Source organism: Halomarina rubra (assembly GCF_023699475.1).
In the GTDB taxonomy this organism is placed as follows: Archaea; Halobacteriota; Halobacteria; order Halobacteriales; family Haloarculaceae; genus Halomarina; species Halomarina rubra.
In genome coordinates this window covers 605,494-715,875 of sequence record NZ_JALXFV010000003.1, presented here as the reverse complement: position 1 = coordinate 715,875, position 110,382 = coordinate 605,494, and the positions used below count along the sequence as shown (strand labels likewise).

Genomic DNA, 110,382 nt, shown 5'->3' with positions numbered 1-110,382 from the left:
AGTGGTATGTAATAAACATTCATTTAAGAACACATGACCGAGTATCTCAACTAGACTATCAGAATACATATTCGCTGAACCGCCGCTCCCGACCGCGATAACCGAATCATCCTGAGTGTCGTTACGCGAGAACTGTCGAAGTATGCATCTTCTGACATAGTATACAGTCGAGCATGAACAGCGAACCGACCACTCGATACGGAAGTGGCCGATGAGTGTCCGACCGGCGAGGGAGTCCAGAGAGACGAGGGACTCGTCAAGGGGCACCCGCTCGGACCGCTGGTTGGCCGCTGGACTCGTCGTGCTGGCCGTCGCGTTGGCAGTGAACACTATCCTCGGGCCGCTCGTGGCCAGCGTCGTCACGTACCCATTCTCGGAGACGCTCGTGAACCAGACCGTCGGCCTCGAAGCCGTGTCGCTGTTCGTGGTCGCACCGTGGTGTCTCCTCGCGGCGTGGTTGATCACCAGCGGGCATCGAGCCGGGCCAGTGGTGGCGATTCCGCCCGCAGCGTACGCCGCGTATATGTTCGTCCAATACGTCGTCGGACCGGGCTACCTGACGTACCGACCTGTCGTGGCGTTGCACCTCAGTATCTTCGTGCTCAGCGGGGCCGTCCTCCTCCGGGCGTGGGCCGATCTCGACGACGGCGACCTGCCCACACTCTCTCAGCGACGGCGGCGGACGGCCAGTGGGGTACTCGTCATCCTCGGCGCGTTCGTCTGCCTGCAGTATCTGGGGGCAGTGGAGGGTCTCCTGACCGCGGGACCGCTCTCCGCCGAGGCTAGTGCCGACCCAACGATGTACTGGTCCATCTTCTTCCTCGACCTTGGCGTCGTGGTTCCGGTCACCCTCGCTACTGCACTTAGCCTCCTCCGGGGCGCGTCGTGGGCGAACCGGGCGCTGTACGGCGTCGCTGGCTGGTACCTGTTCGTCCCCATCTCCGTCGCTACGATGGGTGTCGTCATGCTGCTCAACGACGACCCGAACGCGGCGGTCGGACGCGTCGTCGTCCTCTCGATCGCCGGCCTCCTGTTCGCCGCGTTCACCGTATGGGTCTACCGGCCGCTGTTCGCCGACCGCGAATCCCGTGAGGACCACCGCGGTCGAGTCGGGACGTAGACCAACCGGGGACTCAAACATCTTTGTTGCCTGACACCATATCCCGGGTATGAATCCCGAGGACGAGTCACCCGAACCGAGGCCACTCCAGCGTCGGGCGACCGCCGACTACATGCGTATCGCCGGGCAGCGGAGTGTCGTCTACGGCCTCGTCGAGTTTGACGTGACCGACGCACGGGAGGTGATCCAGAACCGATTCGAAGAGACGGGCGAACGGCTCTCGTTCACGGCGTTTCTCGTCGGCTGTCTGGGTCGGGCCATCGACGACCATCCGGACGTCAACGCGTACCACGACTGGCGAGGTCGCGTCGTCAGGTTCGACGACGTCGACGTGAACGTGCTCGTCGAGAAGCACGTCGACGGGGAGAAACTGGCCATCCCGCACGTCGTCAGGCGGGCGAATCGACGGTCGGTCGTATCGATACACGAGGAGATTCGGCGCGTCCAGACCAGTCCAGCCGAGAGCCGCCACTCGTCACTCGCGTCGCTCGGACTCCGGCTTCCCGGCATCGTTCGGCGACAAATCTGGCGACTCCCACAGGTGTCTCCCGTTCATTGGAAACGACTGGCGGGAACGGTCGCCGTCACGTCCGTGGGGATGTTCGGTGACGGCAGTGGATGGGGTGTCAGTCCGAGCAACTACACATGCCAAGTAATCGTCGGTGGTATCGCGACCAAACCGACCGTCGTCGACGGCGAAATCGTCCCCCAAGAGAAGCTGAGCGTCACCGTCAGCTTCGACCACGACGTGGTCGACGGCGCACCCGCAGCACGGTTCACCGACCGACTTCGAGGACTCGTCGAGACGAGCTATGGCCTCGACGAGCACTCCTGATCGGCCAGTCGTAACCACGAGTTCGACAGCGGACGGCTAGTACGATCACCGCGCCGTGTGCGATGGAAGATAGGGTGACCGGCACACCAGTCGAAACTATTTCGGTGCCCGCGAGGAGGTTGCTCGGAACGTGAGCATTTGCGAACCCGACGACGGTGGCCACCGAGCCGAACGCCTCGTGCGGTCGTCCCTGAGCGACTCCATGGAACGGCAGTTCCTCGGTGGGTTCAATCGCGCGGAGCGGACGCTCACCCGCGATCCTCGGAGAGGTTGAGGGCAGCGACGAGGCGGTCGGTGATGACCTGCACGACCATCGAGACCAGTCGTTCTTCGTCTTCGTAGCCGGCGAACACACCGAGCGGGACCTCACCGCCAGCCATCTCCCGATGACCACCAGCACTGCCGACGTTGGAGAACGCTTCACGAAGCAGTGAGCCGACGTGGATACGAGGGTCCGTCGAGCGCGCGCTCATGTGGATAGAGTCGTCGATGATGCCGAAGACGACTGCCGTTTGGATGCCTTCGAGCGTCGCGAGATAGTCCGCCGCTTGCGGGAGTGCGTCACGTTCGCTCGTCCGCCCGACGTGCGAGATGAGGACGGAGCCCCGAACGTCGCGGGTGCGGATGGCCTCCGCGATGGCGTCGACGGTCGCACCGCTCACCGAGGGCGTCGCGAGCGTTCGGAGGAGGTCTCGGTCGGCCAGTGAGTGGAGGTGGCCCGCTGCGGCGTACTCGTCCTCGGTCGCCCCTCGGAGGAAGCCCAGCGTCTCTCGACGAATCGCGAACAACAGTGCCGTCGCGAGCGACGTCTGCATCTGGATATCCAACTCACGGACGTACTCGGTGAGAATCGTCGCGGTCGCACCGATCGACTCACGATGGTCGACGAATCGGGCCTCGATATCGTCGGCTGGATGATGATCGATGACGATGTCGATAGGCGTCCCCTCGGGGACTTCGTTGTTCGCCCCCGGAGAGGAGTGGTCGACGAATGCGACCAGTGAGTCCTCGGGCCGGTTCATCACCGCGTCGGTATCGAACGCCGTGAGGTTCATCTCGAGGAGGTTGATGAACGCACGGTTCTGCTGGTGGGAGATATCGCCGCTGTAGAGGATGCGTCGCTCGTCGATGCCGGCATTCGCTGCGATTCGCCCGAGGGCGAACGCACTCGCGAGACAGTCGGGGTCGGGGTTGTTGTGGCAGACGATGGTGAGTTCCTCACCGTCGGCGAGCATGGCTTGTAGTGACTCTGACCCAGACATCAGTTGAGATAGATGATAGTAGACCTATCATAAGGGTCTATCCACGAGATGAATCCAGCCTGAGTGCTCTCATCAGTGCTTGTTCACCAATCCATCAGCATTTCTCGGAGCGTTGAGGGTGACCGCGATCGAGCGAAGGTCAGCGACCACGGCTGGGAATCGCCGGAAGTCAATCGTCGCTCTGTCGGATGAAGTTCTCCAACAAGCTGTCGCCGAACACGACGACGAGCGCAGCACCGACGACGTTGAACACGAGGTCGAGGAGTGTGTCGGCTCTTCCGTAGGAGACGAGGATCGGCTCGAGACCGACCTGTCGTGAGGCGACGTGAATGACGTACTCTCCGAGTTCCCAGAGCAGTCCCATGGTAGCGACACCGACGACGACGCGTGGTCGAGGGTCTACGTCCGACCGGCGTGCAGTCACGTGTATCAGCCCACCGAGAAGCGTCGCCGAGTGCAGGTGAGTGAGGTGGTCCCACCACCAGATATCGTCGTAGGGGCCGAGCATTCCGACAGCGTGCGTCAACATCGCCGTCGCCACGTAGATGCGCTGCCACGGCCGGAACTCGACGGAAGATCTGGCCTCGAAGACGGCGGGTACGTACGTCGCTCCGAGAGCGACAACCGCATTTACGACTGCACCTGGATTACGCCGACGAGCACCCTCGACGAGAACCGCAACGATGCCCGTGCGGAGACCACGCTCAGCCGTCCCCGAAAAGTCCGAAGAGACCACGTCGATCATTCTACGACAGGGTTCCATGAGACGTCTTCGATATTCAGGTTCTCGTCCACAGCGAACACGGCAGACCCTACTCCGACCGAGAGGGTGGAAAACCAGCAGGAGGGTGTCATCGAAGAGCGTGAGAGGTCGACGTGGGCGGTAGGACGATTGGAGGGCCTTAGAAGCGAGACATCCAGAAGCGAGTTCGAGAGACCACCTTGGGAGGCAGACTGGTCGCAGTCCAACTCGTAGTACGAACACATTCGAGAGCAACGCTCTTTGAGCACGTACTGGTCTGATAGCTGTGGACCTCGAGAGCGACATCGAATCTGCGCTCGGCTCGTCGCCGGCCACGTTCCGGGAGCTCACGGGCGGGCAGATCGGGACGGTCCGCCAGGTGACGTTGGCCGACGGCCGACGAGTCGTCGCGAAGACGGGCGAGACACCGCTCGATGTCGAGGGGCGGATGCTCCGCTATCTCGCCGAGCATAGCACTCTGCCTGTTCCAACAGTGTATCACGCGGATTCGGAGCTGCTCCTCATCGAGTACGTCGACGGTGTGACCAACCACGACGCTTGCGTCGCGCGCGATGCAGCCGACCACCTCGCCGCACTCCACGAGAACAGCGGCGCAGCGTTTGGGCTCGACTTCGATACGGTCACCGGGCCGGTTCGCCAGCCCAACACGTGGACAGAGAGTTGGGTCGAGTTTTACCGCGAGCACCGACTCGGACAGCTCCTCTCTCTGGCAGATCTTCCAGGGGAGACACGGGCCAGGCTCGAGGCGGTATGCGACGATTTGGGCGAACTACTGACCGAGCCAGAGCGACCAGCGTTGATTCATGGCGACGTTTGGACGACGAACGTCCTCGCCAGTGATGGGGAAGTGAGCGCGTTTCTCGACCCGGCGATATACTACGCCCACCCCGAAATCGAACTGGCGTACATCGATTGGACCGGAACGTTCGACGAGGGGTTCTTCGAGCGATACCGAGAACGGCGGGGAATCAACGCTGGATTCTTCGAGCGTCGTCGGTTCGTCTACCGGCTATACCCACTGCTCGTCCACGTCCATCTCTTCGGCGGCCAGTATCACGGCGAACTCGACAAAACGCTGCAGCGAGTCGGTTACTGAGTATTGACGGTCCGACTACAGAGACAACGACGGTCCGAGCGTCACCAACGCAGCCCCGAGCACCGCGAGCACGGCCCCGACGACGATGCCACGGGTCACCCGTTCGAGGTCCTGGAGCAGGAAGTAGACGAAGACGGTGGTGAACAGCGGTGCCGTCGACGCCAGTGACTCGACGATGGCGACCTGTCCGCTCGGGAGGGCGAGCGCACTGAACAGCGAGAGCAGTGCGATGCCGGTGAGCGCACCGCTGATAGCGAAGTACCCGTACGAGCGTCGGTCGGCCGAGTGAAAGCCCGCCGTCCCCCGGACGGCGGCGTAGCCGAGAAAGACGAACAGTGCACCGGCTTCGTTGAGCGCGACGGCTTGCAACACCTCCGCACCCCCGGTCTCCAACCCGAACCGGCGGAGGACGTTCCCGAACGCGAACAGCACGGCCGACCCCAGTGGGTAGAGCAGGTCGCGAGGCTGCCAGCCGGTGATGTCCCCACCCTTCGCGAGGCTGAGGATCGCCAGACCGACGACGAGGACGACGATGCCGACGCCGATGTCGGCCGAGATAGGTTCGCCGAGGAGGCCGAAGGCGAACGCGGTCGCGAACAGCGGTCGGGTGCTGACGACCGCGCTGTTGATGCTCGCGCCGACGCGGTCGACGCCGACGAAGATGGACAGTCGGCCGAGGGCCGTCCCCGTGGCTCCGGCGAAGAGGAACAGCGCCGCGATGGAGAGGTCGAGTCCCGCCAGGAAATCCAGTCCGTCGAGTGCGAGCAAGGCGGCGACGAATAGAGTGAGGTCGACGACGACCACGACGAGCGACGCCTGGAGGGCGGTGCCGCCCAGCGACATCCCCCGTTTGTCCAGGACCGGTGTGAACCCCCAGATGACGGCCGGGACGAGCGCGAAGAGGTAGACCAGCATCGCAGAGTCGACGGTCATGGCTGACCTGCGCGCGTCCAGCTAATGAAGCTGATTTCTTCGACGACGAGTGCAGGAGTTGGACTGCGGAGCACTGATACAGGACGCACGTGACAGCCCCCTCAGCTTGTGTCAAACACGTCAGTCTTCCCACATTCTTTGGCGAACGAAGAGTGTCAACCAGTATTGTGCAATCAGTGTTCCATACGCAAGCACGAGGCTTTATCATGGATGACCCACAAGCAGTAATCGACGCTTCGTCTGGAGGGCCGAAGCGTCAGCGGGGACCAATTTAGGACAGTCGGCCTGGCGGGCCTTTTCATCCCGCTCGGGCCGATGTTCTGTTCGGATACAATACCAACGAGTCGTATCTCTCTCAACGGCAGGCGAGAATCCACCGCCACGGTCGGTCGACGCTCGACCTAGACGGTTCTCGATCGGCGACGACTGTTCTCTGAGCTGGACTCCGAATGGCACCAGCAGAGGCTCTGTGTCGAGACGGAACGAGACGACGGAGCGTCGATAGCGTCGGTGTACTTCGAAGAACCCACCAGCGGGAGACACATCGAAAGGGGTCCGCTGGAGGGGCAGACGGTGGGCGTCTGCTGCTGTCAGAGGGGACCGATAGGTCTGTTCCGACTGTTCGGTCCAATCCGAACGAGCAGTCGTAACCGTTTAATGGTTTTGGTTCCTCAAATGATACACAATCGAACAAATGTGGAGTTGCCTTCGAGGGGGTGTGAGCACTGGTGGAGACTGACGAACGAGCGGCGGTCGTCGAAGAGGTCGTCGAGTCGATCGAGCGGTCGGCGGAGATGTACGGGCTGAGCCGGAGCGCCGGCCGCGTCTACGGAGTGCTCCACTTCGCGGGCGAGCCGCTGTCGATACCGGAGCTGGTCGAGCGCACCGGCTACGCGAAGTCGACTATCAGTACCGTCACCCGTCGACTCACGCGACTCGGGTTGATTCGCCGTCGGTCGTCGGGCGGCGGTGGCAAGCGCGTCCAGTTCGCCGCCGAGACGGAGCTGTGGTTCATCCTCCAGGAGGTGTTCCAGCAGTACGTCCACCGCGAGATAAGCGCGAGTCAGCGCACGTTCGACCGTGCCCTCACCCGTCTCCAGTCGCTGGACGATGAGGACACGGAAGTCGAGGAAGCACGCGTCGAGGAACTTCGAGAGACCTACTCCACGCTCGAGACGCTGCTCAACGCGTCGATGGAGTACTCGCCGAGTGAACTCGCCGACGCGATCGAACAGTACGACGGGTAGTCGAGCAGGGTTCGCGACGCCGACGCTCGGCAGCTACCAGGAGACCGTGTACGTGCAGGTGTCGTCGCCCGCTCTGCGGCAGTGCTGGCCGCGTTCTTCGACGAAGACGAACGACTTCACGGGCGCGTGCTGTCGAGCGACGGCACGGACGAGTCCGCGGTCGAACAGACACGGGTACGGGTTGGCGCAGGTGACCCGCCCGGTCCGGTCGCCCTCGTGTTCGTACTCGTAGTAGCCGGCGTCACCGCCGCGGTGGTTGGACTGGTACGCGTCGTCGATGGACTGGAGTCCCGCTTCGACCGTCGAGATACCGTCCGGCCACGGGGCCACCGCCGGAATCTGTCCGCCCAGGCGGTCGAGCAGGTGGGGTTCGAGTTCGTCCGCGATGGTCTCCATCGTATCCAGCCACGCCTGTTGTGGGTACCACCCGTCCGGTGTGGGGTCGTCGACACCGTTCGCCGCCAGCGTGTCCAGCGCCGTGGTGCGGTACTCCTCCGAGAACCGGGCGAGCGCGTCGTCGACGACGACGAGAATCGTTCGACCGTGGACCTCGGTTCGCTGGTCGAACGCCTCGTACTGAGCCATGGCACGATTGAGTACGCGCTTGGATTAAGGGTTTGGAAGGGGTTCCGTGGCGACACAGTCACAGAGCGCGATTCACAGCCGATGGTGGCACCGGCCACCCTCTACTCGGTGAGTCAGTCACCGGGGACCCGCGGTGGTCGACGACCGGATACGAATCGGTCGCCGCCCGTCGTCGTCACTCGGACCTCGTGCCCGCTCTGTCCTGCGAGGCTTCGGCGATACCCGCGTTCGGCGAACAGTTCGGACAGGCGAGAATCAGACCGTCGACGTTCGCGAAGACGATCTCGAACCGACGCGAGACGTGTGCGTCGCAGTGGTCGCAGTGAGCCATTGTCGTCTCTACAGTCGGCGGACCGTTCCATAGGAACTTACAGTTGGTATGTTTGTCAGCACAGCCTCGACGTTAACGTGTGTTAGGGCAGACGGTGGCACCTCTCGATAACTGCCTCGACAGCAGCGTTCTCAGGTTCGAACGCTCCGTCGGTCTCCACTCGGCGTCCCCTGAAATATCGAGAGCCACGTCGACCGACCGAACGCGGTCGAACGCGCTGGTACGAGCTTCACAGGCGTCGGTCGTACCGGACGTTGGAGCCGAGTGCGATGTTCTCTCCCACCGAGACCGTCCTCTGGTGGTGTCTCGCTCGTCGAGCGGTCCCTTAGAGCAGTGTCGAACGGCAGTTGCGACCACTCAGAGAGTCGTTCGTGGGCGGTAGCCGGAACCACAGCCGTATTGCCGAGGGGTCCGTTTCCCGGGTAGAACCAATCGATGGCGCTCACCGACCTCGTCGAGGACTATCTACTCGCGTGGGTCGTTCTGGCCGTCGCTGCGGGCTTGCTGGTTCCCCAGCTAGCGAGCGTGACCCGCGCTTCGACGCTGATCCTCGCGGTGATGATCGGGAGCATCTCGCTGACGATCTCCCTCAAAGCGGTTCGCGACGTCGACCCCCGAACACTGGCCGCGATACTGCTCGGACACGTCTGTATGCCGGTTCTCGCGTTCGTGATCGCTCGAGTGGTGGGGGCCGCTCCGGGTGTGACCGTCGGCTTCGTCGTGCTGGGAGCGGTCACCCCGGAGCTCGTCACCCCAGTGATGACCGAACTGGCCGACGGTGACACCGCGCTGGCGACGACGGCACTCGTCGCCGTCGGTCTCGGGAGCGTCGTGTTCGTCCCGGGCATGGTCGCGCTCCTCGTCGACGGTGTCACCGTTCCGACGACACCCATCGTTCGCCAGTTGCTCGTCGCCGTCGTCGTCCCGATGGGACTCGGCGTTGGTGTTCGGACCTGGTGGCCCGAACGCGTCGGCCGGTACGACCGGTACTACACCACCGTGTCGGCACTGATGGTCGTCCTCGTCATCGGTGGCGTGACGGCCGCCAACGCGGAGGTTCTCCGGTCGAGTCGGTCGGTGATTCTGCGCGTAGCTGTCGGGGCGGTCGTGTTGAACCTCCTCGGATACGGGCTCGGATATCTCGTGTCGAGACGGGCCACCCGACCGATGCGAGTCGCGTCGGTGCTCACCGTCGGGATGCGTGATTTCGCCGTCGCAGCAGCACTCGTCGTCGCAGCGGGCTTGCCGACCATCGCGTCACTCCCAGCCGTCGTCTTCGGGGTCGTCGAGATGACGAGCAGCGCGGGACTCGCGATGTGGGTTCGTCGGGATGACCACGAGTAGCGCACAAGAGGCCAGTCGGCTGCTGACGGACAACCGAGCCGATACAACTGTTCGAGCTGAGGGGATCCCTCGCTGTATTCAACGCCTGTCGAATACGCAGGACATCGAAGCACCGGCCACAACCACTACTTGGGCGATACCTTCGCTGCGAACGTCTGTGCGACGATCTCATCGTCGCGCACGACGAACGTGTCCGACGCGAACTCGTAGTGATTGGCTGGTGTCTCTGCATTCCAGATGATGTAGGCAAACTCTCCCTCTACGACCTGCTTCGTGAGCGTGAACTCGACAGACGGGTCGTCGAACTCCGAAAGCAGACTGACGAACATCTCCCGGATTTCGTCGTCGCCCCTGTACGTCTCGTCAGCGGTGATGAGCACTGCGTCGGTCGCGTAATCGTCCATCAACCCATCCAGATTCCCATTACCAAACATCTCAAGGTGGTGTGTCAACACCGATTCAGTCGAACCCATATGTCAACATAGTGTCTATAGTCAGTATAGCTCTGACGGGACCCGACAGTATGGCAGAAAGACCGGCAAACAGCACAGACAGGTATACGCGGCCATCGAAGTTGTATTCGAGTTGCAAAGACGGCGACGTCAACAGAGTGAGCAGCGGCCGACTTCGACGCGAACCCTGGCCTACCCAGCCTGCAGTCTGACCCGACGCGAAGCGCCGGAGCCGAAACGGCACCACACTCATCGCCCGGCGACCGCTATCTCGTCTATGCCCATCGAAGACGCCGACGGACTCCGTCGGGTGCTCGGATACGACCGTATCGCCGTCGTCGGGGCGTCGACCTCCTACGAGAAGGCGGCGCACATCGTGCCGGCGTACCTCCAGCGCCACGGCTACCACCTATCCCCGGTCAACCCGACCGCCGACGAGATATTCGACGAGCGGGCGGTCGACTCGCTCGCCGACGTCACGGACACCGTCGACGTCGTCCAGGTCTTCCGACCGAGCGAGGAAGTCCCCGAAATCGTCGAACAGGCGCTCGCCCGCGACGACGTGAAGGCTATCTGGATGCAACAGGGGATTCGAAACGACGAAGCGGCGCGGACGGCCGAAGCCGCCGGGCTGGACGTCGTCCAGGACCACTGTATGAAGGTCGAGCACGGGCGGCTAATCCGTCATCCTATGGACTGACCACTCGGGAGACGGGCGACTCCGTGGGATTCTCGACACGGCTCGGCCCCACATCGAACTCGGAGTACCCAGCGGGAGGTGTCTCCGTATGGAGTTCGTCGGGAGCCGAGAGTGGCGGGACCGTCAGCGACGCTGGCGCCGGTCGAGAATTTCCGATATCGACGGGCGGTCGTCCTCCGGGGGTGGCGATGAACCAGCACCGGGGGAAGTCAACGAGAGGACGAGCCCGACGACGAGGGCGATGACAGCAGACGCCGCCACCCCACCGAGGACGTAGAAGGCGGGCGCACGCCACTTGTCCGGGACGACGAACACGCCGCCGAGGGAGACGTAGACGATGGCACTGCAACCGACGATGACGGCGTATCGGAACGCCCAGCGCTGGAGGACACGACCGGGAGGGAGGGACCAACTCATACGTGACCGTTCGGCCGAGCGGATAATAAGTATCAGGGGAGACGAAAGAACTCAGCGGTAGCGCGCCGGTCCGTTCTGGCGGGCGAGGACGAGTGGCCGTCTTGGCGTTCGGTGTCACCCCGACGTCCACGGCTTTCCCCTGACCCGCGCTACCGAGTCCTCCTCTAATCGGCATCTCGTCGACGCCGATTCCCGTGTCTTCAGGCGCGGGGGGAGATCAATCCGCCAGCAGGGTGTTCGAGAAGTCATCCGGACCGAGGTCGAACGGGCCTCTTTCTCCCCGCCTGAGCCGGAGTTCTGTTCGGCGACGATACCAATGGGGGAGCGTCAGGGCCGAGGAGGAGGGTGTCAGTCCGTGTTCGACTGCGGTGTCGAGGTTCGGACGGCCCGCAGCTCTCGGAGGCTCAGCGTCACGACTGCTCCACTGACGAACAGCGCGGCACCGACGATGATGACGAGACTGACCACCTGCAGCATCTCGATGCCGAGGTAGTTGCCCGCCTGCCGGACTCCGACCGCGACAGCCCCGAGTAGTAGCATCACCGCGAAGTACCCCGTTATCGCGTCCTCGTCGACCAGTTTGGTGGCCGCCGCGCCGATTCGCGCACCGAGGGCGCTCCCGGCGAGCAGTGGGACGACGATGCTGAGGTCGACCCCTCCGGACTGAGCGTAGAGGAGACTCCCGACGCCACCGGAGATGGTAATCTGGAGGATGTCGGTCCCGACAGCGACGGCGGCCGGAACGCCGAACCCGTACATCATCGCGGGCATCAACAGGAACCCGCCACCGACGCCAAGGAATCCAGCGAGGACGCCGACGACGAGTCCGACGGCGAAGATGACCCACACCGATATCGACGGGCCACCAGTCAGGTCGATCATCGGTGGGACTCGGATTCGACTGAACAGTCCCACCTGATCGTCTGCCGTGTCGGAGGACTCCTCGTTCGATTTTCGTCGTGAATCCACGAGGATGAACGCACCGACGGCACCCAACAGCCCGATGTACGCGATGGAGACGACCGTATCCGCCAGTCCGAGTGACTCGAGGGCGAAGACGCCCCGTTTTCCGACCTCGATGCCAGCGGTGACGCTCACCGTCATGAGTGCGGCGAGGGTGTAGTCCACCTGTCCGAGCGACCGATGGCGAAGTGCGCCGATGATCGACGTCCCGAACACGAACGCGAGGCCGCTACCGACGGCGACCCGCGTCGGGTAGCCCATGACGATGAGCGCTGGCGTAACGAGGAACGACCCGCCCATGCCGAAGAACCCGAACAGGATGCCGATGAGGAGACCGAACCCAACGAACATCGTGAGGAGTGCGATGCCGACGCCCAGAACCTCCACACTCACTCACCCGTGAACGCTGTGACGAATCGCTCACCGACTGCCTCCTCGAGGGTGCCGTACCCAACGTAGAGCGCGAGCGCCTCGACGAGCACGAGGCCGACGAGCACGACCGACTGCAGCGTCGAGCCGAGCGTTTCGATTCCGAACATCAGTTCTGCCCCGAAGTGCGTGTTGTGCCAATCTCGAAATACTGCATACTCCAAGTTGCCTGTTTGCCCATATAACAGTTTTGCACCGGCTCTGCAATACTATATTCGCGTATCCCACTGATGGATATCGATAAGTTACGGGATGATACCGACGCACCCGAGGCTGTCGCTCAATGTGGGACGTACTGGACCACCGGTTACGAAGAACCGGCGAGAACTGTTCGCCCGTCAGGGCGAGGAGGATGTCAACGAGCGCGAATATCTACAGACAATTGCACGTGAGGCCGCGGCGTCGCTCAGTCGTCGGCGAGCGAGTCCTGACTGGCTGCACAGTTGTTCGGCCCGAGTTCGAGTTCGAACGCTTCGTCGTCGCCGACCGACTGCTGTCCGAGGTTCGTCTCGATAATCTCCTCGTAGTTCGCAGGACGTGGCGGCATGTCCGCGAGCACGAGTTCGACGAACGACTCCTCGTCGAGCGAGAGCGCACTCATCCGGTCGGTCAGTTCACCGACCGTGGCCGTGTACGACCCGTCTTCGGCCGTGGTCGCCGCGTCACTGAAGTGAGCCGGTGCGATGACCGTCTCGGACGGGAGCGTCAGAATCCGTTGCTGGAGCGTCTCGTGAAGCGTGCGTGCCGCAGCGGCCGCTCCATCGTCGCCTTCCTCGAGGTCAGGCCGCGCGACGCTCTCGGTGAACAGTCCATCCCCGGTCGCGAGAAGTGCTCCCCCGACGAGGTACGACGTCATCCCCGAGGTGTGACCAGGTGTGTGAACCGCTTCGATGGTCGTCTCACCGATGTCGATGGTCTCTCCGTCGTCGACGGCTTCGAGGACGTCGGCATCGGCAACGCCCCGATCGAGCGCCGGTGCTGGCAGGACTCCACGGGCCCCTGCGTCGTCGAGGGCCCGAACGCCAGAGATGTGGTCGGCGTGGATGTGCGTGTCGAACGCATAGAGGAGCGTCGCGTCCAGTCGCTCGGCGTCGGCGAGATATCGGTCACTGAACGAACGCAGTGGGTCGATGACGGCAGCGACACCATCGGAGACGACGAGGTACGAGAGACATCCGGACGACGGCCGCTGGTACTGGTAGACGGCGCCTGGGCCATCGTACGTGGTGACCTCGACTCGTTCGAGAATACGTGCCCAGCCGTTCATCCCGTCCTCAAGATGAACGACGTCCCGACCCGCATCGGCCAACGCACCAGCGACGAACTCACTGGCCCCGCCCTTCGCACAGAGCACGACCAGTGGGTCACCGTGCGGTATCTGTTCGAGAACCTCCTCCTCGACACCGTCCATGAACTCGAAGTACGGCACGTTGACGATATCGACGTTCTCGCCGTCGATATGCCACTCCTCGAAGTCCGCAGGCATCCGGGCATCGAGTACCGTCACGGGCTCTCCCGTGTCGATTCGGTCCTTCAACGCCGCTGGTTCGAGCACGTCGACGGGCGTCTCCGGTGCTGGAAAGTCGTCCATGTGTACCCTGGCGTACTCGTCCCCGGTTCAAAAGTATTGTGGATAGTGTGCAATACAGAGTCGGGTATCGTTCTCGCTCTGTCGTCGGAGGAGTCCAACAAGCGAATAATACGACGGTAAGTGCACGAATCGACACAATACTGGCTCGTCACGAGAAGCGGAGAGCCGATGGAAGTCGGGTGGGTGGTCTCAGTCGAGAAACGGACCGGCAGGCCGTGGCAAAGAATCGCTCAGACGAGGAGCTGGATGTCGGCTTCGACCATCTCTTGGAACGCGGAGGCGGCCCCGACGCCGGTGGTGACACCGTCGAAGAAGTCGTCCTCGTCGTACCCCAGCAGGTCGATAGTCATCTGGCACGCCTGCAGGTCCACGCCGGTCTGGATGGACGTCTCGATGAGCTCTTCGACGGTGGCGACCTCGTTGTCGGCGATGCGTTTGCGCATCATCCGCGTCGTCACCTCGTCCATCCCCGGCAGCGCGGCGATGGCGTTGGGCATCGGCATGTTCGGGTTGCCCACCGAGCTCAGCTTCAGCTCCTTGGCGTGGTCCTCGTGGAGGATCTCGAGACCCCAGAACGTGTGGAAGACGGTGACGTCATAGCCGAAGGCAGCGGCGGTCGACGCGAGGATGAGCGGCGGGTACGCCATGTCGAGCGTCCCCTTCGTCGCGATGATGACCATCTTCTTCGGGTCGTCGCCCACCTCGGCTTCGAGGTCCGAAAGCTGTGTTTCCAGTTCGTCGATGCGGGCGCGAAGCTCCGCGACGGAACTGTCTTCGGGTCCGGACGTGGTGTCGGTGCTCATCGTATCACTCCGTCTTCCGGACGTAGTGCGTGTACAGCCCATCGCCCTCGGTCTGCCCGACGAGTTCGACCCCGTCGGTCGCCTCGGCCCATCCCGCCAAGTCGCTCACGCTGCCCGAGTCGGTCGCGAGCACTTCGAGCGTCTCGCCGGCGGCGAGGTCGTCGATAGCTTGCTTGGTCTTGACGACCGGCATCGGACAGTTCTGGCCTTTCACGTCGAGCGTCTCGGTGGCATCGATGTCTGAACTCATCTGTGATGTACTCGACAAACAGTACCGGACTCGGACTCAAAAACCTATCGTTTGTATTGCCCACCTTCTGCAACTCTGATGTGGCGAACAATCTTGGCAGAGGAGCGTAAAGACCTGTATTTGCCGTTGAAAGTGCTAATTTGGCCTCTCTACGACCATCACTGACACAACCGACCACAGTTGAATCCGAATTTTTATTGCGCTTAGACTGCAAGACCAAGACAGATGCCTACCAACGGAGCGCTATCGATACAGGGTGACACAGCCGTTCCTCAGCAGAGAGGGAGACGATGACGGGGGTGGCGCTGCAGATGCTCGGCGAGCTGTTCCCGAACGGGATGGCGCGGTACGCTATCGGTGGGGTGCTCGTCGCGACCGGCATCGCCGTCATCTACATCGGGACGGCGATCATCCCGGGCAACAGCACGTTCCTCGAATCGACGCTGTCGTACGTCTCTGACCTGCCGCGCCTCAACCAGCACAAGTACGTCACGTCGCGTGACTGGCGGGTCGTGTTCGCCGCGAGCATCGTCGTGGGGGCGGCGCTGTGGGGACTCGTCCTCGACCCGGCCCACCCGGGTGCGTTCCACACCGAGGTCCAGTGGTGGCGACTGCTCGGCGGTGGCGTCCTCGTCGGTATCGGCACGCGTCTCGGGAAGGGGTGTACGGCCGGACACGGCGTCTGTGGCATCGGGTCGGTCTCTCGCACCTCGATCGTCAACGTCGCGCTGTTCGTCGGCGTCGCCATCGTCACAGCGATGGGGATGCTGGCACTGGGGGTGAGCCCGTGAGCGACGGGCGTCACCCGCTGTTCTACCCGCTGGTCGTCCTCGGCGGGCTGCTACAGGGGTTCGGCCTCGCGTACAGCGGGATGGCTCGCCCGGAGGTCGTCCTCGACTTCCTCCAGTTCGAGGACCTCGGCCTGCTCCTCGTGATGGGCGGGGCCGCCGTCGTCTCGGGACTGACGTTCTTCGTCGTTCCGCGCGTGCTGGACCGCGCACCGCTGACCGGTGACACGCACGGCCGCCGTGTGAAGTCGATGGACCGGAACGTCATCATCGGCGGCGGCATCTTCGGTGTCGGCTGGGGCGTCTCGGGCATCTGTCCGGGCGCCGCTTACGCCAGCGTCGGCATCGGGAACGTCGAGATTCTGTGGGCTATCGCCGGGATGTTCATCGGCGCGTACGTACAGGCCTACTGGCGTGCCCACCGAACGGGGACGACCGCATCCACCGGAGCGACCAGCGACTGAACACTATCGACAGAGAGGGACGAGAGGGACGACGAGGACCGCCCACCCGCGAACGAGAACCTGTTACTGGTCGTCGATCGAGATTATTGCTCACCACCCACAATCATGACCCAGCCGAACAGCGGAGGAAAGGTGATGACAGCGGACGTCAGAGAGACTGGACCCAGTGACGGCGCGAGGGTAGGACCCGCATGCCGGCGAGGGATTCTTGCACGTCAACGGGGGTCCGAGTTCCGTCCTCGCCCACGGCTACCGCGGCGAGGTCAACCCGATGAAGCTCTCTCACTCGCGAGTTCGATACTCCAGCAGAACGTTTAGAGACCCGGATTGGACCCCGATCGAAGCGTCGGTGTCCAGTGGTGGTGCGAGTCGGCAGACGACGACGCTCACCCGACACGGTAGATATCGCGCGAAGAGGCCATTTCACACCGCCTCCAACGAGTCCACTTCCGCTGTTCGCTATCCTCGACGGTGCGTGGGTGCTTCTCGTGACAGTGTTCGTCGAAGAGACTTGGCCGTTGACTGCACCGGGACGCTTGCGGGGACACTCGTCACAACTATCGTCGTCTCGGCACCCCTCGTCGCCGCGGTGGTCGCGTGTCGACCGCGCCGGTTGGACGCGACCGGTGAACTGCGAGTAAAACGACTCGAAACAGGGCGAGAGACGAGCAAGGAAAAAGGAACTCATTCGAGAGATAGTTGTTCGAAGATTGCGCAAGACCTTTTCGCGCGAGGGTCTAGAGTACACGTACGAATGCCTGACGCCATGAGCGAGATGCTCCGAGAAGACATGGAGTGTGAGGGGTTACTTGAGTGCTTCCACGGTCTCAAAGACCTCGACCGGACCGTGTTCTCGGTCCTCGTCGAGACCGCAGAACCACTGACCGTCGACGAGGTCGCCGAGCAAGTGGACCGAGAGCGGACGACCGCGTATCGCTCGATCCAGCGACTGCTTGACGCGGGGTTCGTCCGGAAAGAGCAGGTGAACTACGAGAACGGGGGGTACTACCACGTGTTCGAGCCAGTGGCCGCTGACGAAGCAGCAGATGACATGCAGCGGCTACTCAACGACTGGTACGCCAAGATGGGGCAACTCATCCAGGAGTTCCGCACCAAGTACGACGACGCGGAGCGCGCTCCAGCCTCTGCTGAGAACTGACATCCTATCCGCCCTGACGGAAGACCTTTCTCGGCGATTCTTCGTAGACACCGGCTTACGACCTTCGTACTGTCGAGGACGAGGGGTTGGCACGTTCCGAATGAATGACCTCGTGGTCAGAGTACGTCGAACGAGACGAGCGTGAACCACGACACGTACAGTCCGATACCGACGAGTGCGAGCCCCCCGAGTCGGTGGACCCGACTGGCATACGTCCCGAGTGAGACGGTGGTCTGCCCGAGATGCATCACGACACTGACGCCGATCATGAGCGTCCCCATCCCCGCCCCGAACGCGAGGAAGACCAACAGCCCTTGTGCGAAGCCTGCGGTCGAGAATGAGGACAGGACGACACCGAGGAAGACAGGGAGATTGCACGCGAGGCTCCCGATTCCGTAGAGCACCCCAAACCCCACGAACGCCGTGGGAGAGACGTCGGCACGTTCGGGGAGCGCGACCGGTGTCGAGGGGGACCATCCAACGGCGTATGCGAGTCCGAGCAGGACGAGCAGCGGCCCCGCCAGCAGTTCGAGACTCATCAGGTACGGCCGAACCCACTCGCCGACCACGAGAACGACACCACCGACTCCGAGGTACACGGCCACGATGCCGAGGGTGACGTACCCACCGATACGCAGCCCCTTCCAGAGTTGCTGACCACCGAGGGTTCCTGCGACGGCGACGGTTCCGAACACGACGAGTCCGACCGACGGGAGATAGCTGCCGGTCCCTTGCCGAGCCAGCGGGACGAGGACACTGTACCCCGGGAGGGTGATTCGAATTCCAGCCATTGCCATGTAAAACAGCGGTACCGCGCCTGCGAGAAACAGCAAAGTTCCCGTCAGGAGCGCCGGTCTGGTCAGCACGTCGACGTTCGTCTCGGTGACCGTCCCACCATCGTCGTGGGCCGAGTAGTACGAGAGGTACGCTGGGAGGAGTCCTACACTGCACGGGGCGAAGAACATCAACACGCCAGCAGCGTACGCCGCTACCAGAACGGGTGGTTGTGAAAGCGGCATCACTGGGTCTCGATGTTACACACGCGTGGATCACCTGCGCGGCCAAGGAAGGCCAACAGCAGCACCAACCCACCTAGACGGAGGAGGTTCCCGTGGAACGGAAGCGTCGCCAGTGCGCCCGCTAGCCCGAGCAAGCCGAGTACCCCAGCCCCACAACTAGCACACCCGGAGGCAAGCAAGCCAGGAACCGCGCCAGACAGACTCCCGGCACCTCGCAGGCCGACCACCCGCACCTGCGTAACGGCGTTGACCATGGCGATCCCCGCGAGCAGCGAGTAGGCGACGATGAGCGCCACCCCAGTCGTTCCCGCAGTCGCCACCGTGTTCGCCGTGAGTGCAACGAGTGCCTCGTCGAGATACCCGATGTCTGCAGACAGCAGTTGCACGCTGTACTCGGGGAACGAACTCAACACGAGGAGGCAGTACGTCACCCCAGCGACGCCGGCGGCGACGACCGTTCGAGGGGTCGTCGTCAGCGGAAACGTGAGGGCGACGACCAGCGACTCCGCCCGCTCGGTGAGTGCTCCTTGCCTCATCGTGATTCCAGTTTGGAGAGGGCGGTCTCGAACTGTTCGTACGGTTGTGCACCGACCATCTTCCCCGCCGTCTCCGACGGTCGATGGTAGAGGACGAAGGACGGGGTTCCTCGGACGCCGAACCCGCCCGCCTGTTCGAGGTCCTCTTCAATGCTCGATTCGATGGGCTCCCGATTGTCGGCCATACACTCCTCGACGGCCCGTCCGTCGACGCCGTCGACGTCGGCAGCGATATCGAGGAGGTTCGACTTCGAGGCCCACCCGGAGTTGGTGTCGCCCTGCGCTTCGAACACCGAGGCGTGCCACGGCCAGTACGTCTCCGGTGAGTCCTCCCGGATCTGCCGCCAGACACAGCGGTCAGCGACGGCGGCCGTCATGGATGCTGACCCCAGATACGGATGCTCGATGAAGACGATACGAACCCGGCCCGCCTCCACGTCGTTGCTGATGAGTTCGGGGAGCGTCTCCTGCTCGAAGCGGTGGCAGAACGGACACTGAAAATCACTCCAGTAGTAGATGTCGATGGGGGCGTCGAGATCACCCATCACCGGGTGACCGGCGAGGTCGATACCGAATCCGGTCGTCGCCTCGCTCTGGTGTATCGGTGAGTCGAGTGTGGCCGTCGATTGGCCGTCGGCGAACTGAGACGCACCGTAGACGACCCACGCACCGATGGCCGTGGTGCCAGCGCCGACGACGAGGGCTCTGCGTGAGAGCGAGAGGTCGGAGGGGGCCACGATACCCCACCCTTGCTACCAATCCTGTGTAGTCCCTTGGTTGGCGCACGCCAACTTGCCCCTTATCAAGACCGAACCGGTAGTTCGAGATAAGATGAGCGAGACAGAATCCGTTCCACCGCAGATCAGCCCGGAAGAGGTCGCCGAGCGACGCGATGACAGCCTGTTCGTCCTCGACGTTCGTAACGAAGACGACGTCGAGGAGTGGAACATCGACGGCAGTCGCAACCTCCCCATCTACGACGAACTCCTCGACGAGGAGGCCGAAGACCTCGAACTCGGGCCGAACAACTGCGCGGCGAACTGACCCCCGAACTACTCGCTCTATGACACGGTTTCAAAACACAGGCCAACCCGACTGGGACTGGTGGGAAGCGCTCTGGCCAGACCCGACAGCCGTCCTCGGCGAACTCGGGGTCGACCAGGAGTGCTCCGTCGTTGACGTCTGTTCTGGCGATGGCTACTTCACGATTCCCGCTGCCGAACTCGTCGGTGACCAGCCGCTGTACGCAGTCGAACTCGACGAGGCGCTGCTCGAACGACTCGAACGGAACGCGGCCGACGAGGACGTCGAATCCATCGTTACGCGACAGGGAGACGCTCGGCGACTCTCCGAACATCTCCCTCGGCCAGTCGACCTCGCACTGCTCATGAACACGTTTCACGGCATCGAGGGTGCAGGAGCGTTCGTCCGTGAACTCGCGAGAGCGCTGAACCCAGAGGGCCGCGTCGCGGTCGTGAACTGGCACGACACACCCCGCTCGGAGACGACCATCGGTGACGTCCCGCGAGGGCCGCCGACGGACCTGCGACTCTCCCCATCGGAGACACGAGCGCGCTTCACGTCGGAAGGCTTCGTCCACGAACGAACGGTCGAGCTTCCACCGTACCACTACGGACAGGTGTTCCGCCGGCCGCCGAACGTGGATTCGACCGACTGACCGAGGTGGGTAGGCTGTCGGTCGCTACGGTGTAGCGTCGCGTTCGCAGGAGTCGGAGCCCGAACGGAGTCGGACTACGAGACCGATCATGCCGACCGTCAGCGCGACGACGGCGATCTGGACGAGGGTGCCACCAGCCGCGGCGGTCGCACCGCCGGCAAGAGTTGCTCCTGCGGCACCCGTAGCAGGTGCAGCGAAGAGACAACAGAGACTGACAGCACCTCCGACCCAGAGAACCGGCCATCTTGACGGGGGTTCCGATTCTCCCTCACCGTCCTCCGTCGAGTCGTCCATCGTTGAAATCGAGTCCTTCCCGAACACCCATCGTTGTTTGGATGCCCCTCGTTCGCTCGTTGCACACCCACAGGGCTGGTCGCCTACCCGGTCGAGCTTCGATACTCTCGGGGAGGACAATCGTGTTCGGACCGTCGGACTCACCGTCGCACCAGCACGCCTGTTCGCTACGGGAGCCGATCCCCGTTTAGAACGCAGCGGCCTGTCGCGGAGGCGGCGCTCGGTCAGAGAGCAGGACGAAGACGACGAGAACACCACTATCGGTCCCAGCAGAGCTGTCCAGCCCGACACACCCATGTGTGAGTGGGAAGAACCGGTCAGTCGTCGTGGTCGATTTGGCGTACGACAAACCGACCTCGTTCACACCGGAGCGTTACCCGACAGTTCAACATGCGAGAATTCACCTTCGAAATCCAGTACGAACACGGCGCCGACCCGTTGATGGACGTCTTTCTCGACTATCCGGAGCTCGTGGCTCACTCCCTCGACGGTTGTGTAGCAGCCGATTGGTTCTGGCGGGTCGAACGCGTTCGCGGCCCGGCCGCCGCGCTGGAGGAAGTAGAGCGGTTACGGTTCGACGATAGCCAGTGTGGGGAGACGGTTACCCAGACCGACTGTGAGGCGACTCGCTATCACGACGTTCTCGAACGCACGCCGAACGAGCGTGTCATCTACACGTATCTAGAGAACATCCGCAACTGTGAGTCTTTTCACACTATCGCCGGCCGGTATCTCGAGCCGGGAACCGTGTTCGAAACCCACCGTGTCGATGATACCCACCAGTGGCGTATCCTGATGCGCTCCGATGCGAAGGCAGGCCTCCTGTACGACACCTTGGGTTCGAGACTGCGCGACGGACTGTCGTTCCGAATGGGTCACCTCCGGGACGCCGTCGGCTGGCAACAGAACACGCTCGCGGGGGTGTCGATTCCCGACGAACAGCAGGAAGCACTCGTGACAGCGGTCGAGTTCGGGTACTACGAGACGCCGCGTGAGGCGACGCTCGACGAGATCGCCGAGTCGCTCGACATCCCACGCTCGACGCTGTCCTACCGACTCCGGCAGGCTGAAGCCCAGCTTGCCCTCCGGTACGTCGATATCGAAAAGTGACCGGCTGAACAGCGAGTGTGTCCGGACCCGCTGTCGCCGGTCTCGTCCCTACTCGCCGTCGGGGCCGTTATGGCTCCACACCCGCGTCGACTAATTCGAACAGCGGTTCGTAGTCGTCGGGAAGCTGTGCCCTGACCTGCTTCATCTCGCCGGGCGCGACCGCTTCGGCGACGAGTTCGAGTATACGTTTGGAGTGGTAGGCTGCCTTCGAGCGGTCGGTGTGCTCGCGCTCGGCCACCCGGGCGACGAACTCGGCGTAGTCGAAGCGTTGGCCCGACTCCGCCTCCGTGAGGAAGCGGTCGATCTCCATCGGGAGCGACGACGCGAGGTCCTTCGCCTCACCGGCCTGGATGCGCTCACCGAGGGTCGTCAGCGTCGCTCGTATCGCCCGAAGCGCAGGCCCCTCGTCGGCGAGTTCGAGGCGGTGCTGTGCCTGCCCGACGAACTGACTGAACTTCATCAGTAGTCGGGGGATTCCTCTTCGATAACGTCCGAGAGGTTGTCGAGTTCGTCGACGAGGAGGCCCTGAACGTCGTCGAGGGTGATGATGCCCGCGAGCCGGTCACCGTCGACGACCGGCATCCGCCGGACGGCGTTGTCCTCCATCACTTCGGTCAGTTCGTACAGTCCCGTCCCGACGTCGACCGTCGTCGGGTGTTCGGTCATCACGTCGCGAGCGGTCGTCGTCGCCGGGTCGTGCCCGTCGGCGACGAGTCGGATCGTGAGGTCGCGGTCGGTCACTAATCCGACTGGCCGGTCGTCTTCCGTGATGACGACACAGCCGACCGTCTCGTCGCGCATCTGCCGTGCGAGTTCCGTCCCGGACGCGTCTGGCGATGCAGTCACGACCTCGTCTCGTGCGAGGGTTGCTAAGCTCATGGTCGAGTCACCACCGGCTACAACGACGGCAGAAGCCATACGTATTATCAATGGTCTGATGCTAATCCGTGGTTCGAAAAATCGCCGAAGACGACACACGAATCGACTGTTCTGGCGCTCCGTCGGTCACGAGAGTGACTCCTTCAGAGGAACGCCCCGGTAAGACAGAGAATTAGGCGACGCCAACGCCCTCCGCGACGAGTTCGTGCGAACGGAGCGCCTGCTCGTGGGTTCCCGTCACGTGTTGAATCATCACCTCGTCGACGCCCACGCGGTCGGTGAGCTGGTCGAGCAACCCGGCGAGCGTCTCGGGGCTGCCCGAGATGGCACGCGGCCACTCGCCGTCGTCGAGCGTCGCGGGCGTCGGGTCGGGGACGCCGCCGAGTTCGTCGAGCGCCTCCTCGATGGAGGGCCGCGTGCCGACGACGCCGCGTTGCATCCGTTTGTACGTCGCTTCGGCGACGGCGCGAAGCCGGGCCGCCTCCTCGTCGGTCGCCGCACAGACGGCGTTTAGCGCGACGATACCCTGCGGTTCGTCGACGCCACCGGCCAGCTCGGACGCTTCGAACCCCTCGCGGTACCGCTCGAACGAGCGCGTGGCGAGTTGGGGGCGGATGAACGCCGCGAAGCAGTACGGCAGGCCCAGTCTCCCCGCGATGGCCGCGCTCGACGGACTCGACCCGAGCGCCCACGGGACGGGCGGGGCCTGGTCCGAGCGCGGGATACCCAACTCGCTGTAGGGGTGGTCGTCGGGAAAGTCGTCGTAGAGGTGGTTGACGACGGCTTCGAGCTTCTCTGCGTGGTCCTCGTCGGGGTTCTGCACGCGCCGACTCGTCTGGAGCGCGCGGTCGGCGGCCGGTGAGTTGTTCGCCCGCCCGAGTCCGGCGTCGATACGCCCTGGTGCGAGGGCGTCGAGGGTGCCGAACTGCTCGGCGACCTTGAACGGGCTGTAGTGGTTGAGCAACACCGCCCCCGAGCCGAGTCGAATCGACTCCGTCTCGGCGGCCAGGTTGCCGAGCAACACCTCGGGCGTCGTGCCGGCGATGGTGTCGGTCATCCCGTGGTGTTCGGCGACCCAGAACCGGGAGAAACCGAGCCGTTCGGCCTGTTCGGCGGCCGCGACGGTGTTCGCGAACGCGTCGGTGGCGGTCCCGCCGGCGGGGACGGGAGAGAGGTCGACAGCGGAGAGGTTCACGGCCGGGGTCGGGGACTGTGAAGGGTAACGGTTCGGGTCGCGTCAGAAGGGACCACGTTCGGGACGGAGTCAGCCCTGTTCAGAGCGCCGCGAGGACGACGGGGGCGACCAGCGCGACGTGGGCTGCGCCGTGGGCGAGCATCGCCGCTTCGAGGCTGTAGCGCCAGTACACCCACCCGAAGACGACGCCACCGACCGAGTTGAGGAGGACGACCTGCGCGACGAGCGCGGGCGTCAGCGCGGTGGTCGCGGCGACCGCCGGGAGGTGCCCGACGCCGAACGCCACGGCCGCGACGACGAGGGCGACCCAGACCGTCCGCGCGGAGGGCGTCGCCGGACGGCCGGCCAGTCGCCAGCCGGCCCAGACGAGCAGCGTCATGAACCCCCATCGGAGCAGGACCTCCTCGGTGATACCCCCGTAGAGGAAGCGCAGCGGGAGGGAGGCGAGGACGGCCCCAAGCGAGACCGCCTCCGTAGGGACGAGCCGACTGTCCACCCCGACGACGGCCGAGAGCGCGAGGTCGGTGACGACGACGAGGACGCCGGCGGCCAGTCCGGCGGGGAGTGCGACGCGAGCCTCGTCGCGGAGGCTCGTCGGGAGGCGAGTGCCGTCGACGCGGGCGACGGCGTGGGAGTCGAAGCCGACCCGCGGGGCGAGGCGTGCGCCGACGGCCGCGGCGAGGAGGACCAACAGCGCCGGCTGGACGACGATGGCGACGAGGAGCACCGACCGCGGGAGTTCGGCGACGACCGGGATGCTCTCGGGGACCAGCAGCGTCGAGACCACCAGGCCAACGATACCGACCAGTCCGAGGCCGAAGACGGCCAGGGTTCGACGGAGGAACTGCCCCCTGGAACTCGGTCGGTCGGCTAGCTGTGACCCTCGCTCGGCGGTGGTGTTCATCGAGTGTCCTCTACGGACGGTCGAGAACATCAACCTATCTCGAACCCTGTCGCTCGGCAATCCGCAGGGTCCGAGTACGGGCGACGGCGGTGGCGGTGGTGGCGGTGGCGGTGGGGTGGATGCGGTGGGGCTCGAATGTGACGTCACGGGCTGACCGGTTGGCGCAGCGCCTCCCTCACGAGACGAGACATCGCTTCGACGGCCACCAGCCGTCAACGTTGTCGTGGCAGTCAGACCTATCGCGCTCCCGGTGTGACCTCACGACAGCTACGGAATGACGGAGCGAACCGAGACGGTGGAGCGAGCCCCGGCCGCACAGTCGACCGACCGAGACGACCGCCGAACCTGGCTCCTCGTCCTCGGAGCGAGTCTCCTCTCGACGGGGTTGGCGGCCTACGAGATCGCCCCCGCGAGCGTGACGCCGCTGGTCCAGGAGTCGCTGGGCGTCGACGCGACGGCGGCGGGCCTGCTCGTCGGCGCGATGTTCGGGACGGCCGTCGTCGCGAGCGTTCCCGTCGGGGTCGTGCTCGACCGGACCAACTCGCGGAGTGCGATGGCCGTCGCGGTGCTCACGCTGTTCGTCGCGGGGGTGTGGGGGTGGGTCGCCGGCGAGAACGGTGACTTCCGAGGAGTCGTCGCCTCGCGAGTGCTCGGCGGGGTCGCGTACGTCGCCGTCTGGAACGCCGGCATCGACATGGTGAGTCGCGCGGTCGACCCCGAGCGTCGGGCGACCGCGGTCGGCATCTTCACCGCGAGCGGCCCCATCGGGTTCGCGCTCGGGCAGGCGACCGGCCCGCTCGTCGCTCTGGAGTTCGGCTGGCCGGCCATCTTCCTCGCGTTCAACGGCATCGCCCTGCTCGGTCTCGTGCTGTTCTGGCCGGTGAGTCGGGGCCTAGGCCACAGCGCCGGTGCGGCACCGTCGGTCGCGGAGTTCGGGGCCGTCCTCCGCGACCGGAACGTCTGGCTCGTCGGCGGTCTGGGCTTCCTCGGCTACGCGCTCTACCTGTTCGTCAACAGTTGGGGCGGACCGTACCTCACCGAGGAGGTCGGCCTCTCGGTCGCCGCGAGCGGCCTCTTGGTCGCGGTGTTCCCCGCGGTGGGCGTCCTCTCGCGGACGAGCAGCGGCCTCCTCTCCGACCGAGTGTTCGACGGCCGACGGCGGCCCATCGTGTTGGGGTCGTTCGTCGTCGCGACGCCGCTCGTGTTCGGGTTCACCAGCCTCCAATCGCTCCCGGTGCTGGTGGCGGTGTTGCTCGTCACCGGCTTCGCCATCCAGACGACGCTGGGGCTGTCGTTCACCTACGTCCGGGAACTCGTCCACCCGCGCGTCGCCGCGACGGCGGTGGCGTTCCAGACGAGCGTCGGCCTCGCGGGGGCGTTCGTCGCACCCATCGTCGGCGGAGCGGTCGTCGACAGCGCCGGGTTCGACGCCGCGTTCCTCGTCGCCGGCGGTCTCGCTTGCTGTGGCATCGCGCTCGCGTGGCTGGCCCCCGAACCGGCACGGTGAACGACGCCGAAGGGTGCCCTCCTTCAGCGACGTTCGATAGTGACACGGAGCGCCGACGTCGCGCGATTCGAACGGCCATCGCTATTATATAACTCGGTACCGAGTAACAATTACCATTCACGATGGACGAAGATTCTGACCTCTCGGAGACAAACGGAAACGCACCCGAAGACACACGACGTGTCGCCGACCGGTCTCGGGAGACCGACTCGGCGTCGACACCGACGACCCGCCGGCGGTTCGTCGCCGGCCTCGCCTCGCTCGCCGCGGCGGCGAGTTTCTCGCTCGGCGTCCCCGCCGCGACCGCCGCGCAGGTGACCGACGGCGACGACGCGCCCACCCAGACGGTCACCTCGCCGGACGGCCGCGTCGAGTTGACCGTCGACGTCGCCGACGGCACGCCCACCTACAGCGTCGCCTTCGACGGGACGACGGTCGTCGCGGACGCCGGTCTGGGCTTCGAGTTCCGGGACCAGCCAGCGGTCGGCGAGGGCCTGACCGTTGCCGGGAGCGAACGGGCGACGACCGACGAGACCTGGACGCCCGTCTGGGACCAGTACGACGAGATTCGCGAGCACTCCGCGGACCTCCGACTGGGCCTCGAAGAGACCGACTCGCCCGGTCGCGCCCTCACGCTGGAGTGTCGCGTGTTCGACGACGGCGTCGGCTTCCGGTACGTCTTCCCCGAAGACGGCGGGTTCGGCGACTTCGTCGTCACCGCCGAGCGCACCGAGTTCGCCTTCGCGGGCGACTACGACGCCTGGTGGATCCAGGACGACGTCAACAGCTACGAGTACCCGTACAACGAGACGCCGCTGAGCGCAATCGGTGCGGAGAGTCCCTCCGGGGGGGCCCACACGCCGCTGACGATGAAAGCGAGCGAGGACTGCTACCTGAGCGTCCACGAGGCGGACCTCGTCGACTACGCAGCGATGGCCGTCCAGCCCACCAGCGAGGGCGGCACGACCTTCGAGTCGACGCTGGCCCCGCTCCCCGACGGGACGAAGGTGACGGCGTCGGCCCCCCACCGCACGCCGTGGCGGACCGTCCAACTCGGCGAGCGACCCGGCGACCTCGTCGAGTCGAGTCTCGTCGTCAACCTCAACGAGGACTACGACCCCGCGGAGTTCCCGCAGGGCACCGACTGGATCGAACCCCAGAAGTTCGTCGGTGTCTGGTGGCTGATGATCACCGGGCGCGCCGACTGGGAGTATCAGGGCATGGAGGCCGGCAACCACGGCGCACAGACCGGTCGTGCGAAGCAGTACATGGAGTTCGCCAGCGAACACGACATCCCCGGCGTCCTCGTCGAGGGGTGGAACGAGGGGTGGTCGAGCTACCCCGACGGCGGCGGCGACGCCTTCGACTTCACCGAACCGTACCCCGACTACGACCTCCAGGAGGTGACGGAGTTCGGCGCGAGCCTCGACCCGCCGACCCAGATGACGATGCACAACGAGACGGCGGGCGGGTTCCAGAACTACGAGAGCCAACTCGACGAGGCGTACGGCCTGTACGACGACCTCGGCATCCGGACCATCAAGACGGGCTACGTCAACGACGACGGCGACCTCTCGGGTGAGGGCCACAACCACCACAACCAGGTGCTCGTCAACCACCACCACCTCGTCGCCCGGACCGCCGCCGCCAACCGCCAGATGCTGGAGGTCCACGAACCCATCCACCCGACCGGGCGACGCCGGACCTACCCCAACCTGATGACCCGCGAGGGGGTGTACGGCCAGGAGTACGACTCCTTCGGCACCATCACGCCGACCCAGCACGTCACCTATCCGTTCACGCGGATGCTCGGCGGCCCCTTCGAGTTCACACCCGGTATCTTCGACATGGACTCGGGGTCGGGCGGCATCGAGACGACGCGGGCGAAACAGCTCGCGATGTACCCAACCTACTTCAGCGGCCTCCAGATGGTCGCCGACCTCCCCAGTTCCTACCTCGCCGACCAGCCGTCGACCGTCGCTCCCGGCGAGGTCGCACAGGCGGAGTTCGCCGAGGTCGACGGGTTCGCCACCGCGGCTAGCTGGGCGAACGCGCAGGGTGAACGCTACGTCGAGTTCGACCCGAACAGCGCCGCCACCGGCTCGGCCGTCACCTGGACCGTCGAGGACGCCAGCGCAGGCGAGTACGACCTCCACCTCCGCTACGCCAGCGACGCGGAGAACAACGCCGTCCCGGCCGGCGAGCCACGGACCGCGACCGTCACCGTCGACGGGTCGCCCGCCGCCCAGGTCACGCTCCCGCCGACCGACTACTGGGACGTCTGGTCGTCGGTCGCGGCGACCATCACGCTCGCGGCGGACGCCGAGACGGTCGGCGTCGCGCTCACCGAGGACGACACGGGCGGGTTCAACCTCGACTCGGTCGCGCTCACCGCCGCCGGCGAGTCGATGCCCGACCCCGAAGTCGCACCCATCCGCGGCCCGACCGTCGACGCCTTCCAGTTCATCGAGGACGTCCCGGCCGGCGGCTGGGAGGACACCCGCGTCCTCGACGCCGCCATCGGCGAGTACACCGTCACCGCCCGGAAGAAAGACGAGGAGTGGTTCGTCGGCGCGATGACCGACGAGAGCGGCCGCGCACTCGACGTCGACCTCGACTTCCTCGCGCCGGGGTCCAAGCGAGGGACCGAACAGCGCAAGGGCAAGGCTCCGAACGGCCCGAAGTACGTCGCCGAAATCTACTCCGACGGCATCGACGCGAGTTTCGACGACAGCCTCGAACCGGTCCGCGTCGACGAGGCCATCGTGACGCCGCGGACGACGCTGCTCGCCTCGATGGTCGGCAGCGGCGGGACTGCCGTCCGACTCCGACGTCCGGAGGGTGGCGAGGTCGGTGACCTGCCGACGTACGAACGACCCGAGCAGGACCTCACGGTGACTATCGCCGACGAGACGTTCGTCCGTGAGTCGTTCATCACGGCGACGGGGAGCAACGACGGCGACTACGTCGGCGGGACGACCGTCGAGTTGGTCGTCGACGGCGAGGTCGTCCAGCGCTCGAACGTCCGGTTCGCTCCGAACACGACCGACGCGAACGACGACCTCGCGTACTCGTTCGACTCGCCGGGCAGCTACGAGGTGGCCGTGCGGACGGCCGACGGCGAGACACTGGCGACGAACACGGTGACGGTCACGCCCCCGGAGACGGTCGCGACCGTCGAGGACCCGACCGGCGACGACGCCGGCCCCGGTGCGTACACCTACCCGACCGCCGACGCCTACCGCGACGGCGCGTTCGACCTGACGTCGGTCAGCGTCGCCCAGACGCCCAGCCTCGCCCGGTTCACGGTCGGCGTCGAGACGCTGTACGACGTGTGGGGCGGACGCTTCTCGCCGCACATGTTCGTCCTGTGGCTGCGCGACCCGAGCGCGGAGGGCGGGGCGACCGAGAGCCTCGACGACCTCGGGGCGAACGTCACCTTCGAGCGGCCGTGGCACTACCGACTGCACGTCACCGGGTGGGCGATGGCCGCCGTCGACGCCGGCGGCGCGCCCCTGACCGACGAGGACGGGAGCGGCGTCGCGATTCGACCGAGCGTCGACTTCGACGCCGGGACGGTCACGCTGGACCTCGACCGGGCGGCCTTCGACGGGGTCGACCTGACGGACCTCGAACTCGTCGCCGCCGTCGGGTCCGAGGAGTACGGTGCCCTGCGCCCGGTCACGGTCGACGGTAGCGGCCACCGCTTCGGCGGTGCCGAGGAGGGAGCGGTCGACAACGCGCCGCTGCTCCTCGACGTGACCACCCCCGAGGGCGTCTCGCAGGCCGACGCACTCGGCTACACCGCCGAGGAGCGCGCGACGCTCCCGTTCGTCTCGCTCCAGTAGGGACCGAACGCTCGCGTCCGCTGGCGTTCCGAATCAGTCGGGGCGCTCTCGGTGGTGACGACCGCGAAGCGCCACGGTTCGAGCGGCCGCCGAGGACCGCTACTGAACTGAGTTTCAGGAAATCGGTTTACTACGACTCGACGAAGCTGGCGTATGGTCTCCCTCACGTGGCGCTACTACCTCTACCGGGCGACGCTCTCCTCGGGGTTCTACCTCCCCGTCTCGGTCGTCTACATGGAGGCGAAGGGGCTCTCACTCGCGGACATCGGTCTCGTACAGGGTGCGTTCCTGTTCGCGATGGTCGCCGCCGAACTGCCGACTGGCTACCTCGGTGACCGCCTCGGCCGACGGGCGGCGCTCGCGGTCGGCAACACCGTCGTCGTCGCGGTGATGGTCGGGTTCACGCTCGCGGACTCGACGGCCGGGTTCCTCGCAGTCTACGTGCTGTGGGCCGTCGGGTGGACGTTCCGGACGGGCACCGCGGACGCGTGGCTCTACGAGATGCTCGTCGAGCGCGGACGGGGCGAGTCGTACTCGCGTATCAGCGGCCGGGCCGAGTCGACGCTACTGGTCGTCTCGGCGGTCGGCGCGCTCTGTGCGGGCTTGCTGTACACCGTCGACCAGACGCTGCCGTTCTACGTGAACGGGGTGCTGGCGGGTTTCGGCGTCCCCCTGCTGTACTCGCTGCCGGCCACGCGCGACTGCGACGGGCCGGACTGTTCGCCGCTGGGCGTCCGTGAGGCCGCGAGCGTCCTGCGGACACAGCTCACCCGCCCCGCCATCCGCTGGGTGGTCGTCTACGCCGCGCTGTTCAACGTCGCCTTCTCGGTGACGCGCGTGTTCGAACAGCCGGCGATGCGGGCTATCGGCGTCCCCGTCGTCGGCCTCGGCGTCGTCTACGCGGCGTTCAAGCTCGTCTCGGCGGCCGCGGCGAGCGCGACGGGAGCCGTCCACGACCGCCTGGGAACGCGCGGCGTTCTCCTGTTGCTCGCTCCCGCGACCGGCGTGTTGTACGCCAGTTTCGCCGTCGTCCCGTTGCTGTTGCTCCCGGTGTTGTTCTTCAGACGGGCCGTCCAGACCGTCACGCGGCCCGTCCGGAACGCCTACGTCAACGACCGGGTCGACGACGCCGGCCGGGCGACGGTCCTGTCGGGCGTCTCGATGGTGCTCTCGGTCGCCTCGGGCACCGCGAACGTCCTCGGCGGCCACGTCGCCGAGTCCGTCGGGCCGGTCGCGTTCCTCTCGGCGACGGGCGTGAGCGTGGCCGTCGTCGCCGGGGGAGTGTGGCTGTGGACCGAACCGGTTCGAGAGCCGAGCGCTGCCCCTACCGGTGCGTAGACGCGCCGAGCGCAGGTCTCAGCGACTCGGACCGACTCGGCCGACGACCGGTCTGCGACCGAGACTGACGCGCTCGGCGGCGACGTGGTTATCTCCCGACATCGCCACTCCAGACCTGAGGGGGACACGAGACCGTGAGCATCATCGTCACCGTACAGATTCAACAGCCGACGCTGTTACAGACGCTTCGAGCGGTCCCGACTGCGCGAATCACCTTCGAGCAGTTGGACACCGTCGACGGCGGGAACCGGGTGGGTTCGTTCTGGGTCGAGGCGGACGACTACGACGCGTTCGAGGCGGCGATGGCCGAGGACCCGACGGTGGGCGACTACCGGTGTCTGACGACGTTCAGCGACCGGCGGCTCTACCGCGCCGAGCAGGTCGAGGAGGGGCGCGAGCGGAGCGTCTACCCGACCATCGTCGCGGGCGACGGCATCATCCAGCGGATGGTCGGCACCCACGAAGGCTGGGAGTTCCAGATCGCCTTCCCGCACCACGACGGACTCGCGCGCTTCTACGAGGTCTGTCGGGAACACGACCTCGGGTTCCAACTGCTCCAGAAGTACGAACAGTCCGAGGACGGCGAGTCGTTCACCGAGTTCGGCCTCTCGGAGAAGCAACGCGAGATACTGGTCCGGGCCGTCGCCGAGGGTTACTACGAAGTCCCGCGGCACATCGACCTCGAGACGCTCGCCGAGGAGCTCGGCATCAGCCACCAGGCCGCCTCCGAACGACTCCGCCGCGCCATCGACATCCTCGTTCGCCACACCATCTGCGCCGACGAGACCGCCGAACCACGCTGACCACGGGACGGAAGCGTCGAAGCGTCCACTCCGAACCCGTAACCCACGGGGCGGGAGACGAGCACCGATAGCTCTCAGGCCGGACAGCCCGTTCCGTCGCCCGTCCCGTCGTCCCCCGAGTCGTAGTCGAGCGCCGCGGCGACGTCGAGGAGACCGGCCCCCTGCGCCGTGTCGGACGCGCCGAGGTCCTCGGCGGTGGCGAGCAGTCGGTCGCGGACCTCGTCGGGCGAGACGCCGGCGGCGAGCAACTGCGCCGCGGCACCGGTGACGTGGGGTGCGGCCATCGACGTCCCGTCAAGCACGTCGTGCCCCCCACCGACCGCCGAGCAGACGCCCTCGCCGGGAGCGGCGACGTCGACCTCCGGGCCCCGCGAGGAGAAGGCGGCCACCTCGTCGTCGATGGTCGTCGCGGCGACGGCGAGGAACTCGTCGTAGGCCGCCGGGTAGCCCACCGAGTCGGGCTGGCCGCGGTTGCCTGCGGCCGCGACGAGAACGACGCCCGCCGCACGGGCGTACTGGCCGGCGGCTTCGAGCGCCGGCGACGCCGCGGGCGACCCGAGACTGAGGTTCACCACGTCCCACCCCTGGTCGGCGGCGTGGCGGATGGCGGCGACGATGTCCGAGGTGCGACAGCCACCGCCCGCGCTACACACCTTCAGCGCGTGGAGCGTCGCCTCGGGAGCGACACCGACGACGCCGCCGTCCTCGGCGGCCGCGACGGTCCCCGCGACGTGCGTCCCGTGGTCGCCGTCGTCGGCCCACGGGTACGGACAGTTCTCGCCCTCGCAGTCGACCCATGCACGGTGGTTGCCCTCGACGCTCGGGTCGGCGAGGGCCGCTCGCAGGTCGGGGTGGTCGGCGGCGATGCCGCCGTCGACGACGGCGACGTCGACGCCCGCACCCGTCGCTCCCTCGTCGTGGGCGACGTCGGCGTCGACGCGGTCGACGCCCCACGGGAGGACCTGGTCGGGCGCATCACGCACCGCGCGACCACCGGCCGGCGAGAACAGCGACAGCGTCCGGTCGGGTTGGACGAACGCGACGTCGTTGCGGGTGAGCAACGACCGGCGGCCGGCGTCGGAGTACGCACCGACGACGAGCGTCAGCGGCGTGTGGCCGGTGAGGTCGATGCGCTCCTCGTGAACGTCCGAAATCGTGCTCGCGGCGGCGACGGCGTCGGGGTCGTGCGCCCCGACGATGTACCGCTCCATCCGGTCGAGGACGGCCGCCCCGAGGCCGACCCCGACCGCACCGGTTCCGAGGGTCTTCAGTACGTCCCGGCGGGACCACTCCGGATTCGACATGTACGTTCGATAGCGGTCGGACGTGTTAAGTTTTTGAACGGCTCGGCGGTGACGGAATCGTGGACGGATGAGGAGTCGAGGTCGTTCGTCGTCGTGCTACGGGTCGCCCGTCCCGATGCCGGACTCGTCGATGGGGCGGGTGAGGCCGTCGCGGAGGTCGTTGCCGAAGTACGCCCCGAGCATCCCCGTGGTGAAGCTGAGCGCCGCCGATATCACGAGGAGTTGTGGCTGGAGTGCGATGAGGCCGAGGATGGCTTCGATGATGTTCCCGCCGACGAGTTTCGAGACGAGGAGGACGCCCATCCCGGCGAACAGGCCCGCGAGGCCCGACTCCAGGAGGGGGCGACGCTCGAAGGCGAGGCCGGCGGCGAACCCGCCCGCGAGCGTGCCGACGTAGAGGCCGACCATCGGGACGAACTCGACGCCGACGGCGGCCCCGGTGCCGACCGAGAGGAGGGCGACGGCGAACCGCTTGAGCGAGAACCACGACGCGTCGGTGTCTGCCATAGTCCGACGTGTGCCTGTCGTGTAATGTGTGTTTCCCTGACCTGAGGTCGCGGTTCGGCGTGTCTCTCCCGACCAGCCGAGAGCGCGCCGCCGAACGCCTCCAGCGCCGTCCGGTAGGGCGACGAACACGCCGGACAGGCTCGGCAGAGACTCCGACACGTATTCCCGTGTCGTCACCTCATCGCCGGCAATGCCCTCCCGTCGAACGTTCCTCGCGTCGTGTACCGCCGGCGTCGGTGCGCTCGCCGGCTGTCTCTCCACCGGCCAGCCGTCCGTCACCGGGTCGTGGCCCCACCGAACCGTCGACGACGACCACACCGGTTACTCGCCGACGACGGGACCGACGACGAACCTCCACACCGTCTGGGACCAGCGGCGACCCGACCGAGGCGGAGGCGAGACGTCGCCCGTCGTCGAGGACGGCGTCCTCTACGTCGCGTACACGGAGGGCGTACACTCGAACGAACCCGCCACGACCTGGGTCGAAGCGTTCGACGCGGCGACGGGTGAATCACGGTGGAAGACCGAACTGTACCACACCAACGAAAGCCACTACTTCCACCACTCGGACTCGCTGGTCGTCGACGGCGACCGCCTGTTCGTCCAGACGAAGCCGGGGCTGACGATGCTCACGACCGACGGCGAGGTCGAGTGGATGTTCGACAACCAGGGACCGGGCCAGCAGATACCGGACATCGTCCCACCGGTCGTCACAGACGACGTCGTCGTGGCGGGAAGCTACGACACGGTTCACGACGGCGACGAGGTCGTCTACGGCATCGACACCGCGACCGGCGAGGAACGGTGGCGACGGCCGACGTCTGGCCGCGAGAACATGTGGCGACTCGCGTCACACGGTGGCGTCGTCTACGTCCCGTTCCTCGACGAGGGACTCCTCGCACTCGACGTCGCGACCGGCGAGGAACGCTGGTGGTGGGACGGGCCGATACACGGCACGCCGACGGTCACCGACGACCGACTCCTCGTCTCGCAGCGGCGGTTCGACGAGGACACCGACAGCCTGCTCGCGCTGGACCGCCGCGACCGGTCCCGGCAGTGGCGGCAGTCGCTCGGTCCGCGGTGGCCGGCCTCCACCGTCTCGGTCGCCGACGACCTGCTCGTCCACACGCACGACGACGGCCTCGAAGCGCGTCGACGGGACACCGGTGAGCGCGTCTGGCGGTTTGGCGGCGACGTCATACCCGGTGAGGAGTACCCACCGGACGAACCGGTGTTCGACCTCCGGTCGACACCCGTCGTCGCCGGTGACGCCGTCTACGTCGCCGGGTACGTCCAGCGAGAGACCGTCCACGGTCGGCTGTTCGTCGTCGACCTGGCGACCGGTGAGGAACTGAGTCGGGTCGCCCTCGGCCGCAACGAACACACCGACCACTCGACCCCCGCCGTTACGAGCGACCTCGTGTTCCTCTCGACCAACCACGGTGGACTGTACGCCTTCGGCGAGTGCTCGACCGAACTCTTCGGTCACTGCCTTCGCCGCTGAGTACGGCGACGCCGAACCGGCGACCCGCCGGACGGGTAGCGGGCGTGTCAACGCCAGAGGAACCCCTTTCTTTCCAGAGTCGTACTGTCGCTCGTATGAACGACGCCACCCTCCAGGACCGCCTCGAGAGAATCGAGCGACGGCAGAACCTCGTACTCGTCTTGCTCGTCGTCCCGTACCTGCTCGCCGCCGCCGAGTTCGTCAGCTACCTGACCATCGGCATCGCCGGTACCGTCGCCCTCGTCGTCGCTTACGTCGGGGTCGCCGTCTCTCGTCGCCGCCAGCAGAACGCGGCGAGTCGGTAGTTCCGAGGCGGGACGGTCGGAACCCCGCGCTCGGTGGCCGGTGCTGCCGTCGGAACGTCGAAGCGCTCGCGCCCCCGACCGGAGGTATGACCGCAATCGAAGGACTGGGCGAGGTTGCCTTCCGGACCGAACGACTCGACGAGATGGTCGCGTTCTACGGCGACGTGCTCGGTCTCGACCGTGTCGACGACCCGCCGTTCGAGGGGAGCGCGTTCTTCCGGGCGGGCGACGGCGTCGCCGGCCACACGCAGGTTCTCGTGCTGTTCGACCGCTCGGGGAGCGTGGGGTACACACCACCCGAGCGCGAGCGGACCACCGTCGACCACGTCGCATTCGGGGTTCGACCCGAGGCGTTCGACGACGAAGCGGCGCGACTGGAGGGACTGGGCTACGACCTCAAGTTCGCCTACCACGAGTGGGTCGAGTGGCGCTCGCTGTACCTCGACGACCCGGACGGCAACAGCGTCGAGCTGGTCTGTTTCGACCCCGAGACGGCCGCGCCTGCGGAGTGACCGGCGGAGACGGACGGCGGTGAGCCGGTAACGTATTTGTCACGACGTCGCCGACGGGACCTATCGCGCGACACGCACGGAGCAGTCGACTACTCGTGACCGGCAGCTTGCTCGCCGTCGTGGTCGGGACGTACCTGCCGTGGCTGCGTCGCAGCGAGCGCCCCCCCGGCGAGTCGCTCGTGCTGTCGCTGTTCCGGGCCGGCGTCGAGACCGGATTCGGTGGTCTCGACGTGGTCGTCCTCGGACTGGTCGCCGGCGTCCTCGTCGCTCACTGGAGCGACGGCCGGGACCGTCTGTGTGCCAGTGTCACGCTGCTGGTCGGCGTTCTCCTCGTCCTACTCGCCGTCGGGTACTTGTTCGCGGCGGCGAGCGTCGGCCACAACACGAACTACAGCGTCGAACTGGGCTGGTACCTCAGCGTCCTCGGCGGAGCGGTACTGGCCGTGGTCGGCGGGGTCGGCCTGTCCGAGGAGGAAGCCGCCGAACCGGTCGGCGACGACGAGACGGTCGAACGGCGCGAGCACGCCGAACCGGCGACCGAGTGAGGGCGAGGACCTACTCGACGGTCAACTCCATCGACTCGAACTGGAGGAACGCCGTCTCGTAGCCCTCGTGGCGGGAGACCTGCGGAGGCGTCGTCGGCGTGAGCGTCACGCCGTCCCCGGACTCGACGGCGACGCTCGCACCGTAGTGATAGCCCAGGTCGGGGTCGAGCGTCCGCGTCAACGACCCCTCGAACACGGTCTCCCCCCCGCGGGTGACCGTCGCGTCGAGGCCCATCGCGGGGAGAGTGAGTCGGTTGTACCGCGTTCGGGCCGAGACGGCGAGGTAGCCGTCGCCGTCGACGCCCTCGGGCGGTGAGTCGAGCGCGACCGTCGCGAAGTCGGCGTCGTCGCTGCGGGGCGTCCCGAGCAGCCTCCCGGGCAGGGCCTCGGGTTTCGGGGCGACCAACTGGGGCAACATCCCCATCTCCATCGGGGCGAGCGCTCCCGCCGTCCCGGCCCTGTCGATGGGTCGTGAACTGACCTGCTCCTGGCTCTCCGGGGTGAACTCCAGCGGGATGTCGACGCTCGCCGGGTCGCCGAACCGGCCCGCGAACGCTCCCGTCCGGCGCGTGCTCATCCCGCCGACGCTGAGCGTCGCGGTGTACGTCCCGTCCTCGGGGAGCGTGAAGTTCCCCCCGTAGTGAAACCCCATCGGCTGACTGAGCATCGGGTAGATGACCTCCTGGCTCAGCGACTCCCCGTCGCGGGCGAGTTCGACCGAGAGACCAGTCTCCGGGAGCACCGTCTCCGTCTCGGGGTCCCAGATGACGGCCATCAGGTGAACGCTGTCCTCGGTCGTCTTCTGCGTCGTCTCGACCGTCGACCCGGTGACCGTCCAGAAGGTGTGGGGGACGGTGAACATCAGTCCGAACCGGTAGTCGCCCGCGGTCGCCGTCCCCTGCATCGCCATGGACTCCACGAACGACTGGACGTAGACGCCCGCGGGTTTCTCGGGAGTAGCGGTCCCGCTCGTCGTGTTCGTCGGCGTCGTACCGGGCGTGGGGGTCCCGGTCGTCGCGTCGGTCGGGTTCTCGTCGCCCGTCGAGTCGGCACAACCGGCGAGGAGCAGCGAGCCAGTGACTCCGAGTCCGCCCTGGAGGAAGTGACGGCGTTGCATCGTTCGGTCCTAGCGAATCACGAACATAAGTTCCCGTAGTTCGACCGTCGAACGCCTCGCCCCACGAGTCGCCCGTCCACCGCTCTCGTGTGACGAGCGGACCGTTCGGTAGCGAGTGCGACCTGGAGACGCCGATTTCGAACGAGTTCGTACGGTGACGTGGACGACGGGCGACTCGCGTTCCCGAGAGCGGTACACTAGTGAGCGCGATATCAAACTCGTTAGAACGAGGTCGGTACGGCAGCGAACCGACGGCGAGCGACGCGCTACTCGTGCAGGTACGGTTCGCAGAGGAGAGTCGGTGACGAGGCCGTTACCGGAACGCCTCGCGCAGGAAGACGAGCGCGCCCCCGAGCATCGCGAGATTGCCGAAGAACGCCATCCGCTCGCCGTCCCGGTCGTCCTCGTCGGCGTTCCAGAAGTCGTGCATCGTGAACGTGACCGCGGTCAGGAAGGTGACGACGGCCCCCGTCGCGAGGCGAGGGAGTCGCCAGAAGGCGAGACACACCCCGCTGACGAGCATCATCCCCGACGCGAACGGGGCCATCACCTCGGGCATCGGGACGCCCGCTGATTCGGCGTACTCGACGGTGTCGTCCATGTCCCGGAAGTCCTCCGATGCCTGCAACGCGAGGCCGAGGCCGAGCAACACTCTCCCCAGTCGCGACAGCGAGCGGCGCTGGTCGGTCGTATCCGATGGTTCGTCGGCGGCAGCCATACCGACCAGCACTCGCGGCAGTCTCAAAACTCTAGTCGACGAACGGGACGCACCGCGGCGGTCGTCGCGGACTCCGCAGGGACGCTCGAAAGACCGACCGACCGCGTCGAGTGCGGCCGACGCCGGCGCTCAGAAGTAGCGCGCGGCGATCTGGTCGGCGGTTCGGAGTGCGAGCGCCTGGCCGGTGTTCGTCGGGTTCGGCCCGCCGATGCCGTTGGCCATCGCGGAGTGGTCGGCGACGAACAGTCGCGAGACGTTCTTCGCCTCGGCGCTCGCGTTGAGCACCTTCCCCATGCGCATCGACGACTGCATGTGCAAGAGGAGCGGCGGCCACTCCGCGCGGTGGACGTGGGACGCGCCGGCCTCGCGGTGGATGCGGGCGGCGATGCGCGCGAGTTCGTCGCGCTTGGCGTCGTCGTCGGGGTGCGGTTCCCACTTCACCTTCGGCACCGCACCGTGTTCGTCGCTGAACGTGTTGTCCAGCGAGACGCCGTTGTCCTGTCGGGGCAGGTCGTCGGTGAGGATGAGCAGCGCCTTCGTCTGGCGGTAGTTCGACATCTTCCGTTTGAGTTCCTCGCCGACGAGGTAGCCGCGGGTGTCCCACGGCTCGTCGGGGTCGGTCGGCGTGTCGAAACTGTAGCCCGCCTCGGTGAACAGGTAGTCGGCGTAGGAGACGAGGCCGGGTGACATCCCGATGTCCTCCATCCCGCCGACGCCGGGTTTGTCGAACCTGACCGCGGAGTTCTGCCCGATGTACGGGTCCATGTGCTCTTCCTCGGGGTTGATGTTCGCGACGGTGTCGTCGTCGTAGACGCCGACGACCCAGTCGAACCAGTGGGTCGTCAGGCCCTTGCCGACCCAGCCGTCGTCCGGGAGGCCCGAACTGAGCCAGAGTCGCGGCGTCTCGATACAGCCACCGGCGAGCACGACGGTGTCGGCCGAGACGCGCTGGGACTGCCCGGACCACGAGTCACGGAACGTCACACCGGTCGCTTCGAGCGTCCCCGCGCCCTCTTCGGTGTGGACGTCGGTGACGAACGCATTCGGCCGGATGGCGACGCTCCCGGCGTCGGGTTCGTCGTTCGTGTCGAGCGCTCGCGGCACCCAACTGACGTTCGCGGACTTGCGCGCCTTCTCGCGGACCGGCGCGTCGACGGGCGTCGACGAGCCCTGGAAGTGGTCGCCGACGAGCGTGTCGCCACGGAAGCCGTCGTCGTAGCTGAACGATCCGTCGTAGTCGGCGTCGAGCGGTTGGCCGTTCGACGTCTCCTTGCCGGGGACGGAGACGGCGTTGGCCTGCGGTCGCCACCCCGTCGAGACGACGTTCTTCGTGTCGATACGGTCGTAGCCCGCACCTTTGGCCCCCTCGATGAACACCTCCTCCTTGGCGGTCATCGGTGCCTGCTGGGTGTGGGTCACCTCCTCGTTGAGCTGGTAGTACGGGACGAGGTCCTCGTAGGAGATGGGCCAGTGGGGCTGTTCGTCGATGGCGTGGGGGTACGCTCGCGGGTGGTTCGCGAAGTAGTGCAGCGAGGTGCCGCCGACCGCGCCGACCTGCCAGATGAACGCGTTCTGATGCAGGTTGCGGAACCACGGCGCGCGCGAGTGGTCGGCCGGTCCCACACGCAGGTAGCCCCAGGTCGGGTCGTTGGCGTCAGCCTCGCGGTGGGTGAACTGCTCGTCGAGCAGTTTCCCGTCGAGGTCGTCGGGGTCGGTGCTGACCGTCCCACCGGCGTCGGCGTGGGGTTTCGGCCACTTGCTGTTGCCGTGCCACGGGCCGCCTTCGAGGATGAGCACGTCGAGACCGTGTTCGCGAGCGAGACGGGAGGCCGCTGCGGGGCCGTCCGCACCGGCACCGACGACGATGACGTCCGGGTCGTTCATCGCCCACCCCCGAGACCGTCGATGACGTCGTCGCCGGTCAGGTCGTCGGGCAGGTTCAACTCGTCGGCGGGCGGGTCGGCGAACCCGCCGGGGACGGCGTGTCGCCAGTTGGCGGCGTAGCCGTCGGCCGGGCCGGGGTAGCCGCTCTGTTGGCGGCTCTGGACCTCGCCGGCGGGCGTCTGCATCTCGCGTTCGTTCGGCGTCGCGGTCTTGGTCGTCCCGTACCCTCCCCACTCGGTGTAGTAGCCGAAGCCGTGGAGGCCGTTGACCGCCATGACGACGTACTTCAGGATGCCGAGGTCGGGGACGAACGGCGAGAGCAACTCGTCGAGGTCGTCGATAATGCTCCCGTCGACGATGGTCCAGAGACAGCGCAGGCGGTCCTCACGGGACAGTTTCGTGAACGTCCCGCCACCGGGGAACTGCTCGTTCGCCGAGACGGGGTCCTCGTTGTTCCCGCGGACGATGAACTCAGCGGCGACGATGTCGAAGACGAGCGTGAACACCGGTGCGTAGGGGTAGTTCTGGAGCACACGGTGGGTCGTCTCGTTGGCCGTCTCGACGACGAGGTCGAAGTCGACGGTACCGCTCCCGTCGGCGTCGACGGCCGATAGCTCGAAGCGTTCGACCGACCCGAACGTCAACACGTCCTCGAGGGCGTCGGTGTCGAGACCGAGGTCCAGCAGGTCGAGCAGGCTGAGGTCGATGAGGTCGACGACGCCGTCGAGAGCGGACCCGAGGAACGGCAGTTCGTAGTCCACCTCGAACATCGCTCGGGGCATGAGCGGTTGCGCCGGGTCGAGTTTCTCCGAGACCATCTCGGCGCGAATCTCCTGGAAGTGGTTGAAGTCCCAGATGAGGAACTTCTCGAGTTCGATATCGAGGCCGCCGGGGACGTGTTCGCCGCCGAGTTCGTCCTCCAGTTCGGGCGTTCGGGGGACGATGGCGTCGACGATGGCCCGGTAGGTGTCCGCCGTGTGAGGGTCGCTCTCGAGCGGGGCGTTCATCGCGGTCCGTGCCTCGGCGAACGTCGCGTTCGACATCGAGAGCGCCGCGAGGCCCCCGACGCCCTTCATGACGTCTCGCCGTGTGACTGAGGTGAGTTTCTCTTTCATAGCTGTCGCTGTCGTCAGAGTCGAATATGGCTGGAACAACTGCGTGCCAACCGTAACCACAACACAGTGCCATCGTTGATTAACTATTGTCCCTAATTATTACGACTAGTGTTAAGAAAGATAACACAATATCTGCCAGCGGAAGCGAGTGTCGGTGCGTCGTGCACGTGGTCGATGCGGGACGGTCGTGCGTTTCGGGGCTCGAACCGGCCGATCTCGCGCGGTTAGGTGACGACGACCTCGACGATGCGCGCGCCGTCGACCACGGTTGCTCGCAGGTCGTAGCCGTCGACGGTGACGGTGTCGTCGGCTTCGGGCGCGCGGCCGAGGCGGTCGAGGACGAGGCCGCCGATGGTCTCGAACCCCTCGCTCTCGAAGTCGGTCCCGAGCGTCTCATTGACCTCGGTGAGTGAGACGCCGCCGTCGATGGTGTAGCCGCCCGCTTCGCGGCGCTCGATGGACGGTTCGTCCGTCCGGATGTCGAACTGGTCGCGGATGTCGCCGACGATCTCCTCGACGACGTCCTCGACGGTGACCAGCCCCTCGAACGCCCCCCACTCGTCGATGACGGCGGCCATCTGACGCCGTTCGGCCTGGAACTCCTCGAGCAACTCGTCGACGAACAGCGTCTCGGGGACGATGACGATGTCTCGCGCGAGGTCGCGGGCGGTGACGGTGTCGTCGTCGCGGTCGAACGACTCGCTGATGCGCAGGATGTCCTTCACGTCGATGAAGCCGACGACCTCGTCGCCGTCGCCCTCGACGACCGGGAAGCGGGTGAAGTCGGCGGCGACGACCATCGAGCGGAGGTCGGGCAGCGGGGTGTCGGCGGGGATGCTCGTCACGTCCGGTCGGGGGCGCATTATCTCGCGGACCGGTGTGTCGTCGAGGTCGAACACGCCGCGGATCATCAACACCTCCTCGGAGTCTACCTCCCCCGCCGCGCCGGACTCGGCGAGGATGGCGAGGATCTCCTCTTCGGTGTGGGTCTCCTCGCTCTCCGATGCGGGGGAGACGCCGACGAGTCGCGTCGAGAGGTTGGCGATACCGTTGAACACGACGATACCGGGCATGAAGAGGTAGTAGAAGAACTTCATCGGCGGGGCGACGAGCAGCGAGATGCGCTCGGCCTCCTGGATGGCGAGCGTCTTCGGTGCCAGTTCGCCGTAGACGACGTGGAGGAAGGTGATGATGCCGAAGCCGATAGCCACGCTCGCCGTGTGGACCGAGGACTCGGGGAGGTACTCGCCGAGCACCGGGTCGATGAGCGCCGCGATGGCGGGTTCACCGGCCCACCCCAGTCCCAGCGAGGCGAGGGTGATACCCAACTGGCAGACCGCGAGGTAGTCGTCGAGGTTGTCGGTCGCCTCCTTGACGATGCCCGCCGACGGTCGGCCCTCGCTCACCATCGTGTCGACGGTCGTCGAGCGCAGGCGGACGAGCGAGAACTCCGCGGCGACGAAGAAGCCGTTGAGGACGACGAGGAACAACGCGAGCGCGATGCGCCCACCCGCGGCGACGACGTCTACCTGCATCGTGACCCCGTCCGGCGGGGCGGTCGTGAGCGAGACGGGACGGACTCGAAGCGGGACATACCGGGCAGTATCCACCTTCGCGACAAAACCGTACCGCACGCGGTCGCCGGCGCGAGGCGAGTCCCAACGTTCTTGTCGACCCGGCGACCAGACCGACTCACGTTGCACAAGGGCTCGTGGTCCCGTCCGTAGGCTCGACACGCCCGCGGGACCGGCTCGCCGACTGTGGACACCCCGCGAGACGACCGGAGCCGTGAACGGTCGCACTCGCGGTTCCGTCACGCTGCTCGGCACCCGGCGACACGCCCCTCGGTAGTACGCAGTGCATCGGCCGGCCGTCCCGGTCGTCACTGTCCAGGGGCACCGCTCGCCCGCTTCTCACCCATCGACCGACGAGACCCTTGCACGCACACTACGACGACCGCTCGTACCGCCGTCACCAGTATCGACGCCACGACCACGGACCACCCACAGCCCACCCCGGAACGCGGCCGGACGGCGAACGGACGACACACGAGGGTGACCGCCCGTGACCGAGGACGTCGAGTCCGCGGCCCACGGCGCGGTGCTCACGTTCTGCGGGATGCTGTTCGCACAGGGCTGTGCGGCGCTGGTCGCGTACGTCCTCGCCGACGAACTCGGCGTCGTCCTGTACGGCCTGTTCGAGTTCGGCCGCCGACTCGTCGGGATGGCGCTCGCGTTCGGCACGTTCGGGTCGGGGAACGCGCTCGTCCGGTACCTCCCAAGCAGCGACCAGGAGCGACGACGACGGCTCCTCGGACTGGCGACCGCGACGACGGCCGTCGCCAGCGTCGCCATCGGCGCGGCGCTGTTCGTCGGCGCGGACCTCCTGAACCGACACACTGTCCAGCACCCGCAGTTCCCGGCGCTGCTCCGGGCGTTCGCCCTCCTCCTGCCTGCGCGGTCGGTGCTCGCGCTGGTCGCGGGCGCGTTCCGCGCGCTGGAGGATGCCGGGACGCAGGCCCTGCTCACGCGGGTCGTCCGGCCGGCGGTCGAACTCCTGGCGTTCGCGGGGGCGGTGTGGCTGTGGCACGACCCGCTCGCCGTCGTCCTCGCCGGAGCGGTCGCGACCGCTGCCGTCGCACTCGGTGGGGCCGGACTGTTCGTCCGCCGCACCGCGATCGCCCCCACGCTCGCCGGGGCGGGAGTCGACGCCCGCGCGTTCCTCGCTCACGCCGTCCCCGAGGCGCTCTCGCGTGTCGGTCACCTGTTCCAGAGCCGCATCGACGTCGTACTCGTCGGCCTCGTCCTCGGGTCGACGGCCGTGAGTGCTTACAGCGTCGCGCTGACGCTGGTGTTCGTCGTCGGCATCCCGCTGTTCGCGTTCAACCAACTCCTGCCCGCCATCGCCGCCCGGCACCACGCAGACGGCGCGACCGACCGACTGAACGCCGTCTACCGGCGCTGTACCCGGCTGACGCTCACGTTGACGATACCGCTCGCGCTCCCGATGGCGCTCTACCGGACGGAGCTGCTCGCGCTGTTCGGCCCCGAGTTCACCCGCGGGTCGACGGTGCTGCTCGCGTTCGTCTGTGGCCGACTCGTCGGCAACGCTGTCGGCGCGACCGGCTGGCTGCTGTCGATGACCGACCACCAGTACCTCCAGCTCGCGAACGACTGGGCGGTCGCCGTCGTCAACCTCGTCGGCAGCTACCTGCTCGTCACGCACGTCGGTCTCGTCGGCGCGGCGCTCGCCACCGCGGGGTCGGTCGCCGTCTCGAACCTCGTCCGCCTCGCACAGCTGTACTGGCTCGAAGACGTCTGGCCGTACGACCGGACGTTCACCGCCCCGCTCCTCGCGGGCACGGCGATGGCGCTCGCACTCCTCGGTACCAGCCGTCTGCTTTCGGGGACCGCGCTGCTCGTCGGCGGGACGACGCTCGGCCTCCTCGTGTACGCACGTTCCCTCTCGCTCGCGGGCGTGCCACGACAGGACCGTCGGTTGGCGAGACGACTCGCCGGGCGGTACCGGACGCGGGTCGCGGCGATTCTCGCGAGAGCGCGTCGCTCGTAGCTCGCGACGACCTCAGGCGTCCAGCAGGTGGAGGTAGTCGTCGAGTTCCAGCGCGAACTCGGCGGCCGCCGGCAGGTCGAGCCAGGAGTACTCGAACGCCATGCCGCGCTCCGCACCCTCGCCGGTGACGACGTGGGTCCACCGCTCGCGCGGTTCGTGGACCGTCGTGTGGAAGAAGTGCCGGACGTAGCGTTTCGGCGGCGAGTCGCGACGGTTCCACACGTCCGTCGCGAGGTGGGTCGTGTCGCCGACGGCCGCCAGACCGCTCTCCTCCTCTATCTCGCGCAGCACGGCGTTCGACGGCGACTCGCCCGCTTCGATGGTTCCCTTCGGGACCTGGAGACGGTCGTCCTCCGCACTCCGGAAGACGAGCAGTGCGCCGTCCTCGCGGGTGATGTACGCGCAGGCTTTCTCGACGTACGTGACGGTCTGGGAGGACATGTTACTCCATCGAGGACCTCGTGTGTCATAAGTGCACACATTAATGAGTTCGGGTGTGTTTAAACACCCGAGTCGAGCCGGACTCGGAGAGCGGGACCCTCCGACCCTCCGACCCTCCGTCCCTCCCCCACGGTTCCATCGTTCGAGGACCCGCCTCGCCGGTCGACCAGTGGAAGCGGAACGCGCGGCCGGTCTCGCTACGCTTACACGGGCAACGGTCCGAACGATGGTCGTGGCAACCGACGCCGGCGCGACGAGGAACTGGACATCGGTGGCGACGGTCGCCGGGTGGCAGACCGCCGCGAGTCTCTGTTACTACACCGTGTTCGCCGCGACGGGCATCATCCGCGAAGAGTTCGGTCTCAGCGAGTCGCTGGTCGGCGTCTTCCTGACGGCGGCGCTACTCGGCTACACGCTCGGCCTGTTCCCCAGCGGGGCCGCCGTCGACGGCTTCGGCGAGAAACGGACGATGGTCGTCGGTCTCGCGGCGCTCGCCGTCGCCGCCGTCGGCGTCTCGCTCGCCCCCTCCTACGGCCTCCTGCTCGGGGCGGGCGGCCTGCTCGGAGCGGCGTACTCGACGGCGATGCCCGCCTCGAACCGCGCCATCGTCGCCAGTTCGCCGCCCGGTCGTCAGGGCCTCGCGATGGGGCTGAAGCAGGTCGGCGTCACCGCCGGGAGCGGCGTCGCCTCGGTGCTCGTCACCGGTATCGCCGCCGTCGCGGCGTGGCAGTTGGGGTTCTGGGTCGTCGCGGCGCTCGCGGGGGGGTACGCGCTCGGCTTCCTCGCGCTGTACGACGGGTCGCGGGGCACCGGGGAACTGTCGCTGCCCGACCTCGACGGCCTCCGGGCGAACCGCCCGTTCCTCCTGTTGGTCGCGGCGGGGCTGTTCGTCGGCGCGTCCATCTTCTCGATGCTCGGCTACACCGTCCTCTACGTCGAGGACGTGGTCGGGGGGAGCGCCGCCGTCGGCGGGGCCGTCCTCGCGCTGACGCAGGTGACAGGCAGCGTCGGGCGCATCGGCGCGGGGAGCCTCGCCGACCGCCTCGGTGGCGCGAGGGGCGCGGCGACGGTCGCGCTCGGCCAGATGGCGCTCGCCGTCGTGCTGTTCGGCGCGCTCGCGACCGGCGACTGGTCGCTCCCGGTCGTCGCCGTCCTGTTCGTCGGTCTGGGCCTCTCCATCCACGGCTCGACGGGCGTGTTCTACTCCTGTCTGTCGGCGCTCGTCGACGACGACGACATCGGCGGGGCGACCGCCGGCGGCCAGACGGCCATCAACGTCGGCGGCCTGCTCACCCCGCCGCTGTTCGGTCTGCTCGTCGAGACCGGCGGCTACGACCTCGCATGGGGCCTGCTCGGAGCGACGACGCTGGCGGCGACGGTCCTGCTCGGGACCGTCCGCCTGCGCACCTGAGCCGCGACGGGGGCGAGCGACGACGATAGTTATTCGCCACGTGGTGCGCTACCGGACGACAGTGCCGAGCGACGGGCGCGGTCGGCCCTCGCGACGCTCGCGATACACGTGACATCCATGACCGAACAACGAACGTGGTGGAAGGAGGCGGTCGTCTACCAGATCTACCCACAGAGCTTCGACGACAGCGACGGCGACGGCATCGGCGACCTGCGGGGCATCACCGAGCGACTCGACTACCTCGAGGAGTTGGGCGTCGACGTGCTGTGGCTCAACCCGGTGTACGACTCGCCGCACCACGACGACGGCTACGACGTGCGCGACTACCGGGCCATCCGCGAGGCGTACGGCGACCTCGACGACTGGCGACGGCTGCTCGACGCGACCCACGACCGCGGGATGAAGCTCATCATGGACCTCGTCGTCAACCACACCTCCGACGAGCACGAGTGGTTCCGCCGCGCCCGCGAGGACCCCGACAGCGAGTACCGCGACTACTACGTCTGGCGCGAGGGCGACCCCGGCGACCCGCCGAACAACTGGGAGTCGTGTTTCGGCGGGCCAGCCTGGACCTACGACGAGGCCAGCGGCGAGTACTACCTCCACCTGTTCGACGAGCACCAACCGGACCTGAACTGGGAGAACCCCGCCGTCCGCGAGGAGATTTACGAGATGATGCGCTGGTGGCTCGACCAGGGCATCGACGGCTTCCGGATGGACGTCGTCAACGTCATCTCCAAACCCGACGGGCTGCCCGACGGCGACCCGACCATCGACTGGACGGGCATCGACCAGGTGTCGGACGGGCCGCGTCTCGACGAGTTCCTCGCGGAGATGGCCGCCGAGACGTTCGACCGCTACGACGTGATGACCGTCGGCGAGATGCCCAACGCGACGCTCGAACAGGTCCGGCGGGTCACCGGTCCGGACGCCCCGCTGGACATGGTGTTCCACTTCGAGCACATCACCCTCGACATGCACGAGGAGGAGGGCTGGTGGCAGGTCAGAGAGTGGAACCTGCGCGAACTCAAGGAGATACTCACGCGCTGGCAGACCGGTCTCGGCGACGGCTGGGACGCCGTCTACCTCGGGAACCACGACTGGCCGCGCGTCGTCTCGCGGTTCGGCGACGACGCTCACCGCTACGAGTCCGCGACGCTGTTCGCCACCCTCCTCCTGACACTACGGGGGACGCCGTACCTGTACCAGGGCGACGAACTCGGCCTGACGAACTACCCCTTCGAGAGCCTCGACGAGATACGGGACGCCGAGACGCTCGGCCACATCGAGGCGGGCGTCGCCTCGGGCCGTATCGACGGGTTCGAGGACGTGAAAGGGCTGGTCCGCGAGCGCTCGCGGGACAACGCCCGCACGCCGATGCAGTGGGACGACAGCGAGCACGCCGGGTTCACCACCGGCGACCCGTGGCTGCCGGTCAACCCGAACTACGCCGAGGTGAACGCCGCCCGCCAGCGCGCCGAGGAGGGGTCGGTGCTCGACTACTACCGACGGCTCGTCGACCTGCGCCACGACAGCGAGACGCTCGTCTACGGCGACTACGAACTACGACTGGCCGACCACGAGCAGGTGTTCGCCTACACGCGGACGCTCGACGACGAGACGCTGGTCGTCGTGCTCGACGTCGGTTCGGAACCGGTCGCGCTCGACGACGACCTGGCCGGCCCGGACGCAGACCTGCTAATCGGTAACTACGACACCCCGGCCGACGACGAGCGGCGACTGCGACCATACGAGGCACGCGTCTACCGGCGCTGACGGCGAGCGACGAGCGTCGGATTTAGTGTGGCCGACGGCTCAGCAGTCGTATGGACCCCGACGTGCTCGTCGCCGGTGAGACGCTCATCGACTTCCTGCCGGCGACCGCCGGACCGCTCGCGACCGTCGAGCGGTTCCGCCGCCGACCGGGGGGTGCGCCCGCGAACGTCGCCGTCGGCCTCGCCACGCTCGGCCGAGCGCCGTGGTTCTGGACGCGCGTCGGCGAGGACCCGTTCGGGGACGTCCTCGTCGAGACGCTCGCCGACCACGCCGTCCCCGACCGGTTCGTCGAACGCGACCCCGAGGCGAAGACGACGCTCGCGTTCGTCGAGCACGCCGCCGACGCCGACCGCGCGTTCACCTTCTACCGCGAGGGGACCGCCGACACCCGCCTCGAACCGGGGACCGTCCCCGACGACGTGCTCGCGTCGGTCGGGTGGGTGTACGTCGGCGGCGTCGCCCTCGCCTCGGAACCGGCCCGGAGCGCGACGTTCGACCTCGCCGAGCGCGCCCGCGAGCGGGGCGCGACGGTCGTGTTCGACCCGAACGCCCGCCCCGAACTGTGGACCGACGACTTCGAGACGGTCGCCGCCCGCGCGTTCGAACGCGCGGACGTGGTGAAGGCGACATCCGAGGACCTCGCGGCCGCCGGGTTCGACGACGGTGGCGAGGAGCACGACGGCGCGGGGCTAGCCGCCGCCGTCCACGACGCCGGCCCTCACACCGTCCTCCTGACCCGCGGGGCGGCCGGGGCAGTAGCGTCCGCGACCGCCGACGCGCCGTGGGGGGCGGCGACGGTCGCCCACCCCGGCTACCGCGTCGAGACGGTCGACACGACGGGTGCGGGCGACGCGTTCACCGCCGGGGCGCTCGCGGCGCTCGCCGACGGGGAGTCGCTCGAACCGGTGCTCGCGTTCGCCAACGCCGTCGCCGCGGTGACGACGACCGCCGAGGGCGCGATGACGGCGCTCCCGGACCGCGAGCGCGTCCGCTCGTTCCGCGCGGAGCGATAGCGGGAGAACGGCGCGAACCGACGTTCAGTCGGTCGTCTGCTGGATGGGGGTGGCCTGCTCGATAGTCCCGTCGAGTCGAATCGCCCGGCCCTCCTCCGAGGAGCGGTAGATGGCGTCGATGACGCGCTGGACGGCCAGGCCCTCGCCGATCGACACCGGGGCGGGGCCACCGTTCCGGACGGCCTCGACGAATCGGCGCTGTTCGGCCCGGTGGGCGGGGTCGTCCCGGGTCCGGACCTGCGTGTCCGCGAAGTGGGCGGCCCCGGTGTCGTCGGTCTCGTACATCGTCAACTCGCCGGCCTCGTGGTCGAACGTCGCCCCGGCGTCGCTGCCGCGGACGACGATCTCGTTGTTCTCGGGGCGGTTCGAGGCCCACGCGACCTCCAGCGAGACGGTCCGGCCGTCCGCACAGCGCAGCATCGCGCTCGCGGAGTCCTCGACGTCGACGACCCCCTCGCCGTCGGTGCCCCACTGTTCGAGGTAGGTGTAGTCCTCGTGGCGACCGAACTCGTTGCGCGTCACGCCGGACACCTCGACGACCTGCGGGTAGTCGAGGACGTGGAGCGCGAAGTCGATGGCGTGGGTGCCGATGTCGACGAGCGCGCCGCCGCCGGCGACCGCCCGGTCGGTGAACCACGACCCGCGGCCGGGGATGCCCCGTCGGCGGACGTAGTTCGCCTCGACGTGGTAGAGGTCGCCGAAGCGCCCCTCGTCGATGGCGTTCTGGAGGACGCGGGCGGGTGCGGCGAACCGGTTGTGGAACCCGACCATGCAGAAGCCCTCGGCGTCGCGGGCGGCCGCCGCGATACGCTCGGCGCTCGCGAGGTCGTGGGCCAGCGGCTTCTCGACCAGCACGTCGACACCGGCGTCGAGGGCGGCGACGACGTACTCCTCGTGGAAGCAGTTGGGCGTCGTGACGACGACGGCGTCGACGGTCTCGAACAGCCGTTCGTGGTCGTCGTGGGTCGGCACGCCGAACTCCGTCTCGAACGCCTCCCGGGCCGCCGGGTCGATGTCCATCCCGCCGGCCAGCGAGACGCCGGGGTCGTCCATCGCGATGGCCTGCAGCTGGGTCGCGTGGTGACGACCGATGTTGCCGAGGCCGACGAGGCCGATTCGGACCGCAGCCGCTCCGTCTGTAGGTTCTGTCGTGTGCCCCATTCGTAGTGCTCGCTCCCCCCTACAACGAGTCCACCGAAAAGCGTACCTCAACACTCATGAAAAACATACTATCGAGACAGTTACACGACTGCGATAGTCAGTAGAGCTGTTGCTCGCGCTCCTCGCGCTCCTCGCGGCGGTCTGCCTCCGCCCGCTGCTCCTCGCGGCCGCGCCGGTACCGTCTGAGCGCCGGCAGGTACCGCCCTCGAACGTCGCGGACGAACGCGGCGATGCCGTACACCCAGAAGAAGAACAGCAGGGTGCCACCGCCGTAGTACAGCAGGGCCGCTTCGTTCATCAGTCGTCGTCCCCCGCTTCGGTCTCCGTCTCGGTCGTCGTCCCCGTCTGAGCGTTCGGCGAGAGACCGTGGCAGATGGCCTGGCCGGTCTCGTCGTCGAACAGGTGGACCTTCGAGCGGTCGAGGACGACCTCGATGTCCTGGTCGACGTCGATGGTGCTGTCGGGCGAGACGCTCATCAGCAGTTGGCCGGCCTCGGCGGCCTCGAAGTCCATCTCCATCTCGTCGGTCGTCACGACGTAGACGAATATCTCGTCGCCCATTGGTTCGATGACGTCCGTCCGGGCCTCGATGGTCATCGACGGGTCGCTCACCGAGGCGCGCTGTTCGGCCGGGTAGACGTCCTCCGGGCGGACGCCGAGCGTGACGCTGTCGCCCGGCGACAGCCCCAGCGACGCCGGGTCGAACTCGATGTCGTAGCTCTCGGAGGTGAACCCACCGTCCGTGACGCGACCCGGAGTGAAGTTCATCGACGGCGAGCCGATGAACCCCGCGACGAACAGGTTCGCCGGTTCGTTGTAACAGACCAGCGGCGGGTCGATCTGCTGGAGTTCCCCCGAGTCGATGACGGCGATACGGTCGCTCATCGTCATCGCCTCGGCCTGGTCGTGGGTGACGTAGATGATGGTCGTCTCCAACTCCTTGTGCAGGCGCTGGAGTTCGGTGCGCATGTGCACCCTGAGTTTCGCGTCCAGGTTCGCCAGCGGTTCGTCCATCAGGAACACGTCCGGGTTCCGGACGATGGCGCGGGCGATGGCGACGCGCTGGCGCTGCCCGCCGGACATCTCGTCGGGCATGCGTTCGAGCATCCCCTCCAGTTGGACGATGTCCGAAGCGCGCTGGACGCGCCGGTCTATCTCCTCGCTGTCGTACTTGCGCAGTCGCAGGCCGAAGGAGATGTTGTCCTTGACGTTCATGTGGGGGAACAGCGCGATGTTCTGGAACACCATCGCGATTCCCCGGTCTTTCGGCGGCAGGCGGGTGACCTCGCGGTCCCCGATGTACACCTCGCCCTCGGTAGGGAGGGTGAGTCCCGCGATGGTCTCCATCGTCGTGGACTTCCCGCACCCCGAGGGGCCGACGAGGCAGACGAACTCCCCGTCTCTGATGTCGAGGTTCATGTCGTCGACCGCCGTGACGTCTTCGTAGCGTTTCGTGACGTGTTCGAGTTTGACTCGTGCCATTATTCTTTCAGTGCTCCTGCGGTCAGTCCGCTGACGATGCGTTCTTGGGCGACGACGACGAGGATTGCCACCGGCAGGACGCCGATGATGCTCGCCGCGGCGAACAGGTTGAACGACGTGGTGTACTGGGTCTGGTAGCTCAGAATCCCACCGACCAGTGGCGACCACTGTTGGGGCTGGTTGCCCAGCGCCATGATCTGCGAGAAGAAGTACTCGTTGTACACGCTGATAAACGTTAGCACCCCTGCGGTCGCCACGCCGGGGGCCGACAGCGGGATGATGACCCGGAACAGCGCGCCGATTCGGGTCGTCCCCTCGACGCGGGCGGCGTCCTCCAGACCGTCCGGAATCTGGCCGTAGAACGTCGTGAGGACGAATATCGAGAGGGGTAAGAACAGCGCGCTGAACGGCAGTATCATCGCCCCCGGCGTGTTCACCAGTCGCGGCGGCGTGAACAGGTTGACCGGACTGCCGAACACCAGTTCGGAGAACGGCACCACCACCGGCGACCCGCCGGTGAAGATGTCGAACAGCGGGACGACGAACGCCGCCGGCGGGAAGTAGCTGATGGCGAGGATGGCGAGCATCAACACGCCCCGACCGGGGAACTCCAGTCGCCCGAAGACGTAGCCCGCGAGGCTCGCGATGAGCAGGACGATGATGGTCGTCGACGTCGCGAGCACGAAGCTGTTGAACATGTAGAGGTGGAACGGCACCTGTTCGAACACTTGGGCGAACGCGGCGACGTTGAACCCCTCGGGCACCGGCGCGGCGAACCCGTTGAGGATCTCCTGATTGGGCGTCAGCGCGAGGACGACCAGCCAGTAGAACGGGAACAGCGTCGTCACGATGAAGAAGAACGCGGCGACGTAGAACATCGCGCGGTACACCTGGCCGGGGTTCTTCATCGACCGGTCGGCCCACCGCGAGAGCGGTCCGTCGCTCTGTGTCGACATCTCAGAACCCCTCCCGGTACTGCTGGTAGATGATGACGCTCACGACCGCCGCGATGATGATGGCCGTCACGAACGCGATGACCGCCGCGACCCCGGTGTTCAACCCGAGGTTCGCGACGACCATACACGACAGCGACGGCACGATCTCGCACTTCGAGGTGGTGTCGATGATACCGTAGACGCGCATCGCCGCCACCGTCCGGAACAGGATGGCGACGCCGATGGTCGGCAACACCAGCGGGAAGGTGATGAGCTTGAACTGCTGCCACTTCGAGGCCCCCGACACCTTCGCGACGTCGTACAGCGAGCGGTCGATGCTCTGGAGACCCGCGAGGATGAGCAGCGCCATGAACGCCGACGTCTTCCAGATGTCGGCGAGCATCACGATGAACAGCGAACTCCACGGGTCGTTGAGCGTGTTCTGCCCGGTGATGATGCCGAGGTCCGCCAGGAACGGCGTCGCGAACCCGATCTGCGGGTGGAACATCAACAGGAAGATCATCCCCTGGATGACGATGGGCACGGCCCACGGGATGATGATGGCGACGCGGACCCACCGGCGGCCCCGGAACTCCTGGTCGAGCACGAGCGCCTGCCCGAGCCCGATGAGCGTCTCGAACAGCACGGTGACGACCGTGAACACGAGCGTCACCATCAGCGAACTCCGGAGGACGTCGGCGAACGAGAGCGAATCGGGGAGGAACGTCGTCGTCCCCGGGAGGAACCCGTTGAGGTTCCCCTCGAACAGTGCGACGTAGTTGTCGAGGCCGATGAACTGCGGGTCGACGTACGGGTCGGAGTACATCGACAGTTCGAGCGTCCGCAACAGCGGGTAGAACGCGATGGCTCCCAGCAGGACGAACACCGGCGTCAACAACAGGTAGGCGAACGCCGTCTCGCCGAGGTTCTCGACCCAGCGGACGACGCCGGAGAACGCGCTGGTGCGCCCTCCCTCTCGCCTGCCTTCGGAGACGGTGTCGGCACTCATGGCGTCAGGCGCCCTGGTTCTCGATCTGTTCGATGGCACCCTGCAGGTCGCTCATCGCCTGACTCGCGCTCTTCGACCCCGACACCACGTTGTTCGCCTCTTGGGCGATGGTCGAGGCCTGCTGGGGCCAGACCGGCGTCACGGGGCGGGGCATCGTGTTCTCCCCGGCCACCTTCATCGTGTTCATGTACTCGCCGAGCACCGGCACGTCCTGGGCTTCCTGGGAGTCGAACAGCGCCGGTTTCGGCGGGAGCCAGCCCTGAACCTCCAGCAGCGTCAACTGGAAGTCGTCCTGGGTCATCGCCGTCAGCACCTGGTAGACCGCCTCCAGATTGTTCGAGTTGGGGTTGACCGTCGCGTGCCACCCGCCGAGCGCGGCGGTGGTGCCGCCGGTGCCCTGCTGGGACGCCTCGCTCTCGGTGACGGCGTACGGAATCGGCATCGCGCCGTAGGCGTCGGTTCCCAACTCGTCCTCGGCGGCGTTGAGCGCGATGGCGTACGGCCAGTTGCGCTGCATCACGGCCTGACCTTCGAGGATGGCGGTTCGGGCGTCCTCCTCCTTCCAGCCGGTGACGGCGTTGGGCATGATGCCGCCGGCGTAGCCGTCGAGCGCCTCGTTGTAGTTCGACCCCTCGACGAACGTCCGCATCATCCGCAGCGAGTCGACGACCGGCTGTTCGTTGATGGTGACCGGCCGCTCGCCGACCGGACCGAACAGGTTGTCCCGACCGCCGAAGTACGCCCCGCCCCACGAGGAGAGCGCCTCGTTGAACGTACAGCAGGCGGTGCCCTCGTAGACGTCCCACTGGGTGACGAAGCCGTACTGCGTGCCCGTGGCGTCCTGAATCTCCTTCGTGAGCTGTGACCACTCCTGCCAGGTCATCGGTTCGGTCGCCCACGTCTCGAAGTCGGAGTCGCCGTAGCCCGCCTCCCGCGCGAAGTCCTTGCGGTACTGCATCGTCGGGAAGTCCGGGAACACCGGGACGCCGTACAGGTCGTTCGACTCGGGAGCGCGCGCCGTCGCGGTGAACCCCTCGAAGTAGTTGTTGTTGACGCTGTCGACTACCTCGCTCGGAGCCTCCTGCGAGAGGTTCTGGAGCAGGTCCCGCTGGATGAAGATGTTCACCCACCCGTTGTCCATCAGGAACATGTCGGGTTGGTTCTCGTTGGCCCGCAGCGCGCGGTTGTAGTTGTCCCGGCGCGTTCCCGTGTCCTGCGCCCCCGGGACGAGTTGCACGTTGATGTCCTGCGAGAGACCGTTGTCGTAGAGCGCCTGGACGATGGCGTCGCCGTTCTCCTGGGCGGCGACGGGGTCGAACCCGAAGCGGACGGTTCCACCACTGCCGCCGCCACTGCCGTTGCCGCTCCCGTTCCCGCCGCTCCCGTTCCCGCCGCCACCGCCGTTGCCGCCGCTGTCGCCGTAGATACAACCGGCGAGGCCGGCCATCGCACCGCCAGCGCCAGCCGCTTTCACGAACGTCCGACGGGAGACACTCGAGCTGTCCTCGCCTCCGGTATGCGAACCCTTGTCGGGCATACCACCTTATGTCATCGGTAAGAGTATATACCTACTGTCGGTACAACGGCTGTTGTAAACGCTGCTTTCGCACGAATTGGAAGTCGAGCCGACAACAGTCACGGTCGATGATGTGATACTGAGAGAGGACGTCTACCGTTCACTCCGCCGGTCGGGGCGGTCGGGGTAGGTGACCGACTCCACGGTGATACGGGTCGCTTCGACGTCCTCGACGACCGCGCCCCAGCCGCCGACGCTGACCTCGCCGCGGTCGGTCTCGACGACTACTGTCACCTGGCCGGCAAGTTGGAGGATGCGGGTGGCGTCCCCGTCGGGCGGCCCCGGCGCGTAGTGGGTGTCCGCGACGCGCCCGGTGAACACGACCTCCTCGCCCGTCTCCAGGTCGTAGCCCTCGACCCGGACGGTGACGGTCGCGTCGTCGGCCAGCAGGGCGTTGAGGTCGCTGACGCAGTAGCGGATGTCGACGTACTCGACGGGCGGTTCGTCGGTGGGGAGCGAGTAGACGGTCTCCCAGTGCTCCCAGAGGCAGGTCATGAAGTACCAGTGGAACACGTAGGTGTGAGTGCGGTCGTCGACGAGGACGCCGTACTGTTCGAACGAACCGGGGTGGTGGGCGAAGCAGGTCTGCTGACGGTCGACGAGGACGACGAACGGGGCGGGGAGCGGGCGGTGGCGCGCCTCGATACAGACGCCCTCGAACCGGTCGACCGACGGGGGTTCTTCGTCGGGTAGGGTGTGGATGGAGACGCGCGTCGAGACGCCCCGTTCGTGGGCGTCTCGGAGCGCGGGGCGGAGCCGTTCGAAGTCGTCGGGGGTCGCCGAGAGCTGAATCTGGTGGGTGGCCCCCTGGACGAACTCCTCGGCGCGGTTGAGCACGGTCGTGAACTGCTTGACGATGCTCGCGCGGTTGTTCTCCAGGTCCGGTTCCTCCCAGCGCTCTTCGACCTCGGTCGCCGCCGCCTCCAGTCGCCCCGCGCGGTCCCTGAGAGCCGCCAATACCTCGTCGGGGCTGTGGGCCTGCGCGCAGAGCGCGTCGTTCTCGTAGGTCTCGACGAAGCCGTGGCCCTCCAGAGCGTCGAGGACGTCGTAGATGCGGGGTTTCGGGACGCCGCTGGCCTCGGCGAGTTCGGTCGCGGACGCCGCGCCGAGGTCGAGCAAGGCGACGTAGGCGTGTGCCTGGTACGGCGAGAGCCCCGCCGCCTCGAACGTCTCGATGAGCTCCTCGGTATCCATACGGGGGGTTGGACGGCGGGCGAACGTTAAACCTCGCCGCTCGTGTGACTGGCGTCGGGCGGTTCGAGGGAGTTTGCGGTCGGAGCGTCGGGGAAGGCGAGCGAGTCGGCCGGTCAGGCGTCCTTCCCGGGGGCCGGCCAGCGCGGCGTGATGGGCGCCTCGATTCGTTCGAGGTCGTCGTCGGTGAGCGAGACGTCGAGCGCCCCCAAATTGTCCTCCAGGTGGGCCTTCGTCCGCGGCCCGACGATGGGTGCGTCGACGACCGGTTTGTGGAGCAGCCACGCCAGACTCACCTGAGCGGGGGTCGCGCCCTTCTCGTCGGCGATGGCGCGAACCTCGTCGAGCACCGCCCAGTTCTCCTCGGTGAACCGCGCCTCGGTGTACTCATCGGTGGCCGCCCGCCCCTCCTCGGGCGCGCTGTCGCGTTCGTACTTCCCGCTGAGGAAACCGCCCGCGAGCGGCGACCACGGGACGACGCCGACGCCCTCCGCCTCGCACGCCGGGAGGACGTTCGCCTCCTCGTGGCGGTCGACGGCGTTGTACTCCGGTTGCATCGTGACGAACCGTTCGAGGTTGTCGGCGTCGGCCTCGTACAGCGCTCTGGTGAACTTCCAGGCGGGCATCGTGCTCGCGCCGACGTACCGCACGAGACCCTCCTCGACGAGCCAGTCGAGCGCCCGGAGCGTCTCGCCGAGGGGTACGTCGTCGTCGAACCGGTGGATCTGGTAGAGGTCGACGTAGTCCAGCCCCAGTCGGTCGAGGGAGGCCCGACACTGGTCGAGGACGTGCTTTCGCGACAGCCCCGACTGATTGGGGCCGTCGCCCATCTCGAAGAACACCTTCGTCGCGACGACGAGTTTCGAGCGGTCGCGGTCGGCGATGGCCTCGCCGACGATGCGCTCGCTCTCCCCTTGGGAATAGACGTTGGCGGTGTCGAGGAAGTTGATGCCCGCGTCGAGCGCCGCGTCGAGCAGGTCCCGACTCGCCGCCTCGTCGTTCATCATCCAGGGCTGGCCGCTCCCGAAGTTCATACAGCCGAGACAGAGCCGGGACACCTCCAGCCCCGTCGAGCCGAGTCGTGTGTACGCCATGTCGGTCCCCATGCCCCCGCGACGCACGACGGGGCGAAAGCCCTACCGGCGGAACGCTCTTTCCCCCCGCGGCGAAACCGCTCGCCATGACACTCCTCGACAGCCTCCGTCGCCCCGAGCACACGGGCGAACGGCGGTGCTGGCCCTGCACGCTCGTCAACGCGCTGGTCGTCGCCGCCGTCTCGCTGGTCCTCGCCCGCCGCCGCCGGCGACTCGCCACCCTCCTCGCCGTCGTCGGGGGGACGCTCGTCTGGCTCCGCGGGTACGTCGTCCCCTACACGCCGGCGTTCGCCCCGCGCCTCGTCGCCGCCTCGCCGCTGCCCGACGCGTGGTTCCACCGCGACCGCTTCGACGCGGACGCCCCCGACCGTCACCGGACGGGGAGTCTGGGGACGCCCGATTCGAACGGAGCGGCGCTCGACGGCGAGGCGGTGCTCGGGGCGCTGGTCGAGGCGGGCGTCGTGAGCGTCGAGGAGGACGGCGTCGACCTCGACCCGGCGTTCGCGGAGACGTGGCGCGCGGAGATGGCCCCGCTCGCCGGTCGCGACACGGCGGCACTCGCGGCGGCGGTCGGCGAGACGGTCCCGGCCCTGACGGCGACGGTCGTCGAGGGACTCGACGGCGACTGGGTGGTCGTCTCTGCCGGGGAGGACGTGACGGGACCGGACGACGGCGAGGTGTGGCTGTCGCGGCCGGTCGCGGTCGCCGAGGTGGCCGCCGTGCGCGCGCTCGACGGGCGGGTGCCCGACGCCGTGGCGCGACGGGCCGCGAGTCCCCTGCGGACGTTCCTCACCGACTGCCCGGACTGCGGGACGCCGCTGCGGGAGTCGACGACCGCCTCGTGCTGTGGCGGGCACACGACGCCGCTGTCGAAGCCCGACCCGGTGCTGGCGTGCCCGAACTGCCGGGTCAGCCTCGTCGTCTACGAGTCCTGACCTCAGTCGGCGAGCATCGCGAGCAGCGCCTCCGCGCTCGCGTGGTTGGTCGCCAACGGGACGTCGTGGACGTCACAGATACGCATCAGCGCGGAGATGTCGGGTTCGTGGGGTTGTGCGGTGAGCGGGTCACGCAGGAAGACGACCGCGTCGCAGGTCTCGTCTGCGACCTCCGCACCGATCTGAAGGTCGCCGCCGTGTGGTCCCGAGCGCTTCCGCTCGACGGGCAGGCCGGTCTCCTCGACGATGCGTCTCCCGGTCGTCCCGGTCGCGATCAGTTCGGCGGCGGCGAGCGTCTCGCGGTGTTCACGGACGAACGCCACGAGCGCCGGCTTCTCCTCGTCGTGTGCGATGAGCGCGATTCGCATGGACCGTCTCGGCGTGGCGTCGATATGAAGCTTCAGCGCGCGGCGACCGACCCCGGACGACGGGAGCGCCCCGGTGGACGCGTCGGTCCCGCCCGGGTCACCGGTCGAGGTCGTACAGTCGACGGAAGACGGTCGGCGGGAACGGGAACTCGATTCGGCTCGGCGGTCGGCCGCGGCCGTCGTTGCCGTCGGTCTGGACGCGTTCGACGATGCCCGCCTCGGCCATCTCGTAGAGGAACCGCCTGACCGTCCCCGGCGAGAGGTCGACCGTTGGGGCGGCGCTGACCGCCTCGGTCGTCCGGCCGACCGAGACGCGGTCCTCGGGACGAAGCTCCGTCAGCGCCCGGAGGACCAACTGCTCGTTCGCGGGCAGCGCCAGCACGCGGCCCAGCGAGATGGCGGGTCGTGGCATCTCGGCGGTGGCCGCGGCGACGTCGCCCTCGGTCAGTCGCGTCCGACCCTCGTCGCTCGCCCGGTCGGCGGCGACGAACAGGACGGCCAGCGCGTCGTGTGCGTTGCCGGCGGCCCACTCGGCTATCTGCCGGGCGAGTGTGTGTTCGAGAGCCTGTGGAGCCAGCCCCATCGACGACCGCTGCATCAGGACGTCGACCAACGGCTGGCGGCGGTAGCGCTCGACGTGAATCGACGTCGCCGTGTACTCGACGAGTCGTGTCGCCGACGGGTCGGCCCGCCCGATGGCGAGCCAACTCACGTTGCTCGGGAGGCCCGCGAACAGGGCGACCAGGTCGTCGGTGTCGATGCTCCCCGGGTCGGTGACGTGGTCGACGGCGACGACGATGCCGGTTCGCGAGGAGCCGAGGCGACGGTGGAGTCGGGCCCGGACCTCCTCGGTGCTGATGCCGTCTTTCGGAATCGACTCCTCAACGAGCGCGTCGAGGACGCTTCGGTAGAAGGCGAACTCGCTCGTCGTCGCGCGCATGTCCAAGTAGACGAACCCCGGCGAGGTCGGTTCGGCGGCCCGCGTGCTCGTGTGGATGACCGGACGCGTCTCCGTCGGGAGGCGAGCCAACCGCGCGAACAGCGCCGTGACGACGGCCGACTTTCCACAGCCGAACGGGCCGTAGAGGTAGGCGTTCGGTGGGAGGTTCCCGTCGAACACCGGCTCGAGGTGGTCGAGCAACCGCTCGAAGACGGGTCCCCGGTCGGAGGGTTCGGCGACGTGCGCGACCGGCGACAGTGACTCGTACTCACGAACCAGGCGTGGCTCGTCGCCACGGCGCTGTCGACGCTGGATTCGCTCGTCTAAGTCCATCGGTGTTCCACGGCTCTGTTCACCGGAACTTCTCCGCAGGTCGTCAAAACAACCACGATTGTCCGAGCGACCGACGAGGCGGAGCGACCGCTGCAGAGCGGTGCGAAACGACGAGGCCGGTCGACCACCGAGAGCGTTGCCATCGCGGGGACCTCAGGCCGCGAGGTCGAGGTAGCCCGCGTTGGGAATCAGGCCCACGAGGAAGAGCACCCCGAGGACGAGCATCGCCAGCGCGATGGCCATCGCCGGGGGGTCGACGTGGGTCCCCGAGTGCGAGTAGAAGATGCGCTGGGTCACCTCGCCGAGGATGCCGCTGAGAATCCCGAAGACGCCGGCGGCCAGCAGCGTGACGACCGGGTTCCCGAACATCGCGGAGACGACGACGGCACCCGCAGCCCCGATCAGCGTGATGTGGTGGGTGACGGGAATCTTCTCGACGCCGAGGTTGAGGAACAGCAGACTCATCGCCGAGATGGCGTAGCCCATGAAGATGCTCCCCGTCTGGATCCAGATGTAGCCGCCGAGAAGCCCACCGACGAGACCGATGACGGTCACGCCCGACCACTTGTACTGGTGGGGGAGCCACGGTTCGGTCGCGGGTCTGACTCGCCCAGCGCCGCCGTCGGCGGCCACTCGTTCCTCGCCGCGTTCGAACGGCGACATGTCGAAGAGGCTCCCACCCGCGGCCTTGCCGACGAGCGGGTAGCCGAAGACGACGCGTGCGAGCATCGCCGTCAGGAACACCGACAGCGCGATGTTGTCCGTCGGGACGCCGATTGCCCCCGCGACCTCCGTGATGAGCATGCCGAGCACGCCGAAGAGCGCTCCGACGGCGAGGATGTCGGGTTTCGTCCCGAACGCGTAGGTTATCTCCTTCCCGAAGTGGTAGCCCTCGCCGTCGCCACCCATCTCGGGATACCGCCTGCCGGCGTAGGCCGTCGCGGCGACACCACCCGCGAAGGCGATGTGTGGGCCGGTGACGGCACCGAACCCGATGGCACCGGTCACGCCGGTCGCGATGTCTCCCGACGCGGCGACACCGGCCTCGCCGAGGTTCCCTTCGAGGATGGCGAGACCCTCACCGAGGAAGACGACGAAGCCGGTGAAGACGAACGCGGGGAGCGCTCCGAGCGCAGCACCGAAGGCACCGCCTGCGAGCGCCGTGATGAACAGGAGCGCGAACTCCTCGACGCTTACGTCGAGGAGGGGGATTTGGAGCAGGATGTCCTGCATGTATCACTCCTCCGTCGCCCAGTTCAGCGAGCGCTCGACGGCGTCGTCCCACCGGCTGTACATCCGGTCGGCGTCGGCGGCCGACAGCCCCGGTTCGAACTCGCGGTCGATCTGCCAGTTGTCCCGGAGTTCGTCGATGGTGTCCCAGTAGCCGACGGCGAGGCCCGCGGCGTACGCCGACCCCAGCGCCGTCGTCTCGTCGACCTCCGGCCGGACGATGTCGGTCTGGATGATGTCCGACTGAAGCTGACAGAGGAAGTCGTTCTTCACCGCGCCGCCGTCGACGCGGAGCGACGTCGTCGTCACCCCCGAGTCGGCCTCCATCGCCTCGGCGATGTCGCGGGTCTGGTAGGCGATTGCCTCCAACGTCGCCCGCACGATGTGGGCCTTCCGGGTGCCGCGGGTCATCCCGACGATGGTGCCGCGTGCGCGCCCGTCCCAGTGGGGCGCACCCAGGCCGGTGAACGCCGGCACCATGTAGACGCCGTCGGTCGAGTCGACCGAGCGGGCCAGTTCGGCCGTCTGTGCGGCGTTGTTGATGAGGTCGACGTCCTCCAGCCACTCGATGGCCGCGCCGGTGACGAAGATTGAGCCCTCCAGGGCGTACTGGACGGGTTCGCCCGACATCTGGAAGCCGATGGTCGTCAACAGCCCGTGGTCGCTGGAGACGGCCTCGGAGCCGGTGTTCATCAGGTAGAAGCTGCCGGTGCCGTAGGTGTTCTTCGCGTCGCCGGTGTCGAAACAGGTCTGACCGAACAGGGCCGCCTGCTGGTCGCCGAGCGCGCCCGCGATGGGCACCTCGGCCCCGAGGAACCCGTCGGGGTCGGTGTGGCCGTAGAAGTCGGCGTCCGAGGAGGGCCGGACCTCCGGCAGCATCGCCTCGGGGACGTCGAACTCCTCGAGGAGCTCGGCGTCCCACGAGAGCTCCCGGATGTCGTAGAGCATCGTCCGCGAAGCGTTGGTGACGTCGGTGATGTGGTTGCCCGTCAGGTTGTAGATGAGCCAGGCGTCGATGGTGCCCATCAGCAGTTCGCCGTCGCGGGCGCGCTCGCGAAGGTCACGCGTCCGACTGGTGGAGAGTTTGAGCGGTTCGGCGTTGTCGAGAATCCACTCGGTCTTCGTCGCCGAGAAGTACGCGTCGGCCTCCAGGCCGGTCTTCTCGCGGATCCACTCGACTTTCCCTGCCGCTTCCAGGTCCTCGACGCGGTCGGTCGTCCGGCGGTCCTGCCAGACCAGCGCGTTGTGGACCGGCTTGCCGGTGTCGGCGTCCCAGACGAGCGTCGTCTCGCGTTGGTTGGTGATGCCGATAGCTTCGAGCTGGGTGGGGTCGATGCCCCCCTGTTCGAGCGCCGCCAGAACGACGCTCTGTGTGTTCTCCCAGATTTCGATGGGGTCGTGTTCGACCCACCCCGGCTCCGGATAGATCTGTTCGTGTTTCTCGTACGCGTTGGTGACGACCTGTCCAGCGTGGTCGAACACCATGAACCGCGTCCCGGTCGTTCCCTGGTCGATCGCACCGATGTATGTGTCTTCCATGGATCTGCTCCGTCGACAGTACGGTCGTCACCGGTACCGCCGTTCTGGTGAACATTGTAATGAAGAATAATAAATTTTACCCACGTCTCGCTATCTCTAATAAAGAAACAGGACGCCTCCGAGACGGGCCAGCGACCGAATTCAGAGGCACTTTGCCGATTCGAGCGCTCGCTCGACACACCGCGACGAACTGAACGTCGTAAACCCCCGTCCGCTGCTCGGCCGGGCGTTCGTCACGGGAGTTCCTTCGGCGGGCAGCCACGACGACGAATGTCCGTCCGTAACCGCCCTATACTGCCGAATTTCACCACTACGTGTCCGTCTGGAGGACGTCGGTGTCGGGGCAGGCGGACGGGGGCGTCACCGATGGTGCCGGGCGTCGGGGGACCCGAGACTCCCCGTCCGGGGATAAGTTACTGTCGCACCCACACCACCGGTGAAACAAAGAGGCTGCACTTCGAAGGGTTTCCACGAATGGCATCGGTACCACACATCACGGTCGTCGGGGGTGGGTCGACCGGAACGGGTATCGCCCGGGACCTCGCGATGCGGGGCCTCGACGTGACGCTCGTCGAGAAGGGCAACCTCACCCACGGGACGACCGGGCGGATGCACGGCCTGCTCCACTCCGGCGGGCGCTACGCCGTCTCCGACCAGAAGTCCGCCCGCGAGTGTGTCGAGGAGAACTTCGTCCTCCGGGATATCGCGAGCCACTGCGTCGAAGAGACCGGTGGGCTGTTCGTCAAACGACCCGAGGACACCGAGGCGTACTTCGAGGAGAAACTGCAGGGCTGTCGGGACTGCGACATCCCCGTCGAGGTGCTCACCGGCGCGGAAGCCCGCGAGGTGGAGCCACACCTCGCCAGCGACGTCGACAAGGCCATCAGCGTCCCCGACGCCGCCATCGACCCGTTCCGACTCTGCGTCTCGAACGCGCTCGACGCCGAGCGCCACGGCGCGCGCGTCGAGACCCACGCCGAGGTCACGGACGTCCTCGTCGAGGGGGGCGAGGTCGTCGGCGTCGAGATTCGCCACGACTCCGGGCCGGGCAAGCGCGTCCACGGGTCGCCGGGGAGTACCGAACGCATCGAGACCGACCACGTCGTCAACGCGACGGGCGCGTGGGCGGGCCGTATCGGCGCGCTGGCGGGCGTCGACGTCGAGGTCCGCCCCTCGAAGGGCGTGATGACGGTGATGAACACGCGACAGGTCGACACCGTCGTCAACCGCTGTCGGCCGAAGGGCGACGCCGACATCATCGTCCCCCACGAGACCGCCTGCATCCTCGGGACGACCGACGAGGAGGTCCGTGACCCCGAGGAGTACCCCGAGGAGCAGTGGGAGGTCGACCTGCTCATCGACGAACTGTCGAAGCTCGTCCCGTTGCTCGGGGAGGCTCGGACGATCCGCTCGTTCTGGGGCGTCCGCCCGCTGTACGAACCGCCGGAGGTCGGCAGCACCGACCCGACCGACATCACGCGCGACTTCTTCCTGCTCGACCACGACGAGCGCGACGACCTGCCGGGGATGACGAGCATCGTCGGCGGGAAGCTCACCACCTACCGGATGATGGCCGAGTCCATCGCCGACCACGTCTGTGACCGCTTCGGCGTCGCCGCGACGTGCCGGACGGCCGACGAACCGCTCCCGGGCAGCGAGGACCACGCTGTCCTCGACGACGCCATGCAGCGGTTCGGTCTCCGCTCGCCGGTCGCTCGACGCTCCTCACAACGGCTCGGTTCGCGCACCGAATCGGTGCTCTCGCGGTGTGACCCGAACCCCGTGCTCTGTCCCTGCGAGGCCGTCTCCCGCGCCGAGGTCCGCGACGCCGTCGACCAAGCCGGGACGGACCTCAACGCGGTCCGCCTGCGGACACGGGCGTCGATGGGCAACTGCCAGGGCGGCTTCTGTGCCCACCGCATCGCGAGCGAACTCCACCCGACGTACGACGAACCGACGGTCGACGACGCGCTCGCCGAGTTGGTCGAGGAGCGCTGGAAGGGCGAACGCCACGCGCTGTGGGGCCAACAGCTCTCGCAGGCCGCGCTGAAGTACACGCTCCAGGCGACGACGATGAACCGCGACGCCGACCCCGCGGCCGCCGAGGGCGACGTGGACTGGGACGCGTTCGACGCCGGGGACCGACCGGTCGCGGACGGTGGACGCGGCGGCGTACACCGCGACGACACCGACGGAGGGAACGGTGGCGATTGAGGACGACGTCCTCGTCGTCGGTGGCGGTCTCGCGGGCGTCACGGCCGCGCTCGCCGCCGCCCGCGAGGGGGCACGGGTCCGCCTTGTCTCGCACAAGGAGAGCACGCTCCGACAGGCGTCGGGGGTGGTCGACGCGCTCGGCGTCGTCGACGGCGACCTCGTCACGAACCCGTTCGAAGCGGTCGAGCGCCTGCCCGAGAGCCACCCGTACCGAACCGTCGGCACCGACGCACTCCGAGCGGGACTCGACCTGTTCGACTCGGTGGCCGACTACGAGGGGAGCCACACCGACGCCAACGCGCTGGTCCCGACCCACGGCGGGACGGTGAAACCGACCGCGCGCTACCCCGTGTCGGTCGCGCCGGGACTCGCGAGCGACGCACGCTCGACGCTGCTCGTCGGCTTCGAGACGCTCCCGGACTTCGACGCGCCGCAGGCGGCCGCCCACCTCGACCGCGCCGGCGTCCCGTTCGAAGTTCGGGGCGTCACCCTCCCGTTCCCCGGCGACCTGCGGGCCGACGCGGCAATCACTCGCTACGCCGACCTGCTCGACGAGGCGACGACCGTCGACGGCGGGCGCGTCGACGCCCGTACCGCGCTGGTCGAGCGTGTCAAACCCCACTGCTCGGGGGCCGAACGCGTCGGGTTCCCGGCACTGCTGGGGTTCGAAGAGCGCGAGGCGGTCCGCGCGGAACTGAGCGACCGTCTCGGCGTCGACGTCTTCGAGGTGCCGATGGGACCGCCCTCGTTGCTGGGGATGCGCCTCGCAGAACGCCTGTACGCCGCGCTCGACGACGCGGGCGTCGGCGTCGAGACGGGTAACCCGGTCGTCGACGTGACGAGCGACGGCGAGCGGGTTCGGGAGGTGACCGTCGAGCGCACTCACACGCGAGTTCCCTACGCTGCCGAGCAGTACGTGCTGGCGACGGGGGGTCTCGTCGGGAAGGGCATCGTCTCGAACCGCGAGGCGGTCCGCGAGCGGGTGTTCGACTGCCACGTCCCCCACCCCGCCGACCGCTACGACTGGTCGGCGGCGGGTGCGTACGGCGACCACGCGTTCGCCCGGTTCGGCGTCCGCATCGACGCGGAGGGCCGACCGCAGGACGCGGACGGCGACCCCGAGTACGAGAACCTGCGAGCGGCGGGGAGTGTGGTCGGCGGCGCGGACGTGGCCGCCGAGAAGTCCGCCAGCGGCGTCTCGCTGGCGACCGGATACGTTGCCGGCCGACGGGCCGGCGAGGAAGTCACATGAGTACACCATCGGAACCACCGGAGGACACGACCGCGGCGGGCGCATCGGACGACGACTGGACGTACGTCTTCGGCGAGCACGGCGACCTCGTCGGTGAGTCGGACCTCAGACCGGGTGCCGACTCCTGTTACAAATGTTCGTCGTGTGATACGTCGTGTCCCGTCGCCGAAGTCGACGACGACTTCCCCGGCCCGAAGTTCCAGGGACCGGAGCAGTGGCGGCTGAAACGGCAGGACGACACGGACATCGATCCGTCGGTGATGGACTGTTCGAACTGCATGCGCTGTGACTCGGCGTGTCCATCGGGCGTGCCGCTGAGCCAGATGCACAACACCGCCCGCGCGGAGTACGTCGCCGAACACCTCAGCAAGACCTCGGTCGAGTACTGGCGCAACCGCGTGCTCGCGAACTACGGGACGCTCGCCAGAATCGGCTCGAAGGTGCCACGCCTCACGAACTTCGTGATGGGGTCGCGGCTCACCCGGTTCCTCAACGACCGCCTGTTCGGCATCACGGGCGAACGCGAGTTCCCCGAGTTCGCCACCGAGACGTTCCGTTCGTGGTGGGACGACCGTGGCGGCGACGAGGAGTCGCGACGACGGGCGCGGCAGGTTCGCGAGCGCCGAGCGGACAGTGACCCGAACGACCCGAAACGGGTCGCGTACTTCCACGGCGACTACTCGAACGTCAACACGCCCGAGGTGGCCAAGGCGATGGTCCGGGTGTTCGAGTCCTACGGCTACGAGGTGGCGGTGCCCGACCAGCGCTGTTCGGGCACGCCGATGTTCGCCAACGGGATGCTCGACGACGCGCGCCGGGCCGCGAAGTTCAACGTCGAGACGTTCCACGCGCTCGTCGAGGACGGCTACGACGTGGTCTGTTCGTGTACGTCGTGTTCGATGGCGCTCCGCCAGGAGTACCCCGAACTGTTCGACTTCGAGGGGACCGACACCGTCGCCGCCCACACCTACGAGGCCCTGGAGTACCTCCGCGTCCACGAGTCCGTCCGCGAGGACGTGGCGGCCGCCGACGCCGATTTCCCCGATTTGGCGTACCACGCGCCGTGTCACGCCCGCAATCAGGGGCTCGACCGGCAGGCCGTCGAGTTGTTCGGCGACCTCGACGGCGTCGCCGTCGACGACGTCGGCGACTCCTGTTCGGGCATCTCGGGCACCTACGGCTGGAAGACCGAACACTACGACGTGTCGATGGCCATCGGCGAGGAGATGTTCGAGCACATGGAGGGCGTCGAGGGCGAGACGGGGATGACCGAGTGTCCGACCTGTGCGATGCAGATGGAACACGGCACCGGCTACGAGATTCGCCACCCGCTCGAACTGCTGGAGGCGGCGCTGGTCGAGTGAGTCGGCGTCACCTCCGCTCCCCGGTCACGGCGAGCGTGGGCCAGGCCCTGCGTCAGTCTCCGCGGACGAACGTCACCGGACACGGGGCGTTCAGGATGACCTCCTGAGCGGTCGAACCGAACACCGCCTTCCCGGTCGGCGAGCGTTTGCGCCCGCCGACGATGACGAGGTCCGCGTCCAAACGCTCGGCCAACTCGACGATGGTCTCGCCCTCCTCGCCGACCGCGCCGTGGCTGGTGAACGCGACGTCGGCGGCGTCCATCGCGTCGCCGAGTTCCCGGATGGTGACGTAGCGTTTCGCGACGACGTCCGGCGTCACCTCCGCGTCGCGCGTGAAGTCGAGCGTGTCTCGAGTCTCCCGGTACGACTCCTTCGAGAACACGTGGGCGAGTTTCACCGTCGCCCCCGCCGGCCCAGCGATGTCGATGGCGGTCGCCGCGAGCGACTCGATGCGGTCTTCGTCGCTCTTTCCGACCGCGACGAGTACGGTTTCGAGAGCCATGCGCCCTACTACCACGGCATCGAGTTAAAGCTGTGCAGGGAGGTCACGCCCGCGAGAGCGTGACCGCGCGACCGCCGAACTTTTGCTCGCGGACCGCCGACACTCCGCCAACCGTGGCCATCACGGACAAGATATACCTGAAGAACCACCGTCAGCTCTCCTCGCAACTGGAGACGAATCTCCCGAAGAGCGCGTTCTCGGGGGCGACGCTCGACCTGCTGTTCCAGAGCGAGAACCTCGCGAACCTCGACGACGCGACCCAGGACCGGGTGCTGGACTTCGCGACGGACTTCCTCGACTGCGACTGCGAGTCCAACCCCCACTGTGGCCACCCCGAGCGCAAGTTCATGCGCTACCTGCTGGAACTGCGCGAGCAGGGGCTCGGCCCCGACGCCATCGTCGACGTGATGGGCGACGACTACATGCTGTACGCCTACTCCGGCGACGTCCTGTCGTTCCTCGACCAGTCGGTCCGCACCCTCGAAGCCGTCGAGGAACTCGCCGAGGTCGAGGGGAACCGCGAGGCGGCCGACGACGCCCACGACCGCAAACGACGCCTCTCCTGACCGGTGCGTACGACCCGCACCGCGACGTCTCGCCACGCCGGACCGCCGCGACCGCGCCGCGACCGCCTGCCAGTGAGAGATACACTGACATACCAGCGCTCGAAACGGTAGGGCAACGAATGCAGTCCGTCACCACGACCGCCCGGACGTTCGAGTCGTACGCCGCGGTGCTCGACGCCGAGACGAGCGCGGCGGTCCGTGACGCCGCCGGTGGCGTCGAGTGCCTGCGCGTCGTCCACGTCAACTCGACGGCCGACGGCGGCGGGGTCGCGGAGATGCTCCACCCGCTCGTCGCGCTGTCGAACGACCTCGGACTCGACGCCGACTGGCAGGTGCTCACCGCTCCCGACGCGTTCTACGAGGTGACGAAGGCCATCCACAACGGGTTGCAGGGCGACGGCGACCCGCTGACCGACGCGATGCGGGCGACCTACCGCGAGACCGTCGCCGAGAACGCGGCCGCGTTCGACGGCGACGCCGACGTCGTGGTCCTCCACGACCCCCAGACGCTCGGGATGATCGGGTCGCTAGCCGAGCGACATCCCGACACCGCGTTCGTCTGGCGGTGTCACATCGACCTCACCGACCCGTCGCCCGCCTATCTGGAGTTCTTCGCCGAGGACCTCGCGGCGGTCGACCACGCCGTCGTGAGTCGCCCGGCGTACGCCGACGCGCTCCCGCTCTCCGACGCGGAGACGACCGTCGTCCACCCCGCCATCGACCCGCTCGCGCCGAAGAACCGCCCGCTCGACGACCTGTCGGGCGACGCGGCGGCGGCCGCCGACCTGGACCGTTACCCCGTCGACCCCGACCGACCGCTGTTGGTGCAGGTGTCGCGGTTCGACCCCTGGAAGGACCCGCTGGGGGTCGTCGACGCCTACCGGCAGGTCCGCGAGTCGGTGCCGGACGTGCAACTCGCGTTCGTCGGCGGGATGCCCGACGACGACCCCGAGGGCGTGGAGGTGTTCGAGGCGGTCGACGCCGAGACCGACGACGACCCGTCGGTCCACCTGCTGACGGACCTCCCCGACGCGGGCGTCAACGCGATGCAACGCGCCGCCGACGTCGTGCTCCAGAAGTCGCTGCGCGAGGGGTTCGCGCTCACGGTGTCGGAGGCGCTGTGGAAGGAGACTCCGGTCGTCGGCGCGAACGTTGGCGGCATCCCACTCCAGGTGGTCGACGGCGAGAACGGCTACCTCGTCGAACCGCGGGACATCGACGCGACCGCCGACCGCTGTCGACGACTGCTCGAAGACGAGACGCTAGCCGACCGACTGGGAACGGCGGGCCGCGAGACCGTCCGCCGGCAGTTCTTGCTCCCGCGACTGCTCGCGGACTACTGTGAACTGTTCGCCGCGCTCGACCGAGCGCGCGGTCAGCGGTAGACGTCGACCGGACAGCCGTTGATCTCGCCGCCGCGCATCCCGTCGGCCAGCCAGTACGTCGAGAGGAGCACCGCGAGCAGGCCGACCAGCGCGAACTCCAGACCCTCCAGCGGGAGGAAGCTCAACCCGCCGACGCCCACCAGCGAGAGCACGCCAGCGAGCACCGCCGTGCCGCAGGCCGCACAGCCGGCCCCGAGCGTCCCGAGGACGACGGCGGCGAGGCCACCGCCGCTCCCCGACACCGTCAGCCCGTGTTCGCGGACGTGGTAGGCGACCATCGCGAGGTTGACGCCCGTCAGTGTGGCGAGCGCGAGCACCGCCGCGCCCGCCAGCGGGTCGAACGACGTGCCGACGAACGGGTACAGCTCCGCGAGAATCTCGAGGCGCGTCGCGACCGGGAGACCGCTCAGACCGCCCCCGACCACGTCGCCGACGACCGTGAGGTTCTGTGCGAGCACGAACACCGAGAGCGCCAGCACCGCCGCGACCAGCGCGACGACGGCGTAGAGGGGGACCGTGAGCACCAGCCGCGCGGTCCGGGCGGCGAGTCGCCAGTCGTCGAGCCGAGTGGGTAACGAGACGCCACCGAGCGCTCGTCGAACGCGGTTCGCCCCGCTCATAGCTCTAAGGCGCTCGTGACGAACTCGTAGCTCACGCTGCCGCTCGCGCTGGTCCGGTACTCGCCGTCGCGGAACAGGAACACCGTCGGCGTGCCGGTGACGTCCGCGGCCTCACCCACGTCGAGGTTCCTCTGGACGGGCGCGGGGAAGCCGTCGGCGGCGGCCGCCTCGCGGACCGCGGCAGCGTCGACGCTCGTCTCGGCGGTCAGCCACGCCTCGGTCAGGTCGAGGACGTTTCCCGACGAGAACGCGTCCTGGTCGGTGAAGTAGTGGTCGAGCAGTCCCCAGAACGCCGCCGCGTCGCGTTCGTAGGTCGCCCACAGCGCCCGCGTCGCAGCCTCGCCCCACTCGAAGACGACCGGGTAGGGTCGGAGGACGTAGCTCACGGTTCCGGGGTCGACGAGTTCCGAACGAAGACGCGGGACGGTGTCGCGGTGGAACGCCGCACAGCGCACGCAGGAGGGGTCCTCGAAGGCGACGACGGTCGCCGTCGCGTCGCCGACCGCCGGCCCCTGCGTGGGCTGGTCGGCGAGTCCCTCAGCGACGGGGTGGTCGGCGAGCGGACTGGTGTCGGAGCCGCCGACGCCGAGACAGCCGGCGAGCGCGGCCACGCCACCGCCGGCGAGTCCGGCGAGCACCTCCCGTCGACCGACCCGTCGATGATTCATCACAACTACTCCGTCGGTTCCGGGAATCGGTGTTGCTCGGTCGTGCGCGGAGCGCTCACACGCGCCCGTCGCCCGGTCCGGCGGTGTCGCACACGCCCGGGTTAAATTTATAGTCTAGTTTACAGATGTCTTGCGTATGTCAGACACATCCACGTTCTTCGACCTGTTGGCCGCCGGCCCCCGACGGCAGGTGCTCCTCGCGCTCCGTGGGAGCGATTCGCTCCGAGTCCCCGACGAGTTGGTCGGCGAACGCCCGGCGGACCGGCCGGTCGACGGGGAGTCCGGGGCGCGGTCGCACTCCGGGAGTGGGGTCGACGACGTCCGGTTGTACCACGTCCACCTCCCGAAACTGGAGGCTGCGGGCGTCGTCGAGTGGAACCGCGAACGTCGGACCGTCACGCGCGGCCCGGCGTTCGCGGCGGTCGAACCCGGTCTCGACCTGCTCGCCGAGAACGCGGAGAAACTCCCGGACGCGGCGTTCTGACCAATCACTCGGGTCTGACACTCCCCGAAACCGACTTGTTCGCTCGACCGCCACTTTTCACATGAACCGCCGTGCCCTCCTCGCGATGGTCGGTGCGCTCGGCGCGTCGACGCTCGCGGGCTGTTCGACGTTCGGGGACGCCGACCTCCCCGCCGGAACGCTCCGGTTCGTCAACGACGACGACCTCCCTCACACCGTCGGGTTCGAGGTGACGGCCGTCGGGGCCGAACCGGGCGACGACGGGCCGGGGTCGGTCACCGGCGACGCCGACGCCGTCGTTCCGGAACGCCAACGCGAACTGACCGCGAGCGTGGCCCTCGACGCCGGCGAGTCCCGGACGTACGAGGACGTGTTCGCCTACCCCGTCTGGTACGGAGTCCGATTCACGGTCGACGGCGAGGACCCCGACAACGACTCCGGGCGGACGGCGTACAATCCGGCACCGCCAGACTGGGACACTGGCCGGGTGCTCGGTGGACGCGTTTACGAGGACGGCGATCTCGGGTACTTCGTCTCCGGCACGTCGAACCCTGGGTCGTTCACGCTCGGCGCGTCGCGGTGAGCGGTCGCTCGGCGGGACGTCGCGTCGAGAGAAGTAGGTCGCGGAGTGTGCGGGTCAGCCCAGGCGGAACGTGTGGTCGTCGTCGTCGGCGGGGTCGAGGTCCTCCAGTTGGATGACCTCCTCCTCGTCGGCCTCCTCGACGCGCTGGCTGAGTTTCGTCACGTAGCGCTTGTACTCGTCGAGTTGGTCGCGGAGGTGTTCGGCCTCCAGTTCGAGGCGCTCGTGTTCGCGGATGAAGCTCTTGGGCACCTCGACCTTCGGAGGGAAGCTCTCCTGGCGGGCGGGTTCGTCGTACTCGTGTTCCGGGACGACGCGGACCTGACCGTCGTGGGCAACGAGGGTGTCGACGTAGTCGCGGAACACGGCGGACAGCGAGATGTCGCGCTCCTCGGCGATGTCCCGCAGGGTCTCGAACACGTCTTCGTTGACGCGAAACGAGATGGTCTTGTTCTTGTTGCCCATGTCTTCTCGAAGGTTACGACTCCTGATACTTAACCGTTCGTCAGACGAGCACACGGTGCTCGCACCGCTGCGACCGGTCGTTGGCGTGGCACGAGAGCACGGCGACAGTCACGCTATCCGTTCGTTTCTAGCCAGATACCGGTCGACGACGACGCCCAATGACGCGGCGACGAGAGACCCGACCCCGACGAGGGTGACGGCCACGACGACGGCGTGAGGGACACCGGGAACGCTCGTGACGAGAAGCACGCCAGCGAACGCAGCGATACAGACCCCGAGTAGCCGTCGGTCGAACCGTCTGTCGGCCCGCGCGAACAGGACGAGCAGGAGGGTCAGTGTGGTGAGCAGCGTGACTGCCTGCATCGGTCTGTCACCCGACATGAACGAGCAAGTAGCTTGTGTGTGGTGTTCGCTGTCACACTCACACATCACCTCGTCACAGGTGCGCCACGAGCACCGCCGCCAGTTTGTTCTCCGCCCGCCGGAGGTGTTCTTCGGCGGTCCGGCGCTCGACACCCAGCACCTCGGCGATGGCCTCGGTCGAGGTCTGCCGGGGAATCTCGTAGTAGCCCTGCTCGTACGCCGTGACGAACGCCGCTCGCTGGCGCGCGGTGAGGTCCGGGAGCAACTCGTCGACGCCCAGCGGCGACCCCGGCGTCACCGTCCCCGCCGAACGCTTCTGGTCGACGGTGACGCGAACACCGTCGTCGACCAGGTCACGGAAACACGCCGAGAGGTCCGCCGAGTCGAGCGCGAGGAGACGACACACCGTCGCCCCGTCGACGTAGCGCAGCGGCGGGACCAGCAGACAGCCGTGCCGCTCCAGATACTCGTCGACGGTCGTCCCCGCCTCGCGCAGACAGCGCTCGGTGACGACTACCACCTGTCCGTCGCGTTCGACCGACTCTCGGACGCCGACGCGCGATTCGAGACGGGCCAGCGTCGACTCGTCACCCCCCGTCACCGACAGCAGGTCGCAGTGGTCGTTGCACCACAGCTCGACGCGGGCGTCGGTGTCGGCGGTCAGCGCCGCCAACCCACCCGCGTCGCCGATGCGGAACGTCGCCTCGTACATGAATCCCCCACCGCACGCGGGGTCGAAAGTATTTGCGACACGCTAGCTAGCTTCGACACATGACCGAACCGTCCGAACCGTCTAAGCGAAGCGAGCAGACGGACCGGGCCTCGAAGGGAGGCCACGACGTCGGCGAACCGAGCGAGCAGTGGCGCGAGTACCAGGGCGCGCCGACCGGCACCGACATCGAGTGCGAGGGGTGGCGACAGGAGGCCGCCCTCCGGATGTTGAACAACAACCTCGACCCCGAAGTCGCCGAGAAACCCGAGGAACTGGTCGTCTACGGCGGGACCGGCCGTGCTGCACGCAGTTGGGACGCCTACGACGCCATCCTCGCCGAGTTGCGCGAACTGGCCGACGACGAGACGCTGCTGGTGCAGTCGGGGAAACCCGTCGGCCGGTTCACGACCCACGAACGCGCGCCGCGGGTGCTCATCGCCAACTCCAACCTCGTCGGGAAGTGGGACGACTGGCAGCACTTCCACGAACTCGAAGCGGAGGGACTCATCATGTACGGCCAGATGACCGCCGGGTCGTGGGCGTACATCGGCACGCAGGGCATCCTCCAGGGCACCTACGAGACGCTCGCGGAGGCGGGTCGGCAGCAGTTCCCCGACCGCGACGGGCTTCGGGGCACGATTACCGTCACCGCCGGTCTCGGTGGGATGGGCGGCGCACAGCCGCTCGCGGTGACGATGAACGGCGGCGTCTGCATCGCCGCGGAGGTCGACGAGTCCCGCATCGACCGACGTATCGAGACGGGCTACTGCATGGCCAAGACCGACGACCTCGACGACGCCATCGAACAGGCGAAGAAGGCCGCCGCAGCGGGCGAAGCGTTCTCCATCGCGCTCCACGCGAACGCCGCCGAGATGCTCGAAGGGATGGTGGAGCGCGAGTTCGTCCCCGACTTTCTCACCGACCAGACGAGCGCCCACGACGAACTGGAGGGGTACTACCCCGCGGGCACGAGCGTCGCCGAGGCCGACCAGTTGCGCGAGGACGACCCCGAAGGCTACCGCGAGGCGAGCCTCGACACGATGGCGCGCCACGTCCAGGCGATGCTCGACCTCCAGGAGGCGGGCGCGACGACGTTCGAGTACGGCAACAACATCCGCGGGCAAGTCCAGGAGTACCGCTCCGAGACGGTCCCCGACCCGTTCGCGTTCCCCGGGTTCGTCCCGGCGTACATCCGGCCGCTGTTCTGCCGGGGGAAGGGGCCGTTCCGGTGGGCGGCGCTGTCGGGCGACCCCGCCGACATCCACCGCACCGACGACGCGGTGCTCGAACTGTTCCCCGAGAAAGAGCACCTCCGGCGCTGGATCGACCTCGCTCGCGAGCAGGTCCAGTTCCAGGGCCTGCCGAGCCGGGTGTGCTGGTTGGGGTACTCCTCCGAGGACGACCCGGAGGGCCTCACCGAGCGTGCGCGGTTCGCCCTCCGAATCAACGAACTCGTCGCGGAGGGCGAGATTTCGGCTCCCGTCGTCGTCACGCGCGACCACCTCGACGCGGGCAGCGTCGCCTCGCCGCACCGCGAGACCGAGGCGATGCGCGACGGGAGCGACGCCGTGGCCGACTGGCCGATTCTCAACGCCCTGCTCAACTGCGCCGCAGGGGCGGACGTCGTGAGCGTCCACGACGGCGGCGGCGTCGGCATCGGCAACTCGATACACACGAACAACCACGTCGTCCTCGACGGCTCCGAACTGGCCGCCGAGAAGGCCCGGCGCGTGTTCACCACCGACCCAGGGATGGGCGTGATACGCCACGCCGACGCGGGCTACGAGGAGGCCATCGACGAGGCCGACCGTTCGAACGTGGCCGTCCCGATGCGGGACCGCGACCCACAGGAGGCGGGCGGCGAGTGAGCGACCACGACCTCACCGACGCGCCGGCGTGGACGGGCACCTCCGCGGACCCGGCCGACGAGCAGTTCGGCGACGTCGTCCGCTCGCGCGACGGCGACCTGACGGCAATGCTCGCCAGCGCCGACGTCGCCCTCCTCGGCGAACCGTTCGACGACGCCGTCGTCGGGCGGAGAGGCGCACGCCACGGCCCCGACGCACTCCGCGAGGAACTGGCGTCGGTCAAGACCCACCACTTCGCGAACGGACCGGTCGGCGAGTGCGTCGACGTCGGCGACGTGGTCCGCGACGACGAGGCCGGCGCGACCGTCGCGAGCCTCCAGGAGCGGGTCGAAGGCGTCGCGCGACTGCTCCACGACAGCGACACCTTCCCCGTCTTCCTCGGCGGCGACAACTCCCTGACCTACCCGAACGTCGCGCCGCTGCTGGAGGCGGGCAGCGTCGGCGTCCTCAACTTCGACGCCCACCTCGACGTGCGTGCGGTCCGCGACGAACCGACCAGTGGGACGCCGTACCGCCAACTGCTCGACGATGGACTGGACGCCTACGCCTGCGTCGGGGCGCGACACTTCGAGACGACCGGCGAGTACGCCGCGTTCGTCGACGAGTGCGGCGGTGCTGTCGTCACGAGCGAGGCGGTCAGCGCGGACCTCGACGACGCGCTCGACCGCGCGCTGGCGGCGATGGGCGGCGTCGACAGCCTGTACGTCAGCGTCGACCTCGACGTGCTCGACGCGGCCCACGCGCCGGGCGTGAGCGCGCCGACACCCGGTGGTCTGACCACGCGAGAGCTGTTCGAACTGCTACGACGAGTCGGCGCGGACGAGCGTCTCGCCGGCTTCGAGGTCGTCGAGTGCGCCCCGCCGCTGGACCGCGACGCGATGACCGCGCGGGCCGGGGCACGGGCCATCGCCCACCTGCTCGCCGGGCGGAAGGAAGGCACCCTCCCCGACGCCTCGGGGGTGGAGCGATGAGCGCCGACGAACCGCCGACCGGCGACGGTACCCTCGTCGTCCACGGCGCGAGCGAGGTGTTCACGGGGGAACCGGGAGCCGACCCTATCGAGAACGGAGCGGTCGTCGTCGCGGACGGCGACGTCGTCGCCGTCGGCCCCACCGAAGCGGTGACCCGGGAGTACCCGGTGGAGAGCGCTCGCCAGGCCATCGACGCGACGGGGAGGACCGTGATGCCCGGATTCGCCGACTCGCACACCCACGCGCTGTTCGCGGGCGACCGCTCCGACGAGTTCGCCGCGAAACTGCGCGGGAAGGCGTATCAGGACATCCTCGCCGAAGGAGGTGGCATCCTCCGGACCGTCCGTGCGGTTCGCGAGGCGAGCGACGACGACCTGCTGGACGCGATGCTGGAGCGTCTCGACGCGATGTGCGCCCACGGGACGACGACCGTCGAGGTGAAGTCGGGGTACGGTCTCGACACCGAGACCGAACTCCGGATGCTCGACGTGCTGGCGAGGGCCGACGCTGCCCACCCCGTCGACGTCGTACCGACGTTCATGGGCGCGCACGCGATTCCGGAGGACAGCGACGCCGAGACGTACACCGATCGGGTCGTCGAAGAGCAACTGCCCGCCGTCGCCGAGCAGGGCGTCGCGGAGTTCTGCGACGTGTTCTGCGAGGAGGGCGTGTTCTCGGTCGAGCAGTCTCTCCGGGTTCTGGAGGCGGGTGTCGACCACGGACTCACGCCGAAGGTCCACGCCGAGGAGTTCGTCCGACTCGGGGGCGCGCAACTGGCCGCCGAAGTGGGGGCGACCAGTGCCGACCACCTGCTGCACGCGACTGGCGAGGACGCCCGCGCCATCGCCGAGGCGGGCGTCGTCCCCGTCTTCCTCCCCGGCACTGCGTTCGGCCTCGGTGCGGAGTACGCCGACCACACCGCCTTCCAGGAGGCGGGTGCGACCGTCGCCATCGCGAGCGACTTCAACCCGAACTGCTACGCGCCGAGCATGGGGTTCGCGACGACGCTCGCCTGCGTCGGGATGCGGATGCCACCCGCCGAGGCCGTTCGGGCCGCGACCCACGGCGGCGCGCTGGCGATGGACCGCGCCGACCGCGGGACGCTGAGCGAGGGCCGGCGTGGCGACCTGCTCGTCGTCGACGCCCCCTCGCACGTCCACGTCCCCTACCGCTTCGGCCAGAACGTCGTCGAGACGGTCGTGAAAGGCGGCACGCTGGTGGCCGAGTCGGGGGTGGTCCGCCGTGAGTGAGTCCGGCGACGCCGCCGACGGCCCCACGCCGGTCACCCTCGACGGCGAGACGCTGACTCCCGAGGCAGTCGAGCGAGTCGCGCGCCACGACGCCCCCGTGGTCGTCACCGACGACGCCCGCGAGCAGGTCCGCGAGGCCCGCGAGCGCGTCGAGGACATCGTCGAGAGCGGCGAGGCCGTCTACGGTATCAACACGGGCTTCGGCGACCTCGTCGACACGCGCATCCCCGCCGAGCAGGTCGACGAGTTGCCGACGAACCTGGTTCGCAGTCACGCCGCGGGGGCGGGTCGCGAACTCGACCGCGAGGAGGTCCGCGCGCTGATGCTCACCCGCGTCAACGCACTCGTCAAGGGCTACTCCGGCGTTCGCGAGGTCGTCGTCGACCACCTCGTCGCCCTGCTCAACGAGCGCGTCCACCCCGTCGTGAAGTCGCGGGGCAGTCTCGGCGCGAGCGGTGACCTCGCGCCGCTCGCACACATGGCGCTCGTCCTGCTCGGCGAGGGCGAAGCCGACGTCGAGCCTGGCGACGAGACCGACGCGCTCACCGAACGGCTCTCGGGCGCGACGGCGCTCGCCCGTATCGACCGTGAGCCGCTTACTCTCCGCGCGAAGGAGGGGCTGGCGCTCATCAACGGCACCCAACTGTCGGTCGGTCTCGCCGCACTGCTCGTCTGCGACGCCGAGCGCCTCTGTGAGGCTGCCGACGCCGCCGGCGCGCTCACCGTCGAGGTGACGATGGGCACCACCGCGGCGTGTGACGCCGCCATCCAGCGCGTCCGCCCCCACGTCGGCCAGACCGTCAGCGCACGGCGCGTCAAGGCCCACTGCGAAGGCTCGGGTATCGTCGAGTCCCACCGCAACTGCGACCGGGTGCAGGATGCCTACTCGCTGCGCTGTCTCCCGCAGGTCCACGGCGCGGTCCGCGATTCGGTGGCCCATCTCCGCGAGGCCGTCGAGGTCGAGTTGAACAGCGCGACCGACAACCCGCTCGTGTTCCCGGTCGGCGAGGTCGACCGTCGCTCGTCGGGGACGGACGCCGCCGACGTGGTGTCGGGCGGGAACTTCCACGGCGAACCGCTCGCGCTCCGTCTGGACTACCTCGTGAGCGCGCTCACCGAACTCGCCGCCATCTCAGAGCGACGGACCGACCGGATGCTCAACCCCCACGTCCAGGAGGCCCACCTGCCGCCGTTCTTGACTCCGGAGAGCGGCCTGCGCTCGGGGTACATGATCGCGCAGTACACCGCTGCGTCGCTCGTCTCGGAGTGTCGCGCGGTCGGACGCACGGCGACGGACAACACGCCCGTCAGCGGCAACCAGGAGGACCACGTCTCGATGTCGGCGACCGCGGCCCACGCCGCTCGTCGAACCCTGCGGAACGCCCGCCAGGTCGTCGCCGTCGAACTGCTCTGTGGCGCACAGGCCGCCGAGTTCGTCGACTCCAACTTGGAACACGGCGTCGGGACGGGCGTGACCTATCGCGCGGTCCGCGAGGTCGTCCCCCCGCTGGACGACGACCGACCGCTCGCGCCGGAGATGGAGGCCGTCGACGCGCTGGTGGCGACGGGCGCGCTTCAGCAGGCGCTAGACGGCGTACTGTCGTCGGACGAAGGGAACCGGTCGGCGGGTCAGTGAGTCGGGACGCGAGTGTCGCGTCACTCCGGGTGGATGTCTATCGACGCCGCCTGTTCGACCGCGATGTCGGCGAGGTCCTCGGGGGTCGTTGCCGACTGCGTGGAGAGGACGCGCATCATCATCCCCAGCTGGACGGCCGCGACCTGTCCGAGCTCCTCCTCGTCGACCGTGTTGCCGAAGTAGTACTCCTTCGCTCCGTTCTCGTGGACCAGACCGACGTACAGCGACTGGACGTCGTCGCCGGCGATGGCCTCGGCCGCTCGGTTCCGTAGCTCGTCGAACTCGCCGGTAGCGTCGTCGCTCATCTCGTCTCTCGGGCTACCGCGCCGGTGACCAAAACGCTGTGGCGTGGGCCGCCCGAACGCGCCCCACCGAGACGAGCGGCCGACGCTGGTCGACCCGGAACGGTCGCTCACCCCGGTTCCACGGCCGCGACTGTCTTCGGGGTGGGACCCGACGAATGGACCGACCGGTGTCACCGTCGCTCACGGGGGTCGAAAAGACGAGAATCGAGGGTCGACGTGGGTTACGCCGGCGGCTGGGCTTCGGTCTCGGACTCCTCCTCGTCCAGTTCTTCGAGCGCGCCGAGGGCGGCGCGACGGTACTGGTCGAGGTTCAGCGTCCCCTCCTCGTCGCCGTACTGTTCGCGTGCCATCGAGACGTACTCGTCGTCCGTGGCCTCCTCGCTCTCGACGGCCTGGATGCGTTCGAGGGTGCGAGTGGCGGTCTCGACGACCCAGCGGTCGCGCGTGTCGGCGTCGACCGCGGTGACGGACTCGGGGCGCAGCGAGACGTTGATCTCGCCGTCGTCGGTCTCGAAGGTGCGCGGTTTGCCCGCGACAGCGACGTACACCGGCGGTTCGGCCTCGCGCAGGAAGCTCGCGGCTTCGGGCTGGTACTGGCCGGCGTACATGAAGAACGTCCCCGAGGGGTCGACGACGCGGCCCTGCCAGTACTCCGAGTCCGAACCGACGTCCTCGGTCTCGGTCAGCGTCCCGACGACGAACACGCGGTTGGCGCGCTCGCCGGTCGGGAGCAGCGCGTAGACGGGCGCGCGCTCCTCGTCGGACTCCTTGAACGTGTACTGTGCGTCGTTGAACTCGGTGGCGAAGACCCGTCGGGCGACTTCGCGGGTGGGTGCTCCGGACATCTACATCGACCTCGCTTTGATGAGCGCGTCGCCGGCGTCGACCGGCCCGAGGCGCTCGAACTCGTCCGCGAGCACGTACCGACCGAACGTCGGCCCGCGCACGCGGTAGTACAGACCGAGAATCTCGGCTTTCATCTCGTCGGCGACGACGCTCGTGTCGAGGGCGTCCATCGCCATCTGTTTCGCCTCCTCCAGTTCGACGCCGGTCAGCTCCTCGGTCGCCTCCTGGTCGAAGATGACCTCGTGGACCTGCTCGCCGTCGTCGAGGACGGCCTTGATGCGGAGGTCGAACTCGCCGTCGACCTCGCCGTGTTCGCTACACCGACCGTTCTGGAGGACGCGCGTGCAGTCCTCCTCGGGACAGCGCTTGATGAGCCCCGACCCGCGCTGGACGTCGATGAGCGCGCCCTCGACCTCCGTCGAGTCGTCGCCCACCTCGATGTCCTCGTCGAGTTCCTGGATGCTCGTGGTGCGGTTGAGTTTGACCGAGTACCGCCCCTCGTACTCGTCGGTGACGACGTTGCCGAGGGAGTAGGATTTGCCCTCCTCCAGCGTCGGGAGTTCGCTCGTCGTGAACGAGACGAACTTGATGGTGCCCGACTCGTCGCCGAGCAGACCGACCTGCGAGATGGCGTCGCTGCGGGGTTCCCAGAGGTCGACCAGCTTGACCCGGAGGTCGACCCACTGTTCGTCCTCGTCGACGTCGGCGGCCTGGACGAGGTCGTTGCCACCGCCGCCGCCGCCGAGTTCGTCGCGGTCCATGCCGGCCTCGTCGAGGTAGCTCGACACGATGGAACGGCGAGCCTCCTCGGCGGGGACCTTGTACTCGTCGACGAGCGTCTCCATCCGCTCCTCGATTTCCTCGACGGACACGTCGAGCGTGTCCTCGAACTGCGCGTGTATGCTTTCCGCGTGCTGTCGTAGATCAGCCATTGGGTTGCTCCGTCTCCGCGTGTGTTCGGTGGGAGACGTACGCCGGTTGGTTCTTGCCGGTAATTAAATCCTCGCTAGTGGGGTGAAAGTGAAGATTCGAGCAGTTCACACACCCGAGACGGTCGGTTACTCGGCGAGGAACCGCTCGATGGGCGTGGTCTGTTCGGGGACGTTGAGCACGGGGGCGTGCCCACACTCGAACGTCTTCGTCTCGATGCCCGGCCGGCGCGCTTCCATCTCGTCGAACGTCGACTCGGCGAGGATGTCGGAGGTCTCACCGCGGTAGACGAGCGTCGGCACGTCGATGGCCTCCCACACGCCCCACGGGTCGGTCTCCAGGTCCTCGGTGAGCAGCGGTTCGACGATAGCGGGGTCGTAGGCGGGGGCGAACTGCCCGTCGTCGGTCCGGCGCGCGGAGGTGACGGTGAACGTCCGCCACTCCTCGTCGTCCATGTCGCTGAACGTGGCGTAGCTCTCGCGGTAGAACCCCTCCAGCCCGGTCAGACGGTCGAACGCCGGCGGGTCGGAGAGGTAGTCGATGATGCGCTCGATACCCTCGGCGGCGTCCTCGTCCTCGGCGGGGGCCGGCCCGACGTCGTTCATCACGAGGTGGGTCATGCGGTCGGCGAGCGGTCCCGCCGCGAGGCCCATCCCGAGTTGGCCCCCCATCGACGTGCCGACCCAGCGCAGTTCCTCGAACCCGAGCGCGTCACAGAACGCGACACAGCGCTCGCCCAGCGCGGTCCCGGTGTACGCGTCGGGGTCGTCGGCCCACTCGCTGAGGCCCCGCCCGGGCATGTCCGGGCAGACGACGTAGTACTCCTCGGCGAGGCGGCGGGCGAGGGCGTCGAAGTCCCGGCCGACCCGCGAGAGGCCGTGGACACAGACCACCGGTGGGTCGTCCGACTCACCCCACGCCGAGTAGTGCAGTTCCATCCCGTCGGCCGTGACGAACTCGTCCGTTCGTGTCATGCGCCACCGTTTCAGCCACGGTGGCAAAACTGTACGCCTCGGTGGCAGGTTCCGTCCAGCGACTTCGTCGTGCGAGCGGGGACGTTGGTCGGGACGCGCGGTGGTGTCGTGGTCGCCCCGCTGGCGCTCCGAACGACCACCCGACGGTACTTTGGGGGCCGCGACCGTCTGTCGGGTATGAGCAACCGGCGTCGGCTGGAACGCATCCTCCGAACGAAGGTCCGAGAGGCGGGCCGGCAGGTCGGGGCGGCGAAGCACGCCTACACGACCGCCCGCGAGGCGACCGCCGCCGACCTCGAGGTCGACGACGACGGGAAGGTCCGCATCGTCTGTCGGCGCTACGCCGAGAAGCGCGCCGTCGACCTCGACAACGGCTTCCGCCCGGACTGTTTCGACCCCGACCACCAGGACTGCGTCGGCTGTGTCGAGGACATCCGCGAAGGACGCATTCAGACCTGGGACGGCGAGAACGACTGAACGGAGCGGTGCCGACAACAGCGATTAGTCACGGGGCGTCGAAGCCCGCGCCATGCACGTCTCGGCAGTCGTCCTCGCCGGCGGGACCGGCACCCGGATGTACCCCGCGAGTTCCGAACAGCGCCCGAAACAGTTCCTCTCGTTCGGCGACGGGCCGTCGCTGCTGACCCGGACCGTCGAGCGCGCCCGCGAGGTGGCCGACTCGGTGTACGTCCTCACGCGCCCGGCGTACGCCGGCGCGGTTCCCGACCACGCTCCCGACGCCGAGGTGCTGACCGAACCCGCCGCCCGCGACACCGGCCCGGCGCTCGTCTACGCGGCACACGAAGTGCGGAGCCGTGAGCAGGAGGCCGGCAACGACGACACCGTCATGCTCTGTCTCCCGAGCGACCACCACGTCGAGGGCGACTTCGCGAGCGTCGCCGAGCGCGCCTGCGAGGTGGCCGCCGACACGGGCGCACTGGTCACCCTCGGCGTCGAACCGGACCGTCCCGCCGTCGGCTACGGCTACATCAAACCCGGCGAGGACCACGGCGACTACCACACGGCCGCCGGCTTCTTCGAGAAACCCGACCCCGGCGTCGCCGAGCGCTACCGCTACAACGGCTTCCTCTGGAACGCCGGGATGTTCGCGTGGACGCCCGACGCCTTCCTCGACGAGGCGCGACGCGGCCAGCTCGAACAGCTCGTGAAGGGCGTCGAAGCCGGAAACGCCGAGAGCGCGTTTCGCCTCGCCGAGTCGGTGAGCGTCGACTACGCCGTCCTGGAGGACGCCCGGAACGTCACCGTCGTCCCCGCCACTTTCGGGTGGGACGACCTCGGGGCGTGGGACGCGCTCGTCCGGGTGTTCGCCGACGCGGCCGACGACGACGGGAACGTCGTGCTGGGCGACGCGCTCACGATGGACACCGAGAACTGCGTCGTCGCCGCAGGCGAGGGCCAGCACGTCAGCGCCGTCGGCGTCTCGGACCTCACCGTCGCGGCCTACGACGGGAACGTGCTCGTGGTCCCGACCCGCGAGGCTCAGCGGGTCCGCGAGGTCGTCTCGCGACTGCGCGAGGAGTGACGAGAACACGGGACCGGGGAGTCGGGGGGCGAGCCGGGACGGCCGCACTCACGTGAGCCGGAGCTGCCGCCGGTAGACGAGGTACGCGAGGGGTACCATCGAGAGGTTCAGGACGTACGTGAGCGCGAGAAACAGCTCGTTCGAGCCGCTCGCGAGCGCGTAGAGCAGACCGACGGTGACCAGCAGGTACGTCACGGCCAGCCCCCACACGAGCCGTTCCATGTCGGGACCGAACGACGTTCCAGCACATAACCGTTGCAGTGACGACCTCGCCATCGACAGAAATCGGGACACGGCGGCGCTACGAGCGCGTCTGACCGCCGTCGATTGGGATGCACGTCCCGTTGACGAAGCTGGCACGGTCGCTGGCGAGGAACGCGACCACGTCGCCCAGTTCCTCGGGCCGGCCGATGCGCTGGAGCGGGATGCCCGCTCCCCACTCCTCGCGAGCGGCCTCGTAGTCGTCGTACTCGCCGCGCTCGATGCCCTGCTCGATGAGTTCCTCGATGCGGCTGGTCTCGTGGGTGCCCGGCAGGACGGCGTTCGTGCGAATCTCGGGGGCGTACTCCGTCGAGAGCGTCTGGACGAGTCCGATCACCCCCCGGCGCACCGAGTTCGAGAGGACGAGCCCGTCGATGGCCTCCTCGACCGACCGCGAGGTGATGGCGGTGATGCTCCCGCCGCCGTCCGCGAGGTGGGGGTGGGCCGCCCGCGTCGTCCAGACCGCGCTCATCACCAGCAGGTCGTAGGCGTCGTACCAGTCGGCGTCGTCGGTGTCGAGGAACGACCCGCTCGGGGGGCCGCCCGCGCTCGTCACGACGTGGTCCAGCCCGTCGAAGGCGTCCACCGTGTCGGCGACGAACCCCTCGACAGCGTCGCGGTCGGTGATGTCCGCTTCGACGGCGAGCACGTCGCCGTCGCCCAGCGCGGCGAGCGATTCGCGCGTGTCGTCGATGTGCTCCGGGGTCTGCCCGCAGACGGCGACGTCCGCGCCCTCCCGGGCGAGTGCTTCCGCGCTGGCGCGACCCAGTCCGCTGGTACCGGCGGTGACGAGTGCGGCGTCACCGGCGAGTCCGAGGTCCATGCCCGTCGCTCACACGGCGGGGTGAAATAGCTCACTGCGCCGGCGAGTGTGGTCGGCCGTCGGAGCGACGGGCCGGCAGGGTCGAAGCGGTCGATGGCGATGCCTACGTCGCTCACAGGGACGGGACGCTCGGAAAGCTCGCCAGTCCGGAGTCGACGTAGAATCACGGTTGCAGTGGCTTCCGGCCGTGTCGAACACCGGCCTTACGACGTCCGAACCCGGACCTGGCCCTCGCTCGTGACGCCGACGAGCAGGTCGCGGCGTACCTCGCGCCCGCGGACCGCGTCGCCGGCAGCGTCGCTGACGAGTTTCATCAGCTCCGGAGCCGCGTAGTTGACCTTCACTCCCGCATCGTCACACGCCGAGTAGACGCGCTGGGGGACGTCGTAGAGGTCTGTCCCCGTCTCGACGGTCAGTCTGACGGGCGCACGGAGCGCCTCGGCGAACGCGAGCGTCTCGCGGGCCTTCGCAACGTTCTCGCGGGCGCTGGCCTCGATGGAAGAGACGTTGGCCCGAGAGGTGCCGAGCCACTCGGCGATGGCCGCCTGCGCCAACCCGTGCTCGCGGAGGGCGAGCACCTCGGCCTGCCGCCGGGTGAGCACGCTCGTCTCTGGGTCGAACCCGGTGCGGCCGAGGATGTCGTCGACGTCGGCGGGGTCGGTCACGAGCGACGGTTGGCGTGGCAGGCGCTTGTAGCCCGTGGTTCAGCAGCGAACCGTCGGTTCGCGACCGAGCGTCCGGTCACTGCGGGGCGGGCGTCGGCCCCGGTCCCCGGTTGCGGTCACGGCCCGGTCCCGGCGCGTACGACGAGAGGCGGTCGAGCAGCGACTCCTTCTCGACGGCGTCGACGAGCGCCACGTCGAGCACCTCGCTGATGTGGCTCACGGGGACGATACGGACCCGGTCGCGGTACTCCGACTCGACGAGCACGTCCTGTTCGTTCGCGGCGGGGATGACGATGGTCTCCAGACCGGCCTTCGCGGCGGCCTCGATCTTGTAGGTGACCCCGCCGACTGGGAGGACGTCCCCGCGCACCGACAGCGACCCGGTCATCGCGACCGACTGGTCGACCGGGATGGCTTCGAGCGCGCTGACGACGGCCGTCGCGACGGTGACGCTCGCGGAGTCGCCGTCGACGCCGCCGGCCCCCGCGCCGACGAACTGGACGTGGACGTCCATCTCGTCCAAGTCGACGCTGGCGTACTTCTTGACGACCGCCGAGACGTTCTGGACCGCCTCGGTGGCGACCTCCTGGAGTCCCCCGGTGGCGATGACCCCACCGGCCCCCTGTGACTGCGTCACCTCGGCGATGACGGGCAGGACGATGCCCGAGTCCTCGCCCATCACCGCGAGACCGTTGACCCGACCGACGACGCTCCCCTCGACCAGCGAGAGGTCGTAGTCCTTGCGGCGCTCGATGTACTCGTCGGCCAACTGCTGCTCGATGGAGCGCGCCCGGCGTTTCGCCGCCAGCACGTGTGCGCGGGTCGTCACCGGTGCACCCTCGTCGCGCGCGATGTCGCCCGCGACGCGGACCAGCCCACCGAGGTTGCGGAACGCCAGGGTGAGGTGACCCTTCCGGCCCGCCCGCCGTCGGGCTTCGAGGACGATTTCGGCGACCGCGTCGGCCTCGAAGTGGGGCAGGCGGCCGTCGTTCTCGACCTCCTGGGCGACGAACCGGGCGTACTTCCGGCGGGTCTCGGGCGTGTCCTCGATGGTGTCGTCCATGTACACCTCGTAGCCGTACCCCTTGATTCGCGAGCGCAGGGCGGGGTGCATGTTCCCCATCGCGTCCATGTTGCCCGCGGCGATCATCACGAAGTCCGTCGGCACGGGGTCGGTCTTCACCATCGCCCCCGAGGACTGTTCGGACTGGCCGGTGATGGAGAACTCCCCTTCCTGGATGGCCGTCATCAGCTTCTGCTGGGAGCGGACGCCGAGTGTGTTGATCTCGTCGACGAACAGCACGCCGTTGCTGGCCTTGTGGATGGCCCCGGCCTCGACCCGGTCGTGACTCGGCGTCGCGAGACCGCCCGACTGGTAGGGGTCGTGGCGGACGTCGCCGAGCAGCGCGCCGGCGTGTGCGCCCGTCGCGTCCTCGAACGGTGCGACGTGGCGGTCGGCGTTGCTGACGAGTATCTTCGGAACGCTCGCGCGCTGGGTGCGGCCGCTGACGCGGAAGATGTAGAAGACGACGACGGCCGCCAGGACGCCCAGCAGCGGTTCGCCGGCGACGAGGAAGGCGTACGCGAGGATGGCGACGAGGACGAGCCACATCACCATCGTCCGGAGCTGACCGCGTTTGCGCGCCTCGACGCGGTGTTGCTCGATGATGGCTTGCCCCTCGCCCGCGGGCACCGTCCGGATAGTCGGCCGGTTGCCGTCGTTCGGGTTGTGGGAGACGAGGACGTCCCGAAGTTCCTCGCGAGGGAGGAGCTGACTCATGGCCTTCGCGAGCATCGACTTCCCCGTCCCCGGGGTGCCGATCATCATGACGTGACGGCGCTGTTGGGCTGCCTTCAGGACGACGTCGCGGGCGCGGTCCTGCCCGATGACCTGGTCGATGAGTCGGTCGGGCACCTCGATGTCGGCGGTCGTCTCGATGTCGAGCCCGCCGAGTAGCTCGACGGTCGACTCCTCGCCGTCGGTCGACGACCCCGGCGACTGTGGCGTCCCCGTGGACGCGCGAGCGCTCGGCCCAGTTTTCACGCAGCGAGTACGCTCGCGGTGGCATTAGCCTCGTCGGCGGCCCTCCGGGCGCGGAGACACTCCGGAGAGAGTGGAGAAGTATCGCGGTCCGCTCGCGGGTCGGCCGGGTTACGAGCCCCAGAAGTTGTCGCGACTGCCCAGTCGCTCGCGGCGCGGGCGTCTCGGCCCGTCGTCCTCGTCGTCGTCGTCGTCCGCGGTCGCCTCCTCGTCGGTCTCGTCGCTCCCGTCGTCCTCCTCGTCCTCCATCGGGAGGCGTTCGACCTCCTCGCCCTGCGCGTGGTTCGAGCGGACCTTCGTCACCTTCACGCGGGCGCGGGCGTCCGGGAGGATGCCGTCGACGAGGATGATGAACCCGTCGTCGGTCCGACCGACGCCCGCACCGCTCCGGTGGATGTCCGTCACCTCGACGACCACCTCCTCGCCGGGTTTCACCGGCTGGGACTTCAGGTCGCGAATGGGCTGACTGTAGTGCTGGCACCACTCCGTGCCGCTACGGCTGGTGTAGTGTTGACAGCCCATCCCCTCGATACGCTCGGAGAAACTGGGGCACTCGTCGGCGAGCGGACAGTCGGGCATACTCGCGCTACAGAGTCTGCAGATTAAACGCTTGTGGGTCGTAGCCACTCCACAGCCGGGGTTCACACGCCGACCCGTACGACGGACGGCACCGCGACCGACCGTATCGTTATCGGCGCTCGCCGACTCCACGAACACATGGACCGCAGGCTCTCCGTCGCGTCGCTGGCCGTCGGCGGCGTGCTCGCACTCCCCGCGGCGCTGTACGTCGGCGTCTTCGACGGCCCCGTCGCCGCCCTCGCCGTCGCGCTCGCGCTGTCCCTCCCGTTCGCCACCTACGCGGTGACCGCCGACCCCCACCCACCGTCGTTGCTCCCACCGCGCGGCGTCCTCGGTGGCGCGTGTCTGCTCGCGCTGGGTGTACTCGGCCTCGCCCTCCAGTTCGCGGCGGTCCCCGCTGGACTGCTCGTCTGTGCGCTCGCCGTCGGCCCGGCGCTCGCCTACCACGCCCGCTACGCAGCCGACGGGGTCGCGCTGTCGACGCTGCTCGCCAGCAGCGTGCTCGGTGTCACCGCGCTCGCGCTGGTCGCACTCGTCTCGGACGCACCGCTCGCGGGGAGCGCCGCGACCACGGCCGTCGCCGGCGGGACCGTCTGGTACCTCCGCGAGCGGCGACTGCTCGTGCGTCGGACTCGGCGGGTCGCCGCTGCCGTCGCGCTGCTCGGCGGCGCGAGCGTCCTCGTGGTCGGCGTCGTCGTCGTCGAGCAGGCGATTCTGGGACTGGCGGCCGGTGCAGGCCTGCTCGTCGTCGGGTCGGTGCTCGCCGTCGAGTGAACGCGGAACGAAACCCGTTTACGTGGGATGCGCTTTGGTTCACTCGCGGGACCGTGGGTTAGCCTGGTATACTTCGGGCCTTGGGTGCCCGTGACCCCGGTTCAAATCCGGGCGGTCCCACTTCTACGCGGACTCCACGACGAGCACCGCGAAGCGTGTGCGAGTACTCACGAGTCCGCGGTGTGTGGACGGCCACGGATTTGAAACAGGGAGCGAGTGGAACGAGCGACCGAGGTTCAAATCCGGGCGGTCCCATTCCACCTTTTTGCTTCGTCGGGTGCGCTTCGCGCACCGCTCCTCGCAAAAATCTGGACCAAAAAGAGGCCGCGACTCGTGACACTCGTCGCGGCACAGCGTGCTTGACGACCGCAGACTGCAGTTCAAATCCGGGTGATTCCATCCTCGAAGTCGGTGTCGAGTGTTCGAGTCGCCACTCCGACAGGTTCGACTGTCTGTCGTGGGAGGTGGTCTCGGTGAGCCGCGTCGTCGAGGTCGACTGTCCAGTCTGTGAACTCTGTGGCTCGAGTCTTCATCTGATGTTGGCCCGACTTTTTGAAGCTGTTTTCGAGTGGTGACGATTGTGACTCCACCCTGTACTAATGACACGTTTAATATTAACAAGTCTGAGGTAAAATATTAGTGCTAAACTATCTTATCATGAATAATTATAAGTTGTATCAGTAATGTCAATTTGTTATGGTCGAAAGTGACCACACGACGCGACGTAACGTTCTCAAACGCGGTGCCGGTGCCGTTGCAGCCTCTGTCACCGGACTCGGACTCGTTGGTTCCGTGAACGCAGCGAGCGGCTCGGTGATTCGGATGGAGGCAGACCCCGGAGGGTCGTACGACTTCTTCGTTCGAGGGTCGTTTTACGACTGGGAATGGACGAACAAGGAGTCGGGCGACGGCGTCATCCAGGACTCGCCAGGCAGCGCGATAGAGGTTAGTGGGAGTGTATCGAGTGGTTTCTTGGCGCCGGGCTGGGACGAACTTCAGGTCGACGAAGAGATTACGATATACGATATCGAGCCGTATGGCTTCCACGACTCCGAGGACGTCGTAGTCAAAGTCGACGGACAGGAGATTTAACGGCCGAACAGGGACGCGTCACTTCGCTGCCCGGAGACGGTCTCGCCGAGGTTCGAACCCGGGCGGTCTCCGTTCCCACGAGAACTCGACGACGAGCACCGCGAACGCCGATCAACACTCTTGCGCGCTCCCCGAGTACCATCGAACCGATGTACGACGAGTCGACTCTCCGCCAGCCACGAGTGAACGAATGACGGGCGTCTACGAGCGTGCGCTCGGTGACGCGGCGTCGGACCTCCACCCGGAGGTCTACGAGCGCTACGACCTCAGTTCCGAGGACGACCGTGTCTGCGTCGGTCGGGGGCGAATGCACATCAGTCGCGGGACACACGTCCTGCCCGCGCTGGTGGCGATGCCGCGGCTGAACCTCCTGTTCCCCGAAGCCGGGCGGGACGTCCCGTTCTCCGTGCGGACCGCGGGCTTCCGCGACGAGGCGGGCCACGAGGTGCTCGCGACGGTTCGAGAGTTCGAGTTCGGCGAGACGCGACGGCGGTTCGACTCGCTGACGCTCTGGGACGCGAACGCCGACCGGTTGCTCGACTTCCTCGGGACCGGCGGCCACCTCGTGACGGAGCTCCACCCGCGCGTCGAGGCGGGCGCGCTCGTCGTCGAGAGCGGCCGGCAGTGGGGCCGCCTCGCCGGCCGATACGTCGAACTGCCGGGGCCGCTCGCGGCGAGCGTCGAGGTCCAGGACCGCTACGACGACGCCGACGAGCGGTTCCACGTCCACGCGGTCGTCGAGAACGCGCTGGCGGGTCACGTCCTCAGCTACCGGGGCGCGTTCACCGAGGAGGTCGACGCACGGGAATCCGTCCCCCACGACCTGCGACCGACGGCCGGCGTCGGACGTGTGCCGCCGCGGTAGTCCCGAAGGGGTCGGGACGTCGTAGTCGCCGCCAGAGTGCGGGACCGCGAGTGCGGGACGAACACTTATCGCCGTCATCGGAGTGGGTTCGACCCGAACGATGCGAACTGCGACTCTCACCGGCGAGCGGACCGTCGAGGTCACCGAGCGGCCGACTCCAGAGCCGGCAGAAGACGAGCTACAGGTCGAAGTCGTGGCCTGTGGGGTGTGTGCGACCGACCTCCACATGTACCGCGGCGGACTCACGGTCGACTACCCGATGGTGCCCGGCCACGAGAGCGCCGGCGAGGTCGTCGCCGTCGGCGGCGGGGTCGAGCGCTACGACCCCGGCGACCGCGTCGCCATCAACCCCTCCATCCCGTGTCACGAGTGTCGGCCCTGCAAAGCCGGTCGCGAGAACCTCTGTCGTGACCTCACGTCCATCGGCGGCGCGGCGACACACGTCGTCGACGGAGCGTTCGCGGAGTACGTCCGCATCCCGGTGGGGAACGTCGAACCCATCGGGGACCTCGACTACCGAACCGCCGCCTTCGCCGAACCGCTCGGCTGTTGCATCAACGGTCTCGACCGAGTTCGACTGACGAGCGGCGAGACGGTCGTCGTCGTCGGGGCCGGGGCCATCGGTCTCCTGCTCGTCCAGTTGCTCCGGGCGAGCGGCGCGGGACCCATCGTCGTCTCGGAACCCGTCGAAGAGCGCCGGAGCGCCGCGCTCTCGGTCGGTGCGGACCACGCCCTCGACCCGACCGCGGTCGACCTCCGCGAGACCGTCGCGGACCTCGTCGGCGACGTCGACGTGGCTATCGAGGCGGTCGGTCTCCCGCAGACCATCGAGCAGGCCCACTCGCTGACCGGGCCGGGCGGGCGGACGCTCGTCTTCGGCGTCCCGCCCGAGGACGCGACGGTCGAACTCTCGCCGTTCGACGTCTTCTACGGCGAACGCGAGGTCGTCGGCACCTACTCGCTCACGCCGGGGACGTTCGCACGGGCGGTGACGATGCTCCGGAACGGGCGACTCGACACGGACGCGCTCGTCACCGACGAGTTCGGTCTGGAGGGCCTCGAACGCGCCTTCGAGCAGATGGAGGCGACCGAGGGGCTGAAGAAGATGGTGTACCCGAATCGGGAGTGAGCAGAGGACTCAGGGTCGGTACGTCGCCGAACGCTCCTCGCCGCTCCCGGCTTCGACGACGCGAACCGTCTCCGGGAGGCCGGTCGTTCTGACGGTCATCGAGTACCCGACGATAGCGGAGGCACCGTTGCAGCCCGGGTGGAAGTACTCCTCGACCGCGTTCTTCCCGTCTTTCGCGCCGAACCGGGCGACCAGTTCGTCGGCGTCCGCGTCGTACCCGACGCCGAGGACGGCCGGGTCGTCGCAGTCCGAGGGGCCGTAGCTGTAACAGCCCTCGATTCGAATCGTGTTCTCCCTGACGAGGTAGACGAAGTGGTCGACCTCGGTCTGTTCGAGCCGTCGGCACATGTCGCCGCCCTCGGTGAACGCACAGTCCCAGTCGTCGACGAACGAGGAGTCCGCACCGTTCGGAGACGCGGCCAGTCCACTACAACCGGCGAGTCCAACCAGCGCGAGCGGGGTGGCAGAACGGAGGAACGCTCGGCGGTTCATACCGGCGCTTCCACGACCCACGGCATATGTCTTCGTGCCGACCAGTCGGCGCGAAACCGGACGTCAGGCGTCGGTTCCGGGCGTGACGACGCGGGTGATGCGCTCGCCGTCGTCGACGGCGATGGCCCAGGCATCGCCGAGGGCGACGTCGCCGACGACGTGTTCGGGGACGAGCGGTGCGGGGATGGGGTCGAACCCCGCCCGGCGCATCGCGCGGTAGCTCCCGTAGACGCCCAGCAGTTGCCCCGCCGCGTCGGTGACGTGGAGGCGTTTGTCCGCCGCGCGACGGTAGGAGTACGGGAAGACGTCCGCGGGCGGGTTGCGGAGGGTCTCCGTCGAGTCGAGACGGGCGACGACTCGCTCGCCGTCGTAACACACCAGTCGGACGTTGCCCTGCCCGACGGGCACCTCCTCCCAGCGGTAGTCGGGGCGGTAGGCGCGCCACGCGGCGAGCCCACCGTCGTCGAGTCGGACGCGGTCGGGCGACAGGTAGAACTCGCGATGGTCGCCGGCCGCGCGTCGGACGAACGGCGGGTCGGTCAGGACGTCGTGAGCGGCGCTGGCGACGCTGGGCGTCGCGACGAACAGACAGCGCCGCCCCTCGCGGGCGGCCCCGGCGACGCGTTCGAGGATGGTCGTCGGGTCGGCGGCACCGCTCGACGACGAGCGACCGGCCGCGTCGGCGTCGAGACGCTCGATAGCGAGCGGGCGGTCGTCTGGCGGCAGCGAGTCGCTGAGGCGGGCACCGGTCCGTGGCGTCGCCACCGCGTCGGGTTCGCCACGGTCGGTCGAGCGGGTGACGTCGAACCCTCTGTTCCGGACGTAGCGCACGCCGTCGGCGAGGGCGTCGGTCGTAGCCATCACGCTCAGTAGGGGCCGAACGAGGAAGAACTGTGCGACGGAGCCACATCCCGGGGCGGCGTCGGTCACGCCGGTTCACGTTCACTTCCGGGTCGCTCTTTGCGAACCTTCTTGTCCGGTTAGGCGATATCGACGGTAATGGCACAGGCGGAGAACACCGACATCATCGACGACTTCGAGGAGTTCTACCGCAACTACTACCGCAACGAGATCGGTGAACTCGCGCGGAAGTACCCCAACGAGCAGCGCTCGCTCTACATCTCCTTCGACGACCTCTACCGGTTCGACCAGGACCTCGCCGACCAGTACCGCAACCAGCCCGGCCAGCTCCAGGAGTACGCCGAGGAGGCGCTGCGACTCTACGACCTCCCGGTCGACGTCTCGCTCGGACAGGCCCACGTCCGTATCCACGACCTCGACCGCGCGACGGACATCCGGAACATCCGGGCGCGCCACCGCGGCCAACTCATCGCCGTGAAGGGCATCGTCCGGAAGGCGACCGACGTCCGTCCGAAGATACAGCAGGCGGCCTTCGAGTGCCAGCGCTGTGGCACCCTCACCCGCATCCCCCAGACCGGCGGCGACTTCCAGGAACCCCACGAGTGTGGCGGCTGTGAACGACAGGGGCCGTTCCGCATCAACTTCGACCAGTCCGAGTTCGTCGACGCGCAGAAGATCCGCGTCCAGGAGTCCCCCGAAGGGCTTCGAGGCGGGGAGACACCCCAGAACATCGACGTCCACATCGAGGACGACATCACCGGGAAGGTGACCGCCGGCGACCACGTCAGCGTCACCGGCATCCTCCACCTCGAACAGCAGGAGTCGAACCAGAAGAAGTCGGCCATGTTCGACGTGTTCATGGAGGGAATCGCCGTCGAGATCGAAGACGAGCAGTTCGAGGAGATGGACATCACCGAGGAGGAGAAGCGCAAGATCGTGGCGCTGTCGGACGACGACAGCATCTACGAGCAGATGATCGGGTCGATGGCCCCCTCCATCTGGGGGTACGAAGAGGAGAAACTCGCCATCATCCTCCAGCTCTTTTCGGGCGTCACCAAACACCTCCCCGACGGCTCCCGGATTCGTGGCGACTTCCACATGCTGCTCATCGGTGACCCCGGTACGGGGAAGTCCCAACTGCTCCAGTACGTGCGCTCTATCGCGCCGCGCTCCGTCTACACCTCCGGGAAGGGGTCGAGTTCCGCCGGTCTCACGGCCGCGGCCGTCCGCGACGACTTCGGCGAGGGTCAGCAGTGGTCGCTCGAAGCCGGCGCGCTCGTGCTCGCCGACCAGGGCATCGCGGCGGTGGACGAACTCGACAAGATGCGCCCCGAGGACCGCAGCGCGATGCACGAGGCGCTCGAACAGCAGTCCATCTCCATCTCGAAGGCGGGTATCAACGCCACTCTCAAGTCGCGCTGTTCGCTGCTCGGCGCGGCCAACCCGAAGTACGGACGGTTCGACGAGTACGAACCCATCGCCGAGCAGATCGAACTCGAACCGGCGCTCATCTCGCGGTTCGACCTCATCTTCACCATCACGGACAAGCCGGACGCCGACCGCGACCGCGACCTCGCCGACCACATCCTCACGACGAACTACGCGGGCGAACTCCACACCCACCGCACCGAGAACGCCACGTCGAACTACTCCGACGACGAGGTCGAGAAGATAACCGAGACGGTCGAACCGGCCATCGACGCCGACTTCCTCCGGAAGTACATCGCGTACTCGAAGCGTACCTGCTTCCCCGTACTGACCGACGAGGCCAAAGACGAGATCGAGCAGTTCTACGTCGACCTGCGCTCGCAGGGGACCGACGGCGACTCGCCGGTGCCCGTCACCGCCCGGAAACTCGAAGGGCTGGTCCGTCTCGCCGAAGCGTCCGCTCGCGTCCGCCTCTCGGACCGCGTGGAGGTCGAGGACGCCGAGCGCGTCATCGACATCGTCCGCTCGTCGCTGGAGGACATCGGGATGGACCCCGAAACCGGCGAGTTCGACGCCGACATCGTCGAGACGGGCCGCTCGAAGACCCAGCGCGACCGCGTGCGCTCCATCAAGGACATCATCCGCGACGTGGAGGCGGAGTACGACGACGGCGCACCCGTCGACGAGGTGCTCGACCAGGCCGAGGCGGCGGGTATCGAACGCTCGAAGGCCGAACACGAGATCGAGAAACTGCGTCGCCAGGGCGACGTCTACGAACCGAGTCAGGACCACCTGCGGACGGTCTGAACGGCGGCCGACTACTCCTCCTCGCCCGCCGAGCCGTCGACCGCGTCGACCGCGTCGACCGCCAGCGACACCGAGAGTGCGTCCTCGTCGAGGTCGGAGAGCGGCCGTGGCTCCGCTGGGGGGTCGTCGGCGTCGGCGGGGGTCTCACCGACCGGTCGTTGCCACCACTGGACGTCGTGCCACGCATCCTGCTTGTAGCCGGCGTGTTCGAACGTCCCGACGGGCGTGAACCCCAGCGCCTCGTGGAGGCCCGCGCTCGCTTCGTTCGGGACGGTCATCCCCGCGTACGCGGTCCGGTAGCCCTGCTGGTCCAGGAGAGCGAACAGCGCGCCGTAGAGTACCCGCCCGACGCCGCAACGGTGAGCGTCGGGGGCGACGTACACCGAGCACTCGACGGCCCAGCGGTAGGCCGGCCGGGAGCGGAACGGGCCGGCGTACGCGTAGCCGACGACCTCGCCGTCGACTTCGGCGACCAGCCAGGGGTGGTCGGGGAGGGTCGCGTCGATGTGGTCGGCCATCTCCGTGACGGATGGTGGATCACGTTCGAACGAGACGGCCGTCTCCGCGACGTACGGTTCGTAGATGCGCTGTATCGCAGTCGCGTCTGTGGGGCTAGCGAGTCGAATCGAACGGGGCGGCATACCGAACGCACCGCCCGAGCGGAGAAACTTGTGCCGGCGGCCGAGGCTACATCTCCTGTTCGGTCGGGCGGATGAGCAGTTCGTTGATGGAGACGTTCGCGGGTTGGGTGACGGCGTAGGTGACGCCGGCGGCGATGTCGTCGGGAGCGAGCGCGTCCATCGACGCCAGCATCTCCTCGGTGCCCTCCTTCTCCTCCTCGTCGGGGATGTGCTGTTGGAGTTCGGTGTCGACCGCGCCCGGTTCGACGAGCGTGGTACGGATGCCGTCGCCGCAGGTGTCCTTCCGGAGGGACTCGGTGAAGCCGTTGACGCCGAACTTCGTGCCGTTGTACGCCGCGTGGCTCTTGTACGCGTGGCGACCCGCGACGGAGGACATCTGGACGACGTGGCCCCGCCCGTCGCCCGTCTCCTGCATCACCGGGACGGCGAACCGGGTGGCCTTCATCAGCCCCAGCAGGTTCACCTCGACCATCGTCTCGTAGTGCTCGACGTCGGAGCGCTGGAACGGCTCGTTGAGCATCACGCCCGCGTTGTTGACGAGGACGTCGAGTCGGTCGTACTCGTCGACCGTCGCGTCGACGAGGCGCTGGGTCTGTTCTTCCTCGGCCACATCCGTGGGGACGACGAGCGCGTCGCCGCCCTCGGACTCGATGTCGTCGGCGAGCGACTGGAGTTCGTCCTCGCGCCGGGCGGCCAGTACGACGCTCGCCCCCTCGTTCGCCAGCGTCCGGGCGGTGGCCTCGCCGATACCCGAGGAGGCACCGGTGACGATTGCGACGCGGTCCGTGAGGTCCGTCGGTGAGACGTCGACCATACCCGACGGAGGGGCGTCGGACGGAAAACGCCGGGCGAGGCGGGGGCGATTGCCGGTGTCGCCCGACGGCCGAAGGGCTAACCGTACCGGCCGTCTACGCCACCCCATGATAACTCGCGTCGTGCTGTCACACCCCGACGAGTTGAGCACGTGGGGCCGGCAGCAGATATCGACGACCCACTTCCTCGCGTGGCTCAGACGCACCCACGAGACGTTCGAGGAGGGCGACCGGTTCGAGGAGTTCGCCGACGTCGGCTGCTGTGGCGACGCCCTGCACATCCCGTTCGTCGTCGAGAACGTCGAGGGCAGCGGCGCGGTGACCCGTGAGACCGACATCGAGTACGTCGAACGCACGGGCTGTGACTTCGAGGGCGGCTGGGCGGTCCAGAGTCGGGCCGGGCCGTCGTAGCGCGGCGCGGCCGCTACTACGACGACGCGACCACCGCGACGGGAAGCGCTTTTGGTGCGCCGGGCGTGAGCGTCGGTCGATGGACCGGATTTCGGCGCTTCGGAACGTCGAGGAGGCGTTGAGCGAGTTCGAGGCCGGAGAGTGCGACCTCGCGTCGATGGAGCGCCGCGTCCGGGGCGTCCTCCGAACGTACGCCACGGAGTTCGCCGAGCAGGACGCCTACCGTGCCAGCGGCGACGGGGCCGCCGACGGCGTGGTCGTCCTCGCCTCCTCGCCGTCGGAGGCCCGCGAACGCGTCGCCGACCTCGCCGACGTGACCCGCGACGCGGTGAGCGTCGACCGCGTCGAGTGAGCCGGCGGCCCGACGTCCCACACCGACGTCCCGCGATTTCAGCTGTCGACAACACATCATTTTAGTGCGGCGAGTCGTGAACGCCGCGCGTGTTGCTCGTCGTCGCGTACTCCCGGGCCGCGCGGACGTCGCTCCGGAACGTCCACCGGAGCCACGAGGAGAGCGTCGTCCGGCGGTTCGGACGCGTCGCGCTGTTCGAGTTCACCGAACTCGGGGCGTTCCTCGCACTCCGGTTGCGGGCGAAACACCCCGGCGACGTCGGCGTCGAACGCGTCGAACCGTTCAACGAGTTCGAGACGGTCCCCGAGGCCGTCAGGGAGGCCGCCAGCGCCTACGAGGATCGCGAGCAGGCGAGCCTCCCGTACACGGCGTTCGCCGACGCGAACGGCTACCCCGACCCCGAGTCGATGGTCGGCGAGGAGCTGTGAGATGAGAGTCGCACTGGTCGAACCACGGGAGACCGACGCCGCAGACCTCGGGGGGCGCGTCGGGCGTGCCGAGGCGCTCGCAGCCGTCCGCGGCGAGTGTGACTGGCTGGACTGCCCCGCCCCCGGCGCGCTGGCCGACCGTGTCGGCGTCGTCGCCCCCGACGGCACCGTTCGCGTCCGGACCGCGCTCGCCGTCGCGGCCCGGTCGCGGGGGCTGGCGGCCCCACAGGACGACGAGGTCCGGCGGCTCCGTGCTCGCCTCGACGACCTGGACGCCGAGCGTGTCGACACCGCGCCGCTCCGCGAACGGGTCGCCGAGACGGGCGCGGACGTCGACCGACTTCGCGAGCGGGTCGCGCGTCTCCAGGGGCGAGTCCGGGCGCTCCGAGAGGGCGACGGCGACCCGAGCGACGCGGAGACGGAGCTGTCGAGAGCGCTCGCCGACCTCACCGAGCGGGAGACCACCGGCGTCGCCGCCCGGCAGGCGCTCGACCACGCTCGCGACCGTCGACGCGACCACCGGGACGCCCGCGAGGAACGCCGTCGCCTCGACGACCGCCTCGCCAACCTCGAACGGGCCGCCCGGCGACACCTCGTCGAGCGCGTCGCTCCCGAGTTCCGCGCGGCCGTGACGTCGCTCGACGGGACGGACGCCCACGACGACGCGTTCGACGCGCCGCCGGTGACGACCGCGCTCGCGCTGTACCGCGTCGGCGACCCGGACGCACCCGTCGTCCTCGACTGCGAGCGGTTCGCCGACGCCCGCGCCGCGGCCGACTGGCTCGGTACCCCCGTCCTCCGACTGTAGCTCGCGACGACGAACGTCGCCGCGTCGGCGCTCGTCGCCACTCCGACGCCCGGAGTTTATCACCGAACAGGCGACCATCCCCGCCATGAACGCGGAGTGGACGACCCGTCGCTGTGGCGAGCGGACGCTCGTCGAAATTCGACTCGCGACCGACCGCCCTCGCCAGGTCCGCGTCGAGCCGACCGGCGAGGCGACGGTGCTCCCACCCCGGACCGACGGCGTCCCCGACGCCGGGTGGGACGAACGGGGGTACAGCGGCGTCGTCGACGGCACGCTCGGTCTCGGGTTCGCGGTCTCCGACACGCCCGACGACCCGCCGGTCCGCGTCGCGTGGCGTGGTCCGCCCGACGACGACCCGACGTTCGAGACCCACCCCGAGGTCCCGAGCGTCGATGCGTCCCTCGACGCCGTCGTCCGCGACCTGTCGGACCCACGCCCGCCGCGCGACGCGATTCCGGCGGCCGAGGAGACGACGCGGTCACGACGACCCGGCGACCACGAGTGTGACGAGGACGACGAATGCGAGGCGACGGAGCCGGACCACGGCACGCCGGACGTCGGCCCTCCCAGCCACGACCCGGCGTCGAGCGACGCGGGCCGAGAGGACGACGGCGAGCGAAGGTCGGCCGGCGACGAATCGGTCGTCGATGACGAATCGGTCGTCGGTGACGAGTTCGCGGCGCTCGACCGACGACTCGCGCTCGCCGAACGACTCGCGAGTGCGACGACCCTCGACGAAGCGGGCGCGGCCGTCGCCGAGGCTGGCGGACTCGCGGGAGTGCGGGCGCTCGACGAGGCACTGACCGCCGACCGCGAGCGACTCCGGGCGCTAGCCGAGCGTGTAGAGCGTCTGCGCGAGCGCGCCGAGCGGGTCGACGTTCCGACCGAGACCCTGGTTCGAACCGGGGGCGAGGAGCCGTGATACTCGCCGTCACCGGCGGGAAAGGTGGGGTCGGGAAGTCGACCGTCGCGTACAACCTCGGGGCGGCACTCGACGCCGTCGTCGTCGACGCCGACCTCGGTATGGCCGACCTGCCGGCCGGTCGCGGCCCGGACCTCCACGACGTGCTGGCGGGCCGCGCGGCGGCCGTCGAGGCGGTCCGCGAGGGCGGCCCGGTCGACATCCTCCCGTGCGGGCGGTCGCTGGCCGGCGCGCGAGCGACCGACCCGCGTCGCCTGGTCGCCGCCGTCGAGGCCGTCGAGCGCCACTACGGAACGGTCGTCCTCGACTGTCCGGCGGGCCTGGGCAGCGACGTGGGCCTGCCGTTGCTCGTCGCCGAGGCGTCGGTACTCGTGACGACGCCCGACGAGGTGGCGCTGGCCGACGCGGTGCGGGCGCGGGCGCTGGCCCGGGAACTCGACGCCGGCCTCGTCGCCGTCGCGCTCAACCGCTCGGGAGAGACACCGCCGACCGACCGCGTCGCCCGGACGTTCGGCGCGCCGGTCGTCGCCGTTCCCGAACGGGCGGCCGTCGCGCGGGGGATGGCGAACGGCCTGCCGGCTGGACGGGTCGAGTGCGATGCGGGAGAAGCGTTCTGCGAACTCGCGGGTCGCGTCCGGTCGGTCTCGCGGTGAGGGCTCGTTCTCGCCCGTGTCAGTGCGGCCTCGAACGTGGCGTCACCCCACGGTCAGAGCGTGGCGTCACTCCTCGGTCAGAGCGTGGCATCACTCCTCGGTCAGTTCGACGTACGTCGTTCGGAGCGTGACGGGCGTCACGCCCCCAGCGTCGGCTGCCTCTGCCTGTGTGAGCGGGTAGCTCCGCTGGTGGGCCGCGGTGTAGAGACAGCCAGCGGCGACGCCGCCGGGGTTCCGACCGGTGACGAACGCCGTGCCGAGCGTGTCGAGGTGCTCGCGGGCGTCGCGTTCGACCTCGCGCGGGAGGTCGAGGTCGCTGGCGAACCGCGCGAGGTACTCCGCGGGGTCGATGGGGCCGGTCGGCAGGCCGAGTTCGCGGTTGAGCGCGTCGTATGCCGCCTGGAGTTCGGCGCGGGTCGCCTTCGCGTCGGCGACGACCTCCTCGACGGTCCGCGAGAGGTCGTCGGCGCGGCAGGTCGCGTAGACGGCGGCCGCGGCGAACCCTTCGAGCGACCGGCCCGGCAGCAGGTCGGCGTCCTGCCCCGACTCGAACAGCACGCACGCGCGGTCCCGAATCGAGTCGGGGAGGCGGAGTCGGTCGGTGAGCCGGCGAATCTCGGTGAACGCGTACACCTTGTTGCGCTCTGCCTTCGAGGAGATCTGCGCGCGGTTGTGCTGGCGACGCATCCGAGCGACCCGCCGGCGTTTGCGCCCCTTCAGCCGCGAGGAGTAGCCGATCTCCGTCGACAGACCGCGGTCGTGGCGCGAACGGGTCAGCGGCGCACCCGTGCGGGCGGGGTCGGTGTCGTCGTCCGCGAACGAGCGCCACTCTGGGCCGCGGTCGATTGCGTCCTCGCCGACGACCAACCCGCACTCGCCACAGACCGTCTCGCACTGTTCGCGCTGTAGTCGACCACTGCACTCCGGACAACTCCGTGCTGTCGTGCTCATATCAGAAACTCGGTCCCGAGCCCATATTAAAGCGTACCGGGAAGTCCCGAATTCCGACCGTACAGCGCCGCTCCCACGTGTCGGTTACCGACACGTCCTCCTCGCGTGCGTCGTTCCGTTTTCGGACACTCTCACGAGCAGAGACAAGAACTAAACCGGAGGAGGCGTCAGACCTCACCATGGGACTGGCCGACATCGCGGCCGGACTGGAGGTGACCAGCGAGCAGCGGACGCGCGGCGTCGCCACCGTCGACGCCACCGACGCGTCGCTCGCCGAGCGACTCGTACCGTTCGCCGACGACCTGCCGTGTGCTCCCGAGGACGCGGCGACCGTCGTCGAGACGTACGCGGGCGGCGAGAGCGTCGGGACGAGCGCCCGCGCGGCGGGACTGCCGCCGATGACGGGCGCGAAGACGCTCCACCTGCTCGGGGAGTCGGTGTCGCCGCTCGGGCCGACCGGCCGCGAGATGGTGCGTGACTGGCTGGACGCGACGCTGCCGCGGGCGGACGCGCTGGCGCTCACGGGCGCGAGCGAGACCGAGTTCGCGCTGGCGGCGTACGTCGAGACCCACGACCCGCTGGCCGAGGCGCGCGAGGCGCTCGAAGGGGCACTGTCGCCCAGCGGCGACGCCGCCGTCGAGAAACGAGAACTGTTGGGCGAGACGATGAGTGACTCGACGGACCTCCGCTGACGGCGGTCAGCAACACGCCGTCGGGTCACGACTGAGTGACTCGACGGACCTCCGCCGACGAGTCCCGTTCTACCACGTCGAGACCGCCGGGAGCCTCAGGTTCCGACGCCGAGGCGGTCGAACACGCCGCCGCCGTCCGTGTCGAGGTCGAGCGATTCGTCGAGCAGCGTCTCGCACGCGGCGGCGACGCTCGCGACGAACGGGCCGTCGCCGTCGGTGGTGACCGGCACGTCGGCCGGGGCGGCCACCTCGCACTCCGGAATCGCTACCGCGCCGTCGTCCGAGTCCGCAGTCTCCCCGAACGTCAGTACCGTCTCGGGTGCAGGTGCGCCCACGTCCGCGAGACGGTCGTGCTGGCGAGCGAGGCCGTCGTGGCCTCGGGCTGTGTCGGGAGCGACGAGCGCGACCCGGTCGGTGGTCGTCACGGCCGCGACGGCCTGGTTGGCGGCGACGGGCGGGACGTCGACGAGCACGTGGTCGAACGACTCGGCGGCCGTCTCGACGAGCGCTCCGAACCGCTGGGCGGCCTCGGGCGTCTTCGCGCGGGCCAGTCGCTCGAACGGGGCACGGGCGGGACAGACGGCGAGTCGGCCGGCGTCCGCCCCGCCGTCGAGGTCGAGGAGGCCGGTCGCGAGCGCCGGCGCGTCGGTCAGGTCCTCGGTCGTACCGTCGGCACAGAGCGCGGTGACGTCGGTGTCGATGCGGCCTGGCACGTAGTCGGCGAGCCCTTGCGTCGCGTACGCCGCGTCGAGGACACACACCTCGCGGCCGGCACGCGCGAGCACGCCGGCGAGTTCGAGCGTCGTGCGGGTCGTGCCGGCACCGCCGACCGCGCCGACGAGACTGAGAGTGGTCATATCTCACGTCGACTCCTTCTCGAACAAAAATGTCGGGATGACGGACGAATCAGAAGTCCGCGCGGCTCAGCCAGTCGACCGCCGCGGCGACGAACCACGCCATCCAGACGGTGAACGCGACGAGCGCGGCGGCGTACTGGAGGCGCTCGTCGGGCACCGCGACGAACGCGACGAACGCCGCCAGCGTGACGATAGCGAGCGCCAGTCCGTTGCGCAGGCGGTCGCCGAGCGCCGCGCGGGTCGCGGCTTTGGCGTTCGGGTCGCCCATGGGTGACCCAGCGGTTCCAGCGCAATAGACTGTGGCGTCGAGCGGTGACCGGCGGGGCCGTTCCCACCTACCGGCCGTCGCGGATGTCGTTCGCGATGGCGTCCAGTTCGGTGTCGTCAAGGTCCGGACGCGTCCAGTCGAGCGCGTGTAGTGGTCCGACGCCGTCGTCGTCGAAGCGGGGGACGACGTGGATGTGCGCGTGGGGTACCTCCTGGCCCGACGCCGCGCCGTTGTTCATCCCGAGGGTGGTCGCGTCGGCGTCGACGGCCCCCTCGATGGCGGGGGTGAGTTCGCCCGCCGCCGTGAACACCGCCTCCCGGACCTCGGCGGGCATGTCCGCGACGGTCTCGTAGTGCTGCTTGGGGATGACGAGCGCGTGGCCACGGGCCAGCGGGTTCACGTCGAGGAACGCGAACGTGTGCTCGTCCTCGTGGACGGTCCGACTCGGGATGTCGCCGGCGACGATCGAACAGAAGATGCAGTCCTCGCTCATGGCGCGTGCCTCGCCCGCGGCGGGCAAAAGCGTAGCGGGGGTGACGGGACCTCGCCGCGCGGGACCGTCGCCGGGCGAGGAGTTTAGGCCCCGCTCGCCCCGAGTCGAGGTATGGCATCTCAGACGCCGGAGCCGACGGAGTCAGGAGCCGACACGGGGACCGTCACCGTCGAGGCGTTCGGCGCGACGTTCGACCTCGACGTAACTCGACTGGACTGCTCGGCGGAGGACCTCCGCGAGCAGGTCGAGGGGTACGAACGCGGGGAGCGTGAGACGTTCGACTGCGCCGTCGCCTACCCCGACGACTTCACGGGACGCGTGATGCGGGCGATGAGCGCCATCCCGTTCGGCGAGACCCGTACCTACGGCGACCTCGCGGCCGACCTCGACACCGCGCCCGTCGCCGTCGGCGGCGCGTGCGGTCGCAACCCGCTGCCGCTGGTCGTCCCGTGTCATCGGGTCGTCGCCGCCGACGGGAGTCTCGGAGGGTACTCCGCGTCGGGTGGACTGGCGACGAAGCGACGACTGCTCGACCACGAGGGGGTCGAGACGCCGTGAACGCCGACGAGGGCGGGGACCACGATGCGACCGAACGGGACGCGGGCGACGCGACGGCGACCGACCGAACGCCGGACGGGCGGTTCGTCCCCGCCATCGACTGCCACGTCCACCTCATGCCCGAACGCCTCATCGCGGCCATCAGGGGGGCGCTGACCGACGACGCGGGGTGGTCGTTCCCCCACCCGAGCACGCAGGGCGAGATGGAGCGCGCGCTCCGGGCGGCGGGCGTCGAACGCTACTGTGCGCTGCCGTACGCCCACAAACCCGGCATCGCCCGCGAGTTGAACGCGTGGGTCGCCGAGCGTGCCGAGACCTCCGAGATGGTCGTCCCGTTCGCCACCGTCCACGGCGAGGACGACGTCGGAGCCGTGGTGAACGAGGCGTTCGAGGCGGGCGCACGCGGCCTGAAGTTCCAGTGTCCCGTCCAGGAACTCGCGCCCGACGACCCGCGACTCGACCCCGCCTACGAACTCGCGGCGGAACACGACCGACCGGTCCTCTTTCACGCCGGCACCGCGCCGCTGTTCGAGGACAGCCCCTACGTCGGCGTCGAGAAGTTCCGAACGGTCGTCGAGTCGTACCCCGACGTGCGGGCGTGCTGTGCACACATGGGGACGTTCGAGTGGGAGGCGTTCGTCGACGTCCTCGCCGACCACGACAACGCCTTCCTCGACACCTGCTTCGCCATGTCGAGCGCCGTCGGCGAGGCGATGGCGTTCGACCCCGCCAGTGTTCCCGACAGCGTGTTCGAGCGCCACAGCGAACGCATCCTCTACGGCTCCGACTACCCGAACATTCCCCACAGCTACGTCAGCGAGCGCGAGCACCTGCTCTCGCGTGACCTCGCGGACGACGTCTACCGCGACCTGTTCCACGACACCGCCGAACGGTTCCTCGGCGAGCGCTAGATGGTCGGGACGCTCGGCGCGACGAGGGAGTCCCCAGACATCGTTATCCGCCTCGAAAGCCTCCCTGCCGGTAGTATGTCTAACGATACCACGAGCCACGGGTACTCCCCGAACGACGGAGCGGCCGAGAGGCGACCGCTACGGCCGCCGTTCGAGGAGGTGCGGAGGTGGACGGAGTGACGACCACGGGTGCCCGCGTCGCCGTCGTCGGTACCGGGAGCGTCGGACGGGCACTCGCACGGGGGCTGGCCGCCGACCACGAGGTTCGGTTCGGGTCACGGACACCCGACGACCCTTCCCTCCGGGGAGTGCTCGACGACGTCGGTGCGACCGCCGCCACGCCGTCCGAGGCGACCGCGTGGGCGGACGTCGTCCTGCTCGCGGTCCCCGGTCCGGTCGCCGCGAGCGTGGCCGGCGACCTCGCGGCCACCGTCGCCGGGAAGCCGCTGATCGACTGCACGAACCGATTCGACGGTGACGAGGAGTCGGTCGCCGAAGCCGTCGCGGCCGCCGCGCCGGCGGCCCACGTCGCGAAGGCGTTCAACACCATCGGCGCGAACCGCTTCACCGACCCGACGTTCCCCGACGGGACGGCGACGATGTTCGTCTGTGGCGACGACGCGGGCGTCGCGGCCGCGAGCGACCTCGCCGCTGGACTGGGGTTCGACGTCGTCGCAGTGGGCGGGCTCGAGACCGCACGGCATCTCGAAGCACTCGCGGCGCTGTGGGTGGCACTCGCCGGGACCTACGGGCGTGACGTCGGCTTCCGACTGCTCGGCGTCGGGGACGGAGGCTGACCGTGGCGACCGCTATCCCGTTCCTCTCGGGCGAAACCGAAGGCGGCCGGCACGCGACGTGGCTCGAACTGTTCTTCGACCGCGTGGTCGTCCTCGCGGTGCTCGCCGAACGCGAGCGCCGACCGACCGACGCCGTCGACACCCCGGAGGCAGGGACTCCACGTTCGGAGTGAGTCGCGAGTCGGCCGTGGTGCGTCGAGGAGGTGCGTGAGAGCGAGGGACGGACCGACCCAGAGGTAACGAGACGCAGGGTAGCCAGGCCCGAGCGCTCCGAACCCGAGTAGTCCGAAGCTCGACACGTCCCGCAAACGTCATTGCGACACTCACCCACAACCGAGCGCATGACACGTCGGACGCGCGACCGGTGGCGGTGGCTGCTGTGGGCCGTCCTCGCGGTGGGGTTCCTGCTCGTCAACTTCCACCGCGTCTCGACGGCGGTGCTCGCCGCCGACCTGACCCGCGCATTCGACACCACTGCCGCCGAACTCGGCCTCCTCCACGCGTCGTTCTTCTACGTCTACGCCGCCCTCCAGTTGCCCGCCGGAGTGCTGGCCGACCGGGCGGGGTCCCGTCGGGTGGCTGCCGCCGGCGTCGCCGTGATGAGCCTCGGCGTCGCGTGGTTCGCGCTCGCGGACTCGCTGGCGGCGGGGTTCGTCGGGCGCACCCTCGTCGGTGTCGGCGGGAGCGTCTGTTACATCGCCACCCTCCGGTTCTGTGCGAACTGGTTCCGGCGCGACCAGTTCGCGACGATGACCGGCTGGACCGTCGCCGCCGCCGGCCTCGGCGGAGTGTTCGCGGCGACGCCGCTCGCGCTCGCCGTCGCGGCCGTCGGCTGGCGCGACGCGCTGCTCGTCACCGCCGTCGCTGGGGCCGTCGTCGCCGTCGTCGTCTACGCGCTCGTCCGGGACTCGCCCGCGAAGGCGGGGTTCGACCCCGTCGACGGCGCGACGCCGCCGGGGCGGACCGTCGACCTCGCGACGCTCTGGCGGAACGTCCGGCACGTCCTCGCCGACCGCGAGACGTGGCTGCTGGGTGGGATGCTGTTCTTCGTCATCGGGACGAACTTCACCGTCCTCGGACTGTGGGGCGTCCCGTACATCGCCGACGTCTACGGCGAGAGCGTCGCCACCGCCTCGCTGTACGTCCTCGTCGCGAACGTCGGGTTCCTGCTCGGCCCGCCCGTCCTCGGCACGCTGTCGGACCGCGTCGGGCGACGCACCGAGGTCATCCTCGCCTCGACGGTGCTGTTCACGCTCGCCTACGGCGCGGTGTTCGTCCTCGTCACGCCGCCACTCCCCGTCTTCGGCGCGCTGTTGTTCCTCGCGCTGTTCACCAACGGGGGAACCGTGCTGGCGTTCACCGTCGCCAAGGAGCGCCACGCCGCCAGCGCCAGCGGCACCGTCACGGGCACCATCAACTCCATCGGCTACTTCGGCGCGGCCGTCTTCCCGGCGCTGATGGGTGCCGTCCTCGACGCCTACTGGACCGGCGAGACCATCGACGGCGCGCGGGTCTACACCGTCGGCGGCTACCGCGTCGCGTTCGGTCTGGCGACGCTGACGGGCCTCGTCGCCGTCGGCTGTGCGGCGTGGCTCCACCACCGGACGTCCACGGGCGTCAACGACCGCGCCGTCCCCGCCGACGACTGAGGCGATGGCTAGTCTCGTAGCCCCGGAATCGCCGACCCGCTAGCGACGTAGACGGCACGCACCTGTCGGGGGCGCGACACGGACTCGACATGCGCTGGACACGAGCGGACTGGCTCTCTCGGTCGCTGTTGCTCCTCGGTATGTGGTCGTTCGCGGTCGGTACCGCCGGCCTCGCGCTGCCACGCGGGTTGGTCGGGATGGGCGTCCCGCTGGACGTCGCCACCGGACTGTCGGCCGTCGCCGTCGGGTTCGGCGGTCTCGCGCTCGTCGCCGGGTTCGTCGTGTTCGGCCGCTACGTCGACACCGGCGAGTTGGCGCTGTCCGCCGAGGCCGTCGCCGAGCGCTGGAATCAGCAGTAAAACCGGAACCGAACCGCCGACCGACCGCGCCGCAGTCAGTCGTTGAGTCGCGCCTTGTCGAACCGACTGGGCGGCAGTCGCAGGTCGTCGAGCCCCGGGAGGTGCTTGACGTTGAACACGACCTGCGCCTCGTCGGAGGTGGGCGCGCTGAGACACGAGAGCCTGATGCCGCGGTTCAGCCACTCCTCGGGGAGGATGTGGCCGGTCGGCATCGGCATCTCGCCGCCGCGGACCGCGACCGCGCAGTTCGAACACGCGCCGCCACGGCAGGCGTAGGGCCACGTCAGTCCGTGGGCCTCGGCGCTCTTGAGCAGCGGTTCGTCGTGCGGGACCCACATCTCGCCGTACTCCGAGCGGTCGAGGTCCGC

118 protein-coding genes, 1 tRNA gene and 1 pseudogene (1 of these 120 only partly in view) are annotated in these 110,382 nt (G+C 68.1%); 57 read left to right on the top strand and 63 right to left on the bottom strand.

What is annotated here, in order from left to right:
• Positions 1–211 precede the first annotated feature (211 nt).
• Together M1L36_RS08910 and M1L36_RS08905 are read left to right on the top strand one after the other, a co-directional pair.
• Complete coding sequence (locus M1L36_RS08910) at positions 212–1,120, top strand: hypothetical protein (protein WP_250873359.1); 909 nt, start codon at positions 212–214, stop codon at positions 1,118–1,120.
• A gap of 49 nt (positions 1,121–1,169) precedes the next feature.
• Entirely contained in the window at positions 1,170–1,955 is a 786-nt protein-coding gene (locus M1L36_RS08905) for a 2-oxo acid dehydrogenase subunit E2 (protein WP_250873358.1), read from the top strand.
• Positions 1,956–2,203: 248 nt separating this feature from the next.
• On the opposite strand, the gene M1L36_RS08900 is transcribed toward M1L36_RS08905, so the two are convergent.
• Positions 2,204–3,217, bottom strand: coding sequence for a DHH family phosphoesterase (locus tag M1L36_RS08900; protein WP_250873357.1), 1,014 nt, complete (start codon positions 3,215–3,217; stop codon positions 2,204–2,206).
• Positions 3,218–3,386: 169 nt separating this feature from the next.
• Entirely contained in the window at positions 3,387–3,962 is a 576-nt protein-coding gene (locus M1L36_RS08895) for a DUF2238 domain-containing protein (protein ID WP_250873356.1), read from the bottom strand.
• 283 nt (positions 3,963–4,245) lie between these two features.
• Here M1L36_RS08895 and M1L36_RS08890 point away from each other — a divergent pair, with 283 nt between their 5' ends.
• Positions 4,246–5,076 (top strand): fructosamine kinase family protein, encoded by an 831-nt coding sequence (locus tag M1L36_RS08890; RefSeq protein ID WP_250873355.1) that lies wholly within the window; start codon positions 4,246–4,248, stop codon positions 5,074–5,076.
• Positions 5,077–5,091: 15 nt separating this feature from the next.
• On the opposite strand, the gene M1L36_RS08885 is transcribed toward M1L36_RS08890, so the two are convergent.
• The gene (locus M1L36_RS08885; protein WP_250873354.1) at positions 5,092–6,009 is read right to left on the bottom strand and encodes a DMT family transporter; all 918 of its coding nucleotides are present in this window, start codon (positions 6,007–6,009) and stop codon (positions 5,092–5,094) included.
• A 728-nt stretch (positions 6,010–6,737) separates the two neighbouring features.
• On the opposite strand from M1L36_RS08885, the gene M1L36_RS08880 reads away from it, so the two are divergent.
• The gene (locus M1L36_RS08880; protein ID WP_250873353.1) at positions 6,738–7,256 is read left to right on the top strand and encodes a GbsR/MarR family transcriptional regulator; all 519 of its coding nucleotides are present in this window, start codon (positions 6,738–6,740) and stop codon (positions 7,254–7,256) included.
• Between the two features lie 33 nt (positions 7,257–7,289).
• Here M1L36_RS08880 and M1L36_RS08875 read toward each other — a convergent pair whose 3' ends face one another.
• Positions 7,290–7,841 carry a hypothetical protein gene (locus M1L36_RS08875; protein ID WP_250873352.1) on the bottom strand — a complete coding sequence of 184 codons (552 nt, stop codon included), beginning with the start codon at positions 7,839–7,841 and terminating at the stop codon, positions 7,290–7,292.
• A 175-nt stretch (positions 7,842–8,016) separates the two neighbouring features.
• Entirely contained in the window at positions 8,017–8,172 is a 156-nt protein-coding gene (locus M1L36_RS08870) for a DUF7563 family protein (RefSeq protein WP_250873351.1), read from the bottom strand.
• 435 nt (positions 8,173–8,607) lie between these two features.
• Between M1L36_RS08870 and M1L36_RS08865 the strand changes: the two genes are divergently transcribed.
• A complete protein-coding gene (locus tag M1L36_RS08865; RefSeq protein ID WP_250873350.1) occupies positions 8,608–9,516 on the top strand; it encodes a bile acid:sodium symporter family protein in 909 nt (302 codons plus the stop codon).
• Between the two features lie 125 nt (positions 9,517–9,641).
• Here M1L36_RS08865 and M1L36_RS08860 read toward each other — a convergent pair whose 3' ends face one another.
• Positions 9,642–9,950 (bottom strand): nuclear transport factor 2 family protein, encoded by a 309-nt coding sequence (locus tag M1L36_RS08860; protein ID WP_379819858.1) that lies wholly within the window; start codon positions 9,948–9,950, stop codon positions 9,642–9,644.
• 295 nt (positions 9,951–10,245) lie between these two features.
• On the opposite strand from M1L36_RS08860, the gene M1L36_RS08855 reads away from it, so the two are divergent.
• A complete protein-coding gene (locus M1L36_RS08855; protein WP_250873348.1) occupies positions 10,246–10,668 on the top strand; it encodes a CoA-binding protein in 423 nt (140 codons plus the stop codon).
• Positions 10,669–10,791: 123 nt separating this feature from the next.
• On the opposite strand, the gene M1L36_RS08850 is transcribed toward M1L36_RS08855, so the two are convergent.
• The 6 genes from M1L36_RS08850 to M1L36_RS08825 form a co-directional block, all read right to left on the bottom strand.
• Complete coding sequence (locus tag M1L36_RS08850; RefSeq protein WP_250873347.1) at positions 10,792–11,085, bottom strand: hypothetical protein; 294 nt, start codon at positions 11,083–11,085, stop codon at positions 10,792–10,794.
• 348 nt (positions 11,086–11,433) lie between these two features.
• A complete protein-coding gene (locus M1L36_RS08845) occupies positions 11,434–12,435 on the bottom strand; it encodes a sulfite exporter TauE/SafE family protein (RefSeq protein ID WP_250873346.1) in 1,002 nt (333 codons plus the stop codon).
• A 2-nt stretch (positions 12,436–12,437) separates the two neighbouring features.
• Positions 12,438–12,587, bottom strand: a complete 150-nt coding sequence (locus tag M1L36_RS08840; RefSeq protein WP_250873345.1) for a DUF7512 family protein — start codon at positions 12,585–12,587, stop codon at positions 12,438–12,440.
• 296 nt (positions 12,588–12,883) lie between these two features.
• Positions 12,884–14,068, bottom strand: coding sequence for an MBL fold metallo-hydrolase (locus tag M1L36_RS08835; protein ID WP_250873344.1), 1,185 nt, complete (start codon positions 14,066–14,068; stop codon positions 12,884–12,886).
• A 230-nt stretch (positions 14,069–14,298) separates the two neighbouring features.
• Positions 14,299–14,871: a DsrE/DsrF/DrsH-like family protein gene (locus tag M1L36_RS08830; protein WP_250873343.1), complete on the bottom strand. Its 573-nt coding sequence runs from the start codon at positions 14,869–14,871 to the stop codon at positions 14,299–14,301.
• A gap of 4 nt (positions 14,872–14,875) precedes the next feature.
• Positions 14,876–15,121 (bottom strand): sulfurtransferase TusA family protein, encoded by a 246-nt coding sequence (locus tag M1L36_RS08825; protein ID WP_250873342.1) that lies wholly within the window; start codon positions 15,119–15,121, stop codon positions 14,876–14,878.
• 290 nt (positions 15,122–15,411) lie between these two features.
• Here M1L36_RS08825 and M1L36_RS08820 point away from each other — a divergent pair, with 290 nt between their 5' ends.
• The 3 genes from M1L36_RS08820 to M1L36_RS08810 all read left to right on the top strand — a co-directional run bounded on the left by M1L36_RS08820 (position 15,412) and on the right by M1L36_RS08810 (position 17,532).
• On the top strand, positions 15,412–15,912 hold the full coding sequence (locus M1L36_RS08820; RefSeq protein WP_250873341.1) for a YeeE/YedE family protein: 501 nt from the start codon (positions 15,412–15,414) through the stop codon (positions 15,910–15,912).
• Positions 15,909–16,373 carry a DUF6691 family protein gene (locus M1L36_RS08815; RefSeq protein WP_250873340.1) on the top strand — a complete coding sequence of 155 codons (465 nt, stop codon included), beginning with the start codon at positions 15,909–15,911 and terminating at the stop codon, positions 16,371–16,373. The genes M1L36_RS08820 and M1L36_RS08815 overlap by 4 nt, the downstream gene beginning before the upstream one ends.
• A 754-nt stretch (positions 16,374–17,127) precedes the next feature.
• Positions 17,128–17,532, top strand: coding sequence for a helix-turn-helix domain-containing protein (locus M1L36_RS08810; RefSeq protein ID WP_250873339.1), 405 nt, complete (start codon positions 17,128–17,130; stop codon positions 17,530–17,532).
• Positions 17,533–17,648: 116 nt separating this feature from the next.
• Here the strand turns inward: M1L36_RS08810 and M1L36_RS08805 are convergent, their stop codons facing one another.
• From M1L36_RS08805 to M1L36_RS08795, 3 genes are read right to left on the bottom strand one after another with little or no spacing between them, the layout of a single operon-like run.
• Positions 17,649–18,551: a cytochrome c biogenesis protein CcdA gene (locus M1L36_RS08805; protein ID WP_250873338.1), complete on the bottom strand. Its 903-nt coding sequence runs from the start codon at positions 18,549–18,551 to the stop codon at positions 17,649–17,651.
• On the bottom strand, positions 18,551–19,087 hold the full coding sequence (locus M1L36_RS08800; protein ID WP_250873337.1) for a hypothetical protein: 537 nt from the start codon (positions 19,085–19,087) through the stop codon (positions 18,551–18,553). Before M1L36_RS08800 ends, M1L36_RS08805 begins: the two co-directional genes overlap by 1 nt.
• Positions 19,084–19,824, bottom strand: a complete 741-nt coding sequence (locus tag M1L36_RS08795) for a DsbA family protein (RefSeq protein WP_250873336.1) — start codon at positions 19,822–19,824, stop codon at positions 19,084–19,086. The genes M1L36_RS08800 and M1L36_RS08795 overlap by 4 nt, the downstream gene beginning before the upstream one ends.
• 94 nt (positions 19,825–19,918) lie before the next feature.
• Here M1L36_RS08795 and M1L36_RS08790 point away from each other — a divergent pair.
• The 3 genes and pseudogenes from M1L36_RS08790 to M1L36_RS08780 all read left to right on the top strand — a co-directional run.
• A pseudogene (locus tag M1L36_RS08790) lies at positions 19,919–20,101 on the top strand (rhodanese-like domain-containing protein); the annotation flags it as partial.
• Positions 20,102–20,150: 49 nt separating this feature from the next.
• The gene (locus M1L36_RS08785; RefSeq protein ID WP_250873334.1) at positions 20,151–20,765 is read left to right on the top strand and encodes a class I SAM-dependent methyltransferase; all 615 of its coding nucleotides are present in this window, start codon (positions 20,151–20,153) and stop codon (positions 20,763–20,765) included.
• Between the two features lie 684 nt (positions 20,766–21,449).
• Positions 21,450–22,169, top strand: coding sequence for a helix-turn-helix domain-containing protein (locus tag M1L36_RS08780; RefSeq protein ID WP_250873333.1), 720 nt, complete (start codon positions 21,450–21,452; stop codon positions 22,167–22,169).
• A gap of 67 nt (positions 22,170–22,236) precedes the next feature.
• Here M1L36_RS08780 and M1L36_RS08775 read toward each other — a convergent pair whose 3' ends face one another.
• The 4 genes from M1L36_RS08775 to M1L36_RS08760 form a co-directional block, all read right to left on the bottom strand.
• Positions 22,237–22,629 (bottom strand): DUF2267 domain-containing protein, encoded by a 393-nt coding sequence (locus tag M1L36_RS08775; RefSeq protein ID WP_250873332.1) that lies wholly within the window; start codon positions 22,627–22,629, stop codon positions 22,237–22,239.
• Positions 22,629–23,048 carry a CBS domain-containing protein gene (locus M1L36_RS08770; RefSeq protein WP_250873331.1) on the bottom strand — a complete coding sequence of 140 codons (420 nt, stop codon included), beginning with the start codon at positions 23,046–23,048 and terminating at the stop codon, positions 22,629–22,631. Before M1L36_RS08770 ends, M1L36_RS08775 begins: the two co-directional genes overlap by 1 nt.
• Before the next feature lie 172 nt (positions 23,049–23,220).
• The gene (locus M1L36_RS08765) at positions 23,221–24,243 is read right to left on the bottom strand and encodes an LLM class flavin-dependent oxidoreductase (protein WP_250873330.1); all 1,023 of its coding nucleotides are present in this window, start codon (positions 24,241–24,243) and stop codon (positions 23,221–23,223) included.
• A 79-nt stretch (positions 24,244–24,322) separates the two neighbouring features.
• Entirely contained in the window at positions 24,323–25,147 is an 825-nt protein-coding gene (locus M1L36_RS08760; RefSeq protein WP_250873329.1) for a CPBP family glutamic-type intramembrane protease, read from the bottom strand.
• A 274-nt stretch (positions 25,148–25,421) separates the two neighbouring features.
• Between M1L36_RS08760 and M1L36_RS08755 the strand changes: the two genes are divergently transcribed.
• The 4 genes from M1L36_RS08755 to M1L36_RS08740 all read left to right on the top strand — a co-directional run bounded on the left by M1L36_RS08755 (position 25,422) and on the right by M1L36_RS08740 (position 32,643).
• The gene (locus M1L36_RS08755; RefSeq protein WP_305794385.1) at positions 25,422–26,654 is read left to right on the top strand and encodes an MFS transporter; all 1,233 of its coding nucleotides are present in this window, start codon (positions 25,422–25,424) and stop codon (positions 26,652–26,654) included.
• Between the two features lie 122 nt (positions 26,655–26,776).
• Entirely contained in the window at positions 26,777–30,502 is a 3,726-nt protein-coding gene (locus M1L36_RS08750) for a glycoside hydrolase family 97 N-terminal domain-containing protein (protein WP_250873327.1), read from the top strand.
• A gap of 153 nt (positions 30,503–30,655) precedes the next feature.
• The gene (locus tag M1L36_RS08745; RefSeq protein ID WP_250873326.1) at positions 30,656–31,840 is read left to right on the top strand and encodes an MFS transporter; all 1,185 of its coding nucleotides are present in this window, start codon (positions 30,656–30,658) and stop codon (positions 31,838–31,840) included.
• Positions 31,841–31,974: 134 nt separating this feature from the next.
• Entirely contained in the window at positions 31,975–32,643 is a 669-nt protein-coding gene (locus M1L36_RS08740; protein WP_250873325.1) for a helix-turn-helix domain-containing protein, read from the top strand.
• Positions 32,644–32,717: 74 nt separating this feature from the next.
• On the opposite strand, the gene M1L36_RS08735 is transcribed toward M1L36_RS08740, so the two are convergent.
• Positions 32,718–33,947: a S8 family serine peptidase gene (locus tag M1L36_RS08735; RefSeq protein ID WP_250873324.1), complete on the bottom strand. Its 1,230-nt coding sequence runs from the start codon at positions 33,945–33,947 to the stop codon at positions 32,718–32,720.
• Between the two features lie 96 nt (positions 33,948–34,043).
• Positions 34,044–34,454, bottom strand: a complete 411-nt coding sequence (locus M1L36_RS08730) for a DUF8526 domain-containing protein (protein ID WP_250873323.1) — start codon at positions 34,452–34,454, stop codon at positions 34,044–34,046.
• A gap of 190 nt (positions 34,455–34,644) precedes the next feature.
• On the opposite strand from M1L36_RS08730, the gene M1L36_RS08725 reads away from it, so the two are divergent.
• The 4 genes from M1L36_RS08725 to M1L36_RS08710 all read left to right on the top strand — a co-directional run bounded on the left by M1L36_RS08725 (position 34,645) and on the right by M1L36_RS08710 (position 37,320).
• Positions 34,645–35,958 carry a PQQ-binding-like beta-propeller repeat protein gene (locus M1L36_RS08725; protein WP_250873322.1) on the top strand — a complete coding sequence of 438 codons (1,314 nt, stop codon included), beginning with the start codon at positions 34,645–34,647 and terminating at the stop codon, positions 35,956–35,958.
• Positions 35,959–36,053: 95 nt separating this feature from the next.
• Positions 36,054–36,263 (top strand): hypothetical protein, encoded by a 210-nt coding sequence (locus tag M1L36_RS08720; protein WP_250873321.1) that lies wholly within the window; start codon positions 36,054–36,056, stop codon positions 36,261–36,263.
• A gap of 86 nt (positions 36,264–36,349) precedes the next feature.
• Complete coding sequence (locus M1L36_RS08715; RefSeq protein ID WP_250873320.1) at positions 36,350–36,775, top strand: VOC family protein; 426 nt, start codon at positions 36,350–36,352, stop codon at positions 36,773–36,775.
• Positions 36,776–36,870: 95 nt separating this feature from the next.
• Complete coding sequence (locus tag M1L36_RS08710) at positions 36,871–37,320, top strand: hypothetical protein (protein WP_250873319.1); 450 nt, start codon at positions 36,871–36,873, stop codon at positions 37,318–37,320.
• A gap of 10 nt (positions 37,321–37,330) precedes the next feature.
• Here M1L36_RS08710 and M1L36_RS08705 read toward each other — a convergent pair whose 3' ends face one another.
• The 5 genes from M1L36_RS08705 to M1L36_RS08685 form a co-directional block, all read right to left on the bottom strand.
• Positions 37,331–38,437, bottom strand: a complete 1,107-nt coding sequence (locus tag M1L36_RS08705; protein ID WP_250873318.1) for a DUF7350 domain-containing protein — start codon at positions 38,435–38,437, stop codon at positions 37,331–37,333.
• A 313-nt stretch (positions 38,438–38,750) separates the two neighbouring features.
• Positions 38,751–39,155, bottom strand: a complete 405-nt coding sequence (locus M1L36_RS08700) for a DoxX family protein (RefSeq protein WP_250873317.1) — start codon at positions 39,153–39,155, stop codon at positions 38,751–38,753.
• Positions 39,156–39,284: 129 nt separating this feature from the next.
• On the bottom strand, positions 39,285–41,039 hold the full coding sequence (locus M1L36_RS08695; RefSeq protein WP_250873316.1) for a GMC family oxidoreductase N-terminal domain-containing protein: 1,755 nt from the start codon (positions 41,037–41,039) through the stop codon (positions 39,285–39,287).
• Positions 41,036–42,154, bottom strand: a complete 1,119-nt coding sequence (locus tag M1L36_RS08690) for a hypothetical protein (RefSeq protein WP_250873315.1) — start codon at positions 42,152–42,154, stop codon at positions 41,036–41,038. Before M1L36_RS08690 ends, M1L36_RS08695 begins: the two co-directional genes overlap by 4 nt.
• Positions 42,155–42,378: 224 nt before the next feature.
• The gene (locus M1L36_RS08685; protein ID WP_250873314.1) at positions 42,379–43,689 is read right to left on the bottom strand and encodes a hemolysin family protein; all 1,311 of its coding nucleotides are present in this window, start codon (positions 43,687–43,689) and stop codon (positions 42,379–42,381) included.
• A gap of 529 nt (positions 43,690–44,218) precedes the next feature.
• Between M1L36_RS08685 and M1L36_RS21565 the strand changes: the two genes are divergently transcribed.
• Positions 44,219–45,724, top strand: a complete 1,506-nt coding sequence (locus tag M1L36_RS21565; RefSeq protein ID WP_250873313.1) for an oligosaccharide flippase family protein — start codon at positions 44,219–44,221, stop codon at positions 45,722–45,724.
• Positions 45,725–45,736: 12 nt separating this feature from the next.
• Here the strand turns inward: M1L36_RS21565 and M1L36_RS08675 are convergent, their stop codons facing one another.
• Positions 45,737–46,165: an NUDIX hydrolase gene (locus M1L36_RS08675; protein ID WP_250873312.1), complete on the bottom strand. Its 429-nt coding sequence runs from the start codon at positions 46,163–46,165 to the stop codon at positions 45,737–45,739.
• 226 nt (positions 46,166–46,391) lie between these two features.
• Between M1L36_RS08675 and M1L36_RS08670 the strand changes: the two genes are divergently transcribed.
• The 3 genes from M1L36_RS08670 to M1L36_RS08660 all read left to right on the top strand — a co-directional run bounded on the left by M1L36_RS08670 (position 46,392) and on the right by M1L36_RS08660 (position 50,365).
• Entirely contained in the window at positions 46,392–47,576 is a 1,185-nt protein-coding gene (locus M1L36_RS08670; protein WP_305794384.1) for an MFS transporter, read from the top strand.
• Positions 47,577–47,693: 117 nt separating this feature from the next.
• Positions 47,694–49,352, top strand: coding sequence for a glycoside hydrolase family 13 protein (locus M1L36_RS08665; RefSeq protein WP_250873310.1), 1,659 nt, complete (start codon positions 47,694–47,696; stop codon positions 49,350–49,352).
• A gap of 50 nt (positions 49,353–49,402) precedes the next feature.
• Positions 49,403–50,365 carry a carbohydrate kinase family protein gene (locus M1L36_RS08660; RefSeq protein ID WP_250873309.1) on the top strand — a complete coding sequence of 321 codons (963 nt, stop codon included), beginning with the start codon at positions 49,403–49,405 and terminating at the stop codon, positions 50,363–50,365.
• Between the two features lie 24 nt (positions 50,366–50,389).
• Here M1L36_RS08660 and M1L36_RS08655 read toward each other — a convergent pair whose 3' ends face one another.
• The 8 genes from M1L36_RS08655 to M1L36_RS08620 form a co-directional block, all read right to left on the bottom strand.
• Positions 50,390–51,526, bottom strand: coding sequence for a Gfo/Idh/MocA family protein (locus M1L36_RS08655; RefSeq protein WP_250873308.1), 1,137 nt, complete (start codon positions 51,524–51,526; stop codon positions 50,390–50,392).
• Between the two features lie 97 nt (positions 51,527–51,623).
• A complete protein-coding gene (locus M1L36_RS08650; RefSeq protein WP_379819811.1) occupies positions 51,624–51,824 on the bottom strand; it encodes a DUF8005 family protein in 201 nt (66 codons plus the stop codon).
• Positions 51,824–53,008: an ABC transporter ATP-binding protein gene (locus M1L36_RS08645; RefSeq protein ID WP_250873307.1), complete on the bottom strand. Its 1,185-nt coding sequence runs from the start codon at positions 53,006–53,008 to the stop codon at positions 51,824–51,826. Before M1L36_RS08645 ends, M1L36_RS08650 begins: the two co-directional genes overlap by 1 nt.
• Complete coding sequence (locus M1L36_RS08640) at positions 53,008–53,964, bottom strand: carbohydrate ABC transporter permease (protein WP_250873306.1); 957 nt, start codon at positions 53,962–53,964, stop codon at positions 53,008–53,010. Before M1L36_RS08640 ends, M1L36_RS08645 begins: the two co-directional genes overlap by 1 nt.
• Before the next feature lies 1 nt (position 53,965).
• Positions 53,966–54,952 carry a carbohydrate ABC transporter permease gene (locus tag M1L36_RS08635; protein WP_250873305.1) on the bottom strand — a complete coding sequence of 329 codons (987 nt, stop codon included), beginning with the start codon at positions 54,950–54,952 and terminating at the stop codon, positions 53,966–53,968.
• A gap of 4 nt (positions 54,953–54,956) precedes the next feature.
• Positions 54,957–56,489 carry an extracellular solute-binding protein gene (locus M1L36_RS08630; protein ID WP_250873304.1) on the bottom strand — a complete coding sequence of 511 codons (1,533 nt, stop codon included), beginning with the start codon at positions 56,487–56,489 and terminating at the stop codon, positions 54,957–54,959.
• Between the two features lie 132 nt (positions 56,490–56,621).
• Complete coding sequence (locus M1L36_RS08625) at positions 56,622–57,722, bottom strand: TrmB family transcriptional regulator (RefSeq protein WP_250873303.1); 1,101 nt, start codon at positions 57,720–57,722, stop codon at positions 56,622–56,624.
• A gap of 113 nt (positions 57,723–57,835) precedes the next feature.
• Complete coding sequence (locus M1L36_RS08620; protein WP_369694221.1) at positions 57,836–58,813, bottom strand: aldo/keto reductase; 978 nt, start codon at positions 58,811–58,813, stop codon at positions 57,836–57,838.
• Between the two features lie 86 nt (positions 58,814–58,899).
• On the opposite strand from M1L36_RS08620, the gene M1L36_RS08615 reads away from it, so the two are divergent.
• Complete coding sequence (locus M1L36_RS08615) at positions 58,900–59,748, top strand: DUF8054 domain-containing protein (protein WP_250873301.1); 849 nt, start codon at positions 58,900–58,902, stop codon at positions 59,746–59,748.
• A gap of 2 nt (positions 59,749–59,750) precedes the next feature.
• Here M1L36_RS08615 and M1L36_RS08610 read toward each other — a convergent pair whose 3' ends face one another.
• The 4 genes from M1L36_RS08610 to glpK form a co-directional block, all read right to left on the bottom strand.
• The gene (locus M1L36_RS08610) at positions 59,751–60,116 is read right to left on the bottom strand and encodes a methylglyoxal synthase (protein ID WP_250873300.1); all 366 of its coding nucleotides are present in this window, start codon (positions 60,114–60,116) and stop codon (positions 59,751–59,753) included.
• A 97-nt stretch (positions 60,117–60,213) separates the two neighbouring features.
• On the bottom strand, positions 60,214–61,389 hold the full coding sequence (locus tag M1L36_RS08605; RefSeq protein WP_250873299.1) for a Cdc6/Cdc18 family protein: 1,176 nt from the start codon (positions 61,387–61,389) through the stop codon (positions 60,214–60,216).
• Between the two features lie 153 nt (positions 61,390–61,542).
• Positions 61,543–62,622 carry a DUF7973 family transport facilitator gene (locus M1L36_RS08600; protein ID WP_250873298.1) on the bottom strand — a complete coding sequence of 360 codons (1,080 nt, stop codon included), beginning with the start codon at positions 62,620–62,622 and terminating at the stop codon, positions 61,543–61,545.
• A 3-nt stretch (positions 62,623–62,625) separates the two neighbouring features.
• Complete coding sequence (gene glpK / locus M1L36_RS08595; RefSeq protein ID WP_250873297.1) at positions 62,626–64,158, bottom strand: glycerol kinase GlpK; 1,533 nt, start codon at positions 64,156–64,158, stop codon at positions 62,626–62,628.
• Between the two features lie 474 nt (positions 64,159–64,632).
• Here glpK and glpA point away from each other — a divergent pair, with 474 nt between their 5' ends.
• The 3 genes from glpA to M1L36_RS08580 are packed head-to-tail and all read left to right on the top strand — an operon-like array spanning position 64,633 to position 68,988.
• A complete protein-coding gene (gene glpA / locus M1L36_RS08590) occupies positions 64,633–66,372 on the top strand; it encodes an anaerobic glycerol-3-phosphate dehydrogenase subunit GlpA (protein WP_250873296.1) in 1,740 nt (579 codons plus the stop codon).
• Positions 66,362–67,624 (top strand): glycerol-3-phosphate dehydrogenase subunit GlpB, encoded by a 1,263-nt coding sequence (glpB, locus tag M1L36_RS08585; RefSeq protein ID WP_250873295.1) that lies wholly within the window; start codon positions 66,362–66,364, stop codon positions 67,622–67,624. Before glpA ends, glpB begins: the two co-directional genes overlap by 11 nt.
• Entirely contained in the window at positions 67,621–68,988 is a 1,368-nt protein-coding gene (locus tag M1L36_RS08580) for an anaerobic glycerol-3-phosphate dehydrogenase subunit C (protein ID WP_250873294.1), read from the top strand. The genes glpB and M1L36_RS08580 overlap by 4 nt, the downstream gene beginning before the upstream one ends.
• Positions 68,989–69,040: 52 nt before the next feature.
• On the opposite strand, the gene M1L36_RS08575 is transcribed toward M1L36_RS08580, so the two are convergent.
• A complete protein-coding gene (locus M1L36_RS08575) occupies positions 69,041–69,490 on the bottom strand; it encodes a universal stress protein (RefSeq protein ID WP_250873293.1) in 450 nt (149 codons plus the stop codon).
• A 113-nt stretch (positions 69,491–69,603) separates the two neighbouring features.
• Between M1L36_RS08575 and M1L36_RS08570 the strand changes: the two genes are divergently transcribed.
• The gene (locus M1L36_RS08570; RefSeq protein WP_250873292.1) at positions 69,604–70,056 is read left to right on the top strand and encodes a DUF5814 domain-containing protein; all 453 of its coding nucleotides are present in this window, start codon (positions 69,604–69,606) and stop codon (positions 70,054–70,056) included.
• 119 nt (positions 70,057–70,175) lie between these two features.
• Positions 70,176–71,441: a glycosyltransferase gene (locus M1L36_RS08565; RefSeq protein ID WP_250873291.1), complete on the top strand. Its 1,266-nt coding sequence runs from the start codon at positions 70,176–70,178 to the stop codon at positions 71,439–71,441.
• Here the strand turns inward: M1L36_RS08565 and M1L36_RS08560 are convergent.
• Both M1L36_RS08560 and M1L36_RS08555 read right to left on the bottom strand, forming a co-directional pair.
• Entirely contained in the window at positions 71,432–72,061 is a 630-nt protein-coding gene (locus M1L36_RS08560; protein ID WP_250873290.1) for a hypothetical protein, read from the bottom strand. The genes M1L36_RS08565 and M1L36_RS08560 overlap by 10 nt on opposite strands.
• Complete coding sequence (locus M1L36_RS08555) at positions 72,058–72,729, bottom strand: DsbA family protein (protein ID WP_250873289.1); 672 nt, start codon at positions 72,727–72,729, stop codon at positions 72,058–72,060. Before M1L36_RS08555 ends, M1L36_RS08560 begins: the two co-directional genes overlap by 4 nt.
• Positions 72,730–72,865: 136 nt before the next feature.
• On the opposite strand from M1L36_RS08555, the gene M1L36_RS08550 reads away from it, so the two are divergent.
• Both M1L36_RS08550 and M1L36_RS08545 read left to right on the top strand, forming a co-directional pair.
• On the top strand, positions 72,866–73,213 hold the full coding sequence (locus tag M1L36_RS08550) for a DUF7344 domain-containing protein (RefSeq protein WP_250873288.1): 348 nt from the start codon (positions 72,866–72,868) through the stop codon (positions 73,211–73,213).
• Between the two features lie 61 nt (positions 73,214–73,274).
• The gene (locus M1L36_RS08545) at positions 73,275–73,775 is read left to right on the top strand and encodes a hypothetical protein (RefSeq protein WP_250873287.1); all 501 of its coding nucleotides are present in this window, start codon (positions 73,275–73,277) and stop codon (positions 73,773–73,775) included.
• Positions 73,776–73,829: 54 nt separating this feature from the next.
• Here M1L36_RS08545 and M1L36_RS08540 read toward each other — a convergent pair whose 3' ends face one another.
• From M1L36_RS08540 to M1L36_RS08530, 3 genes are all read right to left on the bottom strand, one after another.
• Positions 73,830–74,237 carry a DUF8146 domain-containing protein gene (locus M1L36_RS08540; RefSeq protein WP_250873286.1) on the bottom strand — a complete coding sequence of 136 codons (408 nt, stop codon included), beginning with the start codon at positions 74,235–74,237 and terminating at the stop codon, positions 73,830–73,832.
• Positions 74,238–74,345: 108 nt separating this feature from the next.
• A complete protein-coding gene (locus M1L36_RS08535) occupies positions 74,346–74,600 on the bottom strand; it encodes a hypothetical protein (protein ID WP_250873285.1) in 255 nt (84 codons plus the stop codon).
• 73 nt (positions 74,601–74,673) lie between these two features.
• Entirely contained in the window at positions 74,674–75,312 is a 639-nt protein-coding gene (locus M1L36_RS08530) for a helix-turn-helix domain-containing protein (protein ID WP_250873284.1), read from the bottom strand.
• A 59-nt stretch (positions 75,313–75,371) separates the two neighbouring features.
• On the opposite strand from M1L36_RS08530, the gene hutU reads away from it, so the two are divergent.
• From hutU to hutH, 4 genes are read left to right on the top strand one after another with little or no spacing between them, the layout of a single operon-like run.
• Positions 75,372–77,180 (top strand): urocanate hydratase, encoded by a 1,809-nt coding sequence (gene hutU, locus M1L36_RS08525; RefSeq protein ID WP_250873283.1) that lies wholly within the window; start codon positions 75,372–75,374, stop codon positions 77,178–77,180.
• A complete protein-coding gene (hutG, locus tag M1L36_RS08520) occupies positions 77,177–78,151 on the top strand; it encodes a formimidoylglutamase (protein ID WP_250873282.1) in 975 nt (324 codons plus the stop codon). Before hutU ends, hutG begins: the two co-directional genes overlap by 4 nt.
• Positions 78,148–79,401: an imidazolonepropionase gene (hutI, locus tag M1L36_RS08515; protein WP_250873281.1), complete on the top strand. Its 1,254-nt coding sequence runs from the start codon at positions 78,148–78,150 to the stop codon at positions 79,399–79,401. The genes hutG and hutI overlap by 4 nt, the downstream gene beginning before the upstream one ends.
• On the top strand, positions 79,394–81,037 hold the full coding sequence (gene hutH, locus M1L36_RS08510) for a histidine ammonia-lyase (RefSeq protein ID WP_250873280.1): 1,644 nt from the start codon (positions 79,394–79,396) through the stop codon (positions 81,035–81,037). Before hutI ends, hutH begins: the two co-directional genes overlap by 8 nt.
• A gap of 20 nt (positions 81,038–81,057) precedes the next feature.
• On the opposite strand, the gene M1L36_RS08505 is transcribed toward hutH, so the two are convergent.
• The 4 genes from M1L36_RS08505 to M1L36_RS08490 form a co-directional block, all read right to left on the bottom strand.
• Complete coding sequence (locus M1L36_RS08505) at positions 81,058–81,342, bottom strand: DUF8113 family protein (protein ID WP_250873279.1); 285 nt, start codon at positions 81,340–81,342, stop codon at positions 81,058–81,060.
• A gap of 221 nt (positions 81,343–81,563) precedes the next feature.
• Positions 81,564–82,187, bottom strand: a complete 624-nt coding sequence (locus M1L36_RS08500) for an RPA family protein (RefSeq protein WP_250873278.1) — start codon at positions 82,185–82,187, stop codon at positions 81,564–81,566.
• On the bottom strand, positions 82,188–83,120 hold the full coding sequence (locus M1L36_RS08495) for a replication factor A (protein WP_250873277.1): 933 nt from the start codon (positions 83,118–83,120) through the stop codon (positions 82,188–82,190). It abuts the gene before it with no gap.
• A gap of 126 nt (positions 83,121–83,246) precedes the next feature.
• On the bottom strand, positions 83,247–84,092 hold the full coding sequence (locus tag M1L36_RS08490) for an alpha/beta fold hydrolase (RefSeq protein ID WP_250873276.1): 846 nt from the start codon (positions 84,090–84,092) through the stop codon (positions 83,247–83,249).
• A gap of 177 nt (positions 84,093–84,269) precedes the next feature.
• Here M1L36_RS08490 and M1L36_RS08485 point away from each other — a divergent pair, with 177 nt between their 5' ends.
• Both M1L36_RS08485 and M1L36_RS08480 read left to right on the top strand, forming a co-directional pair.
• The gene (locus M1L36_RS08485) at positions 84,270–84,569 is read left to right on the top strand and encodes a DUF7091 family protein (RefSeq protein ID WP_250873275.1); all 300 of its coding nucleotides are present in this window, start codon (positions 84,270–84,272) and stop codon (positions 84,567–84,569) included.
• Between the two features lie 52 nt (positions 84,570–84,621).
• Positions 84,622–85,635, top strand: coding sequence for a mannose-1-phosphate guanylyltransferase (locus M1L36_RS08480; protein ID WP_250873274.1), 1,014 nt, complete (start codon positions 84,622–84,624; stop codon positions 85,633–85,635).
• Positions 85,636–85,683: 48 nt separating this feature from the next.
• Here the strand turns inward: M1L36_RS08480 and M1L36_RS08475 are convergent, their stop codons facing one another.
• The 5 genes from M1L36_RS08475 to M1L36_RS08455 all read right to left on the bottom strand — a co-directional run bounded on the left by M1L36_RS08475 (position 85,684) and on the right by M1L36_RS08455 (position 90,004).
• Positions 85,684–85,857: a hypothetical protein gene (locus tag M1L36_RS08475; protein ID WP_250873273.1), complete on the bottom strand. Its 174-nt coding sequence runs from the start codon at positions 85,855–85,857 to the stop codon at positions 85,684–85,686.
• A gap of 79 nt (positions 85,858–85,936) precedes the next feature.
• The gene (locus M1L36_RS08470) at positions 85,937–86,719 is read right to left on the bottom strand and encodes an SDR family oxidoreductase (RefSeq protein ID WP_250873272.1); all 783 of its coding nucleotides are present in this window, start codon (positions 86,717–86,719) and stop codon (positions 85,937–85,939) included.
• A 203-nt stretch (positions 86,720–86,922) separates the two neighbouring features.
• The gene (locus tag M1L36_RS08465) at positions 86,923–87,384 is read right to left on the bottom strand and encodes a Tfx family DNA-binding protein (protein ID WP_250873271.1); all 462 of its coding nucleotides are present in this window, start codon (positions 87,382–87,384) and stop codon (positions 86,923–86,925) included.
• Between the two features lie 76 nt (positions 87,385–87,460).
• Entirely contained in the window at positions 87,461–89,428 is a 1,968-nt protein-coding gene (gene lonB, locus M1L36_RS08460; protein WP_250873270.1) for an ATP-dependent protease LonB, read from the bottom strand.
• A 108-nt stretch (positions 89,429–89,536) separates the two neighbouring features.
• On the bottom strand, positions 89,537–90,004 hold the full coding sequence (locus M1L36_RS08455; RefSeq protein WP_250873269.1) for a TRAM domain-containing protein: 468 nt from the start codon (positions 90,002–90,004) through the stop codon (positions 89,537–89,539).
• A gap of 138 nt (positions 90,005–90,142) precedes the next feature.
• Between M1L36_RS08455 and M1L36_RS08450 the strand changes: the two genes are divergently transcribed.
• The 5 genes from M1L36_RS08450 to M1L36_RS08430 all read left to right on the top strand — a co-directional run bounded on the left by M1L36_RS08450 (position 90,143) and on the right by M1L36_RS08430 (position 93,864).
• Positions 90,143–90,778, top strand: a complete 636-nt coding sequence (locus M1L36_RS08450; protein WP_250873268.1) for a hypothetical protein — start codon at positions 90,143–90,145, stop codon at positions 90,776–90,778.
• 47 nt (positions 90,779–90,825) lie between these two features.
• Positions 90,826–90,898, top strand: a tRNA-Pro gene (locus tag M1L36_RS08445).
• A gap of 576 nt (positions 90,899–91,474) precedes the next feature.
• Entirely contained in the window at positions 91,475–91,870 is a 396-nt protein-coding gene (locus tag M1L36_RS08440; RefSeq protein ID WP_250873267.1) for a twin-arginine translocation signal domain-containing protein, read from the top strand.
• Positions 91,871–92,060: 190 nt separating this feature from the next.
• Positions 92,061–92,735: a DUF4166 domain-containing protein gene (locus tag M1L36_RS08435; protein WP_250873266.1), complete on the top strand. Its 675-nt coding sequence runs from the start codon at positions 92,061–92,063 to the stop codon at positions 92,733–92,735.
• Between the two features lie 100 nt (positions 92,736–92,835).
• Entirely contained in the window at positions 92,836–93,864 is a 1,029-nt protein-coding gene (locus M1L36_RS08430; protein WP_250873265.1) for an alcohol dehydrogenase catalytic domain-containing protein, read from the top strand.
• 9 nt (positions 93,865–93,873) lie between these two features.
• On the opposite strand, the gene M1L36_RS08425 is transcribed toward M1L36_RS08430, so the two are convergent.
• Both M1L36_RS08425 and M1L36_RS08420 read right to left on the bottom strand, forming a co-directional pair.
• Complete coding sequence (locus tag M1L36_RS08425; RefSeq protein WP_250873264.1) at positions 93,874–94,356, bottom strand: hypothetical protein; 483 nt, start codon at positions 94,354–94,356, stop codon at positions 93,874–93,876.
• Between the two features lie 63 nt (positions 94,357–94,419).
• Positions 94,420–95,217, bottom strand: coding sequence for a hypothetical protein (locus M1L36_RS08420; RefSeq protein ID WP_250873263.1), 798 nt, complete (start codon positions 95,215–95,217; stop codon positions 94,420–94,422).
• A 138-nt stretch (positions 95,218–95,355) separates the two neighbouring features.
• Between M1L36_RS08420 and M1L36_RS08415 the strand changes: the two genes are divergently transcribed.
• Positions 95,356–97,452, top strand: a complete 2,097-nt coding sequence (locus tag M1L36_RS08415) for a minichromosome maintenance protein MCM (protein WP_250873262.1) — start codon at positions 95,356–95,358, stop codon at positions 97,450–97,452.
• 11 nt (positions 97,453–97,463) lie between these two features.
• Here M1L36_RS08415 and M1L36_RS08410 read toward each other — a convergent pair whose 3' ends face one another.
• Positions 97,464–98,093, bottom strand: a complete 630-nt coding sequence (locus M1L36_RS08410) for an arsinothricin resistance N-acetyltransferase ArsN1 family B (RefSeq protein ID WP_250873261.1) — start codon at positions 98,091–98,093, stop codon at positions 97,464–97,466.
• Positions 98,094–98,139: 46 nt separating this feature from the next.
• Positions 98,140–98,907: an SDR family oxidoreductase gene (locus tag M1L36_RS08405; protein WP_250873260.1), complete on the bottom strand. Its 768-nt coding sequence runs from the start codon at positions 98,905–98,907 to the stop codon at positions 98,140–98,142.
• Between the two features lie 106 nt (positions 98,908–99,013).
• Here M1L36_RS08405 and M1L36_RS08400 point away from each other — a divergent pair, with 106 nt between their 5' ends.
• From M1L36_RS08400 to M1L36_RS08375, 6 genes are all read left to right on the top strand, one after another.
• Positions 99,014–99,316, top strand: coding sequence for a DUF7968 family protein (locus M1L36_RS08400; protein WP_250873259.1), 303 nt, complete (start codon positions 99,014–99,016; stop codon positions 99,314–99,316).
• Between the two features lie 79 nt (positions 99,317–99,395).
• Entirely contained in the window at positions 99,396–99,668 is a 273-nt protein-coding gene (locus M1L36_RS08395; protein WP_250873258.1) for a DUF7854 family protein, read from the top strand.
• Between the two features lie 89 nt (positions 99,669–99,757).
• Positions 99,758–100,096, top strand: coding sequence for a DUF7855 family protein (locus M1L36_RS08390; protein WP_250873257.1), 339 nt, complete (start codon positions 99,758–99,760; stop codon positions 100,094–100,096).
• A 1-nt stretch (position 100,097) separates the two neighbouring features.
• Complete coding sequence (locus M1L36_RS08385) at positions 100,098–100,904, top strand: DUF7856 family protein (RefSeq protein WP_250873256.1); 807 nt, start codon at positions 100,098–100,100, stop codon at positions 100,902–100,904.
• Between the two features lie 85 nt (positions 100,905–100,989).
• Positions 100,990–101,826 (top strand): DUF7857 domain-containing protein, encoded by an 837-nt coding sequence (locus tag M1L36_RS08380; RefSeq protein ID WP_250873255.1) that lies wholly within the window; start codon positions 100,990–100,992, stop codon positions 101,824–101,826.
• A complete protein-coding gene (locus tag M1L36_RS08375; RefSeq protein ID WP_250873254.1) occupies positions 101,823–102,479 on the top strand; it encodes a nucleotide-binding protein in 657 nt (218 codons plus the stop codon). Before M1L36_RS08380 ends, M1L36_RS08375 begins: the two co-directional genes overlap by 4 nt.
• 90 nt (positions 102,480–102,569) lie before the next feature.
• Here M1L36_RS08375 and M1L36_RS08370 read toward each other — a convergent pair whose 3' ends face one another.
• Positions 102,570–103,430, bottom strand: coding sequence for a transcription initiation factor IIB (locus tag M1L36_RS08370; protein WP_250873253.1), 861 nt, complete (start codon positions 103,428–103,430; stop codon positions 102,570–102,572).
• 179 nt (positions 103,431–103,609) lie between these two features.
• On the opposite strand from M1L36_RS08370, the gene M1L36_RS08365 reads away from it, so the two are divergent.
• On the top strand, positions 103,610–104,122 hold the full coding sequence (locus tag M1L36_RS08365) for a DUF7858 family protein (protein WP_250873252.1): 513 nt from the start codon (positions 103,610–103,612) through the stop codon (positions 104,120–104,122).
• A 95-nt stretch (positions 104,123–104,217) separates the two neighbouring features.
• On the opposite strand, the gene M1L36_RS08360 is transcribed toward M1L36_RS08365, so the two are convergent.
• The 3 genes from M1L36_RS08360 to M1L36_RS08350 all read right to left on the bottom strand — a co-directional run bounded on the left by M1L36_RS08360 (position 104,218) and on the right by M1L36_RS08350 (position 105,740).
• The gene (locus tag M1L36_RS08360; RefSeq protein WP_250873251.1) at positions 104,218–104,979 is read right to left on the bottom strand and encodes a ParA family protein; all 762 of its coding nucleotides are present in this window, start codon (positions 104,977–104,979) and stop codon (positions 104,218–104,220) included.
• 49 nt (positions 104,980–105,028) lie between these two features.
• Entirely contained in the window at positions 105,029–105,247 is a 219-nt protein-coding gene (locus tag M1L36_RS08355; RefSeq protein ID WP_250873250.1) for a hypothetical protein, read from the bottom strand.
• A gap of 67 nt (positions 105,248–105,314) precedes the next feature.
• The gene (locus M1L36_RS08350; RefSeq protein WP_250873249.1) at positions 105,315–105,740 is read right to left on the bottom strand and encodes an HIT family protein; all 426 of its coding nucleotides are present in this window, start codon (positions 105,738–105,740) and stop codon (positions 105,315–105,317) included.
• Positions 105,741–105,851: 111 nt separating this feature from the next.
• Here M1L36_RS08350 and M1L36_RS08345 point away from each other — a divergent pair, with 111 nt between their 5' ends.
• The 6 genes from M1L36_RS08345 (at position 105,852) to M1L36_RS08320 (ending at position 110,014) form a co-directional block, all read left to right on the top strand.
• Positions 105,852–106,298: a methylated-DNA--[protein]-cysteine S-methyltransferase gene (locus M1L36_RS08345; protein WP_250873248.1), complete on the top strand. Its 447-nt coding sequence runs from the start codon at positions 105,852–105,854 to the stop codon at positions 106,296–106,298.
• Positions 106,299–106,393: 95 nt separating this feature from the next.
• A complete protein-coding gene (locus M1L36_RS08340; RefSeq protein WP_369694220.1) occupies positions 106,394–107,209 on the top strand; it encodes an amidohydrolase family protein in 816 nt (271 codons plus the stop codon).
• A 167-nt stretch (positions 107,210–107,376) separates the two neighbouring features.
• Positions 107,377–108,006: an NADPH-dependent F420 reductase gene (locus M1L36_RS08335; RefSeq protein WP_250873246.1), complete on the top strand. Its 630-nt coding sequence runs from the start codon at positions 107,377–107,379 to the stop codon at positions 108,004–108,006.
• A 2-nt stretch (positions 108,007–108,008) separates the two neighbouring features.
• A complete protein-coding gene (locus M1L36_RS08330) occupies positions 108,009–108,179 on the top strand; it encodes a hypothetical protein (RefSeq protein WP_250873245.1) in 171 nt (56 codons plus the stop codon).
• Positions 108,180–108,347: 168 nt separating this feature from the next.
• The gene (locus M1L36_RS08325) at positions 108,348–109,655 is read left to right on the top strand and encodes an MFS transporter (protein ID WP_250873244.1); all 1,308 of its coding nucleotides are present in this window, start codon (positions 108,348–108,350) and stop codon (positions 109,653–109,655) included.
• 89 nt (positions 109,656–109,744) lie between these two features.
• Positions 109,745–110,014, top strand: coding sequence for a hypothetical protein (locus M1L36_RS08320; RefSeq protein ID WP_250873243.1), 270 nt, complete (start codon positions 109,745–109,747; stop codon positions 110,012–110,014).
• A gap of 35 nt (positions 110,015–110,049) precedes the next feature.
• Here M1L36_RS08320 and fer read toward each other — a convergent pair whose 3' ends face one another.
• A protein-coding gene (gene fer, locus M1L36_RS08315) for a ferredoxin Fer (protein WP_250873242.1) crosses the window boundary here: on the bottom strand, positions 110,050–110,382 show its end. 363 nt of this gene lie beyond the right edge of the window; 333 of the gene's 696 nt are visible here — the last part of the coding sequence; its start codon lies beyond the right edge, outside the window — the gene reads right to left on this strand; its stop codon occupies positions 110,050–110,052.

Excerpts from the sequence above, each read along its gene's own strand:
- M1L36_RS08910 (WP_250873359.1), top strand. The coding sequence starts at position 212 with ATGAGTGTCCGACCGGCGAGGGAGTCCAGAGAGACGAGGGACTCGTCA.
- M1L36_RS08905 (WP_250873358.1), top strand. The coding sequence starts at position 1,170 with ATGAATCCCGAGGACGAGTCACCCGAACCGAGGCCACTCCAGCGTCGG.
- M1L36_RS08900 (WP_250873357.1), bottom strand. The coding sequence starts at position 3,217 with ATGTCTGGGTCAGAGTCACTACAAGCCATGCTCGCCGACGGTGAGGAA.
- M1L36_RS08895 (WP_250873356.1), bottom strand. The coding sequence starts at position 3,962 with ATGATCGACGTGGTCTCTTCGGACTTTTCGGGGACGGCTGAGCGTGGT.
- M1L36_RS08885 (WP_250873354.1), bottom strand. The coding sequence starts at position 6,009 with ATGACCGTCGACTCTGCGATGCTGGTCTACCTCTTCGCGCTCGTCCCG.
- M1L36_RS08875 (WP_250873352.1), bottom strand. The coding sequence starts at position 7,841 with ATGGCTCAGTACGAGGCGTTCGACCAGCGAACCGAGGTCCACGGTCGA.
- M1L36_RS08870 (WP_250873351.1), bottom strand. The coding sequence starts at position 8,172 with ATGGCTCACTGCGACCACTGCGACGCACACGTCTCGCGTCGGTTCGAG.
- M1L36_RS08865 (WP_250873350.1), top strand. The coding sequence starts at position 8,608 with ATGGCGCTCACCGACCTCGTCGAGGACTATCTACTCGCGTGGGTCGTT.
- M1L36_RS08860 (WP_379819858.1), bottom strand. The coding sequence starts at position 9,950 with ATGTTTGGTAATGGGAATCTGGATGGGTTGATGGACGATTACGCGACC.
- M1L36_RS08855 (WP_250873348.1), top strand. The coding sequence starts at position 10,246 with ATGCCCATCGAAGACGCCGACGGACTCCGTCGGGTGCTCGGATACGAC.
- M1L36_RS08850 (WP_250873347.1), bottom strand. The coding sequence starts at position 11,085 with ATGAGTTGGTCCCTCCCTCCCGGTCGTGTCCTCCAGCGCTGGGCGTTC.
- M1L36_RS08840 (WP_250873345.1), bottom strand. The coding sequence starts at position 12,587 with ATGTTCGGAATCGAAACGCTCGGCTCGACGCTGCAGTCGGTCGTGCTC.
- M1L36_RS08835 (WP_250873344.1), bottom strand. The coding sequence starts at position 14,068 with ATGGACGACTTTCCAGCACCGGAGACGCCCGTCGACGTGCTCGAACCA.
- M1L36_RS08830 (WP_250873343.1), bottom strand. The coding sequence starts at position 14,871 with ATGAGCACCGACACCACGTCCGGACCCGAAGACAGTTCCGTCGCGGAG.
- M1L36_RS08825 (WP_250873342.1), bottom strand. The coding sequence starts at position 15,121 with ATGAGTTCAGACATCGATGCCACCGAGACGCTCGACGTGAAAGGCCAG.
- M1L36_RS08820 (WP_250873341.1), top strand. The coding sequence starts at position 15,412 with ATGACGGGGGTGGCGCTGCAGATGCTCGGCGAGCTGTTCCCGAACGGG.
- M1L36_RS08810 (WP_250873339.1), top strand. The coding sequence starts at position 17,128 with ATGCCTGACGCCATGAGCGAGATGCTCCGAGAAGACATGGAGTGTGAG.
- M1L36_RS08805 (WP_250873338.1), bottom strand. The coding sequence starts at position 18,551 with ATGCCGCTTTCACAACCACCCGTTCTGGTAGCGGCGTACGCTGCTGGC.
- M1L36_RS08800 (WP_250873337.1), bottom strand. The coding sequence starts at position 19,087 with ATGAGGCAAGGAGCACTCACCGAGCGGGCGGAGTCGCTGGTCGTCGCC.
- M1L36_RS08785 (WP_250873334.1), top strand. The coding sequence starts at position 20,151 with ATGACACGGTTTCAAAACACAGGCCAACCCGACTGGGACTGGTGGGAA.
- M1L36_RS08780 (WP_250873333.1), top strand. The coding sequence starts at position 21,450 with ATGCGAGAATTCACCTTCGAAATCCAGTACGAACACGGCGCCGACCCG.
- M1L36_RS08775 (WP_250873332.1), bottom strand. The coding sequence starts at position 22,629 with ATGAAGTTCAGTCAGTTCGTCGGGCAGGCACAGCACCGCCTCGAACTC.
- M1L36_RS08770 (WP_250873331.1), bottom strand. The coding sequence starts at position 23,048 with ATGAGCTTAGCAACCCTCGCACGAGACGAGGTCGTGACTGCATCGCCA.
- M1L36_RS08760 (WP_250873329.1), bottom strand. The coding sequence starts at position 25,147 with ATGAACACCACCGCCGAGCGAGGGTCACAGCTAGCCGACCGACCGAGT.
- M1L36_RS08755 (WP_305794385.1), top strand. The coding sequence starts at position 25,422 with ATGACGGAGCGAACCGAGACGGTGGAGCGAGCCCCGGCCGCACAGTCG.
- M1L36_RS08750 (WP_250873327.1), top strand. The coding sequence starts at position 26,777 with ATGGACGAAGATTCTGACCTCTCGGAGACAAACGGAAACGCACCCGAA.
- M1L36_RS08745 (WP_250873326.1), top strand. The coding sequence starts at position 30,656 with ATGGTCTCCCTCACGTGGCGCTACTACCTCTACCGGGCGACGCTCTCC.
- M1L36_RS08735 (WP_250873324.1), bottom strand. The coding sequence starts at position 33,947 with ATGTCGAATCCGGAGTGGTCCCGCCGGGACGTACTGAAGACCCTCGGA.
- M1L36_RS08730 (WP_250873323.1), bottom strand. The coding sequence starts at position 34,454 with ATGGCAGACACCGACGCGTCGTGGTTCTCGCTCAAGCGGTTCGCCGTC.
- M1L36_RS08725 (WP_250873322.1), top strand. The coding sequence starts at position 34,645 with ATGCCCTCCCGTCGAACGTTCCTCGCGTCGTGTACCGCCGGCGTCGGT.
- M1L36_RS08720 (WP_250873321.1), top strand. The coding sequence starts at position 36,054 with ATGAACGACGCCACCCTCCAGGACCGCCTCGAGAGAATCGAGCGACGG.
- M1L36_RS08715 (WP_250873320.1), top strand. The coding sequence starts at position 36,350 with ATGACCGCAATCGAAGGACTGGGCGAGGTTGCCTTCCGGACCGAACGA.
- M1L36_RS08705 (WP_250873318.1), bottom strand. The coding sequence starts at position 38,437 with ATGCAACGCCGTCACTTCCTCCAGGGCGGACTCGGAGTCACTGGCTCG.
- M1L36_RS08700 (WP_250873317.1), bottom strand. The coding sequence starts at position 39,155 with ATGGCTGCCGCCGACGAACCATCGGATACGACCGACCAGCGCCGCTCG.
- M1L36_RS08695 (WP_250873316.1), bottom strand. The coding sequence starts at position 41,039 with ATGAACGACCCGGACGTCATCGTCGTCGGTGCCGGTGCGGACGGCCCC.
- M1L36_RS08690 (WP_250873315.1), bottom strand. The coding sequence starts at position 42,154 with ATGAAAGAGAAACTCACCTCAGTCACACGGCGAGACGTCATGAAGGGC.
- M1L36_RS08685 (WP_250873314.1), bottom strand. The coding sequence starts at position 43,689 with ATGCAGGTAGACGTCGTCGCCGCGGGTGGGCGCATCGCGCTCGCGTTG.
- M1L36_RS08675 (WP_250873312.1), bottom strand. The coding sequence starts at position 46,165 with ATGTCCTCCCAGACCGTCACGTACGTCGAGAAAGCCTGCGCGTACATC.
- M1L36_RS08670 (WP_305794384.1), top strand. The coding sequence starts at position 46,392 with ATGGTCGTGGCAACCGACGCCGGCGCGACGAGGAACTGGACATCGGTG.
- M1L36_RS08665 (WP_250873310.1), top strand. The coding sequence starts at position 47,694 with ATGACCGAACAACGAACGTGGTGGAAGGAGGCGGTCGTCTACCAGATC.
- M1L36_RS08660 (WP_250873309.1), top strand. The coding sequence starts at position 49,403 with ATGGACCCCGACGTGCTCGTCGCCGGTGAGACGCTCATCGACTTCCTG.
- M1L36_RS08655 (WP_250873308.1), bottom strand. The coding sequence starts at position 51,526 with ATGGGGCACACGACAGAACCTACAGACGGAGCGGCTGCGGTCCGAATC.
- M1L36_RS08650 (WP_379819811.1), bottom strand. The coding sequence starts at position 51,824 with ATGAACGAAGCGGCCCTGCTGTACTACGGCGGTGGCACCCTGCTGTTC.
- M1L36_RS08645 (WP_250873307.1), bottom strand. The coding sequence starts at position 53,008 with ATGGCACGAGTCAAACTCGAACACGTCACGAAACGCTACGAAGACGTC.
- M1L36_RS08640 (WP_250873306.1), bottom strand. The coding sequence starts at position 53,964 with ATGTCGACACAGAGCGACGGACCGCTCTCGCGGTGGGCCGACCGGTCG.
- M1L36_RS08635 (WP_250873305.1), bottom strand. The coding sequence starts at position 54,952 with ATGAGTGCCGACACCGTCTCCGAAGGCAGGCGAGAGGGAGGGCGCACC.
- M1L36_RS08630 (WP_250873304.1), bottom strand. The coding sequence starts at position 56,489 with ATGCCCGACAAGGGTTCGCATACCGGAGGCGAGGACAGCTCGAGTGTC.
- M1L36_RS08625 (WP_250873303.1), bottom strand. The coding sequence starts at position 57,722 with ATGGATACCGAGGAGCTCATCGAGACGTTCGAGGCGGCGGGGCTCTCG.
- M1L36_RS08620 (WP_369694221.1), bottom strand. The coding sequence starts at position 58,813 with ATGGCGTACACACGACTCGGCTCGACGGGGCTGGAGGTGTCCCGGCTC.
- M1L36_RS08615 (WP_250873301.1), top strand. The coding sequence starts at position 58,900 with ATGACACTCCTCGACAGCCTCCGTCGCCCCGAGCACACGGGCGAACGG.
- M1L36_RS08610 (WP_250873300.1), bottom strand. The coding sequence starts at position 60,116 with ATGCGAATCGCGCTCATCGCACACGACGAGGAGAAGCCGGCGCTCGTG.
- M1L36_RS08605 (WP_250873299.1), bottom strand. The coding sequence starts at position 61,389 with ATGGACTTAGACGAGCGAATCCAGCGTCGACAGCGCCGTGGCGACGAG.
- M1L36_RS08600 (WP_250873298.1), bottom strand. The coding sequence starts at position 62,622 with ATGCAGGACATCCTGCTCCAAATCCCCCTCCTCGACGTAAGCGTCGAG.
- glpK (WP_250873297.1), bottom strand. The coding sequence starts at position 64,158 with ATGGAAGACACATACATCGGTGCGATCGACCAGGGAACGACCGGGACG.
- glpA (WP_250873296.1), top strand. The coding sequence starts at position 64,633 with ATGGCATCGGTACCACACATCACGGTCGTCGGGGGTGGGTCGACCGGA.
- M1L36_RS08580 (WP_250873294.1), top strand. The coding sequence starts at position 67,621 with ATGAGTACACCATCGGAACCACCGGAGGACACGACCGCGGCGGGCGCA.
- M1L36_RS08575 (WP_250873293.1), bottom strand. The coding sequence starts at position 69,490 with ATGGCTCTCGAAACCGTACTCGTCGCGGTCGGAAAGAGCGACGAAGAC.
- M1L36_RS08565 (WP_250873291.1), top strand. The coding sequence starts at position 70,176 with ATGCAGTCCGTCACCACGACCGCCCGGACGTTCGAGTCGTACGCCGCG.
- M1L36_RS08560 (WP_250873290.1), bottom strand. The coding sequence starts at position 72,061 with ATGAGCGGGGCGAACCGCGTTCGACGAGCGCTCGGTGGCGTCTCGTTA.
- M1L36_RS08555 (WP_250873289.1), bottom strand. The coding sequence starts at position 72,729 with ATGAATCATCGACGGGTCGGTCGACGGGAGGTGCTCGCCGGACTCGCC.
- M1L36_RS08550 (WP_250873288.1), top strand. The coding sequence starts at position 72,866 with ATGTCAGACACATCCACGTTCTTCGACCTGTTGGCCGCCGGCCCCCGA.
- M1L36_RS08545 (WP_250873287.1), top strand. The coding sequence starts at position 73,275 with ATGAACCGCCGTGCCCTCCTCGCGATGGTCGGTGCGCTCGGCGCGTCG.
- M1L36_RS08540 (WP_250873286.1), bottom strand. The coding sequence starts at position 74,237 with ATGGGCAACAAGAACAAGACCATCTCGTTTCGCGTCAACGAAGACGTG.
- M1L36_RS08535 (WP_250873285.1), bottom strand. The coding sequence starts at position 74,600 with ATGCAGGCAGTCACGCTGCTCACCACACTGACCCTCCTGCTCGTCCTG.
- M1L36_RS08530 (WP_250873284.1), bottom strand. The coding sequence starts at position 75,312 with ATGTACGAGGCGACGTTCCGCATCGGCGACGCGGGTGGGTTGGCGGCG.
- hutU (WP_250873283.1), top strand. The coding sequence starts at position 75,372 with ATGACCGAACCGTCCGAACCGTCTAAGCGAAGCGAGCAGACGGACCGG.
- hutI (WP_250873281.1), top strand. The coding sequence starts at position 78,148 with ATGAGCGCCGACGAACCGCCGACCGGCGACGGTACCCTCGTCGTCCAC.
- M1L36_RS08505 (WP_250873279.1), bottom strand. The coding sequence starts at position 81,342 with ATGAGCGACGACGCTACCGGCGAGTTCGACGAGCTACGGAACCGAGCG.
- M1L36_RS08500 (WP_250873278.1), bottom strand. The coding sequence starts at position 82,187 with ATGTCCGGAGCACCCACCCGCGAAGTCGCCCGACGGGTCTTCGCCACC.
- M1L36_RS08495 (WP_250873277.1), bottom strand. The coding sequence starts at position 83,120 with ATGGCTGATCTACGACAGCACGCGGAAAGCATACACGCGCAGTTCGAG.
- M1L36_RS08490 (WP_250873276.1), bottom strand. The coding sequence starts at position 84,092 with ATGACACGAACGGACGAGTTCGTCACGGCCGACGGGATGGAACTGCAC.
- M1L36_RS08485 (WP_250873275.1), top strand. The coding sequence starts at position 84,270 with ATGAGCAACCGGCGTCGGCTGGAACGCATCCTCCGAACGAAGGTCCGA.
- M1L36_RS08480 (WP_250873274.1), top strand. The coding sequence starts at position 84,622 with ATGCACGTCTCGGCAGTCGTCCTCGCCGGCGGGACCGGCACCCGGATG.
- M1L36_RS08475 (WP_250873273.1), bottom strand. The coding sequence starts at position 85,857 with ATGGAACGGCTCGTGTGGGGGCTGGCCGTGACGTACCTGCTGGTCACC.
- M1L36_RS08470 (WP_250873272.1), bottom strand. The coding sequence starts at position 86,719 with ATGGACCTCGGACTCGCCGGTGACGCCGCACTCGTCACCGCCGGTACC.
- M1L36_RS08455 (WP_250873269.1), bottom strand. The coding sequence starts at position 90,004 with ATGCCCGACTGTCCGCTCGCCGACGAGTGCCCCAGTTTCTCCGAGCGT.
- M1L36_RS08450 (WP_250873268.1), top strand. The coding sequence starts at position 90,143 with ATGGACCGCAGGCTCTCCGTCGCGTCGCTGGCCGTCGGCGGCGTGCTC.
- M1L36_RS08440 (WP_250873267.1), top strand. The coding sequence starts at position 91,475 with ATGGTCGAAAGTGACCACACGACGCGACGTAACGTTCTCAAACGCGGT.
- M1L36_RS08435 (WP_250873266.1), top strand. The coding sequence starts at position 92,061 with ATGACGGGCGTCTACGAGCGTGCGCTCGGTGACGCGGCGTCGGACCTC.
- M1L36_RS08430 (WP_250873265.1), top strand. The coding sequence starts at position 92,836 with ATGCGAACTGCGACTCTCACCGGCGAGCGGACCGTCGAGGTCACCGAG.
- M1L36_RS08425 (WP_250873264.1), bottom strand. The coding sequence starts at position 94,356 with ATGAACCGCCGAGCGTTCCTCCGTTCTGCCACCCCGCTCGCGCTGGTT.
- M1L36_RS08420 (WP_250873263.1), bottom strand. The coding sequence starts at position 95,217 with ATGGCTACGACCGACGCCCTCGCCGACGGCGTGCGCTACGTCCGGAAC.
- M1L36_RS08415 (WP_250873262.1), top strand. The coding sequence starts at position 95,356 with ATGGCACAGGCGGAGAACACCGACATCATCGACGACTTCGAGGAGTTC.
- M1L36_RS08410 (WP_250873261.1), bottom strand. The coding sequence starts at position 98,093 with ATGCCGCCCCGTTCGATTCGACTCGCTAGCCCCACAGACGCGACTGCG.
- M1L36_RS08405 (WP_250873260.1), bottom strand. The coding sequence starts at position 98,907 with ATGGTCGACGTCTCACCGACGGACCTCACGGACCGCGTCGCAATCGTC.
- M1L36_RS08400 (WP_250873259.1), top strand. The coding sequence starts at position 99,014 with ATGATAACTCGCGTCGTGCTGTCACACCCCGACGAGTTGAGCACGTGG.
- M1L36_RS08395 (WP_250873258.1), top strand. The coding sequence starts at position 99,396 with ATGGACCGGATTTCGGCGCTTCGGAACGTCGAGGAGGCGTTGAGCGAG.
- M1L36_RS08385 (WP_250873256.1), top strand. The coding sequence starts at position 100,098 with ATGAGAGTCGCACTGGTCGAACCACGGGAGACCGACGCCGCAGACCTC.
- M1L36_RS08380 (WP_250873255.1), top strand. The coding sequence starts at position 100,990 with ATGAACGCGGAGTGGACGACCCGTCGCTGTGGCGAGCGGACGCTCGTC.
- M1L36_RS08370 (WP_250873253.1), bottom strand. The coding sequence starts at position 103,430 with ATGAGCACGACAGCACGGAGTTGTCCGGAGTGCAGTGGTCGACTACAG.
- M1L36_RS08365 (WP_250873252.1), top strand. The coding sequence starts at position 103,610 with ATGGGACTGGCCGACATCGCGGCCGGACTGGAGGTGACCAGCGAGCAG.
- M1L36_RS08360 (WP_250873251.1), bottom strand. The coding sequence starts at position 104,979 with ATGACCACTCTCAGTCTCGTCGGCGCGGTCGGCGGTGCCGGCACGACC.
- M1L36_RS08355 (WP_250873250.1), bottom strand. The coding sequence starts at position 105,247 with ATGGGCGACCCGAACGCCAAAGCCGCGACCCGCGCGGCGCTCGGCGAC.
- M1L36_RS08350 (WP_250873249.1), bottom strand. The coding sequence starts at position 105,740 with ATGAGCGAGGACTGCATCTTCTGTTCGATCGTCGCCGGCGACATCCCG.
- M1L36_RS08345 (WP_250873248.1), top strand. The coding sequence starts at position 105,852 with ATGGCATCTCAGACGCCGGAGCCGACGGAGTCAGGAGCCGACACGGGG.
- M1L36_RS08325 (WP_250873244.1), top strand. The coding sequence starts at position 108,348 with ATGACACGTCGGACGCGCGACCGGTGGCGGTGGCTGCTGTGGGCCGTC.
- M1L36_RS08320 (WP_250873243.1), top strand. The coding sequence starts at position 109,745 with ATGCGCTGGACACGAGCGGACTGGCTCTCTCGGTCGCTGTTGCTCCTC.